Raw genomic sequence first — 113,770 nt, 5'->3', positions numbered from 1 at the left:
TCTAAGGTTTTCTTAAGTTTCATCCGGTAGATTTCAAGGCATTATCTACTCTCAGGATCCAGATTTGGCAATGTGGTTACGTCAACGCTTACAGTGCAACAGCCTCGGTTTTATCCTCGCCACCGCCCTGTTCTTCACTCTGTTTCAAAACGCGTTATTCCTGCATCGCGCCTGGTCGTATATCGCCTTCGATAGCGTCCACAGCGTGATTTTCGCCGCCAGCATGCCGGTGGTGATCTTTTGTGCGCTGAATATCATCTTCAGCGTGTTGACCGTGCCCTATCTGCGCAAGCCGCTGATCGTCTTTTTCTTGCTCGGCAGCGCCGCAGCCAACTATTTCATGTACAGCTATGGCGTAGTGATCGACGGCAACATGATGCAAAACGCCTTCGAAACCAATACCCAGGAAGCGACGGCGCTGCTGACGCCGCGCATGGGGGTGTGGCTGGCGCTGCTCGGCATTCTGCCGGCGCTGGCGGTCTGCTTCACCCATATTCGCCAGACTCGCCCCTGGTGGTATATGGTCGGGCTGCGCGCCGCCAACGTCATGCTGTCGTTGGTGGTGATCCTGATCGTCGCCGCCCTGTTCTACAAAGACTACGCTTCGCTGATCCGCAACAATAAAAGCGTGGTGAAAATGTTGACGCCTTCCAACTTCGTCGCCGGTTCTATCAAGTTCACCGAACAGCGTTACTTCACCCGTAATCTGCCGTTGGTCAAAATCGGCGAAGACGCGCGCAAAGGGCCGCTGATCGCCGGGCAGGCCAAGAAAACGCTGGTGATCCTGGTGGTAGGCGAAACCGCCCGCGCCGAAAACTTCTCCCTCGGCGGCTACGCGCGCGAAACCAACCCGCGCCTGAAGCAGGACGACGTGGTCTACTTCAAGAACGCCAGCTCATGCGGTACCGAGACGGCGATCTCCGTGCCCTGCATGTTCTCCAACATGCCGCGCAGAGAGTACGACGCGACTCTGGCGGCGCACCAGGAAGGCATGCTCGACGTGCTGGCGCACGCCGGCGTCAACGTGCTGTGGCGCGATAACGACGGCGGCTGCAAAGGCGCTTGCGACCGGGTACCGCACATCGACATGACCAAGCTGAAACTGCCGCAGGACTGTGACGGCGAGGTGTGCATGGACAACGCGCTGCTGTACAAGCTGAACGACTACATCAGTAGCCTGAAAGACGACGGCGTGATCGTGCTGCATCAGATGGGCAGCCACGGACCCGCTTATTACCGTCGCAGCACGCCAGAGTTCCAGACGTTTACGCCGACCTGCAACAGCAATCAGATTCAGGATTGCAGCCATGAACAGCTGGTGAACACCTACGACAACTCGATTCTGTATACCGACGCGATGCTCGATGCCACCGTCAAGCTGCTGCAGCAGTATGACGATAGGTTCAATACCGCGCTGGTTTACTTGTCCGATCATGGCGAATCGCTGGGTGAAAACGGCATGTATCTGCACGGCACGCCTTATGTCTTCGCGCCGAGTCAGCAAACTCACGTGCCTTTCCTGATGTGGATGTCCGCAGATTATCAACGCAACTTCGGCATCGATCGCCAGTGCCTGAACGCGCTGGCGGAACAAGACGAGGTTTCGCAGGATAACCTGTTCCACACCCTGCTGGGCATGCTGAACGTACAAACCCGCGAATATCAGTCCCGGTTGGATATCCTGCAGCGTTGCCGCAGCGCGGCGTAAGCGCTTAACTTCCTCGTGCCGCTGAGGCACAATGGTTTACAGACAACCGGCGTTTTGTGCGCCGGTTTTTTTATTCCCATTGACCTAGACCAATCGGTCTATTATGCTCGGCACCATGATGACCAAATCAACGCATTGCAACGTGGACACACGTGAACATCTGCTCGCCACCGGCGAAACTCTCAGCCTGCGCCTTGGCTTTACCGGCATGGGGCTGAGCGAGCTGCTGGCCACCGCGGGCGTGCCGAAAGGCTCGTTCTACCACTATTTTCGCTCGAAGGAAGCCTTCGGCGAAGCGATGCTGCAACGCTATTTCACGCATTATGACGCGCAAATGCAGGCGCTGTTCGCCGACGAACGCGGCGATGCTCGCCACCAACTGCTCGGCTATTACGCCCAGGCCATCAGCTACCATTGCCGCAGCGAGTGCCACAACGCCTGCCTGGCGGTGAAGCTTTCCGCCGAGGTGAGCGATCTGTCGGAACCGATGCGTCATGCCCTGGAAATCGGGACCGCTCGCGTGATTGGCCACCTGCAGGCGGCTATTGAGCGCGGTATCGCCGAGGGCTCGCTGTCGGTAGCCATGAGCCCGGCGGCGACTGCGGAGACGCTGTATTCACTGTGGCTCGGCGCCTCGCTGCGCGCCAAGATCCGTCGCTCGCTGGCGCCGTTGACCAGCGCGCTGGAAAGCATCGAGTTGCTGCTGCGCTCGCCGCAGCCGTAACGGTAACAATCTCTTTTTATTGAAAAATGCAGTTCGTGTTTTTTTATCGCCCATTACTAGACGACCGGTCTATTAAATACAGGATGCACTATGAAGACTGAAAAATTGCTCTCTCCGCTGAAAGTTGGCGCCGTCACCCTGCCCAACCGCGTGTTTATGGCTCCGCTGACGCGTCTGCGCAGCATCGAGCCGGGCGACATTCCTACGCCGCTGATGGCGGAATACTATGCGCAGCGCGCCAGCGCCGGCCTGATCGTGACCGAAGCGACGCAGGTTTCTTTCCAGGCGAAAGGCTACGCCGGTGCGCCGGGCCTGCACACTCCGGAACAGATCGCCGCATGGAAAAACATCACGCAGGCGGTGCATGACAAAAACGGCCACATCGCCGTGCAGCTGTGGCACGTAGGGCGCATCTCCCACGACAGCCTGCAGCCGGGCGGACAAGCGCCGGTCGCCCCTTCGGCGATCAACGCCGAATCGCGCACCACCGTACGCGATGAAACCGGCGCCTGGGTGCGCGTACCAACCTCCACGCCGCGTGCGCTGGAAACCCGCGAGATCCCGGGTATCGTCAACGATTTTCGTCAGGCAACCGCCAACGCGCGCGAGGCCGGCTTCGACTTCATCGAACTGCATGCGGCCCACGGCTATCTGCTGCACCAGTTCATGTCCCCTGCCTCCAACCAACGTACCGATCAATACGGCGGCAGCATCGAGAATCGCACCCGCCTGACGCTGGAAGTGGTCGACGCGGCGGTCGCCGAATGGGGTTCCGAACATATTGGCATCCGCATCTCGCCGCTGGGGCCGTTCAACGGTCTGGACAATGGGGAAGATCAGGAGGAAGCGGCGCTGTACCTGGTGGAAGAGCTGAACAAGCGCAACATCGCCTACCTGCACATCTCCGAACCGGACTGGGCAGGCGGCAAACCGTATTCCGACGCCTTCCGCGACTCGGTGCGCGCCCACTTTAAAGGGGTGATCGTCGGCGCCGGCGCCTACACCGCCGAAAAAGCCGAAGCGCTGATCGAAAAAGGTTTCATCGACGCGGTAGCCTTCGGCCGCAGCTATATCGCCAACCCGGATCTGGTCGAGCGTTTCCGTCAGCACGCACCACTGAACGAACCTAAGCCGGAAAGCTTCTACGGCGGCGGTGCCGAAGGCTATACCGACTATCCGTTTCTGGCGAAGTAACCCGTCCTGACGCCCAACGGCCACGCAAGCGCATGGCCGTTTTTTTATGCGCCGCTTGCAAAAAGGCCCGCACAAGGCGGGCCGCTGTTCCCTGGTGTTGTTTATACTGCCGTTTAATTTTTACACGGTTGCACGCAGGATTGATAATTGATTGTGCAGATCAATTACTTCGTATCGATCGGCACGCTCGATCAATAATTAGGCATCACCGGCATGACGACAACATGTGACATTGTCACTCAGTCGTTACATTGAATTTCCTTGCGGGACAAGGCTATACTCGCTTGTGCTTCAATCCACCCGCCGTCTGCCACGGCACAGTTAATTCAGAGGAATTATGCGCTTACTCCATACCATGATCCGCGTCGGTGACCTGCAACGCGCCATCGACTTCTACACCAAGGTATTAGGCATGCGCCTGCTGCGCACCAGTGAGAACCCGGAGTACAAATACTCGCTGGCTTTCGTCGGCTATACGGAAGAGAGCGAAGGCGCGGTTATCGAACTAACCTATAACTGGGGTACCGACAGCTACGACATGGGCACCGCCTTCGGCCACCTGGCGCTGGGCGTGGACGACGTCGCCGCCACCTGCGACAGCATCCGCCGCGCCGGCGGCAAGGTCACCCGCGAAGCCGGTCCGGTGAAGGGCGGCACCACGGTGATCGCCTTCGTCGAAGATCCGGACGGTTACAAAATCGAGCTGATCGAAAACAAACACGCCGGTCAGGGCCTCGGCCACTAAGCCTCCCCTTCAGGGCGCCCCGCGCCCTGCTGATTCTCCGCGCGATAGCGCCTGCAACCGGGCGCAAAATTTGCCATAATGCGCGCTGCATTCGATGAAGATAAGAAACTGATGGCCGAGAAAAGTGATCTTAACGCCCTGAGTGGTCGTTTTCGTGGGTTTTATCCCGTAGTAATAGATGTTGAAACCGCCGGGTTCAACGCCAATACCGATGCGTTGCTGGAGATCGCCGCCGTGACGCTGAAAATGGATGAAGACGGCTGGCTGCAGCAGGACGAAACCCTGCACTTCCACGTGGAGCCTTTCGAGGGCGCCAACCTGCAACCGGAGGCGCTGGCGTTTAACGGCATCGATCCGCACAACCCGCTGCGCGGCGCAGTCAGCGAATATGACGCGTTGCACGCCATTTTCAAAGCGGTGCGCAAAGGGCTCAAGGATCGCGGTTGTAATCGGGCCATTATCGTCGCGCACAACGCCAACTTCGATCACAGCTTCCTGATGGCCGCGGCAGAACGCGCCGGGCTGAAGCGCAACCCGTTCCATCCGTTCGCCACCTTCGACACCGCGGCGCTGAGCGGCCTGGTGCTGGGCCAAACGGTGCTGGCCAAAGCCTGCATCGCCGCCGGCATGCCGTTCGACAGCAGCCAGGCGCACTCCGCGCTGTACGACACCGAGCAAACCGCCCTGCTGTTTTGTGAGCTGGTTAACCGCTGGAAACGCCTCGGCGGCTGGCCGCTGCCCGCCGCCGATCTCGCCGAATAAAACCAATGAAAAAGGCGGCCCAGTTTGCACTGGCGCCGCCCGTTACGCGATAACCGCAAGCTTGTCGATTAAGACTGCTGGTCTTCCTGCGCTTTATACTTTTCAGCCGTCTCTTTGATCAGTTGCTGCAGCTCGCCGCGCTGATACATTTCGATAATGATATCGCAACCACCGACCAGCTCACCGTCAACCCACAGCTGCGGGAAAGTCGGCCAGTTGGCGTATTTTGGCAGCTCGGCGCGGATGTCCGGGTTCTGCAGAATATCCACGTAGGCGAAACGCTCGCCGCAGGCGGACAGCGCTTGCACAGCCTGTGCGGAGAAGCCGCAGCTCGGCAGCTTTGGCGAGCCTTTCATGTACAGCAGAATCGGGTTTTCAGCGATCTGGTGCTGAATTTTTTCAATTGTCGTCGTCATTTATTGCTTCCTCAAGCCACATTTCATGGCTACAACATGCATCACGCGCTCTATTGTAGCGGCTGGAACAGTCGCAAGAAAACGCCATCTTTTGCAAGGATATTCACCCGCCGCCGATCGCGTTTCACCGGCCACGTCATTCCGGTCAAAACATACGCTGAGAATAACATTTTTAATCCGACCATTTCACTAATATATTGCGCCGCGACGACGGCGCGGATTAATTATCCCATCCGCCATAGGTTGACGTTTTTTCATACACCAACAGGCTGATTTTAAACCAAAAAAAATGTCATTAACGTTTTCTCACAATATGGATTATTATTTCTGAGTTCTTCGCTGTTTTATATGGCGAAATTCGGGAATACTGTAACTCTTTCGATATCCGTTTCGGGGCCAAGGTTGGTGACGTCGACATGCGTTTAATTCTTACGCTCTTTGCGCTGCTGTTTACGCAGCTCTTCTTCAATTTGGCGCACGCTGCGCCACAGGCGCGTGTTGCCGCCGAGCAGCGTAAAAGCCATGCCAATGAAGCGCGGCCCGATGACCGCAGAAAAAAGAAAGCGGATAAAGCCGCCAAGAAAGCCAAAGTGACGGCTCCCGAGAAAAAAACCAAGACCGCCAAGGCCAAAAGCGAGAAAAGCGCGAAAAAGATCGTCAGCGCCAAACCCAAGGCCAAAGCGCAGAAAACCGCCAAGATTAAAGTCACCCCGCCGAAAAAGGGCTACAAAAAAGGCTATGGCCGCCACCGCGAAGCCGGCATGGCCACCGCCAAGCTGGCGCGTGAAGAAAAGCCGTTGAAACTCAGCCCGGCGCACAAGAAACGCTACCAGCACGCCAAACAGACCGCGATGGCCAAGCTGATGGGCCAGATGGGCAAACCTTACCGCTGGGGCGGCAGCTCGCCGCGCACCGGCTTCGACTGCAGCGGCCTCATCTATTACGCCTATAAAGACGTGGTGAAAATCAAGATGCCGCGCACCGCCAACGAGATGTATCACCTGCGCGACGCGGCGCCGATCAAGAAAAGCGAGCTGGAAAGCGGCGATCTGGTGTTCTTCCGCATCAACAACCGCGGCGTGGCGGACCACGTCGGCGTCTACCTCGGCAACGGCAAATTCATCCAGTCGCCGCGCACCGGCGAAGAGATCCGCATCAGCCAGCTCGACAACGACTATTGGCAGAACCACTACATCGGCGCACGCCGCGTAGTGACGCCGAAAACCATTCGTTAATTTCCCGCTCTGCGCGGTTGCGGCCCCGGTCGCAACCGCCTGCTCAAGCTATCGCCCATCGCACTTCCCCACGCGCATTTCTCGCTTTTCCTCCTGTTTTTTATGATGAAAATTGTTAAGATTGAATGACCACAATAAAAAACGGCCCATCCGGCTCTCGCCCCGGCGGGGGGCATATGGCGCTGTAAAGGAGGAAGCAATGTCGTTTGAATTACCTGCATTACCGTATGAGAAAAACGCGCTCGAGCCGCACATCTCCGCCGAGACCCTGGAATACCACTACGGCAAACACCACAACACCTACGTGGTTAACCTGAACAACCTGGTGAAAGGCAGCGAGTTCGAGGGCAAATCGCTCGAAGAGATCATCAAGACCTCTAACGGCGGCGTGTTCAACAACGCGGCGCAGGTGTGGAACCACACCTTCTACTGGCACTGCCTGTCGCCACAGGGCGGCGGTGAACCGCAGGGCGAACTGGCGGCGGCGATCGTCAAGTCCTTCGGCTCTTTCGCTGCGTTCAAAGAGCAGTTCACCGATGCCGCCGTGAAAAACTTCGGCGCCGGCTGGACCTGGCTGGTGAAAAAACCGGACGGCGCGCTGGCGATCGTCAACACCTCTAACGCGGCAACCCCGCTGACCGGTGAAGACAAACCGCTGCTGACCGTTGACGTGTGGGAACACGCGTATTACATCGATTACCGCAATGCGCGTCCAAAATACCTGGAAAACTTCTGGGCGTTGGTCAACTGGACCTTCGCAGCGGAAAACCTGGCGTAAGCACCGGTTTCTGATGTGACGAGGCGCAGCCAGGCTGCGCCTTTTTTAGCGCCGGAGGGAAATCAGTTCAACGCGGCAACGAAGCTGAAAGCGATAATGACCGCCAGCGCGCAAACGGTGGTGAACAGCGACATCTTCAATTCGGTATCCATGACAACTCCTTTAAAATGGGCTTTCCTAAGGATAAAAGGCGTACAATTAGTACGTCAAATCATTTTCCCACAGTTCGCCGATAAAATCTTGTTATCATTTCCCGGTTTATAATATCGATTACCTCTTCCACTTTTGCTCAATATGCGACAAAATTCGCAGTTCACAACTGCGTACCGGCATCCATGCCCCTCCTGATTAAGCGCTGAAGACTTCAACACACTAAAAACTCAGTTTTCGCTTCTCTGGAGAAGGATCTACGTAGGCAAACGATTAACATCACACTTACATGCTGTAAACATGTGAGTTCAGGAGTCATTCCTTACATGGCAACGATTAAAGATGTGGCCAAACGCGCGGGCGTTTCCACCACCACCGTTTCGCACGTCATCAATAAGACTCGTTTCGTCGCCGAAGAGACCAAAGCGGCCGTGTGGGCCGCCATCAAAGAACTGCACTACTCGCCGAGCGCCGTGGCGCGCAGCCTGAAAGTCAATCACACCAAGTCGATCGGCCTGCTGGCCACCTCAAGTGAAGCCCCCTACTTCGCCGAAGTGATCGAAGCGGTGGAAAACAGTTGCTACAGCAAAGGCTACACCCTGATCCTGTGCAACTCGCACAACAACCTGGACAAACAGCGCGCCTACCTGGCGATGCTGGCGCAGAAGCGCGTCGACGGCCTGCTGGTGATGTGTTCCGAATACCCGGATCAGCTGCTGGGCATGCTGGAAGACTACCGTAACATCCCGATGGTGGTGATGGACTGGGGTGCGGCGCGCGGCGACTTCACCGACACCATCATCGATAACGCCTTCGAAGGCGGCTATCTGGCCGGCCGTTACCTGATAGAACGCGGCCACCGCGATATCGGCGCCATCCCGGGCCAGCTGTCGCGCAATACCGGCGGCGGCCGTCATCAGGGCTTTATGAAGGCGCTGCAGGAAGCGCAGATCGACATTCGCGAAGAGTGGATCGTGCAGGGCGACTTCGAGCCGGAATCCGGTTACAAGGCGATGCACCAGATCCTGTCGCAAAAACAGCGGCCGACTGCGGTATTCTGCGGCGGCGACATCATGGCGATGGGCGCCATCTGCGCCGCCGACGAACTGGGGCTGCGGGTGCCGCAGGATATTTCCGTAATCGGCTACGACAACGTGCGCAACGCCCGCTACTTCACCCCGGCGCTGACCACCATTCATCAGCCGAAAGAACGCCTGGGCGAAATGGCCTTCACCATGCTGCTGGATCGCATCATCAGCAAGCGCGAAGAGTCGCAGGTGATCGAAGTGCATCCGAAGCTGATCGAACGCCGCTCGGTCGCCGATGGCCCGTTCATCGACTACCGCCGCTAATCCCCTGAGCCGGAAGCCTGCACGGCTTCCGGTGCCGCCTCGCTCAGCCACTCCTGATTCAGCGTCTCCCCATCGCCCAGATACGCCAGTAGCCAACTCATCGCCGGTGACGGTTTATCCTGCTGCCAGGTCAGGCAGCAAGGGCTGGCGGGAAACGGCTGCTGCAGCTGCAACGCCTTCAGCTCACCGCGCTGCACCAGCGGCAGCGCCCGATGTGCCGGCATCATGCCGACGCACAGCCCGGCGCACAAACAGTCGAGCGCCGACGTCCAGTCCGGCACCACCAGCCGCCGCTGGTTATCCAGCGTCCAGGTGACGCGCTTGGGCAAATTGCGCGAGGTGTCCTCCAGACAAAGCGAAGGGTACGGCCGCAACTGATCGTCATGCAGCGGCCCCGCCAGCTGCGCCAGCGGGTGTTGCGGGCTGACTACGCACAGCCAGTTCATATAGCCCATGTCGCGGAAGGCAAAACCGCCGCCGACCGGCACCGCACGCGTGGCGCCGATCGCCATGTCCGCCCTGCCGTCCGCCAGCGCATCCCAGACGCCGTTGAACACCTCGGGTTGCAGCATCAACTCGACGTCGGGGAAATGGCGGTAGAAATCCAGCACCAGCTGGCGGCTGCGCTGCGGTTTGACGATGATATCCACCGCGATATTCAGCTGACCGCGCCAACCGTTGGCCACCTGCTGACAGTGCCGGCGGGTGTCGAGCATTTTTTTGATAACAGCTCGCGCATCCTTGATAAACAACGCACCGGCCGGCGTCAGCTCCACATCGCGGTGACGCCGCTCAAACAGCGGCACCGCCAGCCATTGCTCCAGCTGCCGCACGGTATAACTCACCGCCGACGGCACCCGGTGCAGCTCCTGCGCCGCCGCGCTGAAACTGCCGGTGCGCGCTACCGCGTCGACGACTTCAAGTGAATATTCAGACCACATCGCTTTGCCTTCAATTTTTTTAACAGCACTTTGCAAATATTACCGTTTCACAAGCAGAGATCCAGCCGGATACACTGGCCGGCGCTAAAAACCTGCGACACTAAAATATTAACGAGAAATACCATGCGAAATTCTTTTGGCTTTATGTTCTACCTCGCTGGCCTGAGCATGTTGGGTTATCTGGCGACCGATATGTATCTGCCTGCCTTCGGCGCCATGCGCGAAGAACTGCAAATCTCCGCCGGCGCCGTGAGCGCCAGCCTGAGCATCTTCCTGGCCGGCTTCGCCTTCGCGCAGCTGCTGTGGGGGCCGCTCTCCGATCGCCTGGGGCGTAAACCGGTATTATTGATTGGCCTGACGCTGTTCGCCCTCGGCTGCCTCGGCATGCTGTGGGTGGAAAACGCCCTGCAGCTCTGGATCCTGCGCTTTATTCAGGCCGTCGGCGTCTGTTCCGCCACCGCCATCTGGCAAGCGCTGGTGGTCGACCGTTATCGTGAAGGTCAGGCCAACCGCGTGTTCGCCACCATAATGCCGCTGGTGGCGCTGTCACCGGCGTTGGCCCCGCTGCTTGGCGCCTGGCTGCTGAACCACGCCAGCTGGCGGGCGATCTTCGCCGCGCTGTTGGTGATCACCGCGCTGCTGCTGCTGCCGACGTTGATGCTCAAAGAGCGCGCCAAAACGCAACCCGCCACCGACGCGCCAAAAAACGGCGTCAGCTTCTGGCAACTGTTGAAATCTCCGGTGTTCAGCGGCAACGTCGCGATGTACGCCGCCTGCTCGGCCGGTTTCTTCGCCTGGCTGACCGGTTCGCCGTTTATCCTCGGCGATATGGGCTATAGCCCGAGCGACATCGGTCTGAGCTATGTGCCGCAAACGCTGGCCTTCCTGCTGGGCGGCTACGGCTGCCGCGCCGCGCTCAAGCGCATCAATGGCAAAACTCTGCTGCCGTGGCTGCTGGTAGCTTATGGTGTCAGCATGGTGGCGCTGTATCTGGTGGCGACGCTGACCTCTCCGACGCTCACCACGCTGCTGATCCCGTTCTGCGTGATGGCGCTGGTCAATGGCGCCGGCTACCCGATCATGGTGGCGAATGCGCTGATGCCGTTCCCGGAAAGCAGCGGCAAAGCCGCCGCGCTGCAAAATACGCTGCAGCTGGGGCTGTGTTTTGTGGCGAGCATGCTGGTATCGGCGTTTATTGCCCAGCCGCTGTTGGCGACGGTGACGGTAATGGTGTCTACGGTGATTCTGGCCGCGCTGGGATATTTCCTGCAGCGGGGGAAAACGGCCGATGCGCAGCAAAAGACGCAGCGGGAACATGCTAACTCAGCGTCATAATTGCCAAACTTAATAATCACTTAAAGAATATGCGTGCCGAGTGCGATTTACAGTTGAGTCGACGCCTCGGCACGCCTATACTCAAAAACAACCTTTTAAAGTAACACCTTATAATCTTTATATCTCAATTAGCGCTTGTGTACGCGTCTTGCGTCACACTCTTTTTAAGGATGCGTTCATCCCGCGCCATTTGCGCCGGGTAGCTTCTTAAAATTTCCTCTGTTCATAGTCGGATATCAGACGCCGCGGGCCTATTTTCCGCCGGTAAACGTATGCACCCGCAGAAATTGTCTAAGCTGTTTCCTAACGGGTCATCAGTCAGAAGAAGGTGATGGAGAAGCTATGAGTTCATCGTGTATAGAAGATCTGAGTATCCAGGACAATCAGTGGTACCGTATCGCGCATGAAATGCTCGGCCTGGCCGGCATTGAAATCAACGGTTCGCGCCCCTTCGATATTCAGGTTAAAAACCCCGAATTCTTTAAACGCGTGTTGCAGCAAGGCTCGTTGGGCCTGGGCGAAAGCTATATGGACGGCTGGTGGGAGTGTGAGCGGCTGGATATGTTCTTCCAGCGCGTGGTCAGCGCCGGGCTGGAGAAAAAACTCCCCCACCACCTGAAAGATACCCTGCGTATCGCCGCCGCGCGCCTGACCAATCTGCAATCGAAAAAGCGCGCCTGGATCGTCGGCAAAGAGCATTACGATCTCGGCAACGATCTGTTTACCCTGATGCTCGATCCTTACATGCAATATTCCTGCGGCTACTGGAAAGACGCCACCACGCTGGAAGAGGCGCAGGAAGCGAAACTGCGGATGATCTGCGAGAAACTGCAGCTGCAGCCGGGCATGCGCTTGCTGGACATCGGCTGCGGTTGGGGCGGCCTCTCCGCCTACGCGGCGAAAAACTACGGCGTGTCGGTGGTTGGCGTGACCATTTCCGCCGAACAGCAGAAGCTGGCTCAGGCGCGCTGCGCCGGACTCGATGTGCAGATCCTGCTGCAGGATTACCGCGACCTGCATCAGCAGTTCGATCGCATCGTCTCGGTCGGCATGTTCGAGCACGTCGGGCCGAAAAACTACCGCACCTATTTCAACGTGGTAGAGCGCAATCTGGTGCCGCACGGGCTGTTCCTGCTGCACACCATCGGCTCCAACAAGACCGACATGAACGTCGATCCGTGGATCAACAAATATATCTTCCCGAACGGCTGTCTGCCGTCGGTGAGCCATATCGCCGAGGCCAGCGAAGGCCACTTCGTGATGGAAGATTGGCACAACATCGGCGCCGATTACGACCGCACGCTGATGGCCTGGTTCGAGCGTTTCAAACAGGCGTGGCCACAGCTCGCCGAGCGCTATTCCGAGCGCTTCGAGCGGATGTTCAGTTATTACCTGAACGCCTGTGCCGGTGCGTTCCGGGCGCGCGATCTGCAGCTCTGGCAGGTGGTGTTCAGCCCGAAAGGCGTTGAAGGCGGGATTCGCGTCTCCCGCTGAACGCTTTCCCGATAAAAAAAGCCCCGGCAACAACATCGCCGGGGCTTTTTTTTGCGCTTTCGGACCCTGCGGGTTAACCGCAGTAAACGCGAATAATTTTATCGTTGCTATCGCCAAGGAAGTTCAGACGGCGCAGGTTGAAATCCATGGTAACGGCGGAGTTATACGGAATGGCTCGCACTTTGGATTCGATCCGTACGCCTTCCAGCGAAGTCATCGGCTTGCCGACGTAGTTTTGATACTGCGAAGCGCCGCAGGTATCGTCCGCATCGGCCATTTGCGCGCCGGCGCCCTGCTCAGGTGAACTGCTGCAGGCGCTCAGCGCCAACAACGCGGTTAACAACAACGTTTTCCCATAAAACTTCACGCGTTTCTCCTCTCTGCTTATGATTCGATTCGGGCGGCAACGCCAGAATCGCGGTCAGTCTTTGTGCGCCGGCGCCATCGCCGCTGCCAGCGTCGCTTCGCGATTGGCCAACACACGCTCGACGGTGTCCACCACCGCCTGGGTTTGCGGATCGATCTCGATGTTCACCTTGTCGCCCAGGCGTTTTTTACCCAGCGTGGTGCGATCCAGCGTTTCCGGGATCAGGTGCACGCAGAAACGGTTATTCACCACTTCGCCGATGGTCAGGCTAATGCCGTCGATGCCGATGAAGCCTTTGTGCAGCACATATTTCATCAATTCCGCGTTCGGCATGCGCAGCCATACCTGGCGGTTATTTTCCGACGTATAAATTTTGGCCACTTCCGCCGTGCAGATAATATGGCCGGACATCAAATGCCCGCCAATTTCATCATTGAATTTTGCCGCGCGCTCAATATTGACGATGTCGCCCAGCGCCAAATCGCCAAGGTTGGTCAAGCGCAGCGTTTCCTTGATCAAATCGAAGCTGACGCGGTTGCCTTCCACCGCGGTCACGGTCAGACAGCAGCCGTTATGGGCCACCGACGCGCCCAGCTCCAGCCCCGGCAGCAGTTCTGCAGGCATCTCGATCACGTGGGTGCGGAAATTGGGTTTCTCATCAATGGCGACCAGCGGCGCGGTGCCTTGTACGATACCGGTGAACATATGTGCCTCTTCTTGCTAAATAGGTTAAAACGCTTCCGGCAGTTTGCCCCAGTTGGCGCGGAAAACCAAATCCGCAGCGGCAAAAATCGGCTGCCTGCGCATTTAATAACTATTTATCTGCGGCGTTTGCTTAACGACGCCGAGCAGGTACAATCTTTTTGACAAAATTCCGCTATTTTAATTGTTGTCCTCTCGCGGCAGCCCTCCCTCCCACATATATAAATAGAAAGGTGTATGCGTGCAGAAGTACTTAATTGAAGCGCGTAGTTTATTGGCTCTCGCTATCCCGGTCATCATCGCGCAAATATCGCAAACCGCCATGGGCGTGGTCGATACCATCATGGCCGGCGCTTACAGCGCCACCGACATGGCGGCCGTCGCGGTCGGCACCTCGATCTGGCTGCCGGCCATTCTGTTCGGCCACGGCCTGCTGCTGGCGCTGACCCCGGTTATCGCCCAGCTCAACGGCGCCGGGCGGCGCGATCGCATCGCCCACCAGGTGCGTCAGGGCTTCTGGCTGGCCTCCGGCGTCTCGCTGCTGTTGATCGTCGTGCTGTATAACTGCAAGTTCGTCATCGACATGATGCACAACATCGATCCGCAACTGGCGGACAAGGCCGTCGGCTACCTGCACGCCATCATGTGGGGTGCGCCAGGCTACCTGTTCTTCCAGGTGATGCGCAACCAGTGCGAAGGGCTGTCCAAAACCAAGCCCGGCATGGTGATCGGCTTCCTCGGCCTGTTGGTGAATATCCCGATCAACTACATTTTCATCTACGGCAAGTTCGGCATGCCGGAGCTGGGCGGCGTCGGCTGCGGCGTCGCCACCGGCAGCGTCTACTGGATCATGTTCCTGATGATGCGCTGGTACGTGAAGCGCGCGCCGTCGCAGCGCGATATCAAACGCCAGGCCGGCGATCTCGGCGGCCCAGACTGGGCGGCTCTGAAGCGCCTGATCGGCATCGGCATGCCGGTGGCGCTGGCGCTGTTCTTCGAAGTCACGCTGTTCGCCGTGGTGGCGCTGCTGGTTTCGCCGCTGGGGATCGTCGCGGTCGCCGGCCACCAGATCGCGCTTAACTTCAGCGCGCTGATGTTCGTGCTGCCGTTGTCGCTGGGCGTCGGCGCCACCATTCGCGTCGGTTACCGTCTGGGGGAAGGTTCGGTCGAAGGCGCGCGCGTCGCCGCTTACTCCGCCATCGGCGTCGGCATCACCATGGCCGTCTGCACCGCGCTGTTTACCGCCACCTTCCGCGAGCCTATCGCCCTGCTGTACAACGACAGCCCGGCGGTGGTGGCGATGGCTTCGCAGCTGATGCTGCTGGCGGCGCTGTACCAAATCTCGGATTCTATTCAGGTGATCGGCAGCGGCGTGCTGCGCGGCTATAAAGATACCCGCGCGATCTTTTTCATCACCTTCATCGCTTATTGGGTATTGGGCCTGCCGAGCGGCTATCTGCTGGCGCTGACCGATGTGGTGGTGCCGGCGATGGGGCCGAGCGGCTTCTGGATCGGCTTTATCATCGGTCTGACCTTCGCCGCCATCATGATGGCGCTGCGCATGCGCTGGCTGCAGAAACAGCCGACCACCGTCATCCTGCAGCGATCCACACGCTGAACCCGCAGCCCGGCCGGTTTCCTCCCCGGTCGGGCTGCGGTTTGCGGAAAAAAACGCCGGACTGCGCACAACCTCAGCAATCGCGTGAAATACCGAATAAAATTGCGCTTTTCCCCTTGCCAGCGCGCGGGTAGCTCGTTAATATTCGTCCCCGCTGTCAGCCATGACAGACAGGAAAAGATGCGTCCGTAGCTCAGTTGGTTAGAGCACCACCTTGACATGGTGGGGGTCGGTGGTTCGAGTCCACTCGGACGCACCAAATTCCTGAAGCAGTACAGTGCGTCCGTAGCTCAGTTGGTTAGAGCACCACCTTGACATGGTGGGGGTCGGTGGTTCGAGTCCACTCGGACGCACCAAATTCCTGAATCAGTACCGTGCGTCCGTAGCTCAGTTGGTGAGAGCACCACCTTGACATGGTGGGGGTCGGTGGGTCGAGTCCACTCGGACGCACCATATTGCTGATTCATCTCTCCCCCTGTCGCGTTATACTTCTCATTGTTTCGTCTCTGCCCGACCGCCCGAGTTTTTCATGTCGTTCGCGTCGCGCCACCGCCATCAGCTATCAGGAACGCCACATGACCATCTTCACCGCCCAAACCGCCTTTTTACCGCTCGACAATGGCCTTGCCCGCCGGGAAGGCGTGATGAGCGACGGTGCGCCGGCGGCGGAAGTGCGGTTCGAGGCCGGCGCCTTCGGCCAACTGCAAAAGCCCCCGCACGCGCTGCAAACCCGAGTGATGTCCGGTGAATTCGAGTTCACGCTCGGCGGCGACACGCGAGTGGTGCGGGCCGGCGAGAGCCTGACCCTGCCGGCCAACGTCGCCAGCGGCTGCTTCTGCCTGAGCGCCGGCGTGCTGCTGGAAATCCCGCAAACGCACTAAGCCGCATTTACAGCAAGGTTATTTGCGCAACAAGCGGCCCGCAACCTGTTGCATTTGCGCCACATTTGCCCGCGTTTTGACATATCCGCCGCGCCGCCGCGGTTTTTTATTTTGTTTCCCGCCGCTTAGCCTTTATAATGCGCAACGTCTATCAGTTGAATGGTTTCAGCCCTTGATCTGCGAAAACGCAATAACAACACGATTTGATCTTACCCCGTTGCGCAGCCTCCTCGCGCCCCCGCGCGGGCTGAATTTTTCCGCCCCACTTCAACTGTCGTCACCTATCCTTAACTATGTTTTTCACCACCAGGCACGGCCCAAATTCCCTACCGGCGTCAACCGCGCCGGTCAAATTCGTTTTTTTATCCATCACAACTTGTAGAAAACTCCGCCATGAAAAAGACCAAAATTGTTTGTACCATCGGTCCAAAAACCGAATCGGAAGAAATGCTGACCAACCTGCTCAATGCGGGCATGAACGTGATGCGTCTCAACTTCTCTCACGGCGACTATGAAGAGCACGGCAACCGCATCAAAAACATGCGCGCCGTGATGGCGAAAACCGGTATCAACGCCGGCATCCTGCTGGATACCAAAGGCCCGGAAATTCGCACCATGAAGCTGGAAGGCGGCAAAGACGCCTCGCTGGTCGCCGGCCAAACCTTCACCTTCACCACTGACCAGAGCGTGATCGGCAACAGCGAGCGCGTGGCGGTCACCTACGCCGGCTTCGCCGCCGACCTGAAGATCGGCAACACCGTGCTGGTTGACGACGGCCTGATCGGCATGGAAGTCACCAACGTGACTGAGAACGAAGTCATCTGTAAGGTGCTGAACAACGGCGATCTGGGCGAGAACAAAGGCGTTAACCTGCCGGGCGTGTCCATCCAGCTGCCTGCGCTGGCCGAGAAAGACAAACGCGACCTGATCTTCGGCTGCGAGCAAGGCGTCGACTTCGTAGCGGCGTCCTTCATCCGTAAACGCTCTGACGTGCTGGAGATCCGCGAGCACCTGAAAGCCCACGGCGGCGAGCAGATCCAGATCATCTCCAAGATCGAAAACCAGGAAGGCCTGAACAACTTCGACGAAATCCTCGAAGCGTCAGACGGCATCATGGTTGCCCGTGGCGATCTGGGCGTGGAGATCCCGGTAGAAGAAGTGATCTTCGCCCAGAAGATGATGATCGAAAAATGCAACCGTGCGCGTAAAGTGGTGATCACCGCCACCCAGATGCTCGATTCCATGATCAAGAACCCGCGCCCTACCCGTGCGGAAGCCGGCGACGTCGCCAACGCCATCCTGGACGGCACCGACGCCGTCATGCTGTCCGGCGAGAGCGCCAAGGGCAAATACCCGCTGGAAGCGGTCAACATCATGGCGACTATCTGCGAGCGCACCGATCGCGTGATGCCAAGCCGCATCGACACCCTGAACGATCGCCGCAAGCTGCGCATCACCGAAGCGGTGTGCCGCGGCGCGGTTGAAACCGCCGAGAAACTGGACGCGCCACTGATCGTCGTCGCCACCAGCGGCGGCAAATCAGCGAAATCCGTGCGTAAATACTTCCCTAACGCAGTGATCCTGGCGCTGACCACCAACCAGACCACCGCGCATCAGCTGGTGCTGAGCAAGGGCGTCATCCCGCAGATGGTCAAGGAAATCGCCTCCACCGACGACTTCTACCGCATCGGTAAAGAAGCCGCGCTGGCCAGCGGCCTGGCGCAGAAAGGCGACGTCGTGGTGATGGTTTCCGGCGCGCTGGTGCCGAGCGGCACCACCAACACCGCCTCGGTGCACGTGCTGTAATATAAAACGTGACATAATTGCCTTGATCAAAACGCCGCTTTGCGGCGTTTTTTTTATCGGCAGTAACCTATTTTTCTCAAAACGCAACTGCGAATCGCTCATTATTTAGCTAATAACAAATCGGAGTTGTCCCATGGAAGCCGGCTGTTTTCCCTCGTTTTTTTAACTAATTTGTAAAACCAGATGCAAGTTTGAGCGAACGATCAAAATAAAGCACCTCAAGACTAAAAAATTATTCTCTTTCGAAAAAAGTTTGTGTAATACTTGTAACGCTACATGGAGATTAACTCAATCTAGAGGGTGTTATAATGAATCGTACTAAACTGGTACTGGGCGCGGTAATCCTGGGTTCCACTCTGCTGGCTGGCTGCTCTAGCAACGCTAAAATCGATCAACTGTCTTCTGACGTTCAGACTCTGAACGCTAAAGTTGATCAGCTGAGCAACGACGTGAACGCAATGCGTTCTGACGTTCAAGCTGCTAAAGACGACGCAGCACGCGCTAACCAGCGTCTGGACAACCAAGCTCACGCTTACAAAAAGTAAGATAGCTTTGGTTATTGAAAACGGCGCACATTGTGCGCCGTTTTTTTTGCCTGCTCGCAGGCCTGAACCTTCCCCCGCCGCAGGCAAAAAAAAGAGGTTCAGCACGCTGAACCCCTCTTCGACCGCTCAATCCCGCAAACTTAGTTCACCGAACTGATAGGCGCGCCCTTGAATGGGCTCTTATTCGTCGCAGGAGCCGCTGCAGGCGTTAAACTCACCTCAGACGGGTTCTCCCCCACGTTAACCAACACCGGCATGCCAGAGCGGCGTACAACCGCGCTATCGAACATGGCGCGATCGGTTTGCCCATCCGCAACGAAGGCTTTCTCGGCTTTCGACAGCGTGATCGGCATGGTCTGCGGATCGTCGCTTTCTACCCGCGACAGCGGCTGGTGCACTTCAACATAGCGTTTGCCGTCCGGTTCGACCGAAACCTTCACCGGATCGTTGATCACCTGCACCCGCGTGCCGCGCGGCACCATATTGAACAGCGCCTCGATATCGGTCGGGCGCAGACGAATACAGCCGGAGCTGACGCGCATGCCGATGCCGAAGTTGGCGTTGGTGCCGTGGATCAGGTATTCACCGCGGCCCATCGCCAGACGCAGGGCGAACAGCCCCATCGGGTTCTCAGGGCCGGCCGGCACCACCGCCGGCAGCGTCACGCCCTGGGACTGATAGCGCTTGCGGATGTTGGCGGTTGGCGTCCAGGTCGGGTTAGGGATCTTCTGGCTGATGGAGGTCACCTCCAGCGGCGTATGCATCCCGGTCTGGCCGATGCCGATCGGATAGACGATTACTTTATTCTCGCCTTTCGGGAAGTAGTAAAGACGCAGCTCGGCCAGGTTGACGATGATCCCTTCACGCTTGGTGTCGGGCAGCAGCATTTGGGTCGGAATGGTCAGCACCGTGCCTGGCTTAGGCAGGAACGGGTCGGTTCCGGGGTTGGCTTCCAGCATGCCCAGCAGGCCAATCTTGTAGTCGGCGGCAATCGCCTCCAGCGGACGGCCGTCGTTTGGCACGGTATAAGTGGTGTTTTCGCCGATCAGACGGCTGTCCGGCGGCGGCAGCGGGTACTCGGTCGCACTGGCGGCCTGCGTGCCGGCCAGTACGGTGGCGAAGACCATGCCCATTAAACTCAACGCACGTTTCATTATCATCCCTATATTTTTTATGACGGTTCGTCCCCAAGGCTAACGAGCGCCCGGCGGCGGGTAAATCAGACAATACCTGATTAATACTAGCAACGCTGGCATCAAAGGCAATAAGTTCTCTAAAAATCAACACGTTATAACGTAATCGCCACCGCTGATTGTCAACGAAACGTCAACGGATAAGCTGCTGAAATATCACTGAATTGGGAGTGCTGTCTGGGGGGAAACGGCGGATTGTAAAGACTCATTGACAAAGCGAAGGTATCAATGAGTCTGCCAGGTCGAGGGGGGTTGAGGCTCAGGCCAGCTGCGCGGCTTTACTGCGAATGGCACGAATCATCGCCTCCAATCCCTGGGAGCGCGAAGGCGTCAGATGTTGGCTGAGCGCCAGCTCGGCGAAAAACGGCCGCACATCGAGAGAGACTATCTGCTGTGGCGTCAATTGACGATAGAGAATAAACACCACCGCCAGCAGCCCTTTGACGATCGCGGCGTCGCTGTCGCCGTGAAACTCGACCTGCCCCTGCTCATCGCGGCGCATCACGATCCATACCTGACTTTGACAGCCGGAGATCAGGTTGCCGGCCTGACGCTCGGCCTCGTCCAGCGGCGGCAATTTGGCGCCGAGTTCAATCACGTACAGGTATTTCTCCTCCCAATTCAAGCAGCGGGAGAAATTACGCACCAATTTATCTTTGTCCGGCAAATTCGCCATGGGGATCCTTTTGTACCGCCGGGGACACGCCCCGGCCTAGCCTAATAGCTGATGAATGCGTTGCAGCCCGGCCACCAGCCGGTCCACCTCTTCCCGGGTATTATATAACGCCAGCGAAGCGCGGCACATGCTCGGCACCTGATAAAACGCCATCAGCGGCATGGCGCAATGGTGGCCGGTGCGGATGGCGATGCCATACTGGTCGAGGAAGCTGCCGACATCATAGGCGTGATGCTCTCCCAGATTGAAGGCGATCACCCCGGCGCGATGAGCCGGGCCATAGATTTTCAGCGTCGGCACCTGCTTGAGCGCCTCAAGCGCGTAGTGCATCAGCGACTGTTCATAATCGTGGATCACATTCAGCCCCAAGGCCTCGACGTAATCGAACGCCGCCCCCAGCCCCATGATGCCGGCGGTGTTCGGCGAACCGGCCTCGAAGCGCCACGGCGGATCGGCGAAGGTGGTGCCTGCCGTCAGGCTGACCTGACGGATCATCGAACCGCCCCCTTCCCACGGCGGCATCTGCTGCAACAACGCCTGGCGCCCATACAGCATGCCGATGCCGGAAGGGCCATACAGCTTGTGGCCGGAAAACACGTAGAAATCGCAGTCCAGCGCCTGAACATCGACGCGTTGGTGCATCACCGCCTGCGCGCCGTCCACCAATACCGTCAGATCCGGTGCCAGGGCTCTGGCGCGAGCGATGATCTCGCGCACCGGGTTGACGGTGCCCAGCACGTTGGAGACCTCGGTCAGCGCCAGCAGTTTACAGGACGCGTCGACCAGCTCCGGCAACCGCGCCAGATCCAGCGTGCCGTCCGGCTGCAGCGGCCAAACCCGCAGCTGCAACCCGCGTTCCTGCGCCAGCATCTGCCAAGGCACGATGTTGGCGTGGTGCTCCATCTCGGTGATGAGGATAGCGTCGCCCGTCTGCAGCAGGTGGCGGCCGAAGCTGTTGGCCACCAGGTTGATGCCTTCGGTGGTGCCTTTGACGAACACCATCTCTTCCGCCGACGCGGCGTTGATAAAGCGCGCCGCCTGTTCCCGCACCGCTTCCATCTGCTGAGTCGCCTCGGCGCTCAGAGTATGGATGCCGCGATGCACCGCCGCATAGCCGTGGCGATAGAAATCCAGCTCGCGGTCGATCACCGCCTGCGGTTTCTGCGCGCTGGCGGCACTGTCGAGATAGGCCAGCGGTTGGCCGTTCACCTCACGCGCCAGCAGCGGGAAATCGCCGCGCACGCGTTCAATCGGATAACTCATGCGGCCTCCCCCGGCAGGCGCTGGGCGATGCGCGCCAGCACACGTTCCCGGATGATGTCGTTGGCAATGCCTTCGGTCAACTCGGCGGCGAAGGCGAAGATGATCATCTGCTGCGCCGCATGCTTGTCGATGCCGCGCGACTGCAGATAGAACAGCTGCTCTTCATCGATGCGCCCCACGGTGGCACCGTGACTGCACTTGACGTCGTCGGCGTAGATCTCCAACTGCGGTTTGGTATCCACTTCCGCCACCTTACCCAGCAGCAGGTTATGGTTGGTCATCTGGCCGTCGGTTTTGATCGCGTGCTTGGCCACTTTGATCATGCCGTTGAACACCGCCTTGCCGCGATCGCTGACCACGGTTTTATGCAGCTGACGGCTTTCGCAATAGCCCTTGTTGTGTTCCAGATAGGTGCGGGTATCGCAGATCTCTTTGCCCACCGGCAGCACCAGGCTATTGATCACCAGATTGGCGCCCTCGCCGTTCAGCTGCGCGCTGGTGTTGTGGCGCGTCAGGCCGGCGCCCAGCAGGAAGCTGTCGCTTTTCACTCGCGCGTCGCGGCCGATGACCAGATCGTTATGAGCGAAGTGGTAGCTTGGCTGGCTCTCAAACGCCAGCTTGCAGTGCAACAGCCCGGCGTTGTCCGCCACGTTGGCGGTCAGGCGCGCGCCGGTAAAGTGCGCGGCTTCGCCCAGGCTGACATAGTGTTCGATCACTTCCGCCTCGGCCCCGCGCCCGATCTCCAGATGATGGCGATGATGCACGGTGTTCACTTCCCCGGCACCGCCGCGTCCGCTGCTGATATGCAGCAGGTACAGCGGCCGCGCGGGGGCTTTGCCGGCGGGCAGGCGGATCAGGCTGGTTTCCTGCGCCAGGCTTTCGGTCAGGTGCAGGAAGACCTCCGGTTGGATCGGCTCCGGCAGCGCCTGCGGCGTGCCGTAGGCGGTCAGCTCAAACTGGTAGTCGCCCAGGTCGCCATCGCTGAGCGCGGCACTGTAGCGGCCGTCGATGAACACCAGCCGACAGGCGTCGATGCCAAGCGCCAACGCATCGGCCTGCTCGGCGGTTACCGGCGCGGGCTGCGGCTCGAGGAATTGCTGCTCCAGCAGGCCTTCCAGCGGCGTGTATTTCCAGTTCTCATGCTTGCGCGTCGGCCAGCCGAGCCGCAGCGCCTGCTGCCAGTGCGCCAGCGCATGCGGTGAACGCTCGCCGCCGCGCCCTTCGAACAGGCGATACAGCTGCTGCAGCGCGTTTGAATTACTGTTGGTCGGTAAGCCAGCCATAGCCCTGCTCCTCCAACTGTTTCACCAGCGAGAAATCGCCGGATTTGACGATGCGCCCCTGCGACAGCACGTGCACGTAATCCGGTTTGATGTAGTCCAGAATACGCTGGTAGTGGGTGACGATGATAAAGGCGCGCTTGCCGTCACGCAGCGAATTGACGCCGTTGGCGACGATCTTCAGCGCGTCGATGTCCAGACCGGAGTCGGTTTCATCGAGAATGCACAGATCCGGCTCCAGCGCCGCCATCTGCAGAATATCGTTGCGCTTTTTCTCGCCGCCCGAGAAACCGACGTTGACCGAACGGGTCAGCAGATCGGCCGGCATATCCAGCAGCGCGATCTTCTCTTCGATGAAATCGGCGAAGTCAAAGCGATCCAGAGGCTCCTGTTCGCGGTATTTGCGCACCGCGTTGACCGACGTTTGCAGGAAAAAGTGGTTGCTGACGCCGGGGATCTCCACCGGGTACTGGAAGGCCAGAAACACGCCTTCGCCGGCGCGATCTTCCGGATCCAGCTCCAGCAGGTCCTTGCCCTTGAAGGTGACTTCCCCTTCGGTCACTTCGTACTCTTCACGCCCGGCCAGCGTGGCGGACAGCGTACTCTTGCCCGAGCCGTTCGGGCCCATGATGGCGTGCACTTCGCCCGGTTTAATCTCCAGATCCAATCCCTTGAGGATCTCGTTGCCTTCCACGCTGACTTTCAAATTCTTGATGCTTAACATGCTGTGTCCTCAGATAGCGCCGACGGCGCTAAAAATGCGGCGATTAGCCCACGCTGTGTTCCAGGCTGATGGCCAAAAGTTTCTGCGCCTCGACGGCGAACTCCAGCGGCAGCTCGGAGAAAACGTCCTTGCAGAAACCGTTGACGATCATCGAAATGGCGTCATCCTCGCTGATGCCGCGCTGCAGGCAGTAGAACAGCTGGTCGTCGCCGATCTTCGAGGTGGTGGCTTCGTGCTCCAGCTGAGCGCTGTTGTTGCGCGCTTCGACGTACGGGAACGTGTGGGCGCCGCTGTCCGGCCCGATCAGCATCGAGTCGCACTGGGTAAAGTTACGGGCGTTTTCCGCCCCCGGCAGGATTTTCACCAGGCCGCGATAGGTGTTCTCGCTGTGGCCGGCGGAGATGCCTTTGGCGATGATAGTCGACTTGGTGTTTTTGCCGATGTGGATCATCTTGGTGCCGGTATCCGCCTGCTGATGGCCGCTGGTCAGCGCCACCGAGAAGAATTCGCCGATCGAGTTGTCGCCCTGCAGGATCACGCTCGGGTATTTCCAGGTGATGGCCGAGCCGGTTTCCGACTGGGTCCAGGACATTTTCGAACCGGCGCCTTCACACAGCGCGCGCTTGGTGACGAAGTTGAGGATGCCGCCCTTGCTCTCGCCGCCGGAGAACCAGTTCTGCACCGTCGAGTATTTCACTTCGGCGTCTTTATGCAAGATCACTTCCACCACCGCCGCGTGCAGCTGGTAGCTATCGCGCACCGGGGCAGAACAGCCCTCGATGTAGCTGACGTAACTGCCTTCGTCGGCGATCAGGATGGTGCGCTCAAACTGGCCGGTTTTGGCGGCGTTGATACGGAAATAGGTCGACAGCTCCATCGGGCAACGCACGCCCTTCGGCACGTAGACGAAGGTGCCGTCGGAAGCCACCGCGGCGTTCAGCGCGGCGAAGAAGTTATCGTTGGACGGCACCACCCGCCCCAGGTATTGGCGCACCAGATCCGGGTACTCCTGGATCGCTTCGCCGAACGAGCAGAAGATCACCCCGCTCTCCGCCAGTTTTTCACGGTAGGTGGTGGCGACCGAGACCGAGTCGAAGATGGCGTCCACCGCCACCTCGCTGCCCTCGCGTACCGGCACGCCGAGCTGGTTGAACGCCAGCTCCACTTCGCTGGTCAGGTAATCTTTTTCCGTCGCCGCGCCCGTTTGCTGCTCGGCGCCGGGTTGCGAACCGCAGGCGTCGTCGCAGCTGCCGCAGGACGGAGCCGAATAGTAACTGTAGTCCTGGTAGTTCAGGCGATCGTAATTGGCCTTCAGCCAGTGCGGTTCTTCCATCTGCAGCCAGGCGCGATAGGCCTCGAGGCGGAATTCCAGCATCCACTCGGGTTCGTTGCGCTTGGCCGAGATGGCGCGCACCACCTCTTCGTTGATGCCCTTGGCCAACTCATCGGTTGCCAGCTGGGTGAAGAAGCCTTCTTTGTAGCGACCTTCGCTGACCCAAGCCTGCACTTCATTAGGCATTTCTACATTGCTTCGTGTCATGTTGATTGCATCGCTCAAACGCCAAAACTCTCGCCGCACCCGCAGGCATGCTGAGCTTTAGGGTTGTTGAATTTGAAGATCTGGTTCAGCCCTTCACGGACATAATCGACCGTGGTGCCATCGATAAACGGCATCGCCTTCAGCGGCACATACAGTTTGGCGCCGTCGCGCTCAAACAGCAGATCGTCATCGGCGGGGTCGCGGGTCAGATCCAGCACATAGGCAAAGCCGGCGCAGCCGGATTGTTTCACCCCTAGCTGCAGCCCTTTCACCTGCGGATCCTGCTGCATCAGTTTCGTTATTTGTCGTACGGCGCTGTCGCTGAGCGAAATGCCTTGCCAGACATTTTCATCCAGAGAAAAAGTGCCGACATTTTCCGTTTGCATAGGGTCTACCTCACACTCGTGTTTGGCCACAGCCAATCTGGGTTGCTTATATGTTAGTGATAACGATTATCACTTCAACCGTTTGTTTTGCGGGGGTATCCGCCGCGAGCGCGGTTTTTCGCTGCGGCGCGCGGCAAGCCAACGGGACATCCGTGGCGGCTTGCGGCGTCAGGCGGCAAGGTGTGCATGCTATCCCTATGAATTTGTTATCTATCCTGCATCACCGTACCGCACTCCCCGGTGGCCCGTCAGCGTTACAGCGCCACGGTGCGTTGCCGTTCTAAACATTCATAGAAAATACCTATTTCTGCATTCTGTCTGTCGTAAATGTGCGTTTATCGGCATTTCTCGCCCTGTGCGGACTGAGGGGCTGCTGATTAAAGTTTAGTCGCTCTGGATCAAGTTGGGCCGCCGAGGGCCAATTGCCACCCTGCACAACAAAAAAACGCCGTATCGGGGATTGATCGGCAACGCGGCAGTTTATATGATAATGATTATCATTCAATTTGAATTTGAGCGCGAAGCCAATGACTCTTACGATCAACGCATGGTTGCTGGGCAAGATTGACGAATACAAATTCAGCGTGCGCGACGCCACGGTGGACTTTTATATGGCCGAAGCGGCGCTGCGACGCCCGGAATGCAATATTGATCATCTGAAGCGATACAACAGCGTCAGCCTGACCATGGCCAATCTGTGCCTGGAGAACGGCGACGACGACAGCTACCTGCACGCGCTCAGCAAGCTGCACAACCGGCTGATCGTCGAGATCAACAATCCGCAGCGCTGCCAGCTGTTTCGGGTGCAAAGCTACCACTTCGCACGCCACACGCTGACGCTGATCTGCCAAAAATATGCGATGGAAGGCACCTGGGAGAAGGCGAACGCGTTTCAGAAGGACTTCGTCAAACGCGTGCCGTTTCAACTGTAAAGCGATGCGTTCCGCAGGCCGCTGGCCTGCGGAAGCTGACGGGGATCAGTCGATGACCGCCGTGGTCAGACGCGAGGTGCAGCACAGCCGGTCGCGCGCGTCGAAGATCTCTATCTGCCACACCTGATGGCGGCGGCCCACGTGCAGCGCACGGCACACCCCGCGCACCTGGCCATCGAACACCGCGCGCAGGTGGTTGGCGTTGATCTCCAGCCCCACCACTTTCTGCTCGCCTTCGCTGCACAGGTAGCCGGCCATCGATCCCATCGACTCCGCCAGCACCACCGACGCTCCGCCGTGCAACAGCCCGAACGGCTGCCGGGTACGGCCATCGACCGGCATGGTGGCCTCGAGGAAATCCTCGCCCATCTGGGTAAACTCGATGCCCACATGGCTGACCATGCAGCCGTCACCGGCGCGGTTCAGCTGCTCCAGCGATGTTTCACGTTTCCACAATTTCACTCAATCATCTCCAGAAGTGCCTGTAATGGGTGGCGCACGCCATTGCCCTCGATGCGTTTCACCTGGCTGCGGCACGAATAGCCGGTCGCCAGGCAGCGCTGCCGCGGCAAACGCTGCAGCGTCGGATGCCATGATAGCTCATAAATGCCGAGCGAGTTTTGCAGGTTCTTGGCTTCGTGGCCGTAAGTGCCCGCCATGCCGCAGCAGCCGACGCTGACGTTCTCCAGTTTGGCGCCGAAGCGGGCGAAGATCGCCGCCCACTGTTGGCCGCTGGCCGGCAGCGCGGTGGTTTCGGTGCAGTGGCCGAACAGATACCAGGGCTCGCCGGTCGCCGGCTGTTCGGCGCGATCCGCGATCCGCTGTTGCAACCATTCATGCACCAGCTGCACCTGGAAATCGCCGCGCTCGGCGCCGAGGATCTCGCGGTATTCGTCGCGGTAGCACAGCACCAGCGCAGGATCGACGCCCACCATAGGCATGCCGAGCTGCGCCACGCGGTTGAGGAAATCGGCGGTTTTGCGTGCGGTGCGGGCAAAACGCGTCAGGAAACCTTTCACATGCTGCGCCTTGCCGTTCGGCGAGAACGGCAGCAGCACCGGTTTATAGCCGAGCTTCTCCACCAGCCGCACGAAATCCGCCACCACTTTGGCGTCGTAATAGCTGGTGAACGGATCCTGAACGATCAGCACGTGCTCTGCGCGTTGCTCGGCGCTCAACCCTTCCAACTGCTCCAGCGTCAACGTGGTCGCGCGGTGGCCGGACAGCTGCTGACGCAGCGTCGGGCTGGACAACAGCGGCAGATCGACCATGCCGATGGCGTGGCGGCTCATCTCCCGCAGCCACGGCTGGCGGAAGAAGAAGTTGAACACCTTCGGCGCGCGGGCCATCAGCGGGGTGTAGCTCTCCACGCCGGCGACCATGTAGTCGCTCACCGGGCGCAGATAGCGGGTGTGGTAGAGCTGCAGGAAGCGCGAACGGAACCCCGGCACGTCAATCTTGATCGGGCACTGGGTGGAGCAGGCCTTGCAGGCCAGGCAGCCGGACATCGCTTCTTTCACTTCGTGCGAGAAGTCATACTCGCCTTTGCCGGCGTGCCAGCTGTTGCGGGTCTTTTCGATCACGCCGCGCAAGCTGAGGCGCTGCTGCGGCAGCTGTTTCTCCAGCGCCAGCGGATCCACGCCCTGCTCGGCCAACAGACGCAACCACTCGCGCACCAGCGTCGCCCGCCCTTTCGGCGAATGAATGCGGTTGCCGCTGATCTTCATCGACGGGCACATCGGGCTGCGCACGTCGAAGTTGAAACACAGGCCGTTGCCGTTACACTCCAGCGCGCCGCGGAACGAGGTGCGCACCTCGACCGGGATCTGGCGATCGAAAGTGCCGCGTTTGACCGCATCCACCTGCATCATCGGCGCATCCACCGCCAGCGGCGCACAGATCTTGCCCGGGTTCAGGCGGTTATCCGGATCGAACGCCGCCTTGATGCGGCGCAGCTCCTCAAACAGCGTTTCCCCGAAGAATTCAGGGCTGTATTCCGCACGGAAGCCTTTGCCGTGCTCGCCCCACAGCAGGCCGCCGTATTTGGCGGTCAGCGCCACCACCCGATCGGAGATCTGTTTCATCAGCACTTCCTGCTGCGGGTCGCACATGTCGAGCGCCGGGCGCACGTGCAGCACCCCGGCGTCGACGTGGCCGAACATGCCATAGCTCAGGTTGTGCTCGTCGAGCAGTTGACGGAACTCGACGATATAGTCAGCCAGGTGCTGCGGCGGCACGCAGGTGTCCTCGGCGAACGGAATCGGCTTGGCGCGCCCTTTGGCGTTGCCCAGCAACCCGACCGCTTTCTTGCGCATGTTGTAAATGCGCTCGATGCCCGCCAGATCGCCGCAGATCTGGTATCCGATCACGCCGCCCTGCCGCTGTGCGATCAATTCGTCCAGCCGTTGGCACAGGGCCTCCATCTGGCCGTCGATCAGCGCCCGATCGTCACCGGCGAACTCGACGATGTTCAGCCCGAGCATCTCTTTGTCCGGCACGTCGGCGATCAGCTCGTTCACCGAGTGCCAAACGATATCTTCACGCGCCAGGTTCAGCACCTTGGAGTCGATGGTTTCCACCGACAGCGCCTTGGCTTCGACCATAAAGGGCGCATTGCGCAGCGCCGAGTCGAAGGAGTCGTACTTTACGTTGACCAGGCGACGCACCTGCGGCAGCGGCGTGATGTCCAGCCGCGCTTCGGTGATAAACGCCAGCGTGCCTTCGGCGCCGGTCAGGATGCGCGTCAGATCGAAGGTTTGCAGATCGTCGCTCAGCACATGGCGCAGGTCGTAGCCGGTGAGGAAACGGTTGAGCTTGGGGAATTTTTCCAGGATCAGCGCGCGCTGCTCGCGGCAGCGGTTCAGCACCGTGCGATAGATGCGCCCTTCGGCGGTCTCTTCCAGAGCAATCGTTTCCGCCAGCGTCGTCGGCATGGCGCGGGTATCGATCATCTCGCCACCCAGCAGCACCGCCCGCAGGCCCAATACGTGATCGGAGGTTTTGCCGTACACCAGCGAGCCCTGGCCGGAGGCGTCGGTATTGATCATGCCGCCCAGGGTAGCGCGGTTGCTAGTGGAGAGTTCCGGCGAGAAGAAGTAGCCGAACGGCCGCAGATATTGATTCAGCTGGTCCTTGATCACCCCGGCTTCGACTTTTACCCACCCCTGTTCGACGTTGATCTCCAGAATGCGGTTCATATGGCGCGACATATCGACCACGATGCCGGTATTGAGCGACTGGCCGTTGGTGCCGGTGCCGCCGCCGCGCGGGCTGAAGGTCAGCGTTTTGAAGCGTTCTTCACCCGCCAGGCGGGCGATCAGCGCCACATCGGCGGTGGAACGGGGAAACACCACCGCATCGGGCAACAGCTGATAGATGCTGTTGTCGGTGGCCATCGTCAGCCGGTCGGCGTAGCTGGTGGCGGTATCGCCGTTGAATCCGTTTTGCTTCAGTGCTTCCAAAAAGTCGAGCACCCGTTGAACGAGGCCGGGCGCCTGAGAAATCTGTGGGATCATTCGCTTTTTTGACCCTGTCCGTCTATTTTTTATGCGCTGATGTACGCTGAATCGGGCCTTTAATTCAGACCCACCCTATTTTTTAGTGACACTAAAAACTAACATACTCGTTTAGTGAAGGCATTCACATTATTACCGCCCTGCGAGCGCTGCCACAGGCGGCCGCCCGGCGGTGAGAAACCGACCGACAGGCACCCCGGTTCGCCGGTGCCAGGGATTCAATTGACCAGGATGAGAAGCCACTGATGCCACTCCCGCAATCGCGTTACGACTTACCGCGAATTATTTTCGGCGTGCTGTTTATCGCCATCATGATCGTCGCCTGTTTCTGGGTGATCCAACCGTTTATTCTCGGCTTCGCCTGGGCGGGCATGGTGGTGATCGCCACCTGGCCGCTGCTGCTCAAACTGCAAAAGCTGCTGTGGGGCCGCCGCTCGCTGGCGGTGCTGGTCATGACCCTGCTGCTGATCTTGCTGTTCATTCTGCCCATCTCCCTGCTGATCAGCAGCGTGGTGGATAACAGCGCGCCGCTGATCGCCTGGGCCAGTTCGCCGGGCAAACTGCATATTCCCGATCTCGCCTGGCTGCAATCCGTGCCGATGATCGGCGACAAGCTTTATACCAGCTACCACACGCTGGTTAACGCCGGCGGCGCCGCGCTGCTGGCGAAGGTACAACCTTACTTCGGCCAGACCGCCACCTGGTTCGTGGCGCAGGCGGCGCATATCGGCCGTCTGCTGCTGCACTGCGCGCTGATGCTGCTGTTCAGCGCCTTGCTTTATGCGCGCGGCGAGCAGGTGGCGTTGGGCATCCGCCACTTTGCGGTGCGCCTGGGTTCTGAGCGCGGCGATGCGGCGGTGCTGCTGGGCGGCCAGGCGATCCGTGCGGTGGCGCTGGGCGTGGTGGTGACGGCGCTGGTGCAGTCGGTGCTGGGCGGCATCGGTCTGGCAGTGAGCGGCATTCCGGCCGCCACCCTGCTGACGATGCTGATCTTCATCTGCTGCGTGGCGCAATTGGGGCCGCTGTTAGTGCTGGTGCCGGCCATCATTTGGCTGTACTGGCACGGCGACACCACCTGGGGCACCGTGCTGTTGGTCTGGAGCTGCGTAGTGGCCACGCTGGATAACGTGCTGCGACCGGTGTTGATCCGCATGGGTGCCGATCTGCCGCTGCTGCTGATCCTGTCGGGCGTTATCGGCGGCTTGCTGGCCTTCGGCATGATTGGCCTGTTCATCGGCCCGGTGGTCTTGGCGGTGTCTTATCGCCTGCTGACCGCCTGGATGGATGAAGCGCCGGAGCCGACCACCGCACCGGAGCAAGTGATCGAAGAGTTGGAAAAACGCTAATTTCCCCTTCCGCCCACATCGTCGGGCGGAATTTTTCGCCCGCGCATTATTCCTACCTCATTCGGGTAATATCCCTGTTGAATATAAAGCCGTTATATATTGATTAAGACGCAACGAATAAAAGGTGCAAGGTAAATCCCTGTTTTGTTGCACGCCGTAAAAAGAGAGATCGCCCGCAAATAAAATGTGATGCCGCTATTGATTAGGATGATTCTTAATGACTAGTGGCGTTCAAAAATTTAGTATTATGGCCATCTATTGCTTCAAATTACTGATTTTAAAGCAACCTTTCTGAACAATGTAATGCCATACATGTGAATTGCTGTGTGTAGTCTTTGCCCATCTCCTACGGTGGGCTTTTTTTTATTCTTTTTTCGCCAAGTTGATTATTTTACGCGCCGTTATTTACATTCAGAAATAAAAAGGCCGCAGCGTAAACTGCGGCCTGGCGTTTATGCCTTAGCGGTGCCGAGGCATTATTTCTTTTTCGACAAATTGATCCAGGTCTGCACCACGGTGTCCGGATTGAGCGACAGGCTGTCGATGCCCTGCTCCATCAGCCACTCGGCGAAGTCTTCGTGGTCGGAAGGCCCCTGGCCGCAGATGCCGACGTATTTGCCGTGGCGCTTGGCCGCCTGAATCGCCATCGACAGCAGCGCTTTCACCGCCTCGTTGCGTTCGTCGAACAGCTCCGACACCACGCCCGAGTCGCGATCCAGCCCCAGCGCCAGCTGTGTCATGTCGTTGGAACCGATGGAGAAGCCGTCGAAGTGCTCCAGGAACTGATCCGCCAACAGCGCATTGGACGGGATCTCGCACATCATGATCACTTTCAGCCCGTTTTCGCCGCGCTTCAGCCCCTGACGCGCCAGTTCGGCCACCACCGCTTCCGCCTGCGCCACGGTACGCACGAACGGCACCATGATTTCGACGTTGGTCAGCCCCATTTCGTTACGCACGCGTTTCACCGCCTCGCACTCCAGCGCGAAACAATCGCGGAAGCTGTCGGCCACGTAGCGGCCGGCGCCGCGGAAGCCCAGCATCGGGTTCTCTTCGTGCGGTTCATACTTGTCGCCGCCCACCAGGTTGGCGTACTCGTTGGATTTAAAGTCGGACAGGCGCACGATCACGCGCTTCGGCCAGAAAGCGGCGCCCAGCGTCGCGATGCCTTCAGTCAGACGGCCGACGTAGAACTCGACCGGATGATCGTAACCCTGCATCAACGCGCGGATCTCGTTTTGCAGCGCCGGCGTTTGCTGATCGAACTCCAGCAACGCGCGCGGGTGCACGCCGATCATGCGGTTGATGATAAATTCCAGCCGCGCCAGGCCCACGCCTTCGTTCGGCAGGCGCGCGAAGTCGAAGGCGCGATCCGGGTTGCCGACGTTCATCATGATCTTCAGCGGCAGCTCAGGCAGTTCGGTCACTTCGGAGCTCTGCACGCTGAAGTCCAGCATATCGCTGTAAACGAAGCCGGTGTCGCCTTCCGCGCAGGAAACGGTAACTTTCTGGCCGTCTTTCAGCACGTCGGTGGCGTGGCCGCAGCCCACCACCGCCGGAATGCCCAGCTCGCGCGCGATGATCGCTGCGTGACAGGTGCGCCCGCCGCGGTTGGTGACGATCGCGGCGGCCTTCTTCATGATCGGTTCCCAATCCGGGTCGGTCATGTCGGTCACCAGCACATCGCCCGGCTGGATACGATCCATTTCGCTGATGTCGTGGATCACTTTCACCGGGCCGGCGCCGATACGGTGGCCGATGGCGCGGCCTTCCACCAGCACCGGGCTGGAGCCGTTCAGCTGGTAACGTTCCATGGTCTGCTCGTTGGAGCGTACGGTTTCCGGGCGCGCCTGCACGATCAGCAGCTTGCCGGTATGGCCGTCTTTCGCCCACTCGATATCCATCGGGCGGCCGTAATGTTTTTCGATCAGGATCGCCTGCTGCGCCAGCGCCTGCACCTCGTCATCCGTCAGCGAGAAACGGCTGCGCTGCGCTTCCGGCACGTCTTCGATGCGCACCTGCTTACCGTGATCCTGCGACGGCGCGTACACCATGCGGATCTTTTTCGAGCCCAGGTTGCGGCGCACGATCGCCGGCTTGCCGTTCTGCAGCGTCGGTTTGTGCACGTAGAACTCATCCGGGTTCACCGCGCCCTGCACCACCATCTCACCGAGACCGAAAGCGGAGGTGATGAACACCACCTGATCAAAGCCGGACTCGGTGTCGATGGTGAACATCACGCCCGAGGAGGCCAGATCGGAACGCACCATGCGCTGCACACCTGCCGACAGCGCCACGCCGCGGTGGTCATAGCCCTGGTGTACGCGATAAGAGATGGCGCGGTCGTTGAACAGCGACGCGAACACGTGCTTGATCGCCACCATCACGGCGTCGATGCCCTGCACGTTGAGGAAGGTTTCCTGCTGGCCGGCAAAGGACGCGTCCGGCATATCTTCCGCCGTGGCGGAGGAGCGCACGGCAAAAGAGGCTTCAGGCTCGCCGTCGGCGAGCTGTTGGTAAGCCTGATGAATTTCACGCTCGAACTCGGCGTGGAACGGCGTGTCGATCACCCATTGGCGGATCTGGGCGCCGGCCTTGGCCAGCTGTGCAACGTCGTCAACGTCAGTCTGATCCAGTAACTGATAGATGCGCTGGTTAACACCGCTTTGTTCGAGAAAATCGTTAAACGCCTGCGCGGTGGTGGCAAAACCGTTTGGCACGGCCACGCCCAAATCGGAAAGATTGGTGATCATTTCACCGAGGGAGGCGTTTTTGCCGCCGACACGGTCAACGTCGTGCATGCCAAGCTGGTTGTACCAAAGCACATTACGCAAGTCTGGGCCATTGTTGGACATCGAGACAATCCTTATTGCTATCAGTAGGGTAAAGACGGATTTAATTCGCTTGCTTTACGGCGCCGCTAACACGGAGCCGAATCAGACTAGCACACTGATCTGGGGAAAATGGAAAGGTGAATCGATCAACCCACTGAAGAAAGTGGTTTTTAAGAGAATGTCCTAACCGGCTGATTTGGCTGGGAACCGTTCCCAATCGCACGAAAAGCTTAGTTCTCAACAAATTACGCTCTTTTTAAACTTCTGTTTTAATGACCGCGCAAACGCTACCGTTTTTGTTGAAAATAGCGGCAAATTTGCGTTTCAGATGCAAAGCGTCGTTGCACCGCGATTTTTACCGCCGCCAGGGCGCGCTTTTTTCACCTGCCGCCGAAAGGCGGTTTACCGCCCTGCCGTCACAATTTTTTCCCTCGCCCCTTTACCGACGGATCCTCTGCGGCCCATGATATTGGCAGTGATGACAGCAGGAACACCGTTTTCAGGTAAGGAGCCTCGGGTGGAAAGAAGCGTTTTTTATATTTCTGATGGTACGGCGATCACCGCCGAAGTGCTGGGACACGCGGTGCTGTCGCAGTTTCCGGTCACGGCGACCACGTACACCCTGCCGTTTGTCGAAACCGAGGCGCGCGCTCGCGCAGTTCGCCAGCAAATCGATGATATCTATAATGAAACTGGCGTGCGTCCGCTGGTGTTTTACTCCATCATCTCGCCGGAAGTGCGCGACGTGATCGTTCAGAGCCAGGGCTTCTGTCAGGATATCGTGCAGGCGCTGGTCGGCCCGCTGCAGGGTGAACTGGAGGTTGAGCCGACGCCGGTGCCGAACCGCACCCATGGCCTGACCGCCAGCAACCTCGGCAAGTACGACGCGCGCATTGCCGCCATCGACTATACCCTGGCACATGACGACGGCATTTCGCTGCGCAACCTCGATCAGGCGCAGGTGATCCTGCTGGGCGTGTCGCGCTGCGGCAAAACCCCCACCAGCCTCTATCTGGCGATGCAGTTCGGCATCCGCGCCGCTAACTACCCGTTTATCGCCGACGATATGGACAATTTGCACCTGCCGGCCTCGCTGAAACCGTTTCAGCATAAATTATTCGGCCTGACCATCGATCCGGAGCGCCTGGCGGCGATCCGCGAAGAACGGCGTGAAAACAGCCGCTACGCTTCATTGCGCCAGTGCCGCATGGAGATCGCCGAGGTCGAGGCGCTGTTCCGCAAAAACCAGATCCGCTACCTCAATACCACCAACTATTCGGTCGAAGAGATCTCCACCAAAATCCTCGATATCCTCGGCATGAGCCGCCGCATGTTCTGATCTTTCCCTCGCGGGGCCGTCGCGCCCCGCCGCCTGCCGTTTATTTCAGCAGCAGCTGATTTTTTTGTGCTTTTTTTCGCGGCTTTGATCAACAGAACGCAATCTCTACGGTTGAATTCAGCGCTTTTTACGTTATTGTGATCGCCATCACTTCCCGGCACTCCTGCCGCAGAGAAGAACAGTTTCCAGGGAACAACATGCACAAAACAGATGAACTGCGGACCGCGCGCATCGACAGCCTCGTCACGCCGCAAGCGTTGGCAGACAAGCTGCCGATCTCGGCGGCCGTCGCCGATAACGTGACAGCGTCACGCAAACGCATTGAAAAAATCCTCACCGGCGAAGATCGCCGCCTGCTGGTGGTGATCGGCCCCTGCTCCATTCACGATCTCGACGCCGCCGTCGATTATGCCGGCCGGTTGAACGCCCTGCGCGAACGTTACCAGGACCGCCTAGAGATCGTGATGCGCACCTATTTCGAAAAACCGCGCACCGTCGTTGGCTGGAAAGGCCTGATCTCCGATCCGGCGCTGGACGGCACTTTCCAGGTGAACCGCGGCATCGAAATGGCGCGCCGCCTGCTGCTGGAAGTGAACCAGCTCGGCCTGCCGACCGCCACCGAATTCCTGGACATGGTGGTCGGCCAATATATCGCCGACCTGATCAGCTGGGGCGCCATCGGCGCGCGCACCACCGAAAGCCAGATCCACCGTGAAATGGCCTCGGCGCTCTCCTGCCCGGTCGGCTTCAAAAACGGTACCGACGGCAACACCCGCATCGCCATCGACGCCATTCGCGCGGCGCGCGCCGGGCACATGTTCCTGTCGCCGGACAAACATGGTCAGATGACCATCTACCAGACCAGCGGCAACCCGTACGGCCATATCATCATGCGCGGCGGCAAGACGCCGAACTACCACGCCAGCGATATCGCCGCTGCCTGCGACAGCCTGCGCGAGTTCGATCTGCCGGAGCACCTGGTGATCGACTTCAGCCACGGCAACTGTCAGAAAATGCATCGCCGCCAGTTGGAAGTGGCTGACAACGTCTGCCAGCAGATCCGCGCCGGCTCTGCCGCCATCACCGGCGTGATGGCCGAAAGCTTCCTGGTGGAAGGCACGCAGAAAATCGTCGCCGGCCAGCCGTTGACCTATGGCCAGTCGATCACCGATCCTTGCCTGAGCTGGTCCGACAGCGAACAGCTGTTGGCGATGCTGGCGGATGCGGTCGATAGCCGTTTCTAACGCCGCACAGGCCGGGGCCTTGCCCCGGCTTTATTCATCCCGACCTGCTCATCTATACTGATTGCAACGCTTTAGCACCCGCCGAAATGCACTGGGAGCCCCGGCATGATTCACTCTCTGTTATCCATTCCCTGCGTCACGCTGCAGGGCGAGCAAAAAACGCTGGGCGATTTCCCGGCGCGCGCTTACCTGGTGGTCAACACCGCCAGCAAGTGCGGCTTCACCCCGCAATACCGCGGGCTGGAAAATCTGTGGCAATACTATCGCGAGCGCGGGTTGATGGTGCTCGGCTTCCCCTGCAACCAGTTTGGTTCTCAGGAACCCGGCAGCCCGCTGGAGATCGCCAACTTTTGCAGCCTCAACTACGGCGTCAGCTTTCCGCTGTTCAGCAAGATAGAGGTCAACGGCCCCGGCGCGCACCCGCTGTTCAATGAGCTGAAACGCCTGGCGCCCGGCATTCTCGGCAGTCGCCGCATCAAGTGGAACTTCACCAAATTCCTGCTGACCGCCGACGGCCAGCGCGTCACGCGTTTTGCGCCGATCACCAAACCCGAGCGTCTATTCGACCGTATCGAAACCCTGCTGAAATAATCCTCTTTTTTTGCGGGCCGAACGCGCTCGGCCCGCCGCCAGATGCCCATACGGCAAAAAGGTTCCATCGGTAAGAAAATTTTCCTTGATGTAACCTTTCCTTCACATGATAATGATTCTCAGTTTGATATTAATTACCATTTAATGGCCTGTTTTATAAGCACAATGATGATGGATACAGCCAACACGCCTTCCCCCGCCGCCGCGGCCCCGAACGAGCACAGCGCAAACGCGCCGCCCAGCTACGACAGCGCACAGCTGCTCGGCGCCGACGGCATCGCGTTCATTACCCATCAGGGCCAGCGCTATCAACTGCGGCAGACTAAAGCCGGGAAATTGATCCTGACCAAATAACCACAGAATCCTCAAACGCCAGCCACCCCGATCTTTTGATCCAGGCAGCCAGCAAATCTATTGATATGTTTTATTACATACGGAGAGTTGCACCATGCCTCTGACATTTTCCACCCGGCTGCGTTTTTCCGCTTTGAGTCTGGCGATTGCCTGCGCTCTGCCTACGGTGGCCTTGGCACAAAACACCAGCACAACATCTTCCTCCAACGCGGCGCCGGCGAAAAAAGCCAAAGCCGCCGACGAGACCATGACCGTGGTCGCCACCGGCAACCAACGCAGCAGCTTTGAAGCGCCGATGATGGTCACGGTGATCGAAGGCAATTCGCCGGAAAGCCAGACCGCCACCTCCGCCGCCGATATGCTGCGGCGCGTGCCGGGCATCACCGTCAACGGCACCGGGCGCAGCAACGGCCAGGATGTGACGATGCGCGGCTATGGCAAGAACGGCGTGCTGACGCTGGTCGACGGCATTCGCCAGGGGACCGATACCGGCCACATCGGCGGCACCTTCCTCGATCCGGCGCTGGTGAAGCGCATTGAAATCGTGCGCGGCCCCTCTGCGTTGCTGTACGGCAGCGGCGCACTGGGTGGCGTCATCGCCTACGAGACCGTCGATGCCGCCGATCTGCTGCTGCCGGGCCACGATACCGGGTTCCGCGTCTACGGCACCGCCGGCACCGGCGATCACAGTCTGGGCATGGGCGCCAGCGCCTACGGCAAGACCGATAACCTCGACGGCCTGCTGTCGTTCGGCACCCGCGACGTCGGCAATCTGCGCCAGGGTAACGGTTTTGACGCCCCTAACGATGAAACCATCAGTAACGTGCTGGCCAAAGGCACCTGGAAGATCGACGACAACCAGTCGCTGAGCGGCGATCTGCGTTATTACAACAACGACGCCCAAGAGCCGAAAAACCCGCAAACGCCGGGCAGCTCTAGCGGCAACCCGATGACTAACCGTTCCACCATCCAGCGCGACGCCGCTCTGAGCTATAAGCTCAAGCCGGTCGGCCAGGATTGGCTGGACGCCACCGCCAGACTGTACACCTCGGAAGTCAAAATCAACGCGCACAACGCCGGCGCGACCGACGAATTCCGCAAGCAGACCACCAACGGCGGCAAGCTGGAAAACCGCACGCGCCTGTTCGCCGACAGTTTCGCGTCGCACCTGTTGACCTACGGCTCCGAGGTTTATCAACAGAAACAGCAGCCGGGCGGCGCTACCACCAGCTTCCCGCAGGCCAAGATCAACTTCGCCTCCGGTTGGCTGCAGGATGAAATTACGCTGCGCGACATTCCGGTCACCGTGCTGGCCGGCACTCGCTATGACGATTATAAGGGCAGCAGCCAGGGCCATGATGACGTCAAGGCCGACAAATGGTCTTCCCGTGGCGCGCTGAGCTACTCGCCGACTGACTGGCTGATGCTGTTCGGCTCCTATTCCCAGGCCTTCCGCGCCCCAACCATGGGCGAGATGTACAACGATTCGCGCCACTTCCCCGGCAACTATTGGGTGCCTAACCCGAATCTGCGGCCGGAAACCACCAGCACCACCGAAGCCGGTTTCGGCCTGCGCTTCGACGATCTGCTGATGGCGGATGACAGCCTGCAATTCAAGGCCAGCTATTTCGACACCGACGCCAAGGACTACATCAGCCTGTACGTCACCCGCACGCAAACCGCTTCAACCAATATCTCCCGCGCCAAGATCTGGGGTTGGGACACCTCGCTTAACTACCAGACCCAGTGGTTTAACTGGGATCTGGCCTACAACCGTACGCGCGGTAAGGACAAGTCACGCAATGGCGAGCTGAACGCGAAAAGCGGCGATTGGCTGGCCGACATCAGCCCGGACACCGTCACCAGCTCGCTGGACGTGCCGTTGGGCGAAACCGGCCTGTCCGCCGGTTGGGTCGCCACCTTCGCCGAACGCGCCACCCGCGTACAAGCCGGGTCTCCAGAACAAGGCGGTTACGGCGTCAACGACTTCTATCTGAGCTACAAGGGCCGCGACCGCCTGCAGGGCGTCACCACCACCGTGGTGCTGGGCAACGCCTTCGACAAAGAATATTACTCGCCGCAGGGCGTCCCGCAGGATGGCCGCAACGCCAAACTGCTGGTCAGCTACCAGTGGTGATCATTTGACTATCTGGCGGACACCGACGTGTCCGCCGTTCGCATCACAGCGCAGGAGAATCCCGCATGAGCAACACCCTGTACGAACGCTACCAACAGGCTAAAATCGACCATCCCGGCAAATACGCTCGCGATCTGGCGGCGCTGCTCGGCGTCAGCGAAGCGGAGCTGACGCACGCTCGCGTCGGCCACGACGCCCGCCGCCTGCAGGCCGACGCTCGCACCCTGCTCACCCAACTCGAGCAGGTGGGCGTCACCAAGTCCATCACTCGCAACAGCTATGCGGTGCATGAGCAGATGGGCCGCTACCGCAATCAGCACCTCAACGGCCACGCCGGGCTGATCCTCAACCCGCGCGAGCTGGATCTGCGTCTGTTCCTCAACCACTGGACCAGCGTCTTCGCCATGAGCGAAACCAACAAGCGCGGCGTGCGCCACAGCATCCAGTTCTTCGATCAACAGGGCGATGCGCTGCACAAGGTCTACACCACCGAGGAAACCGATCTGCCGGCCTGGATGGCGCTGGTGGAACGCCACCTGAGCGATGAAAACCCGGCGCTGGCGCTGCAGCCCGCCGAGGCGAGCACCGCAGATGAAACGACGCAGGATCATGCCAAAATCGACGGTGAATGGCGCGCAATGACCGACGTTCACCAGTTTTTCCAGCTGCTCAGCCGCAACAAGCTGACGCGCCAGCAGGCATTCCGCGCCGTCGGCGACGATCTGGCCTATCAGGTGGACAACAGCGCGCTGTCGCAGCTGCTGGAAGCGGCGCAGCAACTGCAAAATGAGATCATGATCTTCGTCGGCAACCGCGGCTGCGTACAGATCTTCACCGGCCAGATCGAACGTCTGATGCCGCAGGAAGGTTGGATCAACGTGTTCAACCGCCGCTTCACGCTGCACCTGATCGAAGACGCCATCGCCGAAAGCTGGATCACTCGCAAACCCACCAAGGACGGCATCGTCACCAGCCTGGAGCTGTTCGCCGCAGACGGCACGCAGATTGCGCAGCTGTACGGCCAACGCACCGAAGGCCAGCCGGAACAAACCCAGTGGCGCGAGCAGGTCGCCGCGCTTGCTCCCAAGGACATCGCCGCATGAAATCATCCTTGATCCGCCGCCTGGCGCTGATGATGACGCTGACGCTGCCGCTCACTGCGGCAGCGGCGCAGCGCATCGTCTCGATCGGCGGCGACGTGACGGAAATCGCCTTCGCGCTCGGCGCCGGCGACGAAGTGATCGCCCGCGACAGCACCAGCCTGAATCCGGAAGCGGTGAAAAAGCTGCCTGACGTCGGCTATATGCGCCAGCTGAACGCCGAAGGCATTCTGGCGCTGAAGCCGACGCTGGTGTTGACGACCGAGCTGGCGCAGCCGGCGCTGGTGCTCAAACAGCTGGCGGACAGCGGCGTCAACGTGGTCAGCGTGCCGGGCGACACCACCCTGCAGGCGGTGCCGCAGAAAATCGCCGCTATCGCCGCCGCACTGCAGCGCGTTGAGCAAGGCAAGCGGCTGAGCCAGCGCTATCAACAACAGCTGGCGGCGGTCGATACCACCCCGCTGCCGGTGAAGGTGTTGTTCGTGATGAGCCACGGCGGCATCACGCCAATGGCCGCCGGGCAGCATACCGCCGCCGACGCGGTGATCGCCGCCGCGGGATTGAAAAACGCCATGCAGGGCTTTGACCGCTACCGTCCGCTGTCGCAGGAAGGCGTGATCGCCAGCGCGCCGGACCTGCTGCTGGTCACTACCGACGGCGTGCGCACCCTCGGCGGTGAGCAGCAGCTGTGGACGCTGCCGGGCCTGGCGCTGACGCCGGCGGGCAAACAGCGGCGCGTGCTGATCGTCGATGACATGGCGCTGCTGGGCTTCGGCCTGGAAACGCCGGCGGCGTTGGCCAAACTGCGTCACGCGGCGGAGCAAAAGTAATGCGCTGTCGCACCTCGCCGCAGTTGGCCATTATCGGCCTGCTGGTGCTGTTGACGCTGCTGGCGCTGGTCGCCGCCAATCTCGGCGCGCTGACGCTGTCGTTTCGCACTCTGTGGCGCGAACCGTTCAGCGATGCCGCCTGGCACATCTGGCTGAATATCCGCCTGCCGCGCGTGTTGCTGGCGGTGGTGATCGGCTGCGCGTTGGCGGTGTCCGGCGCGGTGATGCAGGGGCTGTTCCGCAACCCGCTGGCGGATCCGAGCCTGCTGGGCATCAGCAGCGGCGGCGCGCTGTTTGTCGCGCTGTTCATCGTGATGCCGCTGGCGCTGCCGGTGACGATCGCGCTGTACGGCCACATGCTGGCGGCGTTCCTCGGCAGCCTGCTGGTGTCGTTGTTGATCTACGGCATCAGCCGCAGCGGGCACGGCAATCTGTCGCGCCTGCTGCTGGCGGGCATCGCCATCAACGCCCTGTGCATGGCAGCCATCGGCGTGCTTTCTTACGTCAGTAGCGATCAACAGCTGCGCCAATTCTCGCTGTGGATGATGGGCAGCCTCAGCCAGTCGCAATGGCCGACGCTGGCCGTTTCCGCCTCGCTGATCCTGCCCACGGCGCTGCTGACGCTGCTGCAGGCGCGTCGGTTGAACCTGCTGCAGCTGGGAGACGAAGAGGCCCACTACCTTGGGGTGAACGTCCAGCGCGCCAAGCTGCAGCTGCTGCTGTTGAGCGCGCTGCTGATCGGCGCGGCGGTGGCGATGAGCGGCGTGATCGGCTTCGTCGGTCTGGTGGTGCCGCATCTGGTGCGCATGCGCCTCGGCGGCGATCACCGCTGGCTGCTGCCCTGCTCCGCGCTGGGCGGCGCCTGCCTGCTGTTGGTCAGCGACACGCTGGCGCGCACGCTGGTGGCGCCGGCCGAAATGCCGGTGGGGCTGATGACCAGCCTGATCGGCGGTCCTTACTTCTTGTGGCTGGTGATGCGCCAGCGGGAGCGAACCGGTGGATAACGCCGCCTGCCTGACGGCCCGGGAGCTGCGCTACAGCCTCGGCGCGCGCCGCTTGATCAACGACGTTTCGCTGAGCCTCGCCAGCGGTGAGATGGTGGCGATTATCGGCCCTAACGGCGCCGGCAAATCGACGCTGCTGCGCTTGCTGACCGGCTATCTGACGCCGGACTGCGGCGAATGCCGGCTGCTTGACCGCCCGCTGGAACACTGGGCGCCGCAGCAATTGGCCAAAGTCCGGGCCGTGATGCGCCAGTACAGCGATCTGGCGTTTCCCTTCAGCGTGGAAGAAGTGGTCAGCATGGGGCGGGCGCCGCACGGTAAACGCGACCAGCATCAGGCGATCCAACAGGTGATGGAACAAACGGACTGCCTGGCGCTGGCGCAGCGCGACTACCGTCAGCTTTCCGGCGGCGAACAGCAGCGGGTACAGCTGGCGCGGGTGTTGGCGCAGCTGTGGCAACCGCAGCCGTCACCCGCCTGGCTGTTTCTCGACGAGCCAACCTCGGCGCTGGATCTGTACCACCAGCAGCACACCCTACGCTTGCTGCGCTCGCTGACGCGCCAGCAGCCGCTGGGCGTCTGCTGCGTGCTGCACGATCTCAATCTGGCCGCGCTGTACGCCGATCGCATTCTGCTGTTGCATCAGGGCCGCCTGGTGGCAAGCGGCACGCCGCAGGAGGTGCTGCAGGCAGACATTCTCACCCGCTGGTATCAGGCCGATCTCGGCGTGGTGCATCATCCCGAAGCGCCGCTGCCGCAGGTCTATCTGCGGCAATAAAAATTCAAGGGCGCCATTAGGCGCCCTTTTTCATCTCAGCTGGAGCAGGAAATCTCCAGATGCTTGCCCCAATCCGGCGGCAGCGCAGCGAGATCGTCATACTCCGGCGCCTCGTCGAACGGCCGCAGCAAGGCCTGATGCAAGCGCTGCAAACGGCCCGCGTCGTCTTTCTCGGCATCCTCAATCGCCTGCTGCGCCAGATAGTTGCGCAGAATCAAACGCGGGTTCACCGCCTTCATCGCCCGTTGCCGCTCCGCATCGCTCACCTGCTCCTGCTGCAGGCGCTGGCGATACTGCTGATACCAGGCGTCGAACGCCGCACGGTCGATAAACTCGTCGCGCAGCGGCGACTGCGCCTGCTGCTGCTCGGTGTCGCTCAACAGGCGGAACGTGCGGGTATAGTCCCGTCCTTCCTGCGCCATCAGGCTCAACAGGCCGGTAAGCACGTCGTTATCCTGCGCCGTCGGCGTGAAGAAGCCGAGTTTGGCGCGCATCTGTTCGCCATAGGAGCGCATCAGCGCCGGTTCATACACCGCCAGCGCCTGCTGCAGCTGTTCGGTGCTCATCAACCCCGACAGGGTTTGCGCCAGGCGATGCAGGTTCCACAGCGCCACCGCCGGTTGATTGTCGAAAGCGTAGCGCCCCTGATGGTCGGAATGGTTACAGATATAGCCGGGCTGGTAGTCATCGAGGAAGCCGTAGGGGCCGTAATCGATGGTGATGCCAAGAATCGACATGTTGTCGGTGTTCATCACGCCATGAGCGAAGCCGACGGTTTGCCAATGGGCGATCAGGCGCGCCGTGCGTTCGACCACGTCGGTAAACCACAACAGATAGCGATCGGCCTGATCCTGCAGCTGCGGCCAGTGACGAGCGATGACGAAATCCGCCAGCTGCCGCACCTGCTCCGGCTGTTTGCGGTAGTAAAAGTGTTCGAAGTGGCCGAAGCGCACATGGCTTTCCGCTACCCGCAGCAGCATCGCGCCGCGTTCCGGCTGCTCGCGGAACACCGGTTGGCCGCTGGTGACGATCGTCAACGCCCGGGTGGTGGGGATCCCCAGATGATGCAGCGCCTCGGAGGCCAGAAACTCGCGGATAACCGAGCGCAGCACCGCGCGCCCATCCCCCATGCGCGAATACGGCGTCAGCCCGGCGCCCTTCAGGTGCCAGTCGCGGTGGCTGCCGTCCGCCAGGCGCTGTTCGCCAAGCAAAATGCCGCGACCATCGCCCAGTTGCCCGGCCCAGACGCCGAACTGGTGGCCGCTGTACACCTGCGCCAGCGGCTGCATGCCCGGCAGCAGCGTTTCCCCCGCCCAAATCGGGGTTTTATCCTGAGTAAACCAGCTTTCATCCAGCCCCAGCTCGCGCGCCAGCGGCTCGCTATGGTACAGCAGGCGCGCATCCTTGAGCGGCGTCGGGTTCAGGGCGGTGTAAAAACCGGGTAACTGTTGGTAATAAGCGTTATCGAACTGCGGCATAGGCCCTCCGTTTCAGCGTAGTGTAGAGCCTGAACGGGCGGATTAACACCGAAGGAATGCAGGGAGAACGCATCCGCCTGTCGCCAGGACGGATGCGAGGGGGTGCGCTTCCCCCAACGGAGGAAGCGCGGTTTAACGCCGGCTGACAAACGCGGTTATCAGCAAAAAAACGATGGTGAATAACGGCGACGGAGTCAGGATAAACATCCCGCCATTATTTACCCATTGTGTGTAGTTTTTTATATCACTTCTTAATTATTGAATTCGCTGGGCATCGCCAGCAAAGATTGCAGATTATCCACACCAACGCTGGGCCATAAAAAACCTTGCAGGCCTAAAACACCGGCGTATCTGAGTTTATTAAAGTACTCTTTTTTCTCTATTCCTCCGACGATCACGCCTTTACACAACAGATTGATATTCTTTAACAACGAGTCGATGACGACGTCATACCCCTGATGGGTAAACAGCTGCCAATAAAAACGCTTATCAATCTTAACGTAGTCAAACAAGCCATCGTACAACGCGGTCAACGTTGCTTTGCCGGAACCAAAATCATCGAGCCACAGCGTAAACATTTCGCTTAATCGCTGCACGCTCGGGTTGTTCTTCCCGGCCGAAAGATTCGGAAAACTCTCACTCATTTCAAATGCAATAAAAGGGTATTGCCTGATCCATTGGCACAGCGCCGGATCGGAAAGAATAAGCTCGACGATGGTTTCTTCGATATTGATGGTCAATTGCACGCTGTTACCGGTAAACCAGGCAGCATGCCGTTCCGCCAGTTTCAATTGCTCATTAAATAACTCAATCCTTTGTTCAGGGGCCAATAAATTAATCCCAATTTCGGCCGGCATGGCTAAATCACCGTCTAGACTGTTGAAACGGCTCAACATTTCCACCGCCAACAGGCTACCCTCCATTGAGTAAACAGGTTGAAAAACATAGCTACTAATAAAGTCAGCTTCGAGTTGGATGTTCATTTTTATGCCACAGGATGAATGGCTAGCGTATCATCGTATATCAATATATTTTATCGATCAATCCTTCTGGGATTAATCGGAAATATCAATGCAAATGCCCATGAAATATCATTTAATTGATAGATTAAAGCTATACGACAATCGTCAATGGCGCAAAGAAAAGCAGCCTGACTTATGCCTGTTTTCTCGGCCCGCGCGTTGAACGAAAAGATATTTGGCTTAAGTAGAATGGATAACGGCAGGAATTTGACTTATCTCCTTTGTTTTAATTAAGAAAAATCTTAAATAAAGTAAAATAATCTTTCACCCGTAACGCCGATTTTTCCTGCCGTTAACGATGACTGATTAAATTTAATAACACATCAATTCCACCTGTTATTCGTCGCATTGAAAACGTAAAAAAGTGCCCACCTTGATTTTTAGAAAATCTACGCTACGCCCTGGCACATCGCCGGATTCAGGGATAAAAAAAGGGATGAGCACGCTCATCCCTTCATCCTCGCCAGCCTGCCGGTCAGCGGATTGTTTCGCTCAGCCATTGCCGCAGCTCGCTCAATTCGGCCGCCTGTTGCGGATAGTCCGCCATCAGACGATCACAGCACGCGGAAACCGGCTCGCTGCGGTATGCGCAGCCCACCAGCGCCTCCGCCAGCCGCTGCAGCGGAGCAGGATTCAAGCTGTCGGTGAACAGCTGCGCGCGGACAATGACCCCCTTCTCCACATCGAAGAACAGGTCCACGCCGCCCCAGACGAAGCGTTCGTTCAGCAGGTGACTGAATGCCGGCGCTTTGCCAAAATTCCATTCCCAGCTGCTCTGTTTGGCGAACTGCGCGGCAAAATCGGGCAGATCGGGCAGCGCATCCGGCGAAATGATCTCCGGTTCGGCCGTTTCGCCATAGTGGGCGAAGAAGGCCTGCGCGATCGCCTCGCACACCTGCTCATGGCTGATGCCCGGCAAAAACTCCGCCAGATTGGCGACGCGCGAACGCACCGAGGCGATGCCCTTGGCCTGCAGCTTTTTGGGATCCGGATTCAGATAGTCCGCCAGCCGCTCCAGATCGGCGTTCAGCAGCAGCGTGCCGTGATGGAAACCGCGATCCTGCGTTTCGCGATAGGCCGAACCGGAGATTTTACGCGGCCCGTCGGCGGTTTCCATTACCAGGTCGTTACGGCCCGAGGCGTCGGCGGTAACCCCCAACTGCCGCAACGCTTGCAGAATGATGTTGGTCGAGACGCTTTTGTCGTAACCCGGCTTGCCGGCCATAAAGGTAAAGCAGGTGTTGCCCAGGTCATGAAATACCGCCCCGCCGCCGCTGCTGCGCCGCGCCAGCCGAATGCCGTCCTGCTCCATGCGTCGGGTGTTGCACTCTTTCCAGGGATTCTGCGACTGGCCAATCACCACCGTTTCGGCGTTGCGCCACAGGAAGAGGATTTTTTGCGTGGTCATTTCGCGGAAGATGCACTCTTCCACCGCCAGGTTGAACCAGGGATCGTAGGAGTCGGAGATCAGTAAACGCAGGCTGTTCATGGCAGGCACCGTTCAAAACACGTGATGCCGCCATGATACACCAAATCAACAGGTTAAGGCTAAATGCGTCGCGCCTGCCAGTACACCCGCTTCCAGTAGACGTTATCGAGCGAGGAACGGATCACCCCGCGGCTGGTCGAAGCGTGGATAAATTGGTCGTTGGTATCGTAGATGCCGACGTGCAGGCCGTTCTCGCCACCGCCGGTCTTGAAAAACACCAGATCGCCCGGCATCAGCTCATCGCGCGAGACTTTGGTGCCCAGCGAGGTTTGCTCTTCGGTCGAACGGGGCAGCTGCATGTCGAAACGATCGCGGAACGTGCGGTAAACGAAGCCGGAACAATCCACGCCGCCGCGATCCAGACCGCCATAGCGGTAAGGTGTGCCGTACCACTGGCGCAGCTGCTCATTGAGCTGGGCCACCACCACGATCGAATCCGCCAGGCGGCCGCTGGGCGGCGGCGCATGGCTGCTGCAACCGGCGAGAATCAAACTGGCTAATAAAAACCACACACGCATCCGCATAATATCCCTTCATTGAACACGCTGCCGCATTATGCCAATCGGCACACCACCACCGCCTGCGAGGCAAAGCCGGCATCACGTAAGGAGAGCGCTATTTGGCGTAATTTATCTCCCGCACGGGGAAAAAGGCAAGCGCCATGAGGGAGATAATAGCAGGATCGCCGGTTTTGACCCTATTCCGGCGATTTCGTCTCGGATTTGCTGTTAATCAGCCAGACGCCGAACAGAATAAACAGCGTGCCCAACGTTTTCAGCAGCGTAGCGGATTCGTTAAACCACGGCAGGATCACCGCCGCCAGATAGACCAGCGCGTAGCTGACGCTCAGCAGAGGATAAGCGCGGTTTAACGGCAGGTGGCGCAGCGCAAAGAACCAACACAGCATCGACAACGCATAACCGAAGATGCCGCCGCCCACTGCCAGCAACGGCAGCCAGTAGTCGCCGATCAACGCCAACGAGACGTCGGCGAACGACATCAGCGGGATTTGCACCATGCCCCACTTCATCAGCAACTGCGCCAGCGTCACCAGCAGCACGCTGGCAGCGCCCCAGGCATAGCCCCTCATGAATGCACGCTCATCAGCAGGATCCCCAACATAATCGACGCCACGCCGCACCAATGGCGCGGGGTCGTTGGCTCATGAAACAGCCAACGCGCCGCCAGCGTCACCATCACGAAATTCAGGCTCAGCATCGGGTAAGCCAGGCTAAGCGGCAGGCGTTGCAGCACATTGAGCCACACCGCCATGCCCAGCCCCAGCAACAACACCGCCAGCGCCAGCCAGCGCAGCGTCTGCTTCAGCCGCGCCTCGCCGGCCTGTTCCCAACAGTGCGCCGCCTGCTTCTGGCACAGCTGCCCACCACAGGTGAGCAGACTGACCACTACCACCAACAGAAAACCCATCATGGTTGCTGTTTATACCACATCAGCACCAGACGATTCATGCGATCCACCTTGTCTGCGGCAGGCAGTTCCTGCGGCAACGCTTCGCCGCGGGACAGCTGCAGCACCAGCGACACGTTCCCCTGCTTGCGCGCCAGCGCCAGCCACTGCGGGAAGTCGGCGTCGCTGATCAGGTGCCCCTTGGCGTCCGGATACTCCAGACCATAGGCCACCTCGCCTTTCTGGCTGTACATCAGCACGTCGCTGCGCTTCAGCTCCCATGCCAGGCCGGCCGCCACCCCGACGCTGTCGGTCAGCACATAACGGCTGTTGCCCAGCTCGGCCATCGTGGCGCGCGCGAAGTTCTGCGGCAGTTTGGAGTCGGTCACCTGCTGCGGAATCGCGTAACCGATCACCAGACACAACAGCACCGGGCAAGCCGCCGCCCAACGCCATTGGCGGCCGTTATCGCGTACGGAGACCAGCGCGAACAGCAGCCAGCCGCCGAAGGCGATCAGGCCGAGAACCACTTTTGGCCACTCCTGCGGGGTAAACAGATGCGCCTTCGGCAGCAAACCGGAGATCAACACCACCAGCGCCACGATGCCGATCAGCCCGAACAGGCCGTTCAGCCAGGCGTTGGCCTTAAACAGCTTGGTGCGCAGCGTAGCGGCGTAGTCTTCCGCATAGGCGGTCATCAGCAGCGCCAGCGGCGCCATGCACGGCAGAATGTAGGTCGGCAGCTTGCCTTTGGCGATGCTGAAGAAGATCAACGGCATCATCGCCCAGCTCAGCAGGAAGAACAGCTCCGGGCGCTGCACGCGCTCACGCCAGCCTTTGAGCAGCGCACCGGGCAGCAGCGCCAGCCACGGCAGCACCGCCGCCAGCAGGATCGGCAGGTAATACCAGAACGGCGCCTTGTGCTGAGCGTTATCTTCGGCGAAACGCTGAATGTGCTCGACCCAGAAGAAGTAATTCCAGAAATCGGGTTCACGCTGCGCGATCGCCAGCGCCCACGGCAGGCTGAGCAGCGTGGCGGTTACGATCGCCACCGGGCCGTAGAACAGCAGATCCTTGATGCGTCGTTGCTGAATGACGATCGGGATCACCGCGATCACCGGCACCGCCAGCGCCAGGAAGCCCTTGGTCATAAAGCCCATGCCGCAGGCCAGCCCCAGCAGCGCGTAAGCGCCCAGTTTGCCTTTGACCGAGGTGGCTTTCAGCGTCAGATAGTAGCTGACCATCGCCGCCGCCAACCACAGCGAAATCATCGGATCGAGCACGCTGTAGGTGCCGATGCTGAATACCAGCACCATCGACAGGAACATCAGCGTCGCCAGGCTGGCGCGGCGCGCATTGCGCCACATCAGCATCGCCAGCGCGAACACCAGCAATGCGGTCATGCCGGTGCTGAACACCGAGCCGAAGCGCACCGCAAAGTTGTTTTCGCCGAACAGCCATTGGCTGATGTTATTGAACCAGTAACCCGCTACCGGCTTTTCGAAATAACGCAGCCCCAGCAGATGCGGCACCACCCAATCGCCGCGCTGCAGCATCTCACGGCTGATCTCGGCATAACGCGTCTCGTCCGGCTGCCACAGCAGGCGACCGTTCAGCGGGATCAGGTAAACCAGAGCAAAAAAAACGGCCAGCACAATGGCCCAGGATCCTTTTAGCGCCTTCATGTAACGTCCTTCACATCGGTTTGACAGCCCAGCCAACCTTCGCGGCCGGGGAAAGGAGCGCGCTTGATGCGGCCCAACGGCAGTGACGCCAAATCTTGCGGCAACAGCGCGCTCAGCGGGCAGAATTCGATGCCCTGCTGCCGTGCGCGTTGCAATAACTGTTCGAACATCGCCGCTTGCGACATGCCTTCCACTTCGGTGTGAATGGTGTACACCGGTACGCCGCGATCGTTCTCGATGGCGCGCAGAATATAGTCGTTGAAGTCGGCCATGCTCACTTCGCTGCCGATCACCTCGTCGAAAGTCGGCAACGTCACCGGGATCTGCACCGTACCGTGACGCCCGTCGCTCAGCACCGGGCGGAACGGATGGGTGCCGCGGCAATCGCTGTTGTAATGGAAGCCGAAGCGCTGCTTGACCTCCAGCACGCGCGTATCGGCACGCCAGCCCGCCACGGCGGAGCATTTCACCGGCCGACCGGTGCAGGCGCTCAGAGCGTCGACGCCCAATTGCACCTGTTCGGTCAACTGCGCCTCGCTCCACTTGCCGACCTTGGCCTGCCAGCCCTGGTGATCCCAGGCGTGCAGCCCGACTTCATGACCGGCTTCGGCGGTGCGCTTCATCAGCGGCCCCAACGCGCGCGAAATATTGCGCCCCGGCCAGGCGGTGCCGGCCAGCAGAATGTCCAGGCCGTACAGCGAGGCGGCATTCGAACGCAGCATTTTCCACAGAAATTTCGGACGCAAAAGGCGCCAAAGATGGCGCCCCATGTTGTCCGGTCCCACGCTGAAGAAGAAGCTGGCCTGAATGTCGTACTTTTCGAACAGGTCCAGCAACTGCGGCACCCCTTCACGGGTGCCGCTGAAGGTATCTACATCAACCCGCAGACCGACTTTCTTCATGCACCGTTCCCTTCCTGAACGGTAGTGCGCAGGAAGTAGTCCAGCGTATCGGCGACGGTTTGCTTCATCTCGATGGTCGGCTGCCAGTCCAGCAGGCGGCGCGCGTTCTTGATGCTCGGCGTGCGGTGCTCGACGTCCTGGTAACCTTTACCGTAGTAGCTGCTGCTCTCCACATCCTTGAAGCCGGCAAACGGCGGGAAGCGGTCGCGCAGCGGGTGGTTGTTGAAGCTTTCCAACAGCATTTCCGCCAGCTCGCGAATGCTCGCTTCGTTGGTCGGGTTGCCGATGTTGACGATCTGGCCGTCGCACAGGCCGTCGCGGTTCTCGATGATGCGGAACAGCGCTTCGATGCCGTCGTTGATGTCGGTGAAGCAACGTTTCTGCGCGCCGCCGTCCATCAGTTTGATCGGCGAACCTTCCACCAGGTTGAGGATCAGCTGGGTGATGGCGCGGGAAGAACCGATGCGCGCGGCGTCCAGGTTATCCAGACGCGGCCCCATCCAGTTGAACGGACGGAACAGCGTGAACTTCAGGCCTTCTTTGGCGCCGTAGGCCCAGATCACCCGATCCAGCAGCTGTTTGGAAACCGAGTAGATCCAGCGCTGTTTGTTGATCGGCCCGACGATCAGACGCGAATGATCTTCATCGAACTCTTTGTCGTCGCACATGCCGTACACTTCGGAAGTGGACGGGAAGATGATGCGCTTGTTGTATTTCACACAGTCGCGAACGATCTTCAGGTTCTCTTCGAAGTCCAGCTCGAACACGCGCAGCGGGTTGCGGGTGTATTCGATCGGCGTCGCGATCGCCACCAGCGGCAGCACCACGTCGCATTTCTTGATGTGATACTCGATCCACTCGGAATGGATGCTGATGTCGCCTTCCACGAAGTGGAAACGCGGGTTGTCGAGGAAGCGGCTGATGGCATCAGAGCCGATATCCAGACCGTAGATGTCATAACGATCGTCGCGCAGCAGGCGCTCGGTCAGGTGGTTACCGATGAAACCGTTGACCCCGAGGATCAGCACGCGGGTGCGGCGCTTCATCACGGCATTCGGCTTGGCGGCCAGACGCACGTCGGTGACGATGCCCATTTCCTGCGCCAGGCGGCTGCCCTGCACATACAGGCCACTTTCGTTCTGACCGGCGACGATTTCCAGCGCGCCTTCGCCACAGGCGATGACCAGCGGCGCGGTGCTCAGCACGGTGCCCGGTTGCTTATCGTGTTGGGTATCCAGCACGCGAGAGCGCCAGACGATCAGCTTGCGCTGGCCGAGGTAGCTGAAGGCACCCGGGTACGGTTCGGTGACGGCGCGCACCAGGTTGTTGATCTCTTTGGCGGATTTGTGCCACAGGATCTCGCCGTCCGCCGCGGTGCGGCGACCGAAGTAGCTGGCCTGGGACTCATCCTGCTTGGTGAAGCTGGCGGTGCCGTTCTTCAGCTTCGGCAGCTGCTCTTTCAATACGGCCTGCGCGGCTTCCAGCACTTTTTTGTGCAGCGTCAACGCGGTGTCGTTGTCGGCGATGGTCACTTTCTGCTGACCAACGATGTCGCCGGCATCCGGGCGCTTCACCATCTTGTGCAGCGTGGCGCCGGTTTCGGTTTCGCCATTCACCAATGCCCAGTTCACCGGCGCGCGGCCACGGTAGCGCGGCAGCAGCGAACCGTGCAGGTTGAAACCGCCCAGCGGCGCCAGCGACAGGATCTCGTCGCTCAGCATGTGACGGTAATAGAACGAGAAGATCACGTCCGGCTGCAGTTCGCGAATGCGATCAACCCACAGCGGGTGGTTCACATCTTCCGGCGCGTAGACCGGCAGATCCAATTCGGCGCCCAAACGGGCCACGGAGGAGAAGAAGTTGTTCTCACCAGGGTCATCAGTGTGCGTGAACACGGCCTGCACGTCATAACCCGCCTCAGTCAGCGCTTTCAGACCTGCGCAGCCAATATCATGGTAAGCAAATACAATAGCTTTCATCATTCTTCTTCCTGAGTATTGTGGTCTTGCTGTACGCCGACCACTTTCTGAACAAAATAGCGAGGACGTGCGCGCACGTCGGTATAGATGCGGCCGATGTATTCACCCAGTAGCCCCATGCCAACAAACTGGGCGCCGATAAAGGTGAACAGGACGGCGAAGAGGGTGAACACGCCGCCGGCGGCCCATTCAGGACCCAGCAGCAGACGCAGCGCAATCAGCACCAGCGCCAGCACGAAACCGGACAGCGCCACGATGCTGCCGACCACGCTGAGCAAACGCAGCGGTGTGGTGGTCAGGCAGGTGATCAGGTCGTACATCAGGTTGATCAGCTTCATCAGGCTGTATTTGGAATCGCCAAACTCGCGCTCGGCGTGGCGCACTTCGATTTCGGTGGTGCGACGGGCGAAGGTGTTCGCCAGAATAGGGATGAAGGTGCTGCGTTCATGACAGTGCAGCATCGCCTCCACGATATGACGACGATAGGCGCGCAGCATGCAGCCGTAGTCCCCCATCGACTTGCCGGTGGCGCGTTGAATCATCATGTTGATCACCCGCGAGGCGCTTTTGCGGAACCAGGAGTCCTGACGGTTGGCGCGCACGGTGCCCACTACGTCATAGCCCTCTTCCGCCACGCTGACCAAGCGCGGGATCTCTTCCGGCGGGTTCTGCAGATCGGCGTCCAGCGTAATCACCAGATCGCCGGTCACCTGGTTGAAACCGGCCATAATGGCCGAGTGCTGGCCATAGTTGCGGTTCAGCAGGACGGCGATCACGTGGCTGTCCGGCTTTTCCGCCGCTGCGGTCAGCATGTCAGCGGAGTTGTCGCTGCTGCCATCGTCGACGAGGATGATTTCATAAGGCTGAGACAACTGCTTACAGGCGGCGGTAGTACGCTCCAGCAACGCCGGCAAACTTTCCTGCTCGTTGTATACCGGGATGACTATCGACACTTTTTTAATCGGTTCAACGCGAGACACGTAAAGACTCCACAACAGAAGACAAGGCATTGACCACGCGATCGACATCGGCGTCGGTCATATCAGGGAATAGCGGTAAGGTGCACAGCCGCGCCGAGTTCCATTCGGTGTTCGGCAAAGAAAGCTGCGGGTAACGCTCACGGTAGAATTTCTGGGTATGGGCGGCGCGGAAATGCAGCCCGGTACCGACGCCAACCTCTTTCAGGCGCTCCATCAGCTGGTCGCGATCGATGCCGCAACGTTCTGGATCGACGCGGACCATAAACAGGTGCCAGGCGTGTTCATGCGGGTAATCCGGCACGCCCAACGGTTGGAACGGCGAACCTTCCAGCGCCTTCAGGTAGCGCTGCGCCAGCGCTTTACGGCGCGCGTTCAGCTCAGCAAAGCGCGACAGTTGCACCACGGCGATCGCCGCGTGAATGTCGGACAGGTTGTATTTGTAACCCGGCTCCACCACTTCGGCCTGCGGTTTGCGGCCGAGCTGTTGGCGGTCGAAGGCATCGACGGCCAGACCGTGGAATTTCAGGCAACGCAGACGATCCGCCAGCGCATCGTCGTCGGTGGCGATCAGGCCGCCTTCGGCGCAGGTCACGTTTTTAATCGCGTGGAACGAGAAAATCGCCGTGCCGCGTGCGCCGACCCATTCGCCGTTGTAACGCGTACCGACCGCGTGAGCGGCGTCTTCGATCAACGGCAGACGGTGGCGTTCGGCCACGGCGCGCAGCGCGTCCATCTGCAGGGGAGCCCCAGCGTAATGCACCGGAACGATCGCTTTGGTTTTCGGGGTGATGGCGGCCTCGACATCGGCGGCGCTGACCATCAGCGTATCACGGTCAACGTCGATCATCACCGGCGTGGCGCCCAGCAGCTCGATCATGTTGAGGGTGGAAACCCAGGTTTGCGAGGGGGTGATGACTTCGTCGCCGGGACCGATGCCGAGCGCCATCAGCGTGATGTGCATGCCCGCGGTGGCGGAACTGACGGCGATGGCGTGCTTACAACCGAAGGTGGAACAGAAGTCGCTTTCCAATTGCTGGTTTTGCGGCCCGGTGGTGATCCAACCTGAACGCAACACTTTCTCTACCGCGGCGATTTCTTCATCGCCAATGGCCGGGCGAGAGAAAGGCAAAAATTGATCCATAGTTAACCCCAAACGTATCGAACTGCTTTTGATGACACTGTAAATCCCTTTCGTTTAACGAATATTAAACGCCAGAGAAGAATCGTTTCCGTGGATTAACTGCCAATGTAAGGCCGCAAGCTTAACTAAACCTTAAGACGAGACTTGTCATCAGTGGGTTAACTGATTGGTGGGTGTCGCCATCATCAATTTAAAATCATTATTAAAATCAATTTATTATGTTTTTAAATAATTATTTACTTATTTTATTTTTGCCGAATCAAGCGTAGCACGTCATCGACGTTTTTCAAGAAAATCGACGAGAAAATGAGAGGCAGCACAATATTGGTCAATGCTTACCCCGCTATTTATATTCACTATGTTTAGTTTTCGTTTATGTTGTGGAACGCTGGCGGAGAAATCTAAGCCGTTTTGGTCATGATCCAACGCTGTTCTCCCACCCATTGCAGGTGGAAATCCACTTCGTAGATCTGCGACAGCAGTGCGGGCGCCATCACCTCACGCGTCACGCCCTGCGCCACCAGCCGCCCGGCGTGCAGCAACCAAACCCGATCGGCTTGCTGCAAGGTATGATTCAGATCGTGCGCGCACACCAGAGCGCTGCGCCCGCTCTGGCAAAACTCCCGCAGCAGGCGATCCAGCGCAACTTTCTGTGCCACGTCCAGGCTGTTGGTCGGTTCATCCAACAGCAACAGCCGACTGTGCGGATTGACGCTGGGCCACACCTGCAACAGCACCGCCGCCAGCCGCACCCGCTGCCATTCGCCGCCAGAAAGCTGCGTCAGCATGCGCGACAGCTTATCCGCCAGCTTCAGGCGCTGGCACAGATAGAGGATGGCGTGCTCCACATCAGTTTGCGGCGCTGCCGCGGGCCGATGCAACGCCAAATACTGAAATACCGGCATCAGCGACACCGGCGGCTGTTGCTGGCTGAGGTAACCGCGCCGGCATGCCAGTTCGCTCCCCGAATAATCGGACAGCGCGCGTTCGTTCAGGCGGACCTCGCCCAGCCCCGGCAACATGCCCGCCACCCGCGCCAACAGGGTGCTCTTCCCCGCGCCGTTCGGGCCGATCAGATGGACCTGCAACCCGCCGTCAATCTGTGCCGAAAAAGGCGCCAGGCGCCCCGCCACGCCAACCTCAACGAGCTGCAGCATCCGTCTTATCCCGCCAGCGCTTGTTTCACCGCCGCCACCAGCGCCGGATCTTCCGGCGTAGTGTCAGGCGAGAAGCGCTGGATCACCGTACCGTCGCGCGCGACGAGGAATTTCTCGAAGTTCCACAGAATATCGCCGGCTTGCTTCGGCGCGCGGCCTTTGCTGGTCATCCGCGCCAGGAATTCGCTGCCCTCTGGGGCGGTGGCCTCCGGCTGCGCGGCAATCAGCGCCTGATACAGCGGATGGCGCTGGTCGCCGTTCACCTCAATTTTGGCAAACATCGGGAATTGCACGCCGAAGGTGCCACGGCAAAACGCCAGGATCTCTTCGTTGCTGCCCGGCTCCTGGCCCAGGAATTCATTGGACGGGAACCCCAGCACTTCCAGGCCCCGATCGCGATAGGTTTCGTACAGCGCTTCCAGCCCTTCGTACTGCTTGGTCAGGCCGCACTCCGAGGCCACATTGACCACCAGCAGCACCTTGCCCTGATAGGCGCCCAACGTGGTGGCCTGATTTTCGATGGTTTGTAACGGCAGGTTGTAGATTGGCTTGCTCATCGGTTGTCATCCTTTAGTTTTAATCGCAGGTGAATGAAGAAAACTACCTTACGCCTTTTGCCCGGGTCAGTAACCAGATAAATAGCGGCGCCCCCAGCGTGGCGGTCACCACGCCGATCGGCAATTCGGCCGCCAGTAGCGCAACGCGGGCGATCACATCGGCCACCAGCAATACGCCGGCTCCCGCCAGCGCACAGGCCGGCAGCAGATAGCGTTGGTCGGTCAGGCCGGTGAGCCGCAGAATATGCGGGATCACCAGCCCGACGAAGCCGATCACGCCGGCAAGCGCCACGCTGACACCGACCAGCCAGCCGATCGCCAGCACCAGCAGATTGCGCCACACATGCAGCGACAGCCCGAGCTGCCGCGCCTGCACTTCGCCCAGCGCCATCAGATTGAGCGCTCGGCCCTGGCCGCACAGCCACAGCAGCACCGGCAACAACGCCAGCACCAGCCACTTTTGACGCCAGTCGACACCGCCGAAACCGCCCATCATCCAGTACATCAGCTGCCGCAGATCGAGGCTGGTGCTGAAATAGACCGCCCAGGTCATCAGCGCGCTGCACACGATGCCCAGCGCTACGCCAACCAGCAACAGCCGCGCATTGGTCAGGCGCCGCCGGCGAGCAAACCACAGCAGCAAGAAAGTCATCACCAGCGCGCCGGCTATCGCGGCGGCGCTCATCAGCGCCACCGGCAGCAGACCGTGGCCCAACAATACCGTCAGCACCAGCGCTACGCCGGCGCCGTTCGCCACGCCCAGCAGGCCTGGTTCCGCCAGTGGGTTTTCAAACAGCGCCTGCATCACCGCACCCGCTACCGCCAGGGCGGCGCCAACCAGCATCACCGCCAGCGCGCGCGGCAAACGCAGTTGCCAGACAAACAGCTGCGCACGATCGCTGAACCACGCCGACGGCCATATCCATTGATCCCCGGCGCACAGGCTGAACAACAACGCCACCGCCACGCCCAACGCCAACAGCATGACCTGGCGTTTGTCGCGGTAACGTTGGTGTTGCAACAGTAAGGTGAAGGTACGGCTGGTTGGCATGGCGCGGCGGTTCCCTGCCGGCCGCTATCGTGGCCGGATAATTGACGTCTGAGTCGAATATTAGGGGGTTAACGCCGCAAGGGGAAGCCTTGCGTTGGCGATGGCGCAGGAAAGCAGCGGCTGGCCCTGCCCGTCATCGCAACGATGATGGCAAAACCAGCCGCCGATAAACTCAGGGGTTAACGATGCGGGCCAGGGTTGCCTTGCGGATAAGGCTGGCCGCGGCCGTCATCGCCACGACTATGATCGCCGCGATCGTCATGACGCCGGTCATGGTCGCGATTATCGCGATCGCCGTGGAACGGATTGCCGCTGCGCGCCGGCTCGCGATGCTCATACCCGCGCGGTGGCGAAGGTTGCCAACGCCCGCCGTCCCAGTACAAGCCACGCGCATTGCGCTCGCCGAGGCCACGCCCCTGATGCGCATGCCACCATTGCGGTGGACGCCAGTCGTAGCCATCCCAGTAGTAACCGCGGCGGTCCTGATCCCCCAGATGCAGGGAAACGCCCGGTACGTTGATATCGACGGACACATCGGCCTGCGCCGCCAAAGGCAGCAACAGAGGGAAACACACCAGCAACAGGATCTTTTTCATTTTGCCTTCTCACTCTATTTTTCTTGCTGCAGTGGTTATATCAGTGCGTTTATTTAGCGACTATCTCACCGATGCCTATTTTCAGATCGTTTTCGACGGCCTTACACAATCCCTACACTGTTTGCCACCGCCTTTAATTATCATAGTCGCTGACAAGGCTTAACAAATAACTGACGCCGCTTAAGCCGCGCGACAATTATAATTAAGTGGATTCCCACCGGAGGATAATAGGATGATTAAACGTATAGGTATGCTGCTGGCCGTGGTGGCCCTGGCCTCAACCCTCAGTGCCTGCTGCTGGGGTCCACACTGGGGCGGTGGTCACCGCGGCGATGGCCCTGGCCATTATTATGGTCGTTATTGAAGAGAGAAATAAAATTACCACCCAAGAAAAATAAGATATAAGAATATTCCGCAATTAAGATTAAATAAATTTTCGCCGTAGTGATTTAATAAATATATTTAATCTCTACCTGCTCGATTAGGAATAAACTGAATTTTGCCCCAAAAAAGAAAAAGGCCGCGCAAGCGGCCTTTTTTGATGTCACGTCACTCACCCTTTCGGGCTGGCGTTTTCTACCCGGCTTTTCAGCTTCTGACCCGGACGGAAAGTCACCACGCGGCGCGCCGTAATCGGAATGTCTTCGCCGGTCTTCGGGTTGCGCCCCGGACGTTGGTTCTTGTCACGCAGATCAAAGTTGCCAAAACCCGACAGTTTTACCTGTTCACCGTTCTCAAGGGCCCGACGGACCTCTTCGAAGAACAGTTCCACCAGGTCTTTGGCGTCCCGTTTGCTAAGCCCAAGCTTCTCAAACAGGTGTTCTGACATTTCAGCTTTAGTAAGCGCCATAGGTTCAATCCCTCAAGGATGCTTGGAATCGCTGTTTTAGAGCCTCTACGCATTTTGCAACGGTAGCGGCTATCTCCTCTTCTTCCAGTGTACGAGCGGTATCCTGCAATACCAGACTGATAGCCAGGCTCTTGTCACCTTCTGCCACGCCCTTGCCACGGTACACGTCAAACAAGTTTACGCCAACTACCTGATTTGCGCCAACTTTCTTACACTCGGCCAAAATATCTTCTGCGGGGACGTTTTCAGCCACCACAATGGCGATATCACGGCGGTTTGCCGGGAAGCGCGAAATCTCCCGCGCCTGAGGCACAGCGCGGCTCGCAAGCTTGTTCCACTCCAGTTCAAACACCACGGTGCGGCCGTTAAGATCCAGTTTACGTTCAAGTTCCGGGTGAACCACACCGATGAAACCTACGCGTTCGCCGTGCAAATAAATCGCCGCACTTTGCCCTGGATGCAGGGCCGGATTGGCTTCCGCCCGGAACTGAATTTCGGATAATTTACCGGTCAGTTCGAGGACAGACTCCAGATCCCCTTTTAAATCATAGAAGTCGACGGGCTTGCGCGCCAGATCCCAATGTTCATCGTGCGTATGGCCGGCGATCACCCCCGCCAGCATGACGTCCTGGCGGATACCCAGATCTGCCGCACTATCAGGCACAAAGCGCAGGCCGCTTTCGAACAGACGCAGACGCGTCTGCTGGCGGTTCTGGTTATACACCACCGCAGACAGCAGGCCGGTCCACAGCGACAGACGCATCGCCGACATTTCTACCGAAATCGGGCTTGGCAGGATCAGCGCTTCTTCATTCGGGTGCAACAGCGCCTGCACCTTCGGATCGACGAAGCTGTAGGTGATCGCTTCCTGATAACCGTGATCGACCAGCATGGTCTTCACGCGCTTCAGCGTCAGATCGGCTTCGCGATGCTGGGTCATCACCAGATCGGCGCGGACCGGCACATCCGGGATGTTGTCGTAACCGTAAACGCGCGCCACTTCTTCCACCAGATCTTCTTCGATCTCCATATCGAAACGCCAGCTCGGCGCGACCGCTTGCCAGCTGTCGCCCTGCTCGGTCACCTGGCAACCCAGGCGGCGCAGAATGTCGCTGACCTGCTCGCTCGGCACCACGTGGCCGATCAGGCGATCCAGTTTCTCGCGGCGCAGCGTGATGGTGGCGCGCTTCGGCAGTGCGTTCTCGTGGGTCACGTCGATAATCGGGCCGGCCTGGCCGCCGCAAATATCGAGCAGCAGGCGCGTGGCACGCTCCATCGCTTTGTACTGCAGCGCCGGATCGACACCGCGCTCATAGCGGTGAGAAGCGTCGGTGTGCAGGCCGTGACGGCGCGCGCGGCCGGTGATCGACAGCGGGCTGAAGAAGGCGCATTCCAGCAGCACGTCCTGAGTTTCCCCATTAACGCCGGAATGCTCGCCGCCGAAGATGCCACCCATCGCCAACGCTTTTTGATGATCGGCGATCACTAAGGTGTCGGCGTTCAGTTTGGCTTCACTGCCGTCCAGCAGCGTCAGCGTTTCCCCTTCTTCCGCCATGCGCACCACGATGCCGCCGTCGATACGGCTCAGATCGAAAGCGTGCATCGGCTGGCCAAGCTCCAGCAGTACATAGTTGGTGACGTCAACCACCGCATCGATAGAGCGGATGCCGCAGCGACGCAGTTTTTCACGCATCCACAGCGGGGTTGGCGCGGTGACGTCGATGCCTTTCACCACGCGGCCCAGATAACGCGGGCACGCCTGCGGCGCGTCAACGCGGATCGGCAGCGTGGCGTCGATGGTGGCAGCCACCGGGCTCATATCCGGCTCGGTCAGCGCAACCTGGTTCAGTACGCCCACGTCGCGCGCGACGCCGATGATGCCCAGGCAGTCGGCGCGGTTCGGCGTGACGCTAATTTCGATGGTGTTGTCGTTCAGCTGCAGATAGTCACGGATGTCGGTGCCGATTGGCGCATCCAGCGGCAGCTCGATAATGCCGTCATGATCGTCGGAAATACCCAGCTCGGAGAACGAGCACAGCATGCCTTCCGAAGGTTCGCCGCGCAGCTTGGCGGCCTTGATTTTGAAGTCGCCCGGCAGCACCGCGCCCACGGTGGCGACCGCCACTTTCAGGCCGGTACGGCAGTTCGGCGCGCCGCAGACGATGTCCAACAGGCGATCGCCGCCGACGTTAACCTTAGTGACGCGCAGTTTGTCGGCGTTCGGGTGCTGACCGCACTCGACCACTTCACCCACCACAACGCCGTTAAACGCACCGGCGACCGGATCCACACCGTCCACTTCCAGGCCGGCCATGGTGATTTGATCGGATAATGCTTCGCTGCTGATGGCCGGGTTTACCCACTCGCGCAACCAGAGTTCACTGAATTTCATGTGATATTCCCGCCTTACTTAAACTGTTTGAGGAAACGCAGATCGTTTTCGAAGAATGCGCGCAAATCGGTGACGCCGTAACGCAGCATCGTCAGGCGCTCCATGCCCATGCCGAAGGCGAAGCCGGAGTAGACTTCCGGATCGATGCCGACGTTGCGCAGCACGTTCGGATGCACCATGCCGCAGCCCAGCACTTCCAGCCACTTGCCATTCTTGCCCATCACGTCCACTTCAGCGGACGGCTCGGTGAACGGGAAATAGGACGGACGGAAACGAACCTGCAGGTCTTCTTCAAAGAAGTTGTTCAGGAAGTCGTGCAGCGTACCCTTCAGGTTGGTGAAGCTGATGTCTTTATCGACGATCAGCCCTTCCATCTGGTGGAACATCGGGGTGTGAGTCTGATCGTAGTCGTTACGATAAACGCGGCCCGGCGCGATGATGCGGATCGGCGGCTGCTGGTTCTTCATGGTGCGGATCTGCACGCCGGAGGTCTGGGTGCGCAGCAGGCGCGTGGCGTCGAACCAGAAGGTATCGTGGTCGGCGCGCGCCGGGTGGTGCCCCGGGATGTTCAGCGCGTCGAAGTTATGATAATCGTCTTCAATCTCCGGGCCGGTGGCCACGGAGAAGCCCAGCTCGCCGAAGAAGGTTTCGATACGGTCGATGGTGCGGGTCACCGGATGCAGACCGCCGTTTTCCATACGGCGGCCCGGCAGGGAAACGTCGATGGTTTCAGCCGCCAGGCGCGCGTTCAGCGCGGCGCTTTCCAGCGTGTTCTTACGCGCGTTCAGCGCGTCCTGCACCTCTTGCTTGGCTTGGTTGATCACCGCGCCGGCCGCCGGACGGTCTTCCGCCGGTACGTCGCGCAGAGACTGCATCTGCAAGGTGAAATGACCTTTCTTGCCAAAATATTCGACGCGCACCAAATCTAACGCGGCAACATCCTGGGCATCTTCTACGGCTGCCTTGGCATTGGCAACCAGCTCTGCGAGATGTGGCATTGCTTTCCTCTTCCTCTGGCCGGGATGGCCCTAAGTAATTGTTATCTATATTCGAACACGCCTTTGACCATTATTCAAAGACTTTTCAATACGTTGCCGGCTGGCCGGCTCGCCTGCGCGGCGCATGGCCCGCGTTGCGTCTGCCGCCCTCACCGCAACGCCTGGCAAGGCGGGACGATGGCCAAAAACAAAAAAGCCTCCACGAGGGAGGCTTAGGCGCTACTTTTCGTTTCTTTTCTTACGCGCAAAGCCTCCTGAAATCAGGCGCTAAAGTAAAAAAAGAAACGAAAAAGAGCTGCGTGCATGATTGCGGTACCTTGTCGATGATTGTCCACCAGTGATATAGCGGCGGCCAATGAAAGTCAATATTTGTCGCTGAAAACAAAGATTAAAAGAGGGAGCAAGCTCCCTCTTCTACTGACTTACGCCAGAGCTGCTTTCGCTTTCTCAACCAGTGCGCCGAAGGCCACTTTGTCGAAGACTGCGATGTCAGCCAGGATCTTACGGTCAATTTCGATCGAGGCTTTTTTCAAGCCGTTGATGAACTTGCTGTAAGACAGACCGTTCTGACGAGCAGCTGCGTTGATACGTGCAATCCACAGCTGACGGAACTGACGCTTACGTTGACGACGGTCACGGTAAGCATACTGACCTGCTTTGATTACTGCCTGGAAGGCAACACGATATACGCGCGAACGGGCACCGTAGTAGCCTTTCGCCTGCTTCATGATTTTCTTGTGACGTGCGCGTGCAATTACACCACGTTTTACGCGAGCCATATGCTCTCTCCTAAAGTCTTATTCTAAATTCAAAAAAAAATGGCTTATGCGTACGGCAGGCACGCGGTAACCAGGACCAGATCGTTTTTAGACACCATGCCTTTCGGACGCAGGTGACGTTTACGCTTGGTTGCTTTTTTGGTCAGAATATGACGCAGGTTGGCATGTTTACGCTTAAAACCACCGCTGCCGGTCTTTTTGAAGCGCTTGGCTGCACCACGTACAGTTTTAATCTTTGGCATTTTAATTAAATCCACTTCGCATTGTTAAACAACGAATCAGTTGGGCGAATAAAACCCACACAGCGCAAGCGCCGCGCGGGTTTCATTACTTGTAAGCCTTACTGTTTCTTCTTAGGAGCGAGCACCATAATCATCTGGCGGCCTTCGATCTTCGTAGGGAAGGATTCGACCACTGCCAGATCCATATCTTCACACAGGTCTTTACGGACGCGGTTAAGCACTTCCATACCGATCTGCTGGTGCGCCATCTCACGCCCGCGGAAACGCAGGGTGATTTTGGCTTTATCGCCATCTTCCAGAAAGCGAATCAGGTTGCGTAGTTTGACCTGATAGTCGCCATCATCGGTGCCAGGACGGAATTTGATTTCCTTGACCTGAATAACTTTTTGCTTCTTCTTCTGTTCTTTCGTCGACTTGCTCTTCTCGTAGAGGAATTTGCCGTAATCCATGATTCGGCAAACTGGCGGTTCGGCATTTGGGCTGATTTCTACTAAATCAACGCCCGCTTCCTCAGCTTTTTCAAGAGCTTCATTCAGACTGACGATACCAATCTGCTCGCCATCGACGCCGGTTAGGCGAACTTCTTGCGCGCGAATTTCTCTGTTAATGCGATTAGGACGCGCCGGTTGAACTCGTTTTCCGCCTTTAATACTTTATTCCTCCAGTTGATGAAGACTACGGCTGCGAATCTCTTTCAGCAGCTTGTCTACGACTTCGTTTACGTCCAGGCTTCCCAGGTCTTTGCCACGGCGGGTACGAACGGCAACTTTGCCTGCTTCGACCTCTTTGTCGCCGCACACCAACATGTAAGGGACTCGACGTAAAGTATGTTCGCGAATTTTAAAGCCAATCTTCTCATTTCTCAAGTCCGCTTTCACGCGAATACCTGCATCCTGCAGTTTTTTGGTCAATTGCTGGACGTAATCAGACTGGCTGTCGGTGATATTCATCACCACCACCTGCACCGGAGCGATCCAGGTCGGGTAGAACCCGGCGTATTCTTCGGTAAGGATACCGATGAAGCGTTCCATGGAGCCCAAAATGGCGCGGTGAATCATTACCGGCACGACGCGATCGTTGTTTTCGCCAACGTACGAGGCGCCCAAACGGCCCGGCAAGAAGAAATCGAGCTGCACGGTACCACATTGCCATGCGCGATCCAAACAATCATGCAGGGTAAATTCAATTTTCGGTCCGTAGAAGGCGCCCTCGCCCGGCTGGTACTCGAACGGAATGCCGTTCTCGGTCAGCGCGGCGGCCAGGTCTTCTTCCGCACGGGTCCACATGTCGTCGGTGCCGATGCGTTTTTCCGGACGCGTGGACAGCTTGACGGCGATCTTGTCGAAGCCGAAGGTGCCGTACACGTCATAAACCATGCGAATGCATTCGTTCACTTCGGCGCGCACCTGCTCTTCGGTACAGAAGATGTGGGCGTCATCCTGCGTGAAGCCGCGCACGCGCATCAGACCATGCAGGGAACCCGAAGGCTCGTTGCGGTGGCAGCTGCCGAATTCGCCCATGCGCAGCGGCAGATCGCGGTACGACTTCAGGCCCTGGTTGAAGATCTGCACGTGGCCCGGGCAGTTCATCGGCTTGATGCAGTATTCGCGGTTCTCCGACGCGGTGGTGAACATGGCGTCTTTGTAGTTTTCCCAGTGGCCGGTTTTTTCCCACAGCACGCGGTCCATCATGAACGGACCTTTCACTTCCTGGTACTGGTACTCTTTGAGCTTCATGCGCACGAAGGCTTCCAGCTCGCGGAAAATCGTCCAACCGTCGTTATGCCAGAACACCATGCCCGGCGCTTCTTCCTGCATGTGATACAGGTCGAGCTGTTTGCCGATCTTGCGGTGATCGCGCTTGGCCGCTTCTTCCAGGCGCTGCAGGTAGGCGTTCAGCTGCTTCTTGTCTGCCCAGGCGGTACCGTAGATACGCTGCAGCATTTTGTTTTTGCTGTCGCCGCGCCAGTAAGCGCCGGAGGTTTTCTGCAGTTTGAAGTGGTGGCAGAAACGCATGTTCGGCACGTGCGGGCCGCGGCACATGTCGACGTATTCTTCGTGGTGATACAGGCCCGGACGATCGTCATGGCTGATGTTCTCATCCAAGATCGCCACTTTGTAGATTTCGCCGCGCTCAGCGAAGGTGTCGCGGGCTTCTTGCCAGCTGACCTTCTTCTTGATGACGTCGTAATCCTTATCGGCCAACTCGTGCATCCGCTTTTCCAGCAGATCCAGGTCTTCCTGCGTCAGGGTGCGGTCGATATCCACGTCATAATAGAAACCGTTGTCGATCACCGGACCGATCGCCATTTTGGTATCCGGCCACAGCTGCTTGATCGCATGACCCAGCAGGTGCGCGCAGGAGTGGCGCATGATTTCCAGACCGTCTTCATCTTTGATGGTGATGATGGCCAGCTGCGCATCCGATTCGATCAGATCGCCGGCGTCAACCAGCTCGCCGTTGACGCGGCCGGCGATACAGGCTTTCGCCAGGCCAGGGCCGATATCGCGCGCGACATCCATCGGGGAAACGGGGTGGTCGAAATGACGCTGACTACCGTCAGGAAGAGTAATAACAGGCATTAATAATTCCTTATCTACAGTGGTGACCCACACGACAGATCACATGCAGTACGAAAATTGGGTTTTGGGTTTGGTCAGCCAGGTTTCAGATCTCGCCCACAATTGCCAGATTGAAACCTCACTGGGTATACAGAATGGAACGCATACCTTCTCAGCCGCATTCGGCTAAGCGAATAGTATCACTAAAATTGTTCCGGATAAATAAAGTGCCGCCGCCCTCACATTTTCGCTTTATTCGACACAAAAACGCTTTTCAGGTAGCTGAAGGTGGCCAACAGGCACAGGCCGTAACCCAACAGTTCGCAGCCTTCTTCCACCATGTTTTTCACCACCCGGTTGTAACCGTCCAGCATCAGCGTTTGCCACAGCGCACCCATGCCGAACAGGCGTGAAAACACCAGAATGCACAGCAGACCGGCACACATCATGCCGTAGCCGGGATGCGTCGCGAAATAGGCCAGCCCACGCACCGTCGCCGCGACGTGCCTTGCGGCATGCCACAGACAGGCCAAGGCGACCGCCAGCGCAAACCACACCCAGGCGCCGTGCCACAGCGCATCGAAGGCGAAGTCCATCTCGCGGATCAGCATGCACAGAAAGAAGCCGCCGACCAGCATCCAGGCGGAGCGGCGTTCAGCCTGCCGTCTGGCCGCGGCGAAAAAACCGCCGGCGATGGCGAGCAGCAACAGCTCCTGCGCCACTTCGGTCAGCGAGGTTTCATGCACGAAATTATGCAACCAGTGCACGTCGATAAACACCAGGCCGACCAAGGCCGCCAAAAAAGCGCCGGAAAGCGCGAAGGCGCCAATTTTCCCCAGTAAAAGTTTCAGTTCGTCTTGCATAGTCAGTCTCATTCTTGTTTTAAAGCGCGCCTATGGTAGGCAGCTGAGCCTGCAGGGTGTAGCAATTGATGCGAAACGTCGGCCTTTACCGGCCAACTGCGGCGAAAAAGGCCATAAAACACAAAAAATGTGCGCATTTTCCAGGCACCGCTCGCTTTGTCGCCGCCGTTCGGCGGTATACCGGCTTCGCGTGGCGATCTTCGCCGCCAGCCGCTATTCTGAAACCAGTCTGTTCCAATCGAGACTTATGCAGAAGATGAACCGGTTACTCGCAGTCCTCGGCGTAGTGTGCGCGGTATTGGCGACCTTGTATGGGCTGGTGCATTTTGGCGCGCGTTCGGTGCCGCGGGCGATCGCGGTCAACGAAGCGCCGCTGGGGTGTGAGGGTGAACCAGAACTCACCGCCGAGTGCAGCGGTGAAGATGAAGCGCCCGCCGACGGTTAATTAACGTTACGAGCTATCCCCATTGCCGCCGGCCGTACGGCAGGCTAGGCTGTGGAGCTCATGGGCCGCCGCCTGGCGGCTTGAACGTTGCACAGGGAGTTATTTTATGACGGGTATTTTGCAGTTATTCCAGGCCATCGGACTGGGTTTGGTGCTGCTGTTGCCGCTGGCCAACCCACTGACCACGGTGGCGTTGCTGCTCGGGTTATCCGGCAATATGACGCGTGAGGAGCGCAATCAGCAGTCGCTGATGGCCTCGGTTTATGTGTTCTGCATCATGACGGTGGCGTTTTATGCCGGCCAGGTGGTGATGAACACCTTCGGTATTTCGATCCCCGGCCTGCGCATCGCCGGCGGCCTGATCGTCGCCTTCATCGGTTTCCGCATGTTGTTCCCGCAACAAAGCGCCGATGAGGCGCCGGAGGTGGAGAGCAAGTCGCACGAGCTGCGCCATAAGACCTCGGCCAACATCGCCTTCGTGCCGTTGGCCATGCCGAGCACCGCCGGGCCGGGCACCATCGCGATGATCATCAGCTCGGCGTCGAGCGTCAAAGATAACACGCTGGGTTTTGAACCCTGGGTGCTGGCCGTGGCGCCGGTCGCCATCTTCCTGACGGTCGCGGTGATCCTGTGGGCCTGTCTGCTCAGCTCCGGCGCCATCATGCGGTTGGTGGGGAAAAGCGGCATTGAGGCGATCTCGCGCCTGATGGGCTTCCTGCTGGTGTGTATGGGCGTGCAGTTCATCATCAACGGCGTGTTAGAGATCATCTCCACCTATACGCCGGCCGCCGCCTAAGGATCAAAAACGGGCGCGATCGCGCCCGTTGCCGTTATTTCCCCGCCGGCGCCTGCGCGCCCAAAATGCCCTTGCCTTCCGGCACTTCGGTAAAGCGACTGAGGATCTCGCTGTAGGTCTTGGCCGGGTCCAGATCCGGGAACTGCGCCGGATAGATAAACTTCGCCAGATACTCCAGCCCGACGATGTTGTACGGGTGGTTGTAGAAGTTATGGTAGATGCCGTAGAACCGCCCCGCCTTAACCGCCGACACCTGAGAGAAGCCCGGGCGCTGTTTCATGCGGTTGAAAGCCTCATCCACCTGCTGCTGCGTCACGCCGTAGCCGAACGGCACCGCGGCGTTGGTCTTGCTGGCCCACTGCGAGCCGGAAACGATGTAGGCGTCCGGCTTCATGGCGATCACTTTTTCCAGCGCGACATCGCCGGTCGCGCCCGGCAACAGCGCGGAGCCGATGTTGCGCGCGCCGACCGCCTCAACCAGCGCCCCCCAGCCGACGTGCGCATGGGTGAAGCAGCAGGATTCCAGCCCGTTCAGGCCGGCCTTGGCTTCGAAGAACACCTGTGGTTTGGGTTCCACCGCCTGCGTCTTGGCCAGAATCGCCTGATAATGCTGCTGATAATAATCGGTATATTGCCGGGCCTCGCTTTCGCGGTTGAGGGTTTCCCCCAGCAGCGTCACGCTTTTCGGCGTGTTTTCCACCGGCTTGAGCATGGTGTCGATGAACAGCACCGGCACGTTCAGCGCCTTCAGCCGATCCAGCACGCCGGTCTGGCTCAGCGAAGGCTTGGAGCGCAGCTGGGCGATCATCAGATCGGGCCGCTTGGCGATCACGCTCTCCAGGTTCACTTCGCCCTTATCGCTGAATCCCATATCGATGATGTTTTTCGCCGCCGGCCATTTGCTCTGCAAGATATCCCAGGTCGCCGCATCGCTTTTCTTCAGCAGGTTATTCCAGGCCACCAGCCGGCCGAACGGGTTGGCGCGATCGAGCAGCGCCAACGTGAGAATGTCGCGCCCGTCCTGCACCACGATGCGTTTCGGCTCTTGCGGGAGGGTGATCGTCTGGCCGGAAGTGTCGGTCAGCGTCAGCGGATAAGTGGTGGCCATCGCCGGAGAGGCGAGCAAGGCGGCGCAAACCAGCGCCGGCAAGGTGATTCGACGGTGCACGAAAACTCCTTAGTCAAGAACGCAATCGGGAAATACTAATGAGAATGGCTTGCATTATCAAAGATAACGCCCGGCAAATCGGCGATTAATTGCAAAGGGATGTGTAGAGGGACGTTAAGAGGCGCGCCGGAAGTGGCGCGCCCGGGGATCACACCAGGCCGTAGATCAGCGCCGACAGCGCGATCAGGCCCATCACCAGCACGAAGACGTTGCTCGCCGCGCGGTATTGGCGCATCGCCGGCACCGCACGCACGGCGTACATCGGCAGGATGAACAGGATCGCCGCAATCAGCGGGCCGCTGATGGTTTCGATAATGTGCAGCGCGCTGGGGTTCCACACCGTCGCCGCCCAGGTGAGCAGGAACAACGATACCGCGGAGATGCGGTGCGTCAGGCGCGAACTGAGCGGCTTGCCGACCGCGCGCGTGACGCCGTCGATCAGGCTGGTCGCCCCTTCCGTCACCCCCAGCGAAGTGCCGAGATAGGACTTGGCCATCGCCAACATCGCCATCACCGGGCCAAGATAGGCGATCAGCGGATTGGAGAACTTGTTGGCCAGCGTAGTCAGCACGGTGATGTTCTGCTCCTTCGCCTGCAGCATGTCTTCGTGAGACAGGCTCAGCACGCAGCTGAACACGAAGAACAGCACGGTGACGCAGATCAGCACATAGCTGTAACGCATGATGCGTGCGCAGCGGCGTTCCGCCTTGTCGCCGTACAGGCTCTTCTGGGTCGAGGCGAAGGAAGAGATGATCGGCGCATGGCTGAAGGAGAACACCATCACCGGCACCGCCAGCCACAGCGAATGCCACAGCCCCGGCGTGTCAAAGCGGGTGGCGGCCAGGCCGTGAACGAAGTTGGCGGTATTCCAGCTCGGCATCAGATAGAGCGAAATGCCCATCAGGAACACCAGCAGCGGAAACACCAGCATGCCCATCGCCGCCACGATGCTGTCTTTGCCGCGCAGCAACACCAGATTGAGCACCACCACCACCGCCAGGCTGAGCCAGATGCGCGGCAGCGGCGCCACGTGGAACTGGTGGATCAGGAAGCTGTCCAGCGCGTTGGTGATCGAAATGCTGTACACCAGCACGATCGGGAAGAACGCCATCAGATACAGCACCATGATGATTTTGCCGGCCAGCACGCCGAAGTGTTCCACCACCACATCGTGAATGTTGCCGTCGCGGCTGGAGCCGGAAAGCACGAAGCGACTGAGCGCGCGGTGCGGCAAATAGGTCAGCGGGAAAGCGAACAACGCCATCAACAGCAACACCAGCGGGCCGTTCAAGCCGGCGTTGATCGGCAAGAACAGCGTGCCGGCACCCACCGCGGTGGCATAGAGACCGAACATCCAGACGGTGTCGGTTTTGTTCCATTTGGCAGGCTGAGCGGCCGTCAGCGTGCCTGAATCGGGAGAAATCGTACTCATGAGACAGTCTACCTTAATCTGCGGCGCCAACGATTGCGCCTAACGGGATATCCTTCTCCGCGAATTTTTTAATAGTAATCAGTGAATTAAAGCGATATTTCATACTTACGCCTGATGAAAGGACGGCAAAGGATAATGAAAAATCCGCTGCGGGTCTATGTTTTATCGGCCAAGCGAACGATTTGCGAACAGGAAATGCTGAAAAAACCGGCGCAGGCAGAAAAAACTAAGGGCCCCTTGCGGAGCCCTTAAGCGGTTTATTTCTTCGCATCCGGGTGGTCCGGCACCTCGGCGCTGCCCATCTCCTTCTCGTCGCGGATCATCGAGCGGTCTTTACGCACGTCGGCCACGTCGGAGGCGCTCACCGGCTTGGCGCTGTTGCCCCAGCTGGAACGGATGAAGTTCACCACGTCCGCCACCTGCTGATCGTTCAGACGCCAGCCGAACGGCGGCATGGTGATGTTGGATACCGCGCCCTGCACCGCCGGCGTGGTGTTGCCGGTCAGCACGATGTGGATCAGCGAGGTCGCGTCCTCGGTCTGCACCACCGGATTGCCCTTCAGCGACGGGAAGGCGCGCTTGTAACCCACGCCGTCGGTGCGGTGGCAGGCCGCGCAGTTATCGACATACAACGCCGCGCCTGGCTTGCTGTCGTCGCCGCGCCACAGATCCTTGGCCACGCTGTCTTCAACCGGCGCCGCCTGCTGCTTGCCGTCTTTCGGCGGCAGCGATTTCAGGTAGCGTGCGATGGCGGTCAGATCGTCGTCGCTCAGGTATTGCAGGCTGTGTTCCACCACGTCGCTCATGCCGCCAAACACGATCGCCTTGTCGTTGCGGCCGGTTTTCAGGAACTCGGTCAGTTCGGCTTCGCTCCAGCTGCCCAGGCCGTCCTTACGGTCACCGCGCAGGCTGGAAGCGACCCAGCCGTCGATCGGCGCGTTGCTGCCGGACAGGTAGTCGTCGCTGTCGCTGTTGCTCAGCGCTTTTTCCTGCATGGTGATGCTGCGCGGGGTATGGCAGGCGCCGCAGTGGCCCAGGCCTTCCACCAGATAGCGGCCACGCTCAATCACCGGATCGGCCTTGGCGTCGGCGACGAAGTCCGCCGGCGACGGCGCGAACATACCGCGCCAGATGCTCAGCGGCCAGCGCATCGACAGTGGCCACGGGATGTCGGAGTCCTTGTTGGCCTGCTCCACCGGCTGCACGCCGTGCATGAAATAGGCATACATGGCGCGCATGTCGTCCTCTTTCACCAGCGCGAACGACGGGTACGGCATCGCCGGGTAGAGCGTGCTGCCGTTTTTGGCTACGCCCTTACGCACCGCGTTGTCGAAATCCTCGAAGCTGTAATCGCCGATGCCGGTTTTCTTGTCCGGCGTAATGTTGGTGGAGTAGATGGTGCCGATCGGCGTCTCCATCGCCAGACCGCCGGCGAAGGTCTTGCCGCTCTTGCCGTCGGTATGGCAGGCCACGCAGTCCCCGGCGCGCGCCAGGTATTCACCGCGCTTGATAAGCTCGCTGCTGACGGTGGCGTCCTGCGCCCAAACGGAAAAACTCACTGCACTGAGAACCAGTGCCGGTACAAATGCTTTCATCGTTCGCCGTCCTTATGCCTGCACCAATGGGCCTGGGTTTTTCAGATACTGCTCGCGAATGGCGCGGGCAGACCAGTAAGCCAACGCCGCCACGGTGCCGGTCGGGTTGTAGCCCAGCCCCTGCGGGAAGGCCGATGCGCCGATCGAGAACACGTTGTGCACGTCCCAGCTCTGCAGATAACGGTTTACCGCGCTGGTCTTCGGATCTTCCCCCATCACCGCGCCGCCGTTCATGTGGGTGGTCTGGTAACTGGTGGTATCGAAATGGCTGTTGGCGTTTTTCGGGCTGCCGGCGATCAGTTTCGGGTTCATCGCCTTGGCGATCGGCGCCATCTTGTCGTACATGAACTGCGCCATCTTGATGTCGTTCTCCTGCCAGTCGAACGTCATGCGCAGCAGCGGCTGGCCGAACACGTTCTTGTAGTTGGGATCGAGATCCAGATAGTTGTTGCGGTACGACTGGTGCGCGCCGTGGGCGTCCATCGAGACGTGGTGGGTGTAGGCATCCGCCACCGCCGCTTTCCACTTGCTGCCCCAGGCCGGGGTGCCCGGCGGGGTCGGCAGGCCGGAGATCGGCTTGGTGCCCGCCTGGTTGACCCAGAACGGCGAACCGCCGACGAAGCCTTCTTTGGCGTGATCGAAGTTGTCGGCGTTGAAGTCGTCCACGCCCACGCCATTGCCGCCGGCGCCGATGAACGGGTTGGTGAACACGTCTTTATCGAAGAACGCCTTGATGGTGGTCATGTTCTGGTAGGCGAAGTTGCGCCCGACCACGCCTTCGCCGGTCACCGGATCGTAAGGCTTGCCGATGCCGGACAGCAGCATCAGGTGCACGTTGTGGAACTGGAACGCGCCCAGGATCACCAGATCGGCCGGCTGTTCAAGCTCGCGGCCCTGCGCATCGACGTAGTTCACGCCGGTGGCGCGGGACTTGTCGTCGGTCAGGTTGACCTTCAGCACGTTGGCGTTGGTGCGCAGCTCGAAGCGTTTTTCCATCCGCAGCGCCGGCAAGATGTTGACGTTCGGCGAGGCTTTGGAATACATGTAGCAGGCATAGCCGCTGCAGAAACCGCAGAAGTTGCACGGCCCCATCTGCGCGCCGTACGGGTTGGTGTAGGAGTCGGAGGTGTTGGCGGACGGCAGGTTATAAGGGTGGTAGCCCACTTCCAGCGCGGCTTTCTCGAACAGCTGGGCGGAGTAGGTATTCTTCTGCGCCGGCAGCGGGAAGTCGCTGGAGCGATCCGCCGCAAAGCGGTTGCCGCCCTTCTGCGCCACTTTCTGCCCCTTGATGGTCCAGGCGGTGCCGGAGGTGCCGAACACTTTCTCCGCCTTGTCGAAGAACGGTTCCAGCTCGTCGTAGGTCACGCCGAAGTCCTGGATGGTCATGTCCTTCGGAATGAAGTTTTTGCCGTAGCGCTCTTCATAGTGGCTGCGCATGCGCAGTTCGATCGGATCGACGCGAAAATGCACGCCCGACCAGTGCAGGCCGGCGCCGCCGACGCCGGTACCCGGCAGGAACGCCGCCAGCTGGCGATAAGGCACCGCGGTCTGGCTGCTGTTGTGGCGAATGGTGACGGTGCTTTTCGACAGATCCTGGAACAGTTTGCGCCGGATGTTATAGGTCAGCTCGTCGATCACCTGCGGATAGGAACCGTCCGGATAGGTGTCGCGCATCGGGCCGCGTTCCAGCGCCACCACGTTGAGGCCGGCCTCGGTCAGCTCTTTGGCCATGATCGCGCCCACCCAGCCGAAGCCGACGATCACCGCGTCTACTTTTTTCATTACCGTTGCCATGATTAGCCCCTCTCCCCACGAATCGATACCGGTGGGAAGGGATAACGTTCCCCTCGCTCAACCCAGTCCATAAAATCGGCGCGCGCGCCCGGAAAATTAATCAGCTTCCAGCCAACCATGTCTTTGTTGCCGCCATGGATCGGATCGCTGAAGAAACCTTCACGGGTGTTTTGCAGCAGATAGGAGAAGAACAGTTTCGACGGCAACTGCTGGAATTCCGCCTCGCCGGATTCGAACTTTTGCAGCATGGCGTCTTGCTGCGCGCCATCCAGTTCGGCGAAGGGCTTGCCGGCGGTTTTTTTGCTGTAGGCGTCGGCGTCAGCGATGCCGAGATTGTAGATCTGCTTGGGCACCAGCGGCAGCTGATAGCCCATCTCCTTCGGCACATCGGGGTTGAACGGCCCCTGCATGTACCAGATGGAGCCGGTGGCGTACGGTGTGTTCATCTGACGATCGATAAACTCCGGCACGCCGGCTTCCAGCGCGCCGGGGCCGCGATCGTCGGCCGGGATCAGGCGCGCGACGGCGGCCTTGATGAAGGCCCACTCTTCCGGGGTGAAAAAGGTCGGTTGGTAATCGTTCTGCGTTGAAGTGTTCGAGGCAGCGACCGCCGGTGTCGGTGCCGTCAGCGCGCCAACGCCGCTGCCACCAATTACCGCCGCAGGAATTAAGGTCATCGATTTCAACAAGAAATCGCGCCGCGAATTGTTGGTTTTATGATTCGACATGTCACATTCCATCCAAAGATAGTCACAACTATTTAACCGCAACCTTGCGATCGATACGGGTTTTTAAAATAATTTGTTACTTATTTGTATATTTATTGAAGGTCAGAATGCGCGCAAAAGCAAAAATGTTACCGGTAACTTATTGAATGAACGTAAAGATTTATCTGCTAACGTAAATTTAACTTTTTGTGCGGTTTTTTCGATAAGCGGTGAGGAAATAACGAAAAATGAGAGGTGTGTCGCGCTCTAAAGCGACAACGGAAAGCAAATCGGCCGCGTTTTGCGGCCGATTCGACAGGATGAAGGGTTACTGCGACATCGCCTGGTAGGCGGTGGTCACCTTCCACAAATAGCGCGGCGCCTGCGGGGCCGGGTGCTTTTTCTGGATGTGCTGATAAAACTCGTCGGGGCTCATCTGATTGATGCGATTAACCGCCACGCGCTTGTCCGAGGAGAAGGTGCGCAACATGGCGCCCGCCCCGTTCACGTACGAAACGATGGTGGCATAACGCAAAGTCTGTGGGTTGTTGATCCCGGCTAGCTGCTGGCTTTGAAGAATATTGATATAGGCCGTTCCCAGATCAATATTGACCGCCGGATCCTTCAGCTCACGCGAGCTGGGCTGCCCGCTTCGTCCTTTCATGCGATAGGCGTCGCGGCCGGCGGTAGAAGCCTTAAGCTGCATCAATCCCACTGCGTTCGAGGTGCTGACCACGTTCGGGTTAAACCCGGACTCCACCTGAATAATCGCTTTAATCAGCGTTTCGTCGACGCCATAGTTGCTGGCGGCCTGACGAATGTAATCGTTATAAACAACCGGAGTGCCTGTGCGGTTTACCGGTGCCTGCGGAGGGGGTTTTAACCAGCCGCCGCGCGTTGTGCCACTGCCTGAAATGTTGCTTGCCGTTTGCGGGTCTTTGGCGCACCCCGACAAAAGCAAAATTGCCGTAAGGCAACCTATTTTTGTTTTCACAGAATCCCTCACTCCTTTCAATGAGTTGCGTAGCATATACAACTTGTAAGGACACCTGCAGTAATTTTTTGGACTAATCTCAAGCTATCCATATACCAAGAGGTGATTTATGAGTCAATCTGCAACAAGCTGCTTTGTCGTGACTTTTCGCTATCAGGAAGAGGGATTGACCGACCTGGCCAAGCTGACCGGGCAATTAACGCGTGAGGGTTTTGTCACGTCGGTGACAGATGAAAATGGCGTTCACCACGAACTCGGCAGCAACAGTTTTGCGTTCATAACCGTTCTGGATCAAGAAGATGTACAGCGTCTGGCGCAGGGGTTCGGGCAGTTGGCATTGGGAAAACAGCCGGAGGTGGCGATCTGCACCTGTCAGGACTACCTTCAGCGGTTACATACTGATACATAAAATGCTATAACTCCCCGGAAGGTATTATTTTTTCAGTTGGAGAAATACCCCGCCGGCGGTGGGCAAGTGACGCTTGACTTCGCTTCAATTGATATTGATAATCATTTTCATTTGAACCAGGAGACGTCATCATGCCTTTGATTAATTGCGTTTTTCGTCGCGGTCGCCTTCCCCGCGCCGCCGCACTGTTGCGCCCCTTCACGCTCGCCTGTTTATTGCTTGGCGCCACCTTGGCCAGTCAAAACGCGTTGGCGGAAAAAAAGCTGCGCGTGGTGACCACTTTTACCATCATTCAGGACATCGCCCAGAACGTGGCGGGTGACGCCGCCGTGGTGGAATCCATCACCAAACCGGGCGCCGAGATCCACGACTACCAGCCCACGCCGCGCGACATCGTCAAGGCACAGCACGCCGACCTGATCCTGTGGAACGGCATGAACCTGGAACGTTGGTTCCAACGTTTCTTCGAGAACATCAAACAGGTGCCGGCGGCGGTCGTAACCGAAGGCATCACCCCACTGCCGATCCGCGAAGGGCCGTATAACGGCAACCCGAACCCGCACGCCTGGATGTCGCCGAGCAACGCGCTGGTGTATATCGAAAACATCCGCAAAGCGCTGGTGGAGCACGACCCGGCCAACGCGGAAACCTATAACCGCAACGCCAAGGCCTACGCAGAGAAAATCGGCGCGTTAGACGCCCCGCTGCGCGAACGCCTGGCGCGCATTCCGGCCGCGCAGCGTTGGCTGGTGACCAGCGAAGGCGCCTTCAGCTACCTGGCGCAAGACTATCAGTTGAAAGAGGTTTACCTGTGGCCGATCAACGCCGACGAGCAAGGCTCACCGCAGCAGGTGCGCCGGGTGATCGACGCGGTGCGCGCTCACCATATTCCTGTGGTGTTCAGCGAGAGCACCATTTCCGACAAGCCGGCCAGACAGGTGGCGAAAGAAACCGGCGCCAAATACGGCGGCGTGCTGTACGTGGACTCGCTGTCCACCCGCGACGGCCCGGTGCCGACCTATATCGACCTGCTTAACACCACCGTGCAAACCATCGCCAAAGGATTCGATCAATGAGCCATGAGCCGTTTGTCCGCCCTGAGCTGAACGTGGACGACGTAACCGTGACCTACAACAATGGGCACACCGCCATTCATAACGCCAGCTTCACCCTGAGCGGCGGTTCGATCTGCGCGCTGGTCGGCGTCAACGGCAGCGGCAAGTCGACGCTGTTCAAAAGCATCATGGGCCTGGTCAGGCCCACCGCCGGCCAGGTGTCGCTGAGCGACAAACCGGTGGCGGACGCGCTGAAAAAGAACCTGATCGCCTACGTGCCGCAAACCGAAGACGTCGACTGGAACTTCCCGGTGCTGGTGGAAGACGTGGTGATGATGGGCCGCTACGGCAAGATGAACTTCCTGCGCATTCCGTCGCGTGAGGATCGGCTGCGGGTCGACAAGGCGCTGGAGCGCGTTGGCCTGAGCGAGCTGCGCGGCCGGCAGATCGGCGAGCTGTCCGGCGGCCAGAAGAAGCGCGTATTTCTGGCGCGCGCGCTGGCGCAACAGGGCACGGTGCTGCTGCTGGACGAGCCGTTCACCGGCGTGGACGTGAAAACCGAGAATGCGATTATCGAGCTGCTGCGCGCGCTGCGCGACGAGGGCCATCTCATTCTGGTCTCCACCCACAACCTCGGCAGCGTGCCGGAGTTTTGCGATCGGGTGATCCTCATCAACCGCACGGTGCTGGCCGCCGGCCCGACCGAAACCACCTTCACCCAGAGCAACCTGGAGCAGGCGTTCGGCGGCGTGCTGCGCCATATCAACCTTTCCGGCCCGGATCTGCACGACGATAACGATCCGCGCACCGTCACGGTGTTGACCGACGATGAGCGCCCGGCGGTGTTCTACGGCCATACCAAGAGCGATCCGCCGGCCAACAGCCAGGCCAGGGAGAAACAATCCTGATGCTGGACCTTCTGCTGCAACCTTTCGGTTATAACTACATGGTGAAGGCCATCTGGGTCAGCGCCATCGTCGGTGCCGCCTGCGCGTTCCTGTCCGCCTACCTGATGCTGAAAGGGTGGTCGCTGATGGGCGATGCGCTGTCGCACTCGGTGGTGCCCGGCGTGGCCGGCGCCTACGCCCTCGGCCTGCCCTACGCCGCCGGCGCCTTCTTCACCGGCATGCTGGCGGCGCTGGCGATGACGCTGGTGCGCCACATCACCCGGCTGCGCGAAGACGCCATCATCGGCTTTATCTTCTCCACCTTCTTCGCTGTCGGCCTGCTGATCGTGTCGCTCAACCCCACGTCGGTCAACGTACAGTCGATCATCTTCGGCAATATCCTCGGCATCGCCGACGAAGACGTACTGCAGGTGGAGATCATCATCGGCGTCTCGCTGCTGATCCTGTGCCTGGTGTGGAAAGACCTGCTGGCGGTGTTCTTCGACGAAAGCCACGCGGTGTCGATCGGCCTGTCGCCGCTGCGGTTGAAGATCCTGTTCTTCACCCTGCTCAGCGCCTGCACCGTCGCCGCGCTGCAAACCGTCGGCGCCATTCTGGTGATCGCCATGGTGATCACCCCGGGCGCCACCGCCTACCTGCTGACCGATCGCTTCAGCCGGCTGGTGATCATCGCCATCATCATCGGCGCGCTGACCAGCGGCGTCGGCGCCTACCTGAGTTTCTTCCTGGATGGCGCCACCGGCGGCGTGATCGTTACCCTGCAAACGCTGGTGTTCCTGGTGGCGTTCCTGTTCGCGCCGAAACACGGCCTGCTGGCGGCCAAACGCCGCGTGGCGCAATCGCAAACCGGAGGCCGCTGATGGACACCCTGTATCAACTGCTCAGCGAACCCTTCGCCTACCCGTTCATGCAGCGGGCGATCGTCGCCGCCATCGTCACCGGCGTGGTGTGCGCCGTGCTCTCCTGTTATCTGGTGCTCAAAGGCTGGTCGCTGATGGGCGACGCCATCTCGCACGCGGTGCTGCCCGGTATCGTGGTAGCGTTCGTGGTCGGCATTCCGCTGGCGATTGGCGCCTTCCTCTCCGGCATCTTCTGCGCGGTAGCCACCGGCTACCTGAAAGAGAACAGCCGGGTGAAAGAGGACACGGTGATGGGCATCGTCTTTTCCGGCATGTTCGCCTTCGGGTTGGTGCTGTTCTCGCGCATCGACACCGACCAGCATCTGAGCCACATTCTGTTCGGCAACATGCTGGGCATCACCGACGGCGAACTGAAACAAACCCTGCTGATCGCCGGCATCACCCTGGCGGTGGTGTTGCTCAAGCGCAAAGACTTCATGCTGTACTGCTTCGATCCGCACCATGCGCGGGTGATTGGCCTGCCGGTCAAGCTGCTGCACTACGGGCTGCTGTGCCTGCTGGCGATGACCATCGTCGCCTCGCTACAGGCCGTGGGGGTGATCCTGGTGATCGCCATGCTGATCGCCCCCGGCATCATCGCCTTCATGCTGTGCCGTCGCTTCGATCGCATGCTGATGGTGGCGACGGTGGTGTCGGTGTTCTCCTGCGTGCTCGGCACGCTGATCAGCTTCCACATCGACGGCGCAACCGGGCCTTGCATCGTCATCGTGCAGGCCGTGCTGTTCGTGATCGCCTTGTTGTACAGTAAATTACGCCCGTTACAGCGTAACCAAACCGCGCTCACCGGCGGTTAATTCCCCCGATGCGGCGAAGCCTTCTGCTCGCCGCATCACATTCCCCCCGCTCATTGCGTCGTTGTCATCAAGTTGCAATCGGTATTGCGCTTAAATTAATCAATAGGGTATATACTTTGAGCTGGCGAGGCGCTGAAAAAATCGCCGCCTTTGACGCCGGCTGTGCGCCGCGTCGTGTTTTCACCAAGGGAAAGACGCTAACCTAATGAATTATCAGGCAGCACAGAGGGGGAAATACCATGTGGCAAGCCGTTAGCCGTCTGTTAAGTGAACATCTTGGCAGCGCAGAGATACGCGAAAGGATTGAACTGCCCGGGGGCGACATTCACCCGGCGTGGCGCGTGAGTTACGGTGACAACGAGGTGTTCGTGAAATGCGACGCCCGTGAACAACTGCCGATATTCACCGCCGAGGCCGATCAGCTGGCGTTGCTGGCGCGCAGCAAAAGCGTGCGGGTGCCGGAGGTGTACGGCGTCGGCAGCGATCGCGACTACAGCTTCCTGCTGCTGGAGTATCAGCAGCTGAAACCCCTCGATGCCCACGGCGCCTACTGCCTGGGCCAGCAGCTGGCGCATCTGCATCAGTGGAGCGAGCAGCCGCAGTTTGGTCTCGACTTCGACAGCGATCTGACCACCACGCCGCAACCCAACGCCTGGCAACGCCGCTGGTCGGAATTCTTCGCTGAGCAGCGCATCGGCTGGCAGCTGCAGCTGGCTGCGGAGAAAGGCATGACCTTCGGCGACATCGACGATATTGTCGATCGGGTGTATCTGCGCTTGCAGCACCACCAGCCGCAGCCTTCCCTGCTGCACGGTAACCTGTGGCCAGGCAACTGCGCGATGACCGCCAACGGGCCGATACTGTTCGATCCGGCCAGCTACTGGGGCGACCGAGAGTGCGATTTGGCGATGCTGCCACTGTATCCGGAGCTGCCGCCGCAGATCTACGACGGCTATCAGAGCGTATGGCCGCTGGGGGCCGGCTTTATCGAGCGTCAGCCGCTGTATCAGCTGTACTACCTGCTCAACCGCAGCAACCTGTTCGGCGGCCAGCATTGGGTGGCGGCTCAGCGCGCGGTAGAGGCGCTGCTGCAGCCGGAAGCGTCGTAATCAGGTTCCGGGGCGCCGATCGGCGCCCCGTTCAGGGTTCAGGCCGCGCCGGCCAACTGCCCCAACAGGCGGATCACGAACCAGGCGATCACCGCAATCACGATGGGCAGAATGTACAGCGGGAAATACTGCAGGAAAATGGTGTGGTGCGGCAGCGTGATGCGTTCCTCCAACTGCTGACGCGTGTGCCCTTCGCTGCCTTTGGCCTGCTCCAGGATCATCTGATCTTCCAGCCCTTCGCGAATGAACTTGACCTGGCGCGACATGCGCGCGCCGGAAGCCTGCAATGCCAGCCCGACGAAGATCAGTATATAGATGATGATGAACATCAAATTGGCGCCGCTGAACAGGCTTTTATCCACGTCCGGCACCGGCGAGTTGTACCAGAAAAGGTTCAGGAACGGCGTATTGAAACGCACCATGTCCACCATCACGTGGACAAAATCCAGCATCACTGCGTTGATGCCTTTGGTTTTTTCACTGTGCTGATAGATAAAGCCCAGCACGGAAATCAGCGTCGACAGCAACGCCGGGATAAAAACCACCCATCCGAGAATGCGTTTCAAAATGGCGATACGCCCGGCCTGTTGATACGTCATGTGTTCCCCTTGTTAGCGACGTAACCGAATCGGCTAAGTCTACCTGCAGTTGGCGAAACTCGCCCACCGTTTTCTTCATTCCCGCTGTGCTACAAGCTTAGCCGAATTCGCCGAAATCAACTGCTTAACGATGTCCGGGCACTATTATTGAAATATTGAAAAGATAACGCTATCCCTTTGGGCAGAGGCCGCCATGATTCGACTGATTATCTTATTGCTGGGCGCGCAGGCACTGCACGGCCAGCGCCGCCTGCTGGTGCTGTTCGGCTGGCTGTGGATAGCCGCAGGGGCGTTGATGCTGTTCGACATCCTGCAGGATGGCCGGTCCATGCTGGCGCTGGATGCGCTGGCGGTCATCCTGGCGCTGGAGGGGCTGGTGGCGATATCCGCCGCGCTGGTGATCGGTTCCTCCGCCAGCCGGCCGGTGCTGCTCAAAGGGTTAGGCTTCGTGTTTATGGCCTTTCTGATAGTGGACGTGCCCGCAGACGATAACATCGTCGCCACCGTGGTGTTTGGCAGCGCACTGCTGCTTGACGGCGCCGTGCGCATCGCCTCCTCCACGGTGATTCAACACAGCCGATGGAAGACCGTGGCGCTGGCGGGCGGCGGCGAGATCCTGCTTTCGTTGATGATTTTTGTCGGCTGGCCGGCGCCGCATCGGATGACGGTACCCTTTTGCCTCGGGGTGATGATGGTGCTTTCCGGCTGGGCTTTATTGCGCATCGCCCGCAGACTGACGAGCTTCTCTCTGAATCAGCCCCCAGCGCGGCGGCCAGCGCCCCCGACCACGGAGGCCACGCCGCTCACGGTGTATGTCTGGACACCGCTTGGCGCGGCGAAAGATCCACGCCGGCGTTACATCGTCGATCGATACATCGCGGCGGTCGACGGTGGCGGCAATATCTCCACCGGTCATGCCGCTCTGGCGCTCGCGCCGGACGTGTATATCAGTCACTACCCGCTCAACGACATCAGCCATTCCGTTCAGGATTTCCGCCAGCTGCTGCACGCCGGCGAACAAAACAACGTCGACGGGCGTTTCCTGCCCGATCTGCCGGGCGAGATCGCCGCCTGGTGCCCGCCGGACAAAAAAATTCAGTTCTGTCGCTATAACCCGGCGGCGCTGCGCGCGTTCTGGCTGCGCTATCGGCAGGACGACACCTACAACCTGACACGGCGCAACTGCTCCACCACGGTCATCGCGGCGCTCGACAGCGCGCTGGAAGGCGTGCTGGGCGATAAACACCTGTGGCGCCGCTTTCTGCTGCTGGTGCTCGATCCCAATCTGTGGATGCTGGCGGTACTGCGCAGCCGCGGTGAAAGCATGACCTGGACGCCGGGGTTGGTGCTGGATTATGCGCGCATGCTGCAACAGGTCTCCGAGCGCCAACACCAACGCTGGTGGCTTAAGCTGCGCGAGATGTGGACTATTCTGCGCTTTGGCAAAAACCCAACGCGCAGGCAAAGGTTTTAGTCTCTCCGTCGGCGATGATAAAGTGTCGGGCACATTCATCCATCCGCGCCGGCAGGAGTTAACCGCTAATGGCTTATTCGCAACGCATTGAAACCGCAATTTTTGATATGGACGGCTTGTTGATCGACTCGGAACCGCTGTGGCTGCAGGCCGAGCTGGATATCTTCGGCGCGCTGGGACTGGATCTGTCCGATCGTCACAAGCTGCCGGACACCCTGGGGCTGCGCATCGATCTGGTGGTGAAAATGTGGTATCAGGCGATGCCCTGGCAAGGGGTTTCGCTCGATGAGGTGTCGGCGCGGATTATCGAGCGCGCCATCGAGCTGGTGCACGAGACGCGCCCGCTGCTGCCTGGCGTCCGGCAGGCGCTGGAGCTGTGCCGCAGTCAGGGGCTGAACGTCGGCCTGGCCTCCGCCTCGCCGCTGCACATGCAACAGCAGGTACTGAAGATGTTCGATCTTGAAGGCTACTTCGATCAATTGGTTTCCGCCGAATACCTGCCGTACAGCAAACCGCACCCGGAGGTCTATCTGATCGCCGCCGAACGCCTGGGCAGCGATCCGCTGCGCTGCATCACGCTGGAAGACTCCTTCAACGGCATGATCGCCACCAAAGCCGCGCGCATGCGCTCCATCGTGATCCCGGCCGCCGAATACCGCCACGATCCGCGCTGGGCGCTGGCTGACCACCAGTTGGAGACGCTGGAACAGCTTACTCCCGCCCATTTCGCCTGATCCTGCGGCGCCGGCCACCGGCGCCCTGGTTTTCCTCATCGCCGACGGCCAAGAGATCCGTGCCGCAAAATAAACGAAACACCGTTTCATTATTATTGAATTGCCGTGACGTTCTCATTATGCTGGACGGCAGGGAAAGCGACGGTCCGCGCAGCGTTGTCACTGCCACGCAGCGCTGTTCAAGGCCGCCGCTTCCTCCCGCCGCACGCCGAAAACCGCCCTCGTTGCTTTCCGTTTCACTCTCTCCAGCGCCGCCTTTTTGTTTTCGCCCGTCAAAATCGATGATTTGTTACGCATTGACGTAACAAGCCGTTGTAAAAACGGGGAAAACAAACAATTGGTTACAGGGTAACTGCTTCCACTACTGGGAATTTTCCCATATACTGGATAAATTAACAGTTTACCAGCCGGAATCGCAACAGCATGACCGCGGAAGGACATCTTATATTCTCTGTCGCTTGCGCGATCTTCGCCAAGAAGGCGGAAGTGACGCCAGAGCTGGCTACCGGCGACTGGTGGCACATCATACCCGCTGCGCTGCTGACCTCGCTGCTACCGGACATCGATCACCCCAAGTCGGTGCTGGGCCAGCGTCTGCGCTGGCTCGCCATTCCCATCGCCCGCGCCTTCGGCCACCGCGGTTTCACCCACAGCCTGCTGGCGATCGCCGGCGGCATGGCGCTGTTTCAGCTGGACGTGCCGCGCAGCTGGCCGATCCCGGCCGATGCGCTGCACGCCATGATCATCGGTTACTTCAGCCACCTGCTGGCCGATATGCTCACCCCCGCCGGCGTTCCGCTGCTGTGGCCGTGCCGCTGGCGTTTTCGTCTGCCGCTGCTCAACTCGCAAAAAGGCAACCAACTGGAGCGCGTACTGTGTCTGTGCCTGGTGGCCTTCGCCATCTGCTGGCAAGGTGATTTCACCCTCCCGGTGCAATCCTATGTCGAGCAAATCAGAAATATCAGGCTCTGATCACAAAAAATCGTTCAACCCATCACCCATGCGTATATAAAAAGAACAAAAACGCGCAAAAAGCTATATCAAATTCCATTTGGATATAAGTAGCCCACTCAGCAAACTGTTACGATATTTACATCGCGACATACGTGATGCGTAGTCGTTTTTATAAGAAAGATTATTGGAGACATTGGGGATGAATCTTCCGCTCGTGATTAACGTGCTGGTGTTTGTCGCGCTCCTTTTGCTGCTGGCGCAAACCCGCCACAAGCAATGGAGCCTGGCGAAAAAAGTGCTGGTCGGCCTGGTGGTCGGCGTGGTGTTCGGTCTGGGCCTGCAGCTGGTGTACGGCTCCGACAACCCAGTGCTGAAAGAATCCATCAGCTGGTTCAACATCGTCGGCAACGGCTATGTGCAACTGCTGCAAATGATCGTCATGCCGCTGGTGTTCGCCTCGATCCTGAGCGCGGTCGCCAAACTGCATAACGCCTCTTCTCTGGGTAAAATCAGCGTTCTGACAATCGGCACGCTGCTGTTCACCACGCTGATCTCGGCGCTGGTGGGCGTGCTGGTCACCAACCTGTTCGGCCTGACCGCCGAAGGCCTGGTGCAGGGCGCGCAGGAAAGCGCGCGTCTGACGGCGATCCAGACCAACTACGTGGGCAAACTGGCCGATCTGACCGTGCCGCAGATGGTGCTGTCGTTCATTCCGAAAAACCCGTTCGCCGACCTGACCGGCGCCAGCCCGACTTCGATCATCAGCGTGGTGATTTTCGCCACCTTCCTCGGCGTGGCCTCGCTACAGCTGCTGAAAGACGACAAGCCGAAAGGCGAGCGCGTGCTGGTGGCCATCGACACCCTGCAAGCCTGGGTGATGAAGCTGGTGCGTCTGGTCATGAAACTGACGCCATATGGCGTGCTGGCGCTGATGACCAAAGTGGTCGCCGGTTCCAACATTCACGACATCGTCAAACTCGGCAGCTTCGTGGTGGCTTCGTACATCGGCCTGGCCATCATGTTCGTGGTACACGCCGCTCTGCTGGCCTTCACCGGCGTTAACCCGCTGAAGTTCTTCCGCAAGGTGTGGCCGGTGATCACCTTCGCCTTCACCAGCCGCTCCAGCGCAGCCAGCATTCCGCTGAACGTGGAAGCGCAGACCCGTCGTCTGGGCGTGCCGGAATCCATCGCCAGCTTCTCGGCGTCGTTCGGTGCCACCATCGGCCAGAACGGCTGTGCAGGCCTCTACCCGGCGATGCTGGCGGTAATGGTTGCGCCGACCGTCGGCATCAACCCGCTGGATCCGGTATGGATCGCCACCCTGGTCGGCATCGTCACCATCAGCTCCGCCGGCGTGGCGGGCGTGGGCGGCGGCGCCACCTTCGCTGCGCTGATCGTGCTGCCGGCGATGGGCCTGCCGGTGACGCTGGTCGCGCTGCTGATCTCGGTCGAACCGCTGATCGACATGGGCCGCACCGCGCTGAACGTCAACGGCTCCATGGCGGCGGGCACCATCACCAGCCAGCTGATGAAGCAAACCGACAAAGCCGTGATGGACAGCGAAGACGAAGTCGAATTGGCGCATCGCTAACGCCGTCTCATAACGAAAAAACCGGGGATCATCCCCGGTTTTTTTATGCCTCGCGTTCGGTCGTTACGGCCGCTCGCCCTTCGCCAACCGCCGGTTGATATCGGCGATCGCTGCCGGCAATTGCGCCAGCGAGTCTATCACATAGTGCGCACCCGCCGCGTACAGCTTATCGGCGGCCGCCGCGCGGCGGCGCTCTATCTCGCCCGCCGCCATCTGTCGATACTCCGGCCAGGTGGCGCCGAACTCATTGCCGGACAGCGCCAGCCCGACGCTCCACATCCCGGCATTCAGCCCTTCGGCAATGCCCGGCACCGCGTCATCCACCTTCACGCAATGCGCCACCGCATCGATACCCAACGCGATCGCGTTCTGCAACGCCATCCACGGCCCCGGTCGGCCGCCGGCCGCGAGATCGTCGGTGGCGACCCAGTAATCCGGCGCGTAGCCGCGCTCTGCGGCGGCGGGCACCAGCACTTCCATCACCGCGCGCGGATAACCGGAGCAGGAACCGATTTTAATCCCCTGCTCGCGCAAAGCGGCAATCACCTGCGGCACGCCCTCGATGGGATCGGCGAAGTCGATCACTTTGGCGATTTGCAGCGGCATAAACGCCTGATACAGCGCGTCGATGTCCTGGTGGCTCATCGAGCGCCCCAGCCGCTGCCGCCAGCGCGCGTCGACCGCCGGCAGTTTCCCCAGCGCCTCGATATGCTGCCATTTGCCCAGCCCCATCGGAATACGCGCTTCCGCCAGGCTGATGTCGATATCGAAGGTCTGTTTGAACGCCTCGACGAAAATCTGCGTCGGCGCAAAGGAGCCGAAGTCCACCGTGGTGCCGGCCCAGTCGAGGATTACGGCGTTGATCTGTTTCATGGTCAATCCTTATTGATTCCAGTACATCGCCTGCCCGACTGCCGCCAGCAAACGTTCGATATCTTGCGGGTAGATCTCCCCGATGTTGCCGATGCGGAAGCAGTCGCTCTGCGACACTTTACCGGGATAAATCACGAAGCCTTGTTGCTTCAGGCGCTGATAAAACTCGGCGAAGCGATAAGTGTCGGCCTTTGGCGAATAGAACGCGGTGATGATCGGCGAATGCAACGCCTCATCGAGCAGGGTTTCAAAGCCCAGTTCGCGCATGCCCGCCACCAGCCGCCGCTGATTGGTCTGATAGCGACGGTGGCGCGCGGCAATGCCGCCCTCCTGCTCCAGCTCTTTCAGCGCCTGCGCGAAGGCCAGCACGGTATGGGTCGGCGACGTAAAGCGCCATTTGCCGGCCTGGTCTTCCATACAGCGCCACTGGGCGTACAGATCGAGCGACAGCGAGCGCGAACGCCCGGCGCATTTTTCCAGTTCGCTGCGGCGGGCGATGACGAAAGCGAAGCCCGGCACGCCCTGAATGCATTTGTTGGCGGAACTGATCAGAAAATCGATGCCCAGCGCGTCCACATCCAACGGGATGCCGCCGAAGCTGCTCATGGCGTCGACGATAAAGGTCTTGCCGTTGCGCGCCGCCAGGCCGGCCACCTTCTGCAGCGGGTTGAGCATGCCGGTGGTGGTTTCACAGTGCACCATGGCGATATGGCTGATGCGCGCATCGCTTTTCAGCACCGCTTCCATCGCCGCCACGTCCGGTTCATTCACCTCGCCGCAGTCAAAGGCGTGGTGGTCGATATCCATCAGCCGCGCCATTTCGATCATCCGCGCCCCGTAGGCGCCGTTGTTGACGATCAGCAGCTTGTCCTGCGGGCCGATGACCGTGCCCAGCACGCCCTCTACCGCAAAGCTGCCGCTGCCCTGCAGCAGCACCGAGGTGTAGCCGGCGGACGGCGTCGCCAGCGCCACCAGCCGTTGTCGGATGCTTTGCACCACGCCGAGGTTGTAATCTTCATCCCAGGTGCAGCTGTCGAACAGCATCGCCTCTTTCACCGTTTTCGAGGTGGTCAACGGGCCGGGGGTCAACAGCAGGTAGTTACGGTCGGACATGTTATTCACCTATTTGGTCTATACCAGATCGCGCTCATTGTGGCGGCAAATTCCTGCCCCGGTCAAACGACAAAGCGCGGTGAAACAAAAAATTCATCTGGCTATGTATAATAAGCGCGTGCCGGAATGTCGGGCCGATGCCATAGCGAGATGAAATGAAAGAACATCAGGGCGATATGCCCCACTACCTGCAGATCAAGGATCAGCTTCAGGCGCGCATCACCCGCGGCGCGCTGCAGGCCGGCGACAAGCTGCCTTCGGAGCGCGAGCTGTGTGCCATCTTCTCCACCACCCGCGTCACCATCCGCGAAAGCCTGGCGCAGCTGGAAGCCACCGGCGCCATCTATCGAGCCGATCGCCGCGGCTGGTTCGTCACGCCGGAGCGACTGTGGCTGGACCCGACGCAAAACACCAACTTCCACCGTCTGTGTCAGGAGCAGGGGCGCACACCGCGCACCGCGCTGCTGTCCGGCGAAAAAACCACGGTGCCGCTCGACGTCATGCAGCCGCTGGCGCTCGAACCGTTCGATCAGGTGTATCTGCTGCGCCGCGTGCGCTACGCCGACGGCCGCGCTATCTGCTACTGCGAAAATCACTGCCTGCCGCAGCGGGTGCCGGAACTGCTCAACCACGATCTCAACGGCAGCCTGACCGAGGTCTATCAGCAACATTACTCGTTGATTTACAGCAACATGCACCTGTCGTTCTACCCGACGGCCCTGCCTTACCGCGCCGCCAATGCGCTCGGCGCCATGGTCGGCCTGCCCGCCTTGTTGCTGCGTCGACTGAATTACGATCAGCACGGCCGCATCCTCGATTTCGATATTGAATACTGGCGCCACGACAGTCTGCGCATCGAAGTCGATACGCTCTAACCTCGGCTATCACGGGGCCGGCGTCCGCCGCCCCGCCTTCCTCACCCACGCTCGATCACCCTTTTAAGGCAAATATATTTTGCCGCTTTCATTTGTTTGTCATATTCGCCGATTAGCTTGGCCGCATATCTGGTGTATACCAGTTTCGCATTAACTTGCCACAGTGAGGCTGAAGCTATGAAACTTTCTCGTCTGGTCGTCATGACCGCCATCGCACTCGGTTCCACACCGGCCTGGGCCGCCGATGCGGTGGTGACCGTCTACTCCGCCGACGGTTTGCACGACGGCGACCACAGCTGGTATCAAACCCAGTTCGACGCCTTCACCCAGGCGACCGGCATCAAGGTGCAGTATGTTGAAGGCGGCTCGGGCGCCATCGTGGAACGGCTGTCGAAAGAACGCAGCAACCCGCAGGCCGACGTGCTGGTGACGCTGCCGCCGTTCATCCAGCGCGCCGCCGCGGAAAAACTGCTGCAGGACTTTACCCCGCAGGCGGCGGCGCAGATCGCCGATGCGCAGCCGCAGTTCGTGCCGCTGGTGAACAACTACCTCAGTTTCATCTATAACGCCAAACTGCTGCCGCAGGCGCCCGCCAGCTACCAGCAGCTGCTGGACGCGCAGTTCCGCAACAAGCTGCAGTATTCCACGCCGGGACAGGCGGGTGACGGTACTGCGGTGATGCTGCAGGCATTTCACAGCTTCGGTAGCAAAGACGCCGGTTTCGACTATCTCGGCAAGCTGCAAAGCAACAACGTCGGCCCTTCCGCCTCCACCGGCAAGCTGACCGCGCTGGTCAATAAGGGGGAGCTGCTGGTGGCCAACGGCGATCTGCAGATGAATCTGGCGCAGATGCGCAGCAACCCAAACGTCAAGGTGTTCTGGCCGGCCGGGCCGGACGGCAAGCGCAGCACGCTGGTGCTGCCTTACTACGTCGGTCTGGTGCAGGGCGCGCCGCAAAGCGCCAACGGCAAAAAGCTGATCGACTTCCTGCTGAGCAAGGAAGCGCAGAGCAGCGTCAGCGCCATTTCCTACGGCATGCCGGTGCGTAAGGACGTCACGCCGACCGACGATAACTTCAGGCAGTCGCAGGCCGCTTTGCAAGGCGTGGACATCTGGGCGCCGGACTGGAATCAGGTGGTGAGCAGCCTGTCCGCCGACATTTCTCGCTGGCACAAGGTGACCGAATGACTCTGGCCATGCCTTCTCTTCTCTCATCTCGCGCCGAGGCGCGGGATAACAGCCAGGATATCGCCGGGCCGTCGGGCATCCAGCTCGACCGCGTCAGCGTGTCGTATCGCGGCACCGAGGTGCTGAAACCCCTGACGCTCACCATCGCTCCCGGCGAAGTGCTGGCGCTGATCGGCCCCTCCGGCTCGGGTAAGACCACCGTGCTGCGGGCGATTGCCGGCTTCGTGCAGCCCTCCGCCGGACGCATCGCCATCGGCGACGTCGATGTCACCGACGTGCCGCCCTATGAGCGCGGTCTGGGCATGGTGGTGCAGAACTACGCGCTGTTTCCGCATATGCGCGTCGAGGACAATGTGGCGTTCGGCCTGCGCGCGCAGGGCAAGCCGCGCGGCCTTATCGCCGAGCGCGTCGAAGAGGCGTTGGCCATCGTCGGCATGTCCGCCTACGCCAAGCGTTATCCCAGCCAGCTCTCCGGCGGCCAACAGCAGCGGGTGGCGATCGCCCGCGCCATTGCGGTGCGCCCCAAGGTGCTGCTGCTGGATGAGCCGCTGTCGGCGCTGGACGCGCAAATCCGCCACAGCATGGTGGAAGAGATAGCCCGCCTGCACCGCGAGCTGCCGGACCTGACCATTCTGTACGTCACCCACGATCAGGGCGAAGCGCTGACGCTGGCGGACAAGATCGGCATCATGCGCGACGGCCATCTGATCGCCCACGGCGAAACCCGCGCGCTGTACCATCATCCGACGAACCGCTTCACCGCCGAGTTCCTCGGCCGCGCCAACCTGCTGTCGGCTACCGCCCTGGAGACTACCGCGCAGCAAGGTATGACCACCGTCAGCTGCGCCGGCAAAGTGATCGGCTGCTTCACTTATGGTGCACAACGCGGCTTCGACAAGCTGCTGTGCATCCGGCCACAGCACATTGCGCTCGATGCCGATGCCCAGCGCAGCAACTGCATCATCGGCACGCTGCGCGATATTCATTGGCAGGGAGAGTTGACGCACCTGCAGTTCGACGCGGAAGGCCATCCGCTGCGCGTGGTCACCACTCATCGCAGCCAGATGCCGCAGATCGGCGAGCGCGTGCCGCTCTATTTCGCCCCCGACGATGCGGTACTGATCGAGGACTGACATGACCGACTCTACGCTTACTCGCCCGTCCCTGCGGCTGCGTTTGCCGCGCCGCCTGTGGATCCTGTTACCGCTGCTGGTACTGGCGACGCTGTTTTTCTACCCGCTGGCGCTGATCGTCAAACAGGCGTTTACCGACGACCAGGGGGTGTTCAGCGCCGCCGCGCTGCAACAGGTGTTCGAATCCCGCCGCTTTGTCGGTGCCCTGCTCAACACGCTGCAGATCGCGCTGCTGGCGACGCTGGGCTGCCTGGTGCTCGGCACGCTGCTGTCGCTGCTGCTGGTATTCACGCCGTTCCCCGGCAGCCGGCTGATCGCCCGAGTGATCGATACCTTTATCGCCATGCCGACCTTTCTGATCACGCTGGCCTTCACCTTTATCTACGGCTCCGCCGGCCTGCTGAACGGCACGCTGATGGCGACCTTCGGCTTCACCCTGCCGCCGGTCGACTTTCTTTACTCCATCTGGGGAGTGATCCTGGCGGAAATCACCGTGTTTACGCCGCTGGTGATGCGCCCGCTGATGGCGGCGCTGTCGCAGATCGACCGCAGCCAGCTTGAGGCCGCCAGCATCCTCGGCGCCCGGCCGGGGCGCGTGGTGCGCCAGGTAATTTTACCGGCCGCACTGCCGGCCTTGCTGGCCGGCGGCAGCCTGTGTCTGTTGTTGACCACCAATGAGTTCGGCATCGTGCTGTTTATCGGCGCCAAGGGCGTCACCACGCTGCCGATGATGGTCTACTCCAAAGCGATTCTGGAGGCGGATTACGCCGTCGCCTGCACCATCGCCGTGGTGAATATCGCGCTGTCGCTCGGGCTGTTCTCCCTTTACCGCTATGCCGCGGCACGCGCCGGGCTGAGGAACTGACGATGTTGATTTGGTCTCGCACCGGCCGCACCCTGACCTGCACGCTGACGGTCACGCTGTTCGCCCTGTTCTTCTGCCTGCCGCTGGCGGTGATCCTGATGTCCAGCCTCAGTGAACAGTGGAACGGCGTGCTGCCGAGCGGCTTCACCCTCAGCCACTTTCGCCAGGCCTTCGGCGGCGCCTCCTGGGACGCGCTGGTCGCCAGTCTGGCTATCGGCTTCAGCGCCAGCCTGTTCGCGCTGCTGTGTGGCACCTGGGCGGCGCTGGCGCTGCGCCACCATCAGGGGCGCGGCCAGCGGCTGCTGGGCACGCTGTTTTTCATTCCCAGCGCGGTGCCTTCGGTCTCCATCGGTCTGGGGATGCTGGTGGCGTTCAGCCAGGGGCCGCTGCAGATGAACGGCACCTTCCTGATCGTGCCCGCCGCCCACTTCGTATTGATTTCCGCCTTTACCTTCGGCAACGTGATGGCCGGGCTGACCCGGCTACCTGGCGACTACGAGAACGTCGCTGCCAGCCTGGGCGCGTCGCCGCTGTTCCGCCTGCGCCACATCACCCTGCCGATGATCGCCCCCTACATGATTTCCGCCTTCGCTCTCAGCCTGTCGCTGTCGATGGGGGAACTGGGCGCGACCATGATGATCTACCCGCCAAGCTGGGCGACGCTACCGGTCACTATCTTCAGCCTGACCGATCGCGGCAGCATCGCCAACGGCGCGACGCTGACCATGATCCTGGTGGCCGCCACGCTATTGCTGATGTTGATGCTGGAGCGAATTTCGCAGCGGCTGACGCCGGGCGTGAAATAGCAACAAGGCGCTGCCGTCGCAGCGCCTTGTTGTTTATTGCGAAGGGTCAAAACGGGTAGTCGTGATAGCCCTGCTGTTCGGATATGCGCCGGGCGGCGACGTGCAGCAACGCCACATACTCCTCCCGCGCCGCGTCGGAAAAGCGCAGCGTCGGGAAAGAGATGCTCAGCCCGGCGATCGCCACCCCGAACCGGTCGAAAACCGGCACCGCGATGCAGCGGATCCCCGCCTCTTGTTCCTCGGCGTCTTCGCCGTATCCCTGAGCCCGCACCCGATCCAGCACCGGCAACAGTTCGGCGGCGCTGGTCAGGGTATGCTCGGTGCTGCGGGTAAAGTCAATCTGCGACAAAATCTGCGCCACCTCATCCCGCCCGCGCCAGGCCAGCAGCACTTTCCCGATGGCGGTGCTGTGCAGCGGGTTGCGGCGGCCGATGCGCGAATACATGCGCAGGTTGTACATCGCGTCGATCTTGTGGATATAGACGATGCCGTCCTCGTCCAGGGCGCCGAGGTGGATGGTTTCGCGGGTACGGTTCGACAGTTCGCGCATCTCTACGTCCGCACTGCGGATCAGATCGACGTTCTGTAACGATTTGGCGCCCAGCTCGAACAGCTTGAGCGTCAGCGCATATTTTTCCGTCTCGCCTTCCTGCGAAACGTAGCCCAGCGCTTTCATGGTCTGCAGAAAACGGTAGACGGTGCTTTTAGACATCATCACCCGCTGGGACAGCTCGGTAATGCCGATCTCGCGCTCATCGCCGAGCGCCTGCAAAATGCCGAACACTTTCATCACGGATGAGACGGCATCCGGTTGCTTGTCTGAATCTGCGTTAGCCATGGTGAATACCCTACTTAACGGTTTTGTTTCAGGAAATTTAAACAAGGGTTTCAGTATAATCGGAACAGATCGCGACGCGCAACGCACATAGGCGCTAAGCGATTGAAGCCAAATGGATAACCGCCGGCCCGCTCACCGCTATTTACAATTAAGCGGACAACGGGCATGCAATCGCAGGCGATTATGATTAGCATGATAATACTCCCCTGAATAAACACCGCTGAGACCAACATGCGTTCTTGTTCCGACGGCCTCCCCGTCCCGCAACGCTATGGGGCGATCCTCGCCATCGCCCTCGGCATTACCGTATCGGTGCTCGACGGCGCGATAGCCAACGTGGCGCTGCCCACCATCGCGCGCGATCTCAACGCCAGCCCGGCCAGCTCCATTTGGGTGGTCAACGCCTATCAGCTGGCGATCACCGTGTCTTTACTGTCGCTGGCGTCGCTCGGCGATCTGGTCGGCTATCGTCGCATCTATCAGGCCGGATTGCTGGTGTTCAGCATCACTTCGCTGTTCTGCGCCCTGTCCGACTCGCTGCTCACCCTGACTATCGCCCGCGTGCTGCAAGGCTTTGGCGCCGCCGCCATCATGAGCGTCAACACGGCGCTGATCCGCATCATCTACCCGCAACGCTTTCTCGGCCGCGGCATGGGCATCAACTCGCTGATCGTCGCCTGCTCCTCGGCGGCCGGGCCGACGGTGGCGGCCGCTATCCTGTCGGTCGCGTCCTGGCAATGGCTGTTCGCCATCAACCTGCCGATCGGCATCGTCGCGCTGCTGCTGGGGATGAAGTTCCTGCCGGCCAACGGCCAGAAAAACGATAACCGCCGTTTCGATCCCACCAGCGCCGTGCTGAATGCGCTGACCTTCGGCCTGCTGATCACCGCCATCAGCGGCTTCGCCCAGGGGCAGAGCCTGACGCTGATCTTCAGCGAGATCGCCGCACTGCTGGCGATTGGCGCGGTGTTTGTTCGCCGCCAGCTGCGCCAGGAATTTCCTCTGTTACCGGTCGACCTGCTGCGCATTCCGATCTTCGCCCTGTCGATGGGCACCTCAATCTGCTCGTTCGCCGCACAGATGCTGGCGATGGTGTCGCTGCCGTTCTTCCTGCAAAGCGCATTGGGCCGCGATGAGGTGGCGACCGGGCTGCTGCTGACGCCCTGGCCGCTGGCGATCGTGGTGATGGCGCCGATCGCCGGCCGGCTGGTGGAGCGCGTGCACGCCGGCCTGCTGGGCTGTATCGGGCTGGCGGTGTTCGCGCTCGGGCTGTTCTCGCTGGCGCTGCTGCCCGCGGCGCCGTCGAATGTGGACATCATCTGGCGCATGGTGCTGTGTGGCGCCGGTTTCGGCCTGTTCCAGTCGCCCAACAACCACACCATCATTTCCGCCGCGCCGCGCAACCGCAGCGGCGGCGCCAGCGGCATGCTGGGCACCGCTCGCCTGCTGGGACAAACCTCGGGGGCCGCGCTGGTGGCGCTGATGTTCAACCTGTTCCCTGCCTCCGGCACCCACGCTTCGCTGATCCTAGCCGGGGTGTTCGCCACCCTGGCAGCGGCGGTCAGCAGCCTGCGCATCACCCAGTCGACGACGCAGACGGTGCAGCCCAGCCGCGAGATGAAATAGCGGACATAAAAAAACCCCGGCAAGCCGGGGTTTTTCATGATATTCAGCCGATTACTTCAGGTACTGGCCGGTACGCAGCGCTTCGATGCGCTTGTCGAGCGGCGGGTGCGACATGAACAGTTCGCTGAACGACTTGGATTTGCCGTTGATGCAAAACGCCATCATGCTGCCCGCTTCCTGCGGTTCGTAGCTGGTTTTCAGGCGCTGCAAGGCAGCGATCATCTTCTCGCGGCCCACCAGTTTGGCGGAGCCGGCGTCGGCGTAGAACTCGCGGTGACGCGAGAACCACATGGTGATGATGCTCGCCAGGATGCCGAACACCAGTTCCAGCACCATCGACACCGCGAAGTAAATCATCGGGTTGCCGTTGCCTTCCCCTTCGCCATCACCGTCGCGGTTGCCGAGGAAACCGGCGGCGACCTGCGCGATCAGGCGTGAAATGAAGATCACGAAGGTGTTCACGATGCCCTGAATCAGGGTCATGGTCACCATATCGCCGTTGGCGACGTGGCTGATTTCGTGCGCGATGACCGCTTCCGCTTCGTCACGGCTCATGCTCTGCAGCAGGCCGGTGCTGACGGCGACCAGCGAGGCGTCGCGGCGCGCGCCGGTGGCGAAGGCGTTGATGTCCGGCGCATGGTAGATAGCGACCTGCGGCATGGCGATGCCCGCCTGCTGCGACTGACGGCGCACCGTTTCCAGCAGCCAGTTTTCGGTTTCGTTACGCGGCTGTTCAATCACTTCTCCGCCGACGGAGCGCAGCGCCATCCACTTGGACATCAGCAACGACACGAAAGCGCCGCCGAAGCCGAACAGACCGGCCATGATCATCAGGCCCTGAACGCTACTGGATTGGATTCCTGTCAGGCTGAGCACCAGCCCGAAAACCAACATCACCGCCAGGTTGGTGAGCAGGAACAGAGCTATACGCATCATAAAATGTTTACTTCCTCATAAATGTTAACAAAACGCTGTCCAAGATACCCTAGATCGTATGGGCATTAGTCACAGTTTCAAGAGTCGCGCGTCATTAACCTACTAAAAATACGAAACTTTACAAAAACGGCGCGCGACCGGGATTTGGCAAATTGTAAACGATTGTTGCGCAAGGCGGAGGGATTTCTCACAAAAAATTCTTCGCCCGCGCAGGATCGCGGCGGGCGATTTTATCCACACCCTTTCTGGGCCAATATCCGCTAGGTGCGATCCGACGTGCCTGCAGCCGATTCATCGACGACGAAAGTTTGAATCTTACGATTAATTGTTACATTATAACATCACAATTAATCATAAAGGGATGTCAATCATGTTATCGCGTATCGCCTGGATGCTGGCGACGTGGCTGCTTTTCTGCCACCTCGCACAAGCTGAAATTCACCTCACCGACGTTGAAGGACGTCGCGTCACCCTGACCGCCCCCGCACAGCGCGCCTATATCGGCTTTTACTACGAAGATTTTCTGGCAGTGAACGGCCCGGAGAGCTATCAACAGGTCGTCGCCTTCTCCAAAAGCGACTGGGCCTTGCGCACCAGCCAATGGGCGCGCTATCAGGCCGCGCTGCCGCGGCTCGCTCAATTGGTCGATGTCGGTTCGCTCTATAACCAGAGCTTCGATTTTGAACGCCTGCTGACCACGCGGCCGGACCTGCTGATCCTGGCGAAGTGGCAGCTCGACGGCTTCGCCAACTACCTGCCGGTGCTGCAACGGCTCAACATTCCTTACATCGTCGTCGACTTCAACCAGGGCGTCGAGGTCAAGCTCGCCAGCATTCGGTTGATGGGCCAGGCAATGGGCCACGCCGAGCGAGCGGAACGGCTGGCCGACGAATATCGCCAGAGCCTCGAAGATACCCGGCGGCGCATCCGCCAGGCGCAGCTGCCGCCGCCGATCACCTATATTGAACTGGGAGACAAGGGCCCCGGCGAATACAGCAGCAGCTATGGCGCCTCGATCTGGGGGCCGCTGCTGCAGTTGGCCGGCGCCGACAATATCGCCGCCGGCGTCGTCGGCAGCCCCTCTCCGTTGCGCGCCGACTATGTCCTGACCAAACGGCCCGACGTCATTTTTCTCGCCGGAGGCGACTGGGAAAATATGCCGAACGCCGTGCCGATGGGCTACGGCACACAGCCCGCTCCCATACAGGCGCGCCTGACGCAGTATGCCCAGCGGGCGGGATGGCCGCAGCTGCCGGCGATAAAAAACCAACGGCTTTATGCGCTTTATCATGGCGGCGCGCGCACGATTTACGACTTTATTTTTGTCCAGTATCTGGCGAAAGCCCTCTATCCCACCGCATTTGCCGACGTAGACCCCGCGCGCAACCTGGCCCGGTTCTACCGCCAATATCTGCCGATTGAGGCGGACGGCGTCTTCTTGCAACGCTGGCAAGGAGAGTAGTCGTGGCCCGCACAGGACGTGATTTTTTGCAACGGCGCAGGCTGCGCCGCGGGCTATTGACGCTGGCACTGCTCGGCGCGCTGTTGGCGGCGGCCGCCATCGATCTGACCGTCGGCGCCGCGCATCTTGGCCTCGCGGATCTCGTGCGAATGCTCTGGCCCGGTCCTGCGCCAGGCAACGAGCTGCATCAGGTGGTTTTCTGGTCGATTCGCTTGCCGATGACACTCACCGCCCTGCTGGTCGGCGCCAGCCTGGCGCTGGCCGGCCTGCTGATGCAGACCGTGCTGGCCAACCCCCTCGCCAGCCCCTATACGCTAGGGATCTCGGCTGCGGCGGGGTTCGGCGCGGCGCTGTCGATCATCACCGGCTTCAGCCTGGGCGGCGCGCTGGCGCTGGGCACGCCGTTGCTGGCTTCGCTGATGGCGTTGCTCGCCTGCGTGCCTATCTATCTGCTGGGACAACGCCGGGGCATGACGCCGCAAATATTGGTGTTGAGCGGCATCGTCGTGCTGTTTTTCTTTCAGTCGCTGCAATCGCTGCTGCTGTTTCTGGCCGCGCCGGAGGCCATGCAGCAAATCGTCTTTTGGCTGTTCGGCAGCCTGCTCAAAGCGAATATGCACGGGGTGGCGATCACCGGCGCCGTGTTGCTCTGCGCGCTGATCGTCAGCCTGCGGCAGGCCTGGCGCCTTACGGCGCTGTCCGCCGGCGAAGAGCAGGCACAGGGGCTGGGCATCAACGTCAGCGCGCTGCGCAAGCTGGCCTTTCTACTGGCGACTTTGCTGACGGCCGCCTCGGTCTCTTTTGTCGGCACCATCGGGTTCGTCGGGCTGATCGCCCCCCATTTCGCCCGTTTTCTGGTCGGGGAGGATCAGCGTTACCTGATCTGCATTTCCGCCCTCTGCGGCAGCCTGCTGCTGCTGTGCGCGTCGATCGTCGCCAAGCTGGTGATGCCGAACGGCGTGGTGCCCATCGGCATCGTCATCGCCCTGATCGGCGTGCCGGTGCTGTTTTACTTCGTCACCCGACAGGTTAAACGCCCATGACTCAACTGACCCTCACCGGCGTCGACGTCACGCTGCATCGCCGCCCGCTATTGGCCGACGTCTCCCTGAGCTGGCCGGAGGCAAAACTCGGCGGCATCATCGGCCCCAACGGCGCCGGCAAGTCCACGCTGCTGAAAGCGATTAATCGCATGTTGCCGTACAGCGGCGAGATCGCCTACCGCGAGCACCCTCTCGATCCGAAAACCAGCCGCATCGCCTATGTGCCGCAGCTTAATCGCTGCGATTCGGCACTGACCGCTTTTGACATGGTGCTGTTGGGCAAGGTACGGCAGTTGGGATGGCGCGTCAGCGCCGCCCAGGCCGATGCGGTCGAACAGGCGCTGGCGGAATGCGGCATTTCCGCGCTCGCCGATCGCCCCTTCAACCGTCTCAGCGGCGGCCAGCGACAGTTGGTGATGCTGGCTCAGGCGTTCGTCTCTCAACCGCAGCTCATTTTACTCGACGAGCCCACCAGCGCGCTGGATATCCATCACCAGCTGCGCGTGCTCAATCAGATCGCCGATTACGGCCGGCGCCATCGCTGCATCACGCTGCTGGTGATCCACGATCTGGGACTCGCGCTGCGTTATTGCCACTCACTTACGCTGCTCGAGCACGGACGCGTCGTTTGCCACGGCGAGACTCATCAGATGATGGGACACCCGATGATGTCTCGCGTATTTGGCGTCGGTATCGAAAACGGCGTCAGCCCGCAGGGCTACCCCTATCTGCTGCCGACACAGCTGTTACACGCACACGGAGAATCCCCATGTACACCCTGACCAAGGCGGACATGCTGGCGCAACTCGCCGGTTTGCAACAGGAAATTCACCAGCTACACCGCTCCGCCCGGCAAGATCGGCGTCATTTCTCCCTGCTGGAACGCCGCTTCAGCCGCCTGCAAGCCTTTAACGACGAACCACAGCTGCAGGCTTACCGTCGAAAACTGGAAAACGACCGTTTGATAACGGCGCAGATCGCCCAGCTGCGGGCGACAGCCAATGCCGCATTGTGCGACTACGAGAAACATCGCGTCTCGGCACTCTGTCGGCAACCGGCACAGACTAACGCCTACCTGAACAGTTTCGATCGCGCCCTGCAGTTGGAGATCGCCGCCGCCGGCATCCAACCGGGCGAGCGGGTGTTGCTGGTGGGCAGCGGCGCCTTGCCCACCACGGCGCTGGCGCTGGTCGCCAGGCTGGCCGCCACCGTCATTTGCTACGATTGCGATCCGGCGGCCCAGCGGTTTGCCCGCCGCCTCACGCGCCATCTGGGGCTGGTGCGGCAGATGCCCTGCATCGACAAGCTGCACGGCCTGACCCGCAATGACGTCGATCACATCATCATCGCCTCTCTGGTAGCCGACAAGCAGGGCTTGCTGAGGGAGCTGCGGCCTTTGCTGCCGCAACGCGGCAAATTGCTGGTGCGCTATGGCAACGGCCTCAAGTCTCTCTTTAACTGCCCTTACCATCACCAGGCCGCCGGTTCGCCGTGGCGCATCAGCGGTAAACCGCTCGCCACCCCGCTGTACGATCTGTTGATTCTGGAGCCTCTCCGCCATGAATAATGCCTTTTCCACCCTGATTCTGGGCGCCGGCCCGGCGGCTATCCAATTGGCGGCGGATATCAAGGCCGCGGCCAATGCGCGCATCGGCCTGTACAACCGCCCCAGCGAGAAAGGACAACGCCTGCGGCATCATTTGGCTCACGCGCCCAGCCTGTCTCTGACGGGCGCCGGTAAGGCGCAGCGCACCCAAGGCGATACGCAAGTGACGATCGACAGCTATTGCGATGACCTGTCACTGGTCGGCGGTGACTGGCACCGACTGATCCTTGCCGTCCCCGCCGATCAATATCATGACGTGCTGCGGCAGGTGCCATGGGCGGCGTTGCCCCAGCTGCGCTCACTGATCCTGCTCTCTCCTTCCATCGGTTCCGGCCTGATGGTGCAAAGCCTGCTGCAGGACGCCGGGCAATCCCACGTCGGGATCATCAGCCTGTCGAGCTACTACGCCGATACCAAATACCAGGATGCCGCGCAGCCTTACCGCGCTTACACCAAGGCATTCAAGCAGCGGATTTATCTGGCCGGCCAAAGCCCATCGTCAGACCGCGCCGAACTCGATTGGCTTTGCGCGGTGCTGGCGCGTCACGGCATCGATGCCCAGCGCTGCGACAGCCTGCTGGCCGCCGAACGCTTCAGCATCACCAACTATGTTCATCCCCCGCTGGCGCTGGCCGATACCACGCTACAGGCGATCTTTCAGCCGCAGGCGCCGATACAGTACCTGTATAAGACCTACCCCGAAGGCCCTATCTGCCCCGAGACGATCGCCGACATGCTGGCGCTCTCGCAGGATTACCGGCAGTTGCTCAACCGGCTCGGCGTCGAAGCCATCAACCTGCTGCGCTTTTTGAATGACGACAATTACCCGGTGCCGCCTCGTATGGTAAGCCGCCGCTGGATTGACCAATTCCCGCAGCTCGCGCCGGCGGAGCAACGCTACGCGCTGTTTGCGCGCTATACCGCGCTGCTGGTCGATCCCTATTCCGAACCGGACGCGCAGGGCCGCTACTATGATTTTTCCGCCGTCAGGGTCGCCCGCGTCTTCCAGGATGCGCAGGGGTTATGGCGACTGCCGCGCGTGCCGCAAGAGGACGTGCGCAAACTGCGCGTTCTGGTCTTGCTGGCGCAGCGGCTGGGCGTCGAGATGCCCGCCGCCCAGTGCCTGTTGGCGCGCTTTCAGCAGGCGCTGCACAGCTTCGTCACCCGGATCGGCACCGAGCATTGTCATCATTCGTTGCTGGACGATACCTGCCGCGAGCAGGCGGATATCACCTACCGGCAGTGGCGGAGGCAAGCATGAATCAGGGTGCGCTGCTGGCCATTTTCGCCTCGCTGATTTTCAGCGTCATGAACGCGCTGGTCAAAACCATCGCCGACGTCATTCCCACCGGAGAGATCGTGTTCTTTCGCAGCAGCATCGGCTGCGTGCTGGTTCTGCTGCTGATGTATCGCCACCGCGTCGCCTTCAGCCGTGAAGACCGGCCGCTGCTGGTATTGCGCGGCACCATGGGCGGACTGTATCTGATCTGTTATTTTTACAGCATCGCCCACCTCACGCTGGCCGATGCCAGCATGCTGGCCTACCTGTCGCCGTTTTTCTCCATTTTGCTCTCCTTGCTGGTGCTGCGTGAGCGGGTCAACGCCAATACCGCGTTTTGGCTGGCGATGGTCATCATCGGCGCGGTGCTGCTGGTGCAGCCGTGGCACTTCTCGGCCTATACCCTGGCGTCGCTGGTCGGCGTGATGAGCGCGGTGTTCGCCTCGATCGCCTATCTGTCGGTCAACAAACTCAGCAAACGCCACCACAACTACGAGATCGTGTTCTACTTCCTGTTCATCGCAACGCTGATCTCGCTGCCGCTGATGTGGCAGTCATTCGTCTGGCCCAACGCATACCAGTTTGCCATTCTGCTCGCCATAGCGCTGGTGTCGTTGCTGGGACAGGTCGTCTTAACCCAGGCCTTCTCTTCCGATAACCTGATCGTGGTCTCGGTGGTGCGCTATATCGGCATCGTGTTCAATATCGCCTGGGGCTGGCTGTTCTGGCACGAAGTCCCGCTGCTGCTGTCGCTGGTCGGCTGTCTGCTGGTGGTGGTTTCCTGCATCCGGCTCGGGCTGCGCCACCGCAAGAAAACCGTCTGAACCGCGCATACCGCAGCCATAAAAAAACGCACCCGAGGGTGCGTTTTTCATTCTGCCAACCGCCGCCTTATTTGGCCGGCGTCGGTTGCTGAGCGGGCTGATCCTTCTCCAGATGAGCCAGGTCCAGCGCGATATGCACGGTTTCATCCAGGTACGGATCCGGTTCCTGGTAATCCTTCGGCAGATCGTCGAGCGATTTCAGCGGCTTCTTGCCGGCGCGCTCCAGACGCTCGTTGATGCGTTTCAGACGGGTCGCATCGTCATCGTGGTTCTCTTTCTCGCGCACCGCCAGATTGAGGGACACGATGTTGCGTTTATCCTTCAGCGCCTTGTAATGCGCGATATCCTGCGCGATGTACTGGAACTCTGGATTCTGCGCGATGCGCTGCTGGTGATCTTTCAGCAGCTCCGGCTCGAACGGCGTCAGATCGCCGGTCTTGCTGTAGGTCGCCGCATTGATGCTGTCCCACGGCATAGCGTTGTCTTCAAACGCTTCGCCGGTTTCCGCCGGATCGACGCCGGTCGGCATCAGAATGTCCGGGGTCACGCCTTTGCGCTGGGTGCTGCCGCCGTTGACGCGGTAGAACTTCTGAATGGTGTACTGCACCGACCCCAACGCCGGCCACTCAGGGCGCAGCATCTGATCGTAGATGCGGTTCAGCGAACGGTACTGCTGCACGGTGCCTTTACCGAAGGTCGGCTCGCCGACGATCAGCGCGCGGCCGTAATCCTGCATCGCCGCCGCGAAGATCTCGGAGGCGGAGGCGCTGAAGCGATCGACCAGCACCACCAGCGGGCCTTTGTAGTAGGTCACGCCGTCGGTGTCGGCGTCTTCACGCACTTTGCCGTTGTTGTCGCGCACCTGCACCACCGGGCCGCTTGGAATGAACAGGCCGGACAGCGAGACCGCCTCGGTCAGCGCGCCGCCGCCGTTAGTGCGCAGATCGATGATCACGCTCTTGACGTTCTGCTTGGCCATCTTCTGCAGCTGCACTTTCACGTCATCGGTCAGGCCGACGTAGAAGCCAGGGATGTCGAACACCGCCACCTTCTCTTTGCCGACGGTCTTGATGGTCATTTTCACCGCGCGGTCTTCCAGGCGGATGCGCTCGCGGGTCAAGGTGACCACGCGGGTTTTAGTGCCCTTGCCGGCCGGCAGGATCTCCAGGCGCACCTTGCTGCCCTTCGGCCCTTTGATCAGCGACACCACGTCGTCCAGACGCCAGCCGATCACGTCCACCATCGGTTTGCCGGCCTGGCCGACGCCGACGATGCGATCGCCCACGGTGATCGCCTTGCTCTTCGCCGCTGGGCCGCCCGGCACCATCGAGTTGATCAGGGTGTAATCGTCATCCATCTGCAGCACCGCGCCGATGCCTTCCAGCGACAGGCTCATCTCGGTGTTGAACTGCTCGGTGTTGCGCGGCGACAGGTAGTTGGTGTGCGGATCGATTTCATGCGCAAAGGCATTCATCGCCAGCTGGAAAACGTCTTCGCTGTTGCTTTGCGTCAGGCGCTTGATGGCGAACTGATAGCGCTTGGTCAGCGTGTCGCGGATTTCTTTGTCGGTCTTGCCGGTCAGCTTGAGGTTCAGCTCGTCATAGGTGACTTTCGCATCCCACAGGCTATCCAACTCGGCCTTGTCTTTCGGCCACGGCGCTTTGCTGCGGTCGAGATCGATAGTGCCGTTGCCGGTAAAGTTCATCGGCTTTTCCAGCAGCGACAACGCATACGTGTAACGCTCGAAACGGCGTTTCTGCGCCAGATTGAACAGCGCGTAGAAGGTATCCAGCTTGCCGGTTTTCAGCTCTTCGCCAACCTGATTGCGTTTGCCGGCGAACTGCGCCACGTCGGAGGCCAGCAACACGTTATGGTTGTAGTCCAGCATGTTCAGGTAGCGATCGAAGATCTTGCCTGAAAACTCCGCATCGAGCGCGAACTGGCGGTAATGAGAGCGAGTGAAGCGCGAGGTAACGCGCTCACTCACCGTAGCGTGCTGAGGTTCCTGTTGCAGTTGGGGCAATTGGCCGATGCGGATGTTGGCTGTTTCCGCACCGTAACTGACACCCGCCCACAGCAGCCCTGCAATCGCTGTTAATCTGACGAATTTGTTCATGCCTTGGTTGGCCTCCGTATCAGAACTGCAAGTGTTCTGCGCGCACAATCATCGCCAGACCGGAAGAGAGCTGCACACGTACGCCATCTTTAGCGATTTCGAGTACGGTAGCATCCATCGCGCTCTTGCCTGCTCTGACTTTGATTTCCTGGCCAATTTGCAGTGTAGAGATATCCGTGACTGGCGCATAACGCGGCTGGCTTTCCTCTTTTGCTGCACGAGGTTGGCGAGCGGGCTGCGGGCGAGTTTGTGGGCGCGGCTTGCGGGTTTCCGGCGCGGCTCCGCCTTCGCGACGTGCAGCGGGCTTTTTACCGGCTGGACGCGGACGGCGCGGAGCGGCATCGGCGGATTCGCCGGCGGCTTCACGTTTTTTGGCGTTTTGTTCGGCACGCTGTGCCTGAACGCGCGCTTTGGCTTCTTCAAGCTGCTGGCGAGCATGATCGACATGCTGCTGCTCCAGTTCACCGCACGGATTGCCGTCCAGATCGACGCGCTGAGCGCCAACCTTGACGCCGTACAGGTAACGCCAGCTTGAGGTGTATAGGCGCAGGGCAGAACGCAATTGCGTTTTGCTGAGATTCTCTTCCCCCTGCACGCGCTCTACCAAATCCTGAAAAATACCGATTTTCAGCGGACGAGCTTCGCCTTCGGCGCTAAAGCAGAGCGGAAAACGCTCGGCAAGAAAAGCAATGACTTCTTTACTAGAGTTCAACTTAGGTTGATTTTCCATGAAATTTCCTGATTACAACGGTATTGCCAACAAGCCACAGGCATGAACAGGCGTCATTATAATGACGCCATCGGTAATTGCCACGTTAACCGTCGATCAACTTGCCGCCACAGTCACATATTTCGCACTGTCGCACTGTTCCAGTTGCTCACAAAGCCCCGCCACCACTGCTTTCAGGCCCGCTTCGTCCTGTTCGTCGAAGCGTTGATAAACCGTGCTGTCGATATCCAAAACGCCGATCGTTCGGCCGCCAACCGCCAGCGGCAGCACGATTTCCGCGTTGCTGGCCGCATCGCAGGCGATATGGCCCGGAAACGCATGCACGTCGCCGACGCGCTGCACGCGATTTTCCGCCACCGCCGTGCCGCACACGCCCTTACCCACCGGAATGCGCACACAGGCGATCTTGCCCTGGAACGGCCCCAGCACCAACTGGTCGCCCTCCATCAGATAGAAACCGACCCAGTTCACGTCATCCAGACGCTCGTTGATCAGCGCGCTGGCGTTGGACAGCGCCGCGATAAAGTTGGTTTCCCCGCCGAGCAACGCGCTCAGGTCACGTTTTAATTCCGCGTAGAATTGTTCTTTTGTCATGTGTTAACCATTGCAACAGTGAAGATGGCCAGAAGCCCAAAGCTTAGGCCCTATAAAATAAGCATTAAATGCGTATAGCCACAAGGTTAATCATCTGTTGCTTCACAAAACCCCGCCGCTCAGGGTATGTTTGCCGCTCAGAATCCCGGTTTACCTCGTTTTTACCGTCCGGCGCCCGATCGCCGGTGACGCGGCCGGTTTATTTTTCAGCTACGCTGACAGTTCCGGCGGGCTCAAGGGCAGCTACTTGTCAAAAATGAAAATACACGCGATCACCGCCCCCCTTTCCAAAGCGCGCCACCAGCGCTGCTGCGAGTGCGACCTGCTGTTCGTGCTGCCGCCGCTCAGCGGCAACCAGGCCGCCTATTGCCCGCGCTGCAACGCCAAGGTAGTGCACGGCCGCGACTGGTCGATGACGCGCCTGACCGCCATGGCGATCACCATGCTGCTGCTGATGCCGTTCGCCTTCACCGAACCGCTGATCAGCATTCGTCTGCTCGGCACGCGCATCGACGCCAGTTTGCTGGAGGGCATCTGGCAGATGAGCCGCCAGGGCGATCCGCTCACCGCCAGCATGGTGGCGTTTTGCACTATCGGCGCCCCGCTGACGCTGGCGCTGTCGCTGCTGTACCTGCGCTTCGGGCATGCGCTCGGCATGAACCTGCGCCCGGTGCTGTTGATGCTGGAGCGGCTGAAAGAGTGGGTGATGCTGGACATTTATCTGATCGGCATGGCGGTGGCGGCGATCAAGGTGCAGGATTACGCCGACATCCAGGCCGGCAGCGCGCTGATCGCTTACCTGTCGCTCACCCTGCTCAGCATCCTGACGCTGATCCACGCCAACCTGGAGCAGCTCTGGGAGCGTTACTACCCGCAGGAGCAGCCGGAAGGCCCGCCGGCGGCGCTGCACATTTGCCTGTCCTGCCACTATACCGGCTATCCCGACACGCGCGGCCGCTGCCCGCGCTGCCACGTACCGATGTGCCACCGCCAGCCCTACAGCCTGCAGAAGACCTGGGCGGCGCTGATCGCAGCGATGATCCTGCTGATCCCGGCCAACCTGCTGCCGATCTCCATCATTTACGCCAACGGCGTGCGGCTCGAAGATACCATCTTCTCCGGCGTGGTCTCGCTGGCCACCTCCGGCAACGTACCGATCGCCGCTATCGTGTTCATCGCCAGCGTACTGGTGCCCTTTACCAAGGTGATCGTGCTGATCACGCTGCTGTTCAGCATCCACTTCAAAACCTCGCACAGCCTGAAGACGCGCATTCGTCTGCTGCGCCTGGTCACCTGGATCGGCCGCTGGTCGATGCTCGATCTGTTCGTTATCGCCTTGATGATGTCGCTGGTGAATCGCGACCAGCTGTTATCTTTTACTATGGGACCGGCCGCGTTTTACTTTGGCTCGGCGGTCATTTTGACTATTCTTGCCGTTGAGTGGCTGGATAGCCGATTGATTTGGGATGCACATGCAACAGGAAACGCCGACTACACCGACTGAAGCGCGGGTCAAGAACAAGCGCCGCATTTCACCGTTCTGGTTACTGCCGTTCATCGCCCTGCTGATCGCCGGGTGGCTGGTCTACAACAATTTCCAGGAACGCGGCACCACCGTCACCATCGATTTCCAATCGGCTGCGGGCATCGTCGCCGGCCGTACGCCGGTGCGCTACCAGGGCGTTGACGTCGGCACGGTGCAAAAGATCAGCCTGAGCAAAGATCTGCGCAGCATCGTGGTGGAAGCCAGCATCAAAAGCGATCTGGAAGACTCGCTGCGCGAAGGCACCCAGTTCTGGCTGGTGACGCCCAAGGCCTCGCTGGCCGGGGTCTCCGGGCTCGACGCGCTGGTCGGCGGCAACTACATCGGCATGATGCCCGGCAGCGGCAAGGCGCAAACCCACTTCGCCGCGCTCGATACCCAGCCGAAGTACCGCCTGAACACCGGCGAGCTGATGATTCACCTGCACGCCGACGATCTGGGCTCGCTCAACAGCGGCTCGCTGGTCTACTACCGTAAAATTCCGGTCGGCAAGGTGTACGACTACACCATCAGCGAAGGCAACAAGGGCGTGACCATCGACGTGCTGATCGACCGTCGTTTCGCCAACCTGGTGAAGAACAACAGTCGTTTCTGGAATGTTTCCGGCTTCAAGGGCGATTTCAGCCTGTCCGGCGCCACGGTGCAGATGGAAAGCCTGGCGGCGCTGGTCAACGGCGCCATCGCCTTCGATTCGCCGGCCGATGGTCAGCAGGCCAAGGGCGATCAGAGCTATACCTTGTATCCGGATCTGGCCCACAGCCAGCGCGGCGTCAATATTCTGCTGGACCTGCCGAGCGGCAACAACCTGAGCGAAAACCGCACTCCGCTGATATACCAGGGGCTGCAGGTCGGCACCCTGACCAAGCTGACGTTGCAGCAGGACAGCAAAGTGATCGGTGAACTGACCATCGATCCTTCGGTGGTCGATCTGATGCGCAGCGGTACCCGCATCGTGATGCGCAGCCCGCGCATCAGCCTCAACGACGCCAAGCTCAGCCAGCTGCTGACCGGCACCACGCTGGAGCTGGTGCCCGGTGAAGGCGAACCGCAGCAGCGCTTCAACGTGCTGGACAGCAGCGAAACGCTGCTGCAACAGCCGGGCGTGCTGACCGTCACGCTGAATGCGCCGCAAAGCTACGGCATCGACGTCGGGCAGCCGCTGGTAGTGCACGGCGTGAAAGTCGGCCAAATTCTGAGCCGCACCCTGACCGCCGGCGGCGTGGTGTTCACCGCCGCCATCGACGCGCAATACCGCGCCCTGCTGCACAAAGACAGCAAATTCGTGGTCAACAGCCGCCTCGACGTCAAGCTGGGCATCGACGGCATGGAGGTGCTCGGCGCCAGCGCGCAGGAATGGGTAGACGGCGGCGTGCGCATCATCCCCGGCAGCAAGGGGGAACCGGGCGGCCAATATCCGCTGTACGCCAACAGCGAAAAGGCCGAGGAAGGCATCGTCGGCAACGCCCCAGCCACCACCCTGACCCTCAGCGCCGCCAGCCTGCCGGACGTGCAGGCCGGCTCGGTGGTGCTGTATCGCAAGTTCCAGGTGGGCGAGATCGTCAACGTCCGGCCCAAGGCCAACGAGTTTGAGGTGGACGTCTACATCAGCCCGGAATACCGCAAGCTGCTGACCCGCGAAAGCATCTTCTGGGCCGAAGGCGGCGCCAAGGTGCAGCTCAACGGCAGCGGGCTGACGGTGCAGGCTTCGCCGCTCAACCGCGCGTTGAAGGGCGCCATCAGCTTCGACAACCTGCAGGGCGTGACGCTGAACAAAGGCGCCAACCGCGTGCTGTACGCCAGCGAAACCGCCGCGCGCGCGGTAGGCAGCCAAATCACGCTGAGAACCTACGACGCCAGCAAGCTGTCGGCGGGCATGCCGCTGCGCTACCTCGGCATCGACGTCGGTCAGGTGGAGTCGCTGCAGCTGGCGCCTGAGCGTAACGAAGTATTGGCCAAGGCGGTGCTGTATCCGGAATACGTGCAGACCTTCGCGCGCCTGGGCAGCCGCTTCTCGATCGTTTCGCCGGAGATCTCCGCCGCCGGCGTCAGCAATCTCGATACCCTGCTCCAGCCTTATATCAACGTGGAGCCGGGGCGTGGCCGCGAACTGCGCACTTTCGAGCTGCAGCAGGCCAGCATCACCGATTCGCGCTATCTCGACGGCCTGAGCGTGGTGCTCGACGCCGCCGAAACCGGCTCGCTGCAGATCGGCACGCCGGTGTTGTTCCGCGGCGTGGAGGTCGGCACCATCACCGGTTTTTACCTGGGCGCCATGTCCGACCGGGTGCACGTCGCGCTGCGCATCAGCAAGAAGTACCAGCATCTGGTGCGCAACAACAGCGTGTTCTGGCTGGCTTCGGGTTACAACCTGCAGTTCGGCCTGACCGGCGGCGTGATCAAGAGCGGCACCTTCCAGCAGTTCATTCGCGGCGGCATCGCTTTCGCCACGCCGCCGACCATTCCGCTGGCGCCGAAGGCCACGCCGAACAAGCACTTCCTGCTGAATCCGGAAGAGCCGAAGGACTGGAAAACCTGGGGCACCGCCATTCCACGCGATTAACTTTCGCGATTTCCTCAGGGCCCGGCAACGCCGGGCCCTGTTTTTTTCCGCTTTGTGATAAACTCTCGCCCTTGTCTTTATTGCACCCTGAGAGTTCGCCCCGTGGCCAAATCCACCGCCGTTTTTCTGCCCCCCGCTTTCCTTGACGCCACCCGCGCCATCATGCCCGCCGAGCTGGCGATGGAAGATTTTATCGCCGCCTGCCAGCGCCCGCTGCGCCGCAGCCTGCGCGTCAACACGCTGAAAATCAGCGTCGCCGACTTCCTGGCGCTGGTGCGGGATTACGACTGGCGACTGGAGCCTATCCCCTGGTGCGCGGAAGGTTTCTGGATCGAACGTGACGACGAGGAACTGCGCCTCGGCAGCGCGGCCGAACACCTGAGCGGCCTGTTTTACATTCAGGAAGCCAGTTCGATGTTGCCGGTCAGCGCGCTGTTTGCCGGCGGTGCGGCGCCGAATCGGGTGCTGGACGTGGCGGCGGCGCCGGGATCCAAAACCACCCAGATCGCCGCGTTGATGGGTAATCAGGGCGGCATCGTCGCCAACGAATACTCCGCCAGCCGGGTGAAAGTGCTGCACGCCAATATCAGCCGCTGCGGCGTGAAGAACACCGCGCTGACCCACTTCGACGGCCGGGTGTTCGGCGCCGCGCTGCCGGAGAGTTTCGACGCCATTCTGCTCGATGCCCCCTGCTCCGGCGAAGGCGTGGTACGCAAGGATCCGGACGCCATGAGCAACTGGTCGCCGGAAAGCGTGACCGAAATCGCCGCCACCCAACGCGAGCTGATCGACAGCGCGTTCCATGCGCTGGCGCCGGGCGGCGTGATGGTTTACTCCACCTGTACCCTCAATGCGCAGGAAAACCAGCAGGTGGTGCGCTGGCTGCTGGACACCTACGGCGACGCGGTCAGCGTCGAGCCGCTGGGCGAGCTGTTCCCCGGAGCCGACAAGGCGCTGACCGCCGAAGGCTTCCTGCACGTGTTTCCGCAGATTTACGACAGCGAAGGCTTCTTCGTCGCTCGCCTGCGTAAACAGCACGCCGTGGCGCCATTGCCGAAACCGACCTATAAAGTCGGTAACTTCCCGTTCAGCCCATTGTCCGGCAAGGAAACGGCGCAAGTCGCCCAGGCTGCCGCCGCATCCGGCTTAAGCTGGGGCGATGACAGCCGGCTATGGGAACGCGACAAGGAGATCTGGCTGTTTCCGGCCGAGCTGGAGCCACTGTTCGGCAAGGTGCGCTTTTCACGCATCGGCCTCAAACTGGCCGAGCGTTTCCCGAAAGGTTTCCGCTGGCAGCATGAGGCGGCGATCGCCCTTGCGGGCAGCGACGGCAAACAGCATTTCGAGCTGGACGCCGCGCTGGCGCAGGAGTGGTATCACGGCCGCGATCTCTACCCAGAGCAGCCACCGACAGGCGACGAGTGCATCGTCACCTATCAGGGGCAACCGCTGGGCATCGCCAAACGCATCGGCAGCCGCATCAAGAACAACCTGCCGCGCGAGCTGGTGCGCGACGGGGTGCTGGATTTCCATCAGTAATCGTCCAGGCGCCGGGGCTATCCCCCGGCGTTAAAATAACGCTAATAGTATTCTCATTCGTTATTATTCTAATCATTTCACCTCTCGCTATTGCGCCTCCTTATTCTCACCTCCACGCTAAATAAAAAAGTTTTTGGCCTTTGATCAAGACAATTTCGCGTTCTTATCCTATTAATTTAAATGTAAGTAAATTAATGCGTTCAACTCAGCTCTGGGTGGCGTTTTTGCGGGCTTTCTCTGACACGGCAAGGAATCACGATGAAAAAAATTCTGATGGTTTTGACCTCGGTAGCCTCTCTGCTGTGCGTCAGCGGCGCAGCTAACGCAGCGGGCACCATTCAGGGCACGGTGGGCGTGACGATTACCATCGGCGCCGGCTGCGTGGTCACCGGCGGCAACAGTTCCGGCACCACCAACGACTTTGGCTCCATCAGCTTCGGCACCTACTCGTCGCTGGCTAACGTCATCACCGCCAGCGCCACCGGCAGCGGCGGCACCGGCACCCTGGGGCTGAACTGCACCACCGGCACCAACTATACCGTCACGCTCGACAACGGCCTTAACGCCTCGGGCAGCCAGCGGCGCATGGCCAGCAGCGTGCCCGCCTACATCAGCTATAACCTCTACCAGGACAGCGCTCACGCCACTCCCTGGAACAACACCACAAGTCCCTTGACCGGTACCGGCACCGGTTCGGCGGTACCGCTGATCGTCTACGGTCTGGTGCCTGCCGCTGGCACCACCCCGGCGGCCGGCGTGTACAGCGACACCGTCACCATGACCGTCGCCTGGTAA

At 59.9% G+C, this 113,770-nt stretch carries 107 protein-coding genes, 3 tRNA genes, 1 other RNA gene and 1 other annotated feature; of the genes, 58 read left to right on the top strand and 53 right to left on the bottom strand.

The features are described from left to right. Positions 1-70: 70 nt before the first annotated feature. The 5 genes from eptA to rnt all read left to right on the top strand — a co-directional run bounded on the left by eptA (position 71) and on the right by rnt (position 5,133). Positions 71-1,708 (top strand): phosphoethanolamine transferase EptA, encoded by a 1,638-nt coding sequence (gene eptA / locus GKN89_RS00550; protein WP_063919365.1) that lies wholly within the window; start codon positions 71-73, stop codon positions 1,706-1,708. 103 nt (positions 1,709-1,811) lie between these two features. Next, on the top strand, positions 1,812-2,432 hold the full coding sequence (locus GKN89_RS00545) for a TetR/AcrR family transcriptional regulator (RefSeq protein ID WP_019455984.1): 621 nt from the start codon (positions 1,812-1,814) through the stop codon (positions 2,430-2,432). A gap of 90 nt (positions 2,433-2,522) precedes the next feature. Then, positions 2,523-3,626 (top strand): alkene reductase, encoded by a 1,104-nt coding sequence (locus GKN89_RS00540; RefSeq protein WP_019455985.1) that lies wholly within the window; start codon positions 2,523-2,525, stop codon positions 3,624-3,626. A 337-nt stretch (positions 3,627-3,963) separates the two neighbouring features. Continuing rightward, positions 3,964-4,371 (top strand): lactoylglutathione lyase, encoded by a 408-nt coding sequence (gene gloA, locus GKN89_RS00535; protein WP_004931325.1) that lies wholly within the window; start codon positions 3,964-3,966, stop codon positions 4,369-4,371. Between the two features lie 78 nt (positions 4,372-4,449). Further along, positions 4,450-5,133 carry a ribonuclease T gene (gene rnt, locus GKN89_RS00530; RefSeq protein ID WP_019455986.1) on the top strand — a complete coding sequence of 228 codons (684 nt, stop codon included), beginning with the start codon at positions 4,450-4,452 and terminating at the stop codon, positions 5,131-5,133. A gap of 68 nt (positions 5,134-5,201) precedes the next feature. On the opposite strand, the gene GKN89_RS00525 is transcribed toward rnt, so the two are convergent. Continuing rightward, the gene (locus tag GKN89_RS00525; protein ID WP_019455987.1) at positions 5,202-5,549 is read right to left on the bottom strand and encodes a Grx4 family monothiol glutaredoxin; all 348 of its coding nucleotides are present in this window, start codon (positions 5,547-5,549) and stop codon (positions 5,202-5,204) included. Positions 5,550-5,965: 416 nt separating this feature from the next. Here GKN89_RS00525 and GKN89_RS00520 point away from each other — a divergent pair, with 416 nt between their 5' ends. Together GKN89_RS00520 and sodB are read left to right on the top strand one after the other, a co-directional pair. Further along, complete coding sequence (locus GKN89_RS00520) at positions 5,966-6,784, top strand: C40 family peptidase (protein ID WP_048233575.1); 819 nt, start codon at positions 5,966-5,968, stop codon at positions 6,782-6,784. Between the two features lie 199 nt (positions 6,785-6,983). Further along, a complete protein-coding gene (gene sodB, locus GKN89_RS00515; protein WP_004931333.1) occupies positions 6,984-7,562 on the top strand; it encodes a superoxide dismutase [Fe] in 579 nt (192 codons plus the stop codon). Positions 7,563-7,624: 62 nt separating this feature from the next. Here sodB and GKN89_RS00510 read toward each other — a convergent pair whose 3' ends face one another. Beyond that, positions 7,625-7,714 (bottom strand): YnhF family membrane protein, encoded by a 90-nt coding sequence (locus GKN89_RS00510; protein WP_019455989.1) that lies wholly within the window; start codon positions 7,712-7,714, stop codon positions 7,625-7,627. A 324-nt stretch (positions 7,715-8,038) separates the two neighbouring features. Here GKN89_RS00510 and purR point away from each other — a divergent pair, with 324 nt between their 5' ends. Further along, a complete protein-coding gene (gene purR / locus GKN89_RS00505) occupies positions 8,039-9,064 on the top strand; it encodes an HTH-type transcriptional repressor PurR (RefSeq protein WP_063919363.1) in 1,026 nt (341 codons plus the stop codon). Here purR and punR read toward each other — a convergent pair. Further along, on the bottom strand, positions 9,061-10,005 hold the full coding sequence (punR, locus tag GKN89_RS00500) for a DNA-binding transcriptional activator PunR (RefSeq protein WP_019455991.1): 945 nt from the start codon (positions 10,003-10,005) through the stop codon (positions 9,061-9,063). The genes purR and punR overlap by 4 nt on opposite strands. Positions 10,006-10,128: 123 nt before the next feature. On the opposite strand from punR, the gene punC reads away from it, so the two are divergent. Both punC and cfa read left to right on the top strand, forming a co-directional pair. Then, a complete protein-coding gene (gene punC / locus GKN89_RS00495) occupies positions 10,129-11,340 on the top strand; it encodes a purine nucleoside transporter PunC (protein WP_154746135.1) in 1,212 nt (403 codons plus the stop codon). A gap of 342 nt (positions 11,341-11,682) precedes the next feature. After that, positions 11,683-12,834 carry a cyclopropane fatty acyl phospholipid synthase gene (gene cfa / locus GKN89_RS00490; RefSeq protein ID WP_019455993.1) on the top strand — a complete coding sequence of 384 codons (1,152 nt, stop codon included), beginning with the start codon at positions 11,683-11,685 and terminating at the stop codon, positions 12,832-12,834. 73 nt (positions 12,835-12,907) lie between these two features. Here the strand turns inward: cfa and GKN89_RS00485 are convergent, their stop codons facing one another. Continuing rightward, positions 12,908-13,201 carry an I78 family peptidase inhibitor gene (locus tag GKN89_RS00485; RefSeq protein WP_063919361.1) on the bottom strand — a complete coding sequence of 98 codons (294 nt, stop codon included), beginning with the start codon at positions 13,199-13,201 and terminating at the stop codon, positions 12,908-12,910. A gap of 54 nt (positions 13,202-13,255) precedes the next feature. After that, positions 13,256-13,906, bottom strand: a complete 651-nt coding sequence (locus tag GKN89_RS00480; RefSeq protein WP_016927930.1) for a riboflavin synthase — start codon at positions 13,904-13,906, stop codon at positions 13,256-13,258. Positions 13,907-14,144: 238 nt separating this feature from the next. Between GKN89_RS00480 and GKN89_RS00475 the strand changes: the two genes are divergently transcribed. From GKN89_RS00475 to GKN89_RS00445, 7 genes are all read left to right on the top strand, one after another. After that, complete coding sequence (locus tag GKN89_RS00475; RefSeq protein ID WP_025159704.1) at positions 14,145-15,521, top strand: MATE family efflux transporter; 1,377 nt, start codon at positions 14,145-14,147, stop codon at positions 15,519-15,521. 182 nt (positions 15,522-15,703) lie between these two features. Further along, a tRNA-Val gene (locus GKN89_RS00470) sits at positions 15,704-15,780 on the top strand. 20 nt (positions 15,781-15,800) lie between these two features. Continuing rightward, positions 15,801-15,877: transfer RNA gene (locus GKN89_RS00465), tRNA-Val, on the top strand. 20 nt (positions 15,878-15,897) lie between these two features. After that, positions 15,898-15,974: transfer RNA gene (locus GKN89_RS00460), tRNA-Val, on the top strand. A 122-nt stretch (positions 15,975-16,096) separates the two neighbouring features. Further along, entirely contained in the window at positions 16,097-16,402 is a 306-nt protein-coding gene (locus GKN89_RS00455; protein ID WP_154746134.1) for a cupin, read from the top strand. Positions 16,403-16,795: 393 nt separating this feature from the next. Further along, complete coding sequence (gene pykF / locus GKN89_RS00450; RefSeq protein WP_063919359.1) at positions 16,796-18,208, top strand: pyruvate kinase PykF; 1,413 nt, start codon at positions 16,796-16,798, stop codon at positions 18,206-18,208. Positions 18,209-18,516: 308 nt separating this feature from the next. Beyond that, complete coding sequence (locus tag GKN89_RS00445) at positions 18,517-18,753, top strand: major outer membrane lipoprotein (protein WP_004931354.1); 237 nt, start codon at positions 18,517-18,519, stop codon at positions 18,751-18,753. Between the two features lie 140 nt (positions 18,754-18,893). Here GKN89_RS00445 and GKN89_RS00440 read toward each other — a convergent pair whose 3' ends face one another. The 7 genes from GKN89_RS00440 to sufA all read right to left on the bottom strand — a co-directional run bounded on the left by GKN89_RS00440 (position 18,894) and on the right by sufA (position 25,815). Beyond that, positions 18,894-19,907: a L,D-transpeptidase family protein gene (locus GKN89_RS00440; protein WP_063919358.1), complete on the bottom strand. Its 1,014-nt coding sequence runs from the start codon at positions 19,905-19,907 to the stop codon at positions 18,894-18,896. Between the two features lie 298 nt (positions 19,908-20,205). Continuing rightward, positions 20,206-20,622, bottom strand: a complete 417-nt coding sequence (gene sufE / locus GKN89_RS00435; RefSeq protein WP_019455999.1) for a cysteine desulfuration protein SufE — start codon at positions 20,620-20,622, stop codon at positions 20,206-20,208. Between the two features lie 36 nt (positions 20,623-20,658). After that, entirely contained in the window at positions 20,659-21,885 is a 1,227-nt protein-coding gene (sufS, locus tag GKN89_RS00430; protein WP_154746133.1) for a cysteine desulfurase SufS, read from the bottom strand. Beyond that, positions 21,882-23,168 (bottom strand): Fe-S cluster assembly protein SufD, encoded by a 1,287-nt coding sequence (sufD, locus tag GKN89_RS00425; protein ID WP_019456001.1) that lies wholly within the window; start codon positions 23,166-23,168, stop codon positions 21,882-21,884. Before sufD ends, sufS begins: the two co-directional genes overlap by 4 nt. Continuing rightward, a complete protein-coding gene (gene sufC, locus GKN89_RS00420; RefSeq protein ID WP_004931365.1) occupies positions 23,143-23,889 on the bottom strand; it encodes a Fe-S cluster assembly ATPase SufC in 747 nt (248 codons plus the stop codon). The genes sufD and sufC overlap by 26 nt, the downstream gene beginning before the upstream one ends. Before the next feature lie 43 nt (positions 23,890-23,932). After that, positions 23,933-25,429, bottom strand: a complete 1,497-nt coding sequence (sufB, locus tag GKN89_RS00415; protein WP_025159702.1) for a Fe-S cluster assembly protein SufB — start codon at positions 25,427-25,429, stop codon at positions 23,933-23,935. Positions 25,430-25,443: 14 nt separating this feature from the next. After that, positions 25,444-25,815 (bottom strand): Fe-S cluster assembly scaffold SufA, encoded by a 372-nt coding sequence (sufA, locus tag GKN89_RS00410; RefSeq protein ID WP_019456003.1) that lies wholly within the window; start codon positions 25,813-25,815, stop codon positions 25,444-25,446. Positions 25,816-26,342: 527 nt separating this feature from the next. Between sufA and GKN89_RS00405 the strand changes: the two genes are divergently transcribed. Continuing rightward, positions 26,343-26,747 (top strand): hypothetical protein, encoded by a 405-nt coding sequence (locus tag GKN89_RS00405; protein ID WP_019456004.1) that lies wholly within the window; start codon positions 26,343-26,345, stop codon positions 26,745-26,747. A gap of 45 nt (positions 26,748-26,792) precedes the next feature. Here the strand turns inward: GKN89_RS00405 and menI are convergent, their stop codons facing one another. After that, positions 26,793-27,209, bottom strand: coding sequence for a 1,4-dihydroxy-2-naphthoyl-CoA hydrolase (gene menI, locus GKN89_RS00400; protein ID WP_019456005.1), 417 nt, complete (start codon positions 27,207-27,209; stop codon positions 26,793-26,795). After that, the gene (locus GKN89_RS00395) at positions 27,206-30,262 is read right to left on the bottom strand and encodes an FAD-binding and (Fe-S)-binding domain-containing protein (RefSeq protein WP_154746132.1); all 3,057 of its coding nucleotides are present in this window, start codon (positions 30,260-30,262) and stop codon (positions 27,206-27,208) included. Before GKN89_RS00395 ends, menI begins: the two co-directional genes overlap by 4 nt. A 245-nt stretch (positions 30,263-30,507) precedes the next feature. On the opposite strand from GKN89_RS00395, the gene ydiK reads away from it, so the two are divergent. Together ydiK and rprA are read left to right on the top strand one after the other, a co-directional pair. After that, positions 30,508-31,608, top strand: a complete 1,101-nt coding sequence (gene ydiK / locus GKN89_RS00390; protein WP_019456007.1) for an AI-2E family transporter YdiK — start codon at positions 30,508-30,510, stop codon at positions 31,606-31,608. 255 nt (positions 31,609-31,863) lie between these two features. Further along, positions 31,864-31,975: antisense sRNA RprA (gene rprA, locus GKN89_RS00385), an RNA gene on the top strand. A 109-nt stretch (positions 31,976-32,084) separates the two neighbouring features. Here the strand turns inward: rprA and ppsA are convergent. Next, a complete protein-coding gene (ppsA, locus tag GKN89_RS00380) occupies positions 32,085-34,463 on the bottom strand; it encodes a phosphoenolpyruvate synthase (RefSeq protein WP_063919355.1) in 2,379 nt (792 codons plus the stop codon). Between the two features lie 457 nt (positions 34,464-34,920). Between ppsA and GKN89_RS00375 the strand changes: the two genes are divergently transcribed. The 9 genes from GKN89_RS00375 (at position 34,921) to GKN89_RS00335 (ending at position 43,819) form a co-directional block, all read left to right on the top strand. Continuing rightward, on the top strand, positions 34,921-35,781 hold the full coding sequence (locus tag GKN89_RS00375) for a pyruvate, water dikinase regulatory protein (RefSeq protein WP_049239973.1): 861 nt from the start codon (positions 34,921-34,923) through the stop codon (positions 35,779-35,781). A 197-nt stretch (positions 35,782-35,978) separates the two neighbouring features. Continuing rightward, positions 35,979-37,025, top strand: coding sequence for a 3-deoxy-7-phosphoheptulonate synthase (locus GKN89_RS00370; protein WP_004931381.1), 1,047 nt, complete (start codon positions 35,979-35,981; stop codon positions 37,023-37,025). A 105-nt stretch (positions 37,026-37,130) separates the two neighbouring features. Continuing rightward, complete coding sequence (locus GKN89_RS00365; RefSeq protein ID WP_019456010.1) at positions 37,131-37,616, top strand: glutathione peroxidase; 486 nt, start codon at positions 37,131-37,133, stop codon at positions 37,614-37,616. Positions 37,617-37,787: 171 nt separating this feature from the next. Beyond that, positions 37,788-37,970 (top strand): hemin uptake protein HemP, encoded by a 183-nt coding sequence (gene hemP, locus GKN89_RS00360; protein ID WP_154746131.1) that lies wholly within the window; start codon positions 37,788-37,790, stop codon positions 37,968-37,970. 94 nt (positions 37,971-38,064) lie between these two features. Continuing rightward, entirely contained in the window at positions 38,065-40,107 is a 2,043-nt protein-coding gene (locus tag GKN89_RS00355) for a TonB-dependent hemoglobin/transferrin/lactoferrin family receptor (RefSeq protein ID WP_154746130.1), read from the top strand. A 65-nt stretch (positions 40,108-40,172) separates the two neighbouring features. After that, on the top strand, positions 40,173-41,210 hold the full coding sequence (locus tag GKN89_RS00350; protein WP_154746129.1) for a hemin-degrading factor: 1,038 nt from the start codon (positions 40,173-40,175) through the stop codon (positions 41,208-41,210). Then, positions 41,207-42,037, top strand: a complete 831-nt coding sequence (locus GKN89_RS00345) for a hemin ABC transporter substrate-binding protein (RefSeq protein WP_154746128.1) — start codon at positions 41,207-41,209, stop codon at positions 42,035-42,037. The genes GKN89_RS00350 and GKN89_RS00345 overlap by 4 nt, the downstream gene beginning before the upstream one ends. Beyond that, positions 42,037-43,041 carry an iron ABC transporter permease gene (locus tag GKN89_RS00340; RefSeq protein ID WP_016927948.1) on the top strand — a complete coding sequence of 335 codons (1,005 nt, stop codon included), beginning with the start codon at positions 42,037-42,039 and terminating at the stop codon, positions 43,039-43,041. The genes GKN89_RS00345 and GKN89_RS00340 overlap by 1 nt, the downstream gene beginning before the upstream one ends. Next, a complete protein-coding gene (locus tag GKN89_RS00335; protein ID WP_370520132.1) occupies positions 43,034-43,819 on the top strand; it encodes a heme ABC transporter ATP-binding protein in 786 nt (261 codons plus the stop codon). The genes GKN89_RS00340 and GKN89_RS00335 overlap by 8 nt, the downstream gene beginning before the upstream one ends. Positions 43,820-43,854: 35 nt before the next feature. On the opposite strand, the gene GKN89_RS00330 is transcribed toward GKN89_RS00335, so the two are convergent. From GKN89_RS00330 to GKN89_RS00260, 15 genes are all read right to left on the bottom strand, one after another. Continuing rightward, entirely contained in the window at positions 43,855-45,297 is a 1,443-nt protein-coding gene (locus GKN89_RS00330) for a protein adenylyltransferase SelO (RefSeq protein ID WP_154746127.1), read from the bottom strand. A 251-nt stretch (positions 45,298-45,548) separates the two neighbouring features. Beyond that, positions 45,549-46,280, bottom strand: a complete 732-nt coding sequence (locus GKN89_RS00325; protein WP_063919349.1) for an EAL domain-containing protein — start codon at positions 46,278-46,280, stop codon at positions 45,549-45,551. A gap of 514 nt (positions 46,281-46,794) precedes the next feature. Further along, the gene (locus GKN89_RS00320; protein WP_154746126.1) at positions 46,795-47,808 is read right to left on the bottom strand and encodes a lipoate--protein ligase A; all 1,014 of its coding nucleotides are present in this window, start codon (positions 47,806-47,808) and stop codon (positions 46,795-46,797) included. Between the two features lie 59 nt (positions 47,809-47,867). Next, on the bottom strand, positions 47,868-48,332 hold the full coding sequence (locus GKN89_RS00315; protein WP_016927954.1) for an NlpC/P60 family protein: 465 nt from the start codon (positions 48,330-48,332) through the stop codon (positions 47,868-47,870). Positions 48,333-48,505: 173 nt separating this feature from the next. Next, positions 48,506-48,898, bottom strand: a complete 393-nt coding sequence (gene arnF / locus GKN89_RS00310; protein ID WP_019456018.1) for a 4-amino-4-deoxy-L-arabinose-phosphoundecaprenol flippase subunit ArnF — start codon at positions 48,896-48,898, stop codon at positions 48,506-48,508. Further along, on the bottom strand, positions 48,895-49,239 hold the full coding sequence (arnE, locus tag GKN89_RS00305) for a 4-amino-4-deoxy-L-arabinose-phosphoundecaprenol flippase subunit ArnE (protein WP_154746125.1): 345 nt from the start codon (positions 49,237-49,239) through the stop codon (positions 48,895-48,897). The genes arnF and arnE overlap by 4 nt, the downstream gene beginning before the upstream one ends. Further along, positions 49,236-50,900, bottom strand: coding sequence for a lipid IV(A) 4-amino-4-deoxy-L-arabinosyltransferase (gene arnT / locus GKN89_RS00300; RefSeq protein WP_154746124.1), 1,665 nt, complete (start codon positions 50,898-50,900; stop codon positions 49,236-49,238). The genes arnE and arnT overlap by 4 nt, the downstream gene beginning before the upstream one ends. Next, on the bottom strand, positions 50,897-51,802 hold the full coding sequence (gene arnD, locus GKN89_RS00295) for a 4-deoxy-4-formamido-L-arabinose-phosphoundecaprenol deformylase (RefSeq protein WP_074054376.1): 906 nt from the start codon (positions 51,800-51,802) through the stop codon (positions 50,897-50,899). The genes arnT and arnD overlap by 4 nt, the downstream gene beginning before the upstream one ends. Continuing rightward, on the bottom strand, positions 51,799-53,781 hold the full coding sequence (gene arnA / locus GKN89_RS00290) for a bifunctional UDP-4-amino-4-deoxy-L-arabinose formyltransferase/UDP-glucuronic acid oxidase ArnA (protein WP_063919614.1): 1,983 nt from the start codon (positions 53,779-53,781) through the stop codon (positions 51,799-51,801). The genes arnD and arnA overlap by 4 nt, the downstream gene beginning before the upstream one ends. Further along, the gene (gene arnC, locus GKN89_RS00285; protein ID WP_019456023.1) at positions 53,781-54,761 is read right to left on the bottom strand and encodes an undecaprenyl-phosphate 4-deoxy-4-formamido-L-arabinose transferase; all 981 of its coding nucleotides are present in this window, start codon (positions 54,759-54,761) and stop codon (positions 53,781-53,783) included. Before arnC ends, arnA begins: the two co-directional genes overlap by 1 nt. Next, a complete protein-coding gene (gene arnB, locus GKN89_RS00280) occupies positions 54,748-55,902 on the bottom strand; it encodes a UDP-4-amino-4-deoxy-L-arabinose aminotransferase (RefSeq protein WP_063919346.1) in 1,155 nt (384 codons plus the stop codon). Before arnB ends, arnC begins: the two co-directional genes overlap by 14 nt. Before the next feature lie 401 nt (positions 55,903-56,303). After that, positions 56,304-57,059, bottom strand: coding sequence for a vitamin B12 ABC transporter ATP-binding protein BtuD (btuD, locus tag GKN89_RS00275; protein WP_019456025.1), 756 nt, complete (start codon positions 57,057-57,059; stop codon positions 56,304-56,306). Positions 57,060-57,064: 5 nt separating this feature from the next. Further along, on the bottom strand, positions 57,065-57,616 hold the full coding sequence (locus tag GKN89_RS00270; RefSeq protein ID WP_063919345.1) for a glutathione peroxidase: 552 nt from the start codon (positions 57,614-57,616) through the stop codon (positions 57,065-57,067). A 43-nt stretch (positions 57,617-57,659) separates the two neighbouring features. Next, complete coding sequence (gene btuC, locus GKN89_RS00265) at positions 57,660-58,667, bottom strand: vitamin B12 ABC transporter permease BtuC (RefSeq protein ID WP_063919344.1); 1,008 nt, start codon at positions 58,665-58,667, stop codon at positions 57,660-57,662. A 179-nt stretch (positions 58,668-58,846) separates the two neighbouring features. Next, on the bottom strand, positions 58,847-59,263 hold the full coding sequence (locus GKN89_RS00260; RefSeq protein ID WP_063919343.1) for a DUF2502 domain-containing protein: 417 nt from the start codon (positions 59,261-59,263) through the stop codon (positions 58,847-58,849). 232 nt (positions 59,264-59,495) lie between these two features. Here GKN89_RS00260 and GKN89_RS24455 point away from each other — a divergent pair, with 232 nt between their 5' ends. Further along, the gene (locus GKN89_RS24455) at positions 59,496-59,627 is read left to right on the top strand and encodes a hypothetical protein (RefSeq protein WP_255427997.1); all 132 of its coding nucleotides are present in this window, start codon (positions 59,496-59,498) and stop codon (positions 59,625-59,627) included. Between the two features lie 189 nt (positions 59,628-59,816). On the opposite strand, the gene ihfA is transcribed toward GKN89_RS24455, so the two are convergent. The 9 genes from ihfA to GKN89_RS00215 form a co-directional block, all read right to left on the bottom strand. After that, the gene (gene ihfA / locus GKN89_RS00255) at positions 59,817-60,113 is read right to left on the bottom strand and encodes an integration host factor subunit alpha (protein ID WP_004931414.1); all 297 of its coding nucleotides are present in this window, start codon (positions 60,111-60,113) and stop codon (positions 59,817-59,819) included. 4 nt (positions 60,114-60,117) lie between these two features. After that, positions 60,118-62,505, bottom strand: coding sequence for a phenylalanine--tRNA ligase subunit beta (gene pheT, locus GKN89_RS00250; RefSeq protein WP_019456029.1), 2,388 nt, complete (start codon positions 62,503-62,505; stop codon positions 60,118-60,120). Between the two features lie 14 nt (positions 62,506-62,519). Continuing rightward, the gene (gene pheS / locus GKN89_RS00245; protein ID WP_025159697.1) at positions 62,520-63,503 is read right to left on the bottom strand and encodes a phenylalanine--tRNA ligase subunit alpha; all 984 of its coding nucleotides are present in this window, start codon (positions 63,501-63,503) and stop codon (positions 62,520-62,522) included. A 186-nt stretch (positions 63,504-63,689) separates the two neighbouring features. Continuing rightward, positions 63,690-63,812: a sequence feature (Phe leader region), on the bottom strand. After that, entirely contained in the window at positions 63,764-63,808 is a 45-nt protein-coding gene (pheM, locus tag GKN89_RS24275) for a pheST operon leader peptide PheM (protein ID WP_139074214.1), read from the bottom strand. (Overlaps the previous feature by 45 nt.) A gap of 113 nt (positions 63,813-63,925) precedes the next feature. Then, positions 63,926-64,282, bottom strand: coding sequence for a 50S ribosomal protein L20 (rplT, locus tag GKN89_RS00235; protein ID WP_004931417.1), 357 nt, complete (start codon positions 64,280-64,282; stop codon positions 63,926-63,928). A gap of 44 nt (positions 64,283-64,326) precedes the next feature. After that, entirely contained in the window at positions 64,327-64,524 is a 198-nt protein-coding gene (rpmI, locus tag GKN89_RS00230; protein WP_004931418.1) for a 50S ribosomal protein L35, read from the bottom strand. Positions 64,525-64,622: 98 nt separating this feature from the next. Next, positions 64,623-65,174: a translation initiation factor IF-3 gene (infC, locus tag GKN89_RS00225; protein WP_048233542.1), complete on the bottom strand. Its 552-nt coding sequence runs from the start codon at positions 65,172-65,174 to the stop codon at positions 64,623-64,625. A gap of 3 nt (positions 65,175-65,177) precedes the next feature. Next, on the bottom strand, positions 65,178-67,106 hold the full coding sequence (thrS, locus tag GKN89_RS00220; protein WP_025159696.1) for a threonine--tRNA ligase: 1,929 nt from the start codon (positions 67,104-67,106) through the stop codon (positions 65,178-65,180). Between the two features lie 218 nt (positions 67,107-67,324). Beyond that, the gene (locus GKN89_RS00215) at positions 67,325-67,948 is read right to left on the bottom strand and encodes a hypothetical protein (RefSeq protein WP_154746121.1); all 624 of its coding nucleotides are present in this window, start codon (positions 67,946-67,948) and stop codon (positions 67,325-67,327) included. A 247-nt stretch (positions 67,949-68,195) separates the two neighbouring features. Between GKN89_RS00215 and GKN89_RS00210 the strand changes: the two genes are divergently transcribed. Together GKN89_RS00210 and GKN89_RS00205 are read left to right on the top strand one after the other, a co-directional pair. Continuing rightward, on the top strand, positions 68,196-68,393 hold the full coding sequence (locus tag GKN89_RS00210) for a hypothetical protein (RefSeq protein ID WP_230328895.1): 198 nt from the start codon (positions 68,196-68,198) through the stop codon (positions 68,391-68,393). 106 nt (positions 68,394-68,499) lie between these two features. Beyond that, positions 68,500-69,189 carry a MarC family NAAT transporter gene (locus GKN89_RS00205; RefSeq protein ID WP_019454910.1) on the top strand — a complete coding sequence of 230 codons (690 nt, stop codon included), beginning with the start codon at positions 68,500-68,502 and terminating at the stop codon, positions 69,187-69,189. Between the two features lie 34 nt (positions 69,190-69,223). Here GKN89_RS00205 and GKN89_RS00200 read toward each other — a convergent pair whose 3' ends face one another. The 6 genes from GKN89_RS00200 to GKN89_RS00175 form a co-directional block, all read right to left on the bottom strand. Further along, positions 69,224-70,357, bottom strand: coding sequence for an ABC transporter substrate-binding protein (locus GKN89_RS00200; RefSeq protein ID WP_025159920.1), 1,134 nt, complete (start codon positions 70,355-70,357; stop codon positions 69,224-69,226). Between the two features lie 148 nt (positions 70,358-70,505). Continuing rightward, positions 70,506-71,789 carry a serine/threonine protein kinase gene (locus tag GKN89_RS00195; RefSeq protein ID WP_025159921.1) on the bottom strand — a complete coding sequence of 428 codons (1,284 nt, stop codon included), beginning with the start codon at positions 71,787-71,789 and terminating at the stop codon, positions 70,506-70,508. Between the two features lie 257 nt (positions 71,790-72,046). Continuing rightward, a complete protein-coding gene (locus GKN89_RS00190; RefSeq protein WP_074054383.1) occupies positions 72,047-73,384 on the bottom strand; it encodes a cytochrome c in 1,338 nt (445 codons plus the stop codon). A 12-nt stretch (positions 73,385-73,396) separates the two neighbouring features. Continuing rightward, positions 73,397-75,178 carry a GMC family oxidoreductase gene (locus GKN89_RS00185; RefSeq protein ID WP_025159923.1) on the bottom strand — a complete coding sequence of 594 codons (1,782 nt, stop codon included), beginning with the start codon at positions 75,176-75,178 and terminating at the stop codon, positions 73,397-73,399. Between the two features lie 2 nt (positions 75,179-75,180). Then, the gene (locus GKN89_RS00180; RefSeq protein WP_015377689.1) at positions 75,181-75,906 is read right to left on the bottom strand and encodes a gluconate 2-dehydrogenase subunit 3 family protein; all 726 of its coding nucleotides are present in this window, start codon (positions 75,904-75,906) and stop codon (positions 75,181-75,183) included. 307 nt (positions 75,907-76,213) lie between these two features. Then, positions 76,214-76,879 carry a transglycosylase SLT domain-containing protein gene (locus tag GKN89_RS00175; RefSeq protein WP_025159924.1) on the bottom strand — a complete coding sequence of 222 codons (666 nt, stop codon included), beginning with the start codon at positions 76,877-76,879 and terminating at the stop codon, positions 76,214-76,216. Between the two features lie 109 nt (positions 76,880-76,988). On the opposite strand from GKN89_RS00175, the gene ghoS reads away from it, so the two are divergent. From ghoS to GKN89_RS00145, 6 genes are all read left to right on the top strand, one after another. Next, complete coding sequence (gene ghoS, locus GKN89_RS00170) at positions 76,989-77,288, top strand: type V toxin-antitoxin system endoribonuclease antitoxin GhoS (RefSeq protein WP_025159925.1); 300 nt, start codon at positions 76,989-76,991, stop codon at positions 77,286-77,288. Positions 77,289-77,419: 131 nt separating this feature from the next. Further along, positions 77,420-78,364, top strand: coding sequence for a metal ABC transporter substrate-binding protein (locus GKN89_RS00165; RefSeq protein WP_154746119.1), 945 nt, complete (start codon positions 77,420-77,422; stop codon positions 78,362-78,364). Further along, positions 78,361-79,251 (top strand): manganese/iron ABC transporter ATP-binding protein, encoded by an 891-nt coding sequence (locus GKN89_RS00160; protein ID WP_019454902.1) that lies wholly within the window; start codon positions 78,361-78,363, stop codon positions 79,249-79,251. The genes GKN89_RS00165 and GKN89_RS00160 overlap by 4 nt, the downstream gene beginning before the upstream one ends. Next, positions 79,251-80,111: an iron/manganese ABC transporter permease subunit YfeC gene (yfeC, locus tag GKN89_RS00155; RefSeq protein ID WP_019454901.1), complete on the top strand. Its 861-nt coding sequence runs from the start codon at positions 79,251-79,253 to the stop codon at positions 80,109-80,111. The genes GKN89_RS00160 and yfeC overlap by 1 nt, the downstream gene beginning before the upstream one ends. Further along, complete coding sequence (locus tag GKN89_RS00150; RefSeq protein ID WP_063919304.1) at positions 80,111-80,965, top strand: metal ABC transporter permease; 855 nt, start codon at positions 80,111-80,113, stop codon at positions 80,963-80,965. Before yfeC ends, GKN89_RS00150 begins: the two co-directional genes overlap by 1 nt. Before the next feature lie 239 nt (positions 80,966-81,204). Continuing rightward, complete coding sequence (locus GKN89_RS00145) at positions 81,205-82,074, top strand: fructosamine kinase family protein (protein ID WP_025159926.1); 870 nt, start codon at positions 81,205-81,207, stop codon at positions 82,072-82,074. A 38-nt stretch (positions 82,075-82,112) separates the two neighbouring features. Here GKN89_RS00145 and GKN89_RS00140 read toward each other — a convergent pair whose 3' ends face one another. After that, the gene (locus GKN89_RS00140; RefSeq protein WP_004931453.1) at positions 82,113-82,673 is read right to left on the bottom strand and encodes a YniB family protein; all 561 of its coding nucleotides are present in this window, start codon (positions 82,671-82,673) and stop codon (positions 82,113-82,115) included. Positions 82,674-82,866: 193 nt separating this feature from the next. On the opposite strand from GKN89_RS00140, the gene GKN89_RS00135 reads away from it, so the two are divergent. The 4 genes from GKN89_RS00135 to GKN89_RS00120 all read left to right on the top strand — a co-directional run bounded on the left by GKN89_RS00135 (position 82,867) and on the right by GKN89_RS00120 (position 87,426). After that, positions 82,867-84,147, top strand: coding sequence for an HdeD family acid-resistance protein (locus tag GKN89_RS00135; RefSeq protein ID WP_154746118.1), 1,281 nt, complete (start codon positions 82,867-82,869; stop codon positions 84,145-84,147). Between the two features lie 68 nt (positions 84,148-84,215). Further along, a complete protein-coding gene (hxpB, locus tag GKN89_RS00130; protein ID WP_019454897.1) occupies positions 84,216-84,881 on the top strand; it encodes a hexitol phosphatase HxpB in 666 nt (221 codons plus the stop codon). Positions 84,882-85,304: 423 nt separating this feature from the next. Continuing rightward, a complete protein-coding gene (locus GKN89_RS00125) occupies positions 85,305-85,853 on the top strand; it encodes a metal-dependent hydrolase (RefSeq protein WP_049212644.1) in 549 nt (182 codons plus the stop codon). Positions 85,854-86,034: 181 nt separating this feature from the next. Continuing rightward, on the top strand, positions 86,035-87,426 hold the full coding sequence (locus GKN89_RS00120; RefSeq protein WP_019454895.1) for an L-cystine transporter: 1,392 nt from the start codon (positions 86,035-86,037) through the stop codon (positions 87,424-87,426). 63 nt (positions 87,427-87,489) lie between these two features. On the opposite strand, the gene phnX is transcribed toward GKN89_RS00120, so the two are convergent. Then, the gene (gene phnX / locus GKN89_RS00115; protein ID WP_154746117.1) at positions 87,490-88,299 is read right to left on the bottom strand and encodes a phosphonoacetaldehyde hydrolase; all 810 of its coding nucleotides are present in this window, start codon (positions 88,297-88,299) and stop codon (positions 87,490-87,492) included. A gap of 9 nt (positions 88,300-88,308) precedes the next feature. Next, positions 88,309-89,412, bottom strand: coding sequence for a 2-aminoethylphosphonate--pyruvate transaminase (phnW, locus tag GKN89_RS00110; protein ID WP_019454893.1), 1,104 nt, complete (start codon positions 89,410-89,412; stop codon positions 88,309-88,311). A 155-nt stretch (positions 89,413-89,567) separates the two neighbouring features. Between phnW and phnR the strand changes: the two genes are divergently transcribed. The 5 genes from phnR (at position 89,568) to GKN89_RS00085 (ending at position 94,279) form a co-directional block, all read left to right on the top strand. Then, the gene (phnR, locus tag GKN89_RS00105; RefSeq protein WP_154746116.1) at positions 89,568-90,287 is read left to right on the top strand and encodes a phosphonate utilization transcriptional regulator PhnR; all 720 of its coding nucleotides are present in this window, start codon (positions 89,568-89,570) and stop codon (positions 90,285-90,287) included. Positions 90,288-90,464: 177 nt separating this feature from the next. After that, positions 90,465-91,475 (top strand): 2-aminoethylphosphonate ABC transporter substrate-binding protein, encoded by a 1,011-nt coding sequence (locus GKN89_RS00100; RefSeq protein ID WP_154746115.1) that lies wholly within the window; start codon positions 90,465-90,467, stop codon positions 91,473-91,475. Positions 91,476-91,483: 8 nt separating this feature from the next. Then, the gene (gene phnT / locus GKN89_RS00095; RefSeq protein ID WP_230328932.1) at positions 91,484-92,608 is read left to right on the top strand and encodes a 2-aminoethylphosphonate ABC transport system ATP-binding subunit PhnT; all 1,125 of its coding nucleotides are present in this window, start codon (positions 91,484-91,486) and stop codon (positions 92,606-92,608) included. A 1-nt stretch (position 92,609) separates the two neighbouring features. After that, on the top strand, positions 92,610-93,473 hold the full coding sequence (gene phnU, locus GKN89_RS00090; RefSeq protein ID WP_154746113.1) for a 2-aminoethylphosphonate ABC transporter permease subunit: 864 nt from the start codon (positions 92,610-92,612) through the stop codon (positions 93,471-93,473). Between the two features lie 2 nt (positions 93,474-93,475). Beyond that, on the top strand, positions 93,476-94,279 hold the full coding sequence (locus GKN89_RS00085; protein WP_154746112.1) for an ABC transporter permease: 804 nt from the start codon (positions 93,476-93,478) through the stop codon (positions 94,277-94,279). Positions 94,280-94,325: 46 nt separating this feature from the next. Here the strand turns inward: GKN89_RS00085 and kdgR are convergent, their stop codons facing one another. Beyond that, on the bottom strand, positions 94,326-95,117 hold the full coding sequence (kdgR, locus tag GKN89_RS00080; protein ID WP_025159928.1) for a DNA-binding transcriptional regulator KdgR: 792 nt from the start codon (positions 95,115-95,117) through the stop codon (positions 94,326-94,328). A gap of 231 nt (positions 95,118-95,348) precedes the next feature. Here kdgR and GKN89_RS00075 point away from each other — a divergent pair, with 231 nt between their 5' ends. Beyond that, positions 95,349-96,743, top strand: a complete 1,395-nt coding sequence (locus GKN89_RS00075; RefSeq protein ID WP_063919298.1) for an MFS transporter — start codon at positions 95,349-95,351, stop codon at positions 96,741-96,743. A gap of 51 nt (positions 96,744-96,794) precedes the next feature. Here the strand turns inward: GKN89_RS00075 and htpX are convergent, their stop codons facing one another. Next, complete coding sequence (gene htpX / locus GKN89_RS00070; RefSeq protein WP_004931482.1) at positions 96,795-97,679, bottom strand: protease HtpX; 885 nt, start codon at positions 97,677-97,679, stop codon at positions 96,795-96,797. Positions 97,680-98,049: 370 nt separating this feature from the next. On the opposite strand from htpX, the gene GKN89_RS00065 reads away from it, so the two are divergent. The 6 genes from GKN89_RS00065 to GKN89_RS00040 are packed head-to-tail and all read left to right on the top strand — an operon-like array spanning position 98,050 to position 103,893. Next, positions 98,050-99,141, top strand: a complete 1,092-nt coding sequence (locus GKN89_RS00065; protein WP_154746111.1) for an ABC transporter substrate-binding protein — start codon at positions 98,050-98,052, stop codon at positions 99,139-99,141. A 2-nt stretch (positions 99,142-99,143) separates the two neighbouring features. After that, a complete protein-coding gene (locus GKN89_RS00060; protein WP_370520131.1) occupies positions 99,144-100,184 on the top strand; it encodes a FecCD family ABC transporter permease in 1,041 nt (346 codons plus the stop codon). Beyond that, complete coding sequence (locus GKN89_RS00055) at positions 100,181-100,966, top strand: ABC transporter ATP-binding protein (protein WP_154746110.1); 786 nt, start codon at positions 100,181-100,183, stop codon at positions 100,964-100,966. Before GKN89_RS00060 ends, GKN89_RS00055 begins: the two co-directional genes overlap by 4 nt. Beyond that, positions 100,954-101,751, top strand: coding sequence for a nicotianamine synthase family protein (locus GKN89_RS00050; protein ID WP_063919295.1), 798 nt, complete (start codon positions 100,954-100,956; stop codon positions 101,749-101,751). Before GKN89_RS00055 ends, GKN89_RS00050 begins: the two co-directional genes overlap by 13 nt. Then, positions 101,744-103,051 (top strand): opine metallophore biosynthesis dehydrogenase, encoded by a 1,308-nt coding sequence (locus tag GKN89_RS00045; protein WP_154746109.1) that lies wholly within the window; start codon positions 101,744-101,746, stop codon positions 103,049-103,051. Before GKN89_RS00050 ends, GKN89_RS00045 begins: the two co-directional genes overlap by 8 nt. Then, a complete protein-coding gene (locus GKN89_RS00040) occupies positions 103,048-103,893 on the top strand; it encodes a DMT family transporter (protein WP_154746108.1) in 846 nt (281 codons plus the stop codon). The genes GKN89_RS00045 and GKN89_RS00040 overlap by 4 nt, the downstream gene beginning before the upstream one ends. Positions 103,894-103,960: 67 nt before the next feature. Here the strand turns inward: GKN89_RS00040 and prc are convergent, their stop codons facing one another. The 3 genes from prc to GKN89_RS00025 all read right to left on the bottom strand — a co-directional run bounded on the left by prc (position 103,961) and on the right by GKN89_RS00025 (position 107,333). Further along, positions 103,961-106,009, bottom strand: a complete 2,049-nt coding sequence (gene prc / locus GKN89_RS00035) for a carboxy terminal-processing peptidase (protein ID WP_019454879.1) — start codon at positions 106,007-106,009, stop codon at positions 103,961-103,963. Between the two features lie 19 nt (positions 106,010-106,028). After that, positions 106,029-106,739, bottom strand: a complete 711-nt coding sequence (gene proQ / locus GKN89_RS00030) for an RNA chaperone ProQ (RefSeq protein ID WP_019454878.1) — start codon at positions 106,737-106,739, stop codon at positions 106,029-106,031. A gap of 96 nt (positions 106,740-106,835) precedes the next feature. Further along, on the bottom strand, positions 106,836-107,333 hold the full coding sequence (locus GKN89_RS00025; protein WP_154746107.1) for a GAF domain-containing protein: 498 nt from the start codon (positions 107,331-107,333) through the stop codon (positions 106,836-106,838). 256 nt (positions 107,334-107,589) lie between these two features. Here GKN89_RS00025 and yebS point away from each other — a divergent pair, with 256 nt between their 5' ends. From yebS to GKN89_RS00005, 4 genes are all read left to right on the top strand, one after another. Beyond that, entirely contained in the window at positions 107,590-108,837 is a 1,248-nt protein-coding gene (gene yebS, locus GKN89_RS00020; RefSeq protein ID WP_154746106.1) for a membrane integrity lipid transport subunit YebS, read from the top strand. Further along, complete coding sequence (locus GKN89_RS00015) at positions 108,806-111,436, top strand: PqiB family protein (RefSeq protein WP_154746105.1); 2,631 nt, start codon at positions 108,806-108,808, stop codon at positions 111,434-111,436. The genes yebS and GKN89_RS00015 overlap by 32 nt, the downstream gene beginning before the upstream one ends. Before the next feature lie 102 nt (positions 111,437-111,538). Further along, positions 111,539-112,975 carry a 16S rRNA (cytosine(1407)-C(5))-methyltransferase RsmF gene (gene rsmF, locus GKN89_RS00010; protein ID WP_063919292.1) on the top strand — a complete coding sequence of 479 codons (1,437 nt, stop codon included), beginning with the start codon at positions 111,539-111,541 and terminating at the stop codon, positions 112,973-112,975. A gap of 258 nt (positions 112,976-113,233) precedes the next feature. Beyond that, complete coding sequence (locus GKN89_RS00005; RefSeq protein ID WP_019454873.1) at positions 113,234-113,770, top strand: spore coat U domain-containing protein; 537 nt, start codon at positions 113,234-113,236, stop codon at positions 113,768-113,770.

It is taken from the genome of Serratia sp. YC16, from assembly GCF_009707615.1.
Classification (GTDB): domain Bacteria; phylum Pseudomonadota; class Gammaproteobacteria; order Enterobacterales; family Enterobacteriaceae; genus Serratia; species Serratia surfactantfaciens.
Note: the sequence above shows the minus strand (reverse complement) of the source record. Positions and strands in the feature narration are given on the sequence as shown.

Excerpts from the sequence above, each read along its gene's own strand:
- phnU (WP_154746113.1), top strand. The coding sequence starts at position 92,610 with ATGACCGACTCTACGCTTACTCGCCCGTCCCTGCGGCTGCGTTTGCCG.
- GKN89_RS00540 (WP_019455985.1), top strand. The coding sequence starts at position 2,523 with ATGAAGACTGAAAAATTGCTCTCTCCGCTGAAAGTTGGCGCCGTCACC.
- GKN89_RS00330 (WP_154746127.1), bottom strand. The coding sequence starts at position 45,297 with ATGCCGCAGTTCGATAACGCTTATTACCAACAGTTACCCGGTTTTTAC.
- GKN89_RS00050 (WP_063919295.1), top strand. The coding sequence starts at position 100,954 with ATGTACACCCTGACCAAGGCGGACATGCTGGCGCAACTCGCCGGTTTG.
- htpX (WP_004931482.1), bottom strand. The coding sequence starts at position 97,679 with ATGATGCGTATAGCTCTGTTCCTGCTCACCAACCTGGCGGTGATGTTG.
- rnt (WP_019455986.1), top strand. The coding sequence starts at position 4,450 with ATGCGCGCTGCATTCGATGAAGATAAGAAACTGATGGCCGAGAAAAGT.
- sufA (WP_019456003.1), bottom strand. The coding sequence starts at position 25,815 with ATGCAAACGGAAAATGTCGGCACTTTTTCTCTGGATGAAAATGTCTGG.
- hxpB (WP_019454897.1), top strand. The coding sequence starts at position 84,216 with ATGGCTTATTCGCAACGCATTGAAACCGCAATTTTTGATATGGACGGC.
- GKN89_RS00395 (WP_154746132.1), bottom strand. The coding sequence starts at position 30,262 with ATGATCCCACAGATTTCTCAGGCGCCCGGCCTCGTTCAACGGGTGCTC.
- phnT (WP_230328932.1), top strand. The coding sequence starts at position 91,484 with ATGCCTTCTCTTCTCTCATCTCGCGCCGAGGCGCGGGATAACAGCCAG.
- GKN89_RS00455 (WP_154746134.1), top strand. The coding sequence starts at position 16,097 with ATGACCATCTTCACCGCCCAAACCGCCTTTTTACCGCTCGACAATGGC.
- GKN89_RS00440 (WP_063919358.1), bottom strand. The coding sequence starts at position 19,907 with ATGAAACGTGCGTTGAGTTTAATGGGCATGGTCTTCGCCACCGTACTG.
- GKN89_RS00350 (WP_154746129.1), top strand. The coding sequence starts at position 40,173 with ATGAGCAACACCCTGTACGAACGCTACCAACAGGCTAAAATCGACCAT.
- GKN89_RS00480 (WP_016927930.1), bottom strand. The coding sequence starts at position 13,906 with ATGTTCACCGGTATCGTACAAGGCACCGCGCCGCTGGTCGCCATTGAT.
- GKN89_RS00340 (WP_016927948.1), top strand. The coding sequence starts at position 42,037 with ATGCGCTGTCGCACCTCGCCGCAGTTGGCCATTATCGGCCTGCTGGTG.
- pheS (WP_025159697.1), bottom strand. The coding sequence starts at position 63,503 with ATGCCACATCTCGCAGAGCTGGTTGCCAATGCCAAGGCAGCCGTAGAA.
- GKN89_RS00100 (WP_154746115.1), top strand. The coding sequence starts at position 90,465 with ATGAAACTTTCTCGTCTGGTCGTCATGACCGCCATCGCACTCGGTTCC.
- GKN89_RS00120 (WP_019454895.1), top strand. The coding sequence starts at position 86,035 with ATGAATCTTCCGCTCGTGATTAACGTGCTGGTGTTTGTCGCGCTCCTT.
- GKN89_RS00345 (WP_154746128.1), top strand. The coding sequence starts at position 41,207 with ATGAAATCATCCTTGATCCGCCGCCTGGCGCTGATGATGACGCTGACG.
- GKN89_RS00180 (WP_015377689.1), bottom strand. The coding sequence starts at position 75,906 with ATGTCGAATCATAAAACCAACAATTCGCGGCGCGATTTCTTGTTGAAA.
- phnX (WP_154746117.1), bottom strand. The coding sequence starts at position 88,299 with ATGAAACAGATCAACGCCGTAATCCTCGACTGGGCCGGCACCACGGTG.
- GKN89_RS00125 (WP_049212644.1), top strand. The coding sequence starts at position 85,305 with ATGACCGCGGAAGGACATCTTATATTCTCTGTCGCTTGCGCGATCTTC.
- GKN89_RS00355 (WP_154746130.1), top strand. The coding sequence starts at position 38,065 with ATGCCTCTGACATTTTCCACCCGGCTGCGTTTTTCCGCTTTGAGTCTG.
- GKN89_RS00055 (WP_154746110.1), top strand. The coding sequence starts at position 100,181 with ATGACTCAACTGACCCTCACCGGCGTCGACGTCACGCTGCATCGCCGC.
- pheT (WP_019456029.1), bottom strand. The coding sequence starts at position 62,505 with ATGAAATTCAGTGAACTCTGGTTGCGCGAGTGGGTAAACCCGGCCATC.
- GKN89_RS00150 (WP_063919304.1), top strand. The coding sequence starts at position 80,111 with ATGGACACCCTGTATCAACTGCTCAGCGAACCCTTCGCCTACCCGTTC.
- arnD (WP_074054376.1), bottom strand. The coding sequence starts at position 51,802 with ATGAAGAAAGTCGGTCTGCGGGTTGATGTAGATACCTTCAGCGGCACC.
- kdgR (WP_025159928.1), bottom strand. The coding sequence starts at position 95,117 with ATGGCTAACGCAGATTCAGACAAGCAACCGGATGCCGTCTCATCCGTG.
- GKN89_RS00065 (WP_154746111.1), top strand. The coding sequence starts at position 98,050 with ATGTTATCGCGTATCGCCTGGATGCTGGCGACGTGGCTGCTTTTCTGC.
- GKN89_RS24455 (WP_255427997.1), top strand. The coding sequence starts at position 59,496 with ATGATTAAACGTATAGGTATGCTGCTGGCCGTGGTGGCCCTGGCCTCA.
- GKN89_RS00370 (WP_004931381.1), top strand. The coding sequence starts at position 35,979 with ATGCACAAAACAGATGAACTGCGGACCGCGCGCATCGACAGCCTCGTC.
- GKN89_RS00215 (WP_154746121.1), bottom strand. The coding sequence starts at position 67,948 with ATGCAAGACGAACTGAAACTTTTACTGGGGAAAATTGGCGCCTTCGCG.
- prc (WP_019454879.1), bottom strand. The coding sequence starts at position 106,009 with ATGAACAAATTCGTCAGATTAACAGCGATTGCAGGGCTGCTGTGGGCG.
- GKN89_RS00405 (WP_019456004.1), top strand. The coding sequence starts at position 26,343 with ATGACTCTTACGATCAACGCATGGTTGCTGGGCAAGATTGACGAATAC.
- proQ (WP_019454878.1), bottom strand. The coding sequence starts at position 106,739 with ATGGAAAATCAACCTAAGTTGAACTCTAGTAAAGAAGTCATTGCTTTT.
- btuC (WP_063919344.1), bottom strand. The coding sequence starts at position 58,667 with ATGCCAACCAGCCGTACCTTCACCTTACTGTTGCAACACCAACGTTAC.
- ydiK (WP_019456007.1), top strand. The coding sequence starts at position 30,508 with ATGCCACTCCCGCAATCGCGTTACGACTTACCGCGAATTATTTTCGGC.
- gloA (WP_004931325.1), top strand. The coding sequence starts at position 3,964 with ATGCGCTTACTCCATACCATGATCCGCGTCGGTGACCTGCAACGCGCC.
- GKN89_RS00165 (WP_154746119.1), top strand. The coding sequence starts at position 77,420 with ATGCCTTTGATTAATTGCGTTTTTCGTCGCGGTCGCCTTCCCCGCGCC.
- phnW (WP_019454893.1), bottom strand. The coding sequence starts at position 89,412 with ATGTCCGACCGTAACTACCTGCTGTTGACCCCCGGCCCGTTGACCACC.
- GKN89_RS00085 (WP_154746112.1), top strand. The coding sequence starts at position 93,476 with ATGTTGATTTGGTCTCGCACCGGCCGCACCCTGACCTGCACGCTGACG.
- GKN89_RS00025 (WP_154746107.1), bottom strand. The coding sequence starts at position 107,333 with ATGACAAAAGAACAATTCTACGCGGAATTAAAACGTGACCTGAGCGCG.
- cfa (WP_019455993.1), top strand. The coding sequence starts at position 11,683 with ATGAGTTCATCGTGTATAGAAGATCTGAGTATCCAGGACAATCAGTGG.
- sufD (WP_019456001.1), bottom strand. The coding sequence starts at position 23,168 with ATGGCTGGCTTACCGACCAACAGTAATTCAAACGCGCTGCAGCAGCTG.
- btuD (WP_019456025.1), bottom strand. The coding sequence starts at position 57,059 with ATGCTGCAGCTCGTTGAGGTTGGCGTGGCGGGGCGCCTGGCGCCTTTT.
- yfeC (WP_019454901.1), top strand. The coding sequence starts at position 79,251 with ATGCTGGACCTTCTGCTGCAACCTTTCGGTTATAACTACATGGTGAAG.
- rpmI (WP_004931418.1), bottom strand. The coding sequence starts at position 64,524 with ATGCCAAAGATTAAAACTGTACGTGGTGCAGCCAAGCGCTTCAAAAAG.
- GKN89_RS00520 (WP_048233575.1), top strand. The coding sequence starts at position 5,966 with ATGCGTTTAATTCTTACGCTCTTTGCGCTGCTGTTTACGCAGCTCTTC.
- arnB (WP_063919346.1), bottom strand. The coding sequence starts at position 55,902 with ATGGATCAATTTTTGCCTTTCTCTCGCCCGGCCATTGGCGATGAAGAA.
- ppsA (WP_063919355.1), bottom strand. The coding sequence starts at position 34,463 with ATGTCCAACAATGGCCCAGACTTGCGTAATGTGCTTTGGTACAACCAG.
- GKN89_RS00160 (WP_019454902.1), top strand. The coding sequence starts at position 78,361 with ATGAGCCATGAGCCGTTTGTCCGCCCTGAGCTGAACGTGGACGACGTA.
- GKN89_RS00270 (WP_063919345.1), bottom strand. The coding sequence starts at position 57,616 with ATGAGCAAGCCAATCTACAACCTGCCGTTACAAACCATCGAAAATCAG.
- GKN89_RS00195 (WP_025159921.1), bottom strand. The coding sequence starts at position 71,789 with ATGAGTACGATTTCTCCCGATTCAGGCACGCTGACGGCCGCTCAGCCT.
- GKN89_RS00315 (WP_016927954.1), bottom strand. The coding sequence starts at position 48,332 with ATGCGGATGCGTGTGTGGTTTTTATTAGCCAGTTTGATTCTCGCCGGT.
- sodB (WP_004931333.1), top strand. The coding sequence starts at position 6,984 with ATGTCGTTTGAATTACCTGCATTACCGTATGAGAAAAACGCGCTCGAG.
- thrS (WP_025159696.1), bottom strand. The coding sequence starts at position 67,106 with ATGCCTGTTATTACTCTTCCTGACGGTAGTCAGCGTCATTTCGACCAC.
- arnT (WP_154746124.1), bottom strand. The coding sequence starts at position 50,900 with ATGAAGGCGCTAAAAGGATCCTGGGCCATTGTGCTGGCCGTTTTTTTT.
- GKN89_RS00005 (WP_019454873.1), top strand. The coding sequence starts at position 113,234 with ATGAAAAAAATTCTGATGGTTTTGACCTCGGTAGCCTCTCTGCTGTGC.
- phnR (WP_154746116.1), top strand. The coding sequence starts at position 89,568 with ATGAAAGAACATCAGGGCGATATGCCCCACTACCTGCAGATCAAGGAT.
- GKN89_RS00140 (WP_004931453.1), bottom strand. The coding sequence starts at position 82,673 with ATGACGTATCAACAGGCCGGGCGTATCGCCATTTTGAAACGCATTCTC.
- punC (WP_154746135.1), top strand. The coding sequence starts at position 10,129 with ATGCGAAATTCTTTTGGCTTTATGTTCTACCTCGCTGGCCTGAGCATG.
- GKN89_RS00365 (WP_019456010.1), top strand. The coding sequence starts at position 37,131 with ATGATTCACTCTCTGTTATCCATTCCCTGCGTCACGCTGCAGGGCGAG.
- GKN89_RS00045 (WP_154746109.1), top strand. The coding sequence starts at position 101,744 with ATGAATAATGCCTTTTCCACCCTGATTCTGGGCGCCGGCCCGGCGGCT.
- GKN89_RS00525 (WP_019455987.1), bottom strand. The coding sequence starts at position 5,549 with ATGACGACGACAATTGAAAAAATTCAGCACCAGATCGCTGAAAACCCG.
- arnE (WP_154746125.1), bottom strand. The coding sequence starts at position 49,239 with ATGATGGGTTTTCTGTTGGTGGTAGTGGTCAGTCTGCTCACCTGTGGT.
- ghoS (WP_025159925.1), top strand. The coding sequence starts at position 76,989 with ATGAGTCAATCTGCAACAAGCTGCTTTGTCGTGACTTTTCGCTATCAG.
- ihfA (WP_004931414.1), bottom strand. The coding sequence starts at position 60,113 with ATGGCGCTTACTAAAGCTGAAATGTCAGAACACCTGTTTGAGAAGCTT.
- GKN89_RS00205 (WP_019454910.1), top strand. The coding sequence starts at position 68,500 with ATGACGGGTATTTTGCAGTTATTCCAGGCCATCGGACTGGGTTTGGTG.
- GKN89_RS00260 (WP_063919343.1), bottom strand. The coding sequence starts at position 59,263 with ATGAAAAAGATCCTGTTGCTGGTGTGTTTCCCTCTGTTGCTGCCTTTG.
- GKN89_RS00075 (WP_063919298.1), top strand. The coding sequence starts at position 95,349 with ATGCGTTCTTGTTCCGACGGCCTCCCCGTCCCGCAACGCTATGGGGCG.
- purR (WP_063919363.1), top strand. The coding sequence starts at position 8,039 with ATGGCAACGATTAAAGATGTGGCCAAACGCGCGGGCGTTTCCACCACC.
- arnA (WP_063919614.1), bottom strand. The coding sequence starts at position 53,781 with ATGAAAGCTATTGTATTTGCTTACCATGATATTGGCTGCGCAGGTCTG.
- GKN89_RS00375 (WP_049239973.1), top strand. The coding sequence starts at position 34,921 with ATGACAGCAGGAACACCGTTTTCAGGTAAGGAGCCTCGGGTGGAAAGA.
- rplT (WP_004931417.1), bottom strand. The coding sequence starts at position 64,282 with ATGGCTCGCGTAAAACGTGGTGTAATTGCACGCGCACGTCACAAGAAA.
- sufB (WP_025159702.1), bottom strand. The coding sequence starts at position 25,429 with ATGACACGAAGCAATGTAGAAATGCCTAATGAAGTGCAGGCTTGGGTC.
- GKN89_RS00135 (WP_154746118.1), top strand. The coding sequence starts at position 82,867 with ATGATTCGACTGATTATCTTATTGCTGGGCGCGCAGGCACTGCACGGC.
- pykF (WP_063919359.1), top strand. The coding sequence starts at position 16,796 with ATGAAAAAGACCAAAATTGTTTGTACCATCGGTCCAAAAACCGAATCG.
- GKN89_RS00015 (WP_154746105.1), top strand. The coding sequence starts at position 108,806 with ATGCAACAGGAAACGCCGACTACACCGACTGAAGCGCGGGTCAAGAAC.
- GKN89_RS00190 (WP_074054383.1), bottom strand. The coding sequence starts at position 73,384 with ATGAAAGCATTTGTACCGGCACTGGTTCTCAGTGCAGTGAGTTTTTCC.
- arnF (WP_019456018.1), bottom strand. The coding sequence starts at position 48,898 with ATGAGGGGCTATGCCTGGGGCGCTGCCAGCGTGCTGCTGGTGACGCTG.
- GKN89_RS00040 (WP_154746108.1), top strand. The coding sequence starts at position 103,048 with ATGAATCAGGGTGCGCTGCTGGCCATTTTCGCCTCGCTGATTTTCAGC.
- punR (WP_019455991.1), bottom strand. The coding sequence starts at position 10,005 with ATGTGGTCTGAATATTCACTTGAAGTCGTCGACGCGGTAGCGCGCACC.
- GKN89_RS00325 (WP_063919349.1), bottom strand. The coding sequence starts at position 46,280 with ATGAACATCCAACTCGAAGCTGACTTTATTAGTAGCTATGTTTTTCAA.
- GKN89_RS00210 (WP_230328895.1), top strand. The coding sequence starts at position 68,196 with ATGCAGAAGATGAACCGGTTACTCGCAGTCCTCGGCGTAGTGTGCGCG.
- GKN89_RS00510 (WP_019455989.1), bottom strand. The coding sequence starts at position 7,714 with ATGGATACCGAATTGAAGATGTCGCTGTTCACCACCGTTTGCGCGCTG.
- GKN89_RS00185 (WP_025159923.1), bottom strand. The coding sequence starts at position 75,178 with ATGGCAACGGTAATGAAAAAAGTAGACGCGGTGATCGTCGGCTTCGGC.
- sufS (WP_154746133.1), bottom strand. The coding sequence starts at position 21,885 with ATGAGTTATCCGATTGAACGCGTGCGCGGCGATTTCCCGCTGCTGGCG.
- hemP (WP_154746131.1), top strand. The coding sequence starts at position 37,788 with ATGGATACAGCCAACACGCCTTCCCCCGCCGCCGCGGCCCCGAACGAG.
- eptA (WP_063919365.1), top strand. The coding sequence starts at position 71 with ATGTGGTTACGTCAACGCTTACAGTGCAACAGCCTCGGTTTTATCCTC.
- GKN89_RS00545 (WP_019455984.1), top strand. The coding sequence starts at position 1,812 with ATGCTCGGCACCATGATGACCAAATCAACGCATTGCAACGTGGACACA.
- yebS (WP_154746106.1), top strand. The coding sequence starts at position 107,590 with ATGAAAATACACGCGATCACCGCCCCCCTTTCCAAAGCGCGCCACCAG.
- GKN89_RS00145 (WP_025159926.1), top strand. The coding sequence starts at position 81,205 with ATGTGGCAAGCCGTTAGCCGTCTGTTAAGTGAACATCTTGGCAGCGCA.
- GKN89_RS00445 (WP_004931354.1), top strand. The coding sequence starts at position 18,517 with ATGAATCGTACTAAACTGGTACTGGGCGCGGTAATCCTGGGTTCCACT.
- sufE (WP_019455999.1), bottom strand. The coding sequence starts at position 20,622 with ATGGCGAATTTGCCGGACAAAGATAAATTGGTGCGTAATTTCTCCCGC.
- GKN89_RS00320 (WP_154746126.1), bottom strand. The coding sequence starts at position 47,808 with ATGAACAGCCTGCGTTTACTGATCTCCGACTCCTACGATCCCTGGTTC.
- sufC (WP_004931365.1), bottom strand. The coding sequence starts at position 23,889 with ATGTTAAGCATCAAGAATTTGAAAGTCAGCGTGGAAGGCAACGAGATC.